82 protein-coding genes and 2 pseudogenes (2 of these 84 cut by a window edge) are annotated in these 115,343 nt (G+C 41.6%); 38 read left to right on the top strand and 46 right to left on the bottom strand.

Annotation, left to right across the window (positions count from 1 at the left end; translation table 11 throughout):
- The 3 genes from LNTAR_RS05345 to LNTAR_RS05335 all read right to left on the bottom strand — a co-directional run.
- A protein-coding gene (locus LNTAR_RS05345) for a LamG-like jellyroll fold domain-containing protein (RefSeq protein WP_007277623.1) crosses the window boundary here: on the bottom strand, positions 1 to 2,183 show its start. Its footprint begins 2,527 nt before the window's first position; only the first 2,183 of its 4,710 coding nucleotides appear in the window; the start codon lies at positions 2,181 to 2,183; the stop codon falls past the left edge of the window.
- A 104-nt stretch (positions 2,184 to 2,287) separates the two neighbouring features.
- Entirely contained in the window at positions 2,288 to 3,067 is a 780-nt protein-coding gene (locus LNTAR_RS25185; protein WP_007277622.1) for a type II secretion system protein, read from the bottom strand.
- A 264-nt stretch (positions 3,068 to 3,331) separates the two neighbouring features.
- Positions 3,332 to 4,300 carry an acetylxylan esterase gene (locus LNTAR_RS05335; RefSeq protein ID WP_007277619.1) on the bottom strand — a complete coding sequence of 323 codons (969 nt, stop codon included), beginning with the start codon at positions 4,298 to 4,300 and terminating at the stop codon, positions 3,332 to 3,334.
- 140 nt (positions 4,301 to 4,440) lie between these two features.
- On the opposite strand from LNTAR_RS05335, the gene LNTAR_RS05330 reads away from it, so the two are divergent.
- The gene (locus LNTAR_RS05330; protein ID WP_007277618.1) at positions 4,441 to 6,084 is read left to right on the top strand and encodes a hypothetical protein; all 1,644 of its coding nucleotides are present in this window, start codon (positions 4,441 to 4,443) and stop codon (positions 6,082 to 6,084) included.
- Between the two features lie 11 nt (positions 6,085 to 6,095).
- Here the strand turns inward: LNTAR_RS05330 and LNTAR_RS05325 are convergent, their stop codons facing one another.
- Positions 6,096 to 6,893: a hypothetical protein gene (locus LNTAR_RS05325; RefSeq protein WP_007277617.1), complete on the bottom strand. Its 798-nt coding sequence runs from the start codon at positions 6,891 to 6,893 to the stop codon at positions 6,096 to 6,098.
- 120 nt (positions 6,894 to 7,013) lie between these two features.
- Here LNTAR_RS05325 and LNTAR_RS05320 point away from each other — a divergent pair, with 120 nt between their 5' ends.
- Genes LNTAR_RS05320 through LNTAR_RS05310 form a run of 3 tightly spaced genes read left to right on the top strand, consistent with a single transcriptional unit; the run spans position 7,014 to position 13,779 of the window.
- On the top strand, positions 7,014 to 9,581 hold the full coding sequence (locus LNTAR_RS05320) for a hypothetical protein (RefSeq protein WP_007277616.1): 2,568 nt from the start codon (positions 7,014 to 7,016) through the stop codon (positions 9,579 to 9,581).
- Positions 9,582 to 9,583: 2 nt separating this feature from the next.
- Positions 9,584 to 12,097 (top strand): hypothetical protein, encoded by a 2,514-nt coding sequence (locus LNTAR_RS05315; RefSeq protein ID WP_007277615.1) that lies wholly within the window; start codon positions 9,584 to 9,586, stop codon positions 12,095 to 12,097.
- Positions 12,094 to 13,779, top strand: a complete 1,686-nt coding sequence (locus LNTAR_RS05310; RefSeq protein WP_007277614.1) for a hypothetical protein — start codon at positions 12,094 to 12,096, stop codon at positions 13,777 to 13,779. Before LNTAR_RS05315 ends, LNTAR_RS05310 begins: the two co-directional genes overlap by 4 nt.
- Positions 13,780 to 13,894: 115 nt before the next feature.
- On the opposite strand, the gene LNTAR_RS05305 is transcribed toward LNTAR_RS05310, so the two are convergent.
- The 10 genes from LNTAR_RS05305 to LNTAR_RS05260 all read right to left on the bottom strand — a co-directional run bounded on the left by LNTAR_RS05305 (position 13,895) and on the right by LNTAR_RS05260 (position 34,759).
- Complete coding sequence (locus LNTAR_RS05305) at positions 13,895 to 15,346, bottom strand: Kelch repeat-containing protein (RefSeq protein WP_007277613.1); 1,452 nt, start codon at positions 15,344 to 15,346, stop codon at positions 13,895 to 13,897.
- A gap of 43 nt (positions 15,347 to 15,389) precedes the next feature.
- Complete coding sequence (locus tag LNTAR_RS05300; protein ID WP_007277612.1) at positions 15,390 to 16,754, bottom strand: alpha/beta hydrolase; 1,365 nt, start codon at positions 16,752 to 16,754, stop codon at positions 15,390 to 15,392.
- A 441-nt stretch (positions 16,755 to 17,195) separates the two neighbouring features.
- A complete protein-coding gene (locus LNTAR_RS05295; RefSeq protein ID WP_040914288.1) occupies positions 17,196 to 21,251 on the bottom strand; it encodes a LamG domain-containing protein in 4,056 nt (1,351 codons plus the stop codon).
- 65 nt (positions 21,252 to 21,316) lie between these two features.
- Positions 21,317 to 26,008 (bottom strand): chitobiase/beta-hexosaminidase C-terminal domain-containing protein, encoded by a 4,692-nt coding sequence (locus LNTAR_RS05290; protein ID WP_040914287.1) that lies wholly within the window; start codon positions 26,006 to 26,008, stop codon positions 21,317 to 21,319.
- 324 nt (positions 26,009 to 26,332) lie between these two features.
- Positions 26,333 to 28,237, bottom strand: a complete 1,905-nt coding sequence (locus LNTAR_RS05285; protein WP_007277609.1) for a sulfatase-like hydrolase/transferase — start codon at positions 28,235 to 28,237, stop codon at positions 26,333 to 26,335.
- 224 nt (positions 28,238 to 28,461) lie between these two features.
- Entirely contained in the window at positions 28,462 to 29,826 is a 1,365-nt protein-coding gene (locus LNTAR_RS05280) for an alpha/beta hydrolase (RefSeq protein ID WP_007277608.1), read from the bottom strand.
- A gap of 3 nt (positions 29,827 to 29,829) precedes the next feature.
- The gene (locus LNTAR_RS05275; protein WP_007277607.1) at positions 29,830 to 30,858 is read right to left on the bottom strand and encodes a substrate-binding domain-containing protein; all 1,029 of its coding nucleotides are present in this window, start codon (positions 30,856 to 30,858) and stop codon (positions 29,830 to 29,832) included.
- 117 nt (positions 30,859 to 30,975) lie between these two features.
- A complete protein-coding gene (locus tag LNTAR_RS05270) occupies positions 30,976 to 32,664 on the bottom strand; it encodes a glycoside hydrolase family 31 protein (protein ID WP_007277606.1) in 1,689 nt (562 codons plus the stop codon).
- Positions 32,665 to 33,714, bottom strand: a complete 1,050-nt coding sequence (locus LNTAR_RS05265; protein WP_007277605.1) for a Gfo/Idh/MocA family protein — start codon at positions 33,712 to 33,714, stop codon at positions 32,665 to 32,667.
- 277 nt (positions 33,715 to 33,991) lie between these two features.
- Complete coding sequence (locus LNTAR_RS05260) at positions 33,992 to 34,759, bottom strand: helix-turn-helix domain-containing protein (protein WP_007277604.1); 768 nt, start codon at positions 34,757 to 34,759, stop codon at positions 33,992 to 33,994.
- An 89-nt stretch (positions 34,760 to 34,848) separates the two neighbouring features.
- Here LNTAR_RS05260 and LNTAR_RS05255 point away from each other — a divergent pair, with 89 nt between their 5' ends.
- Both LNTAR_RS05255 and LNTAR_RS05250 read left to right on the top strand, forming a co-directional pair.
- Positions 34,849 to 35,727 (top strand): phytanoyl-CoA dioxygenase family protein, encoded by an 879-nt coding sequence (locus LNTAR_RS05255; protein WP_007277603.1) that lies wholly within the window; start codon positions 34,849 to 34,851, stop codon positions 35,725 to 35,727.
- 22 nt (positions 35,728 to 35,749) lie between these two features.
- A complete protein-coding gene (locus LNTAR_RS05250) occupies positions 35,750 to 36,568 on the top strand; it encodes a sugar phosphate isomerase/epimerase family protein (protein WP_007277602.1) in 819 nt (272 codons plus the stop codon).
- A gap of 510 nt (positions 36,569 to 37,078) precedes the next feature.
- Here the strand turns inward: LNTAR_RS05250 and LNTAR_RS05245 are convergent.
- On the bottom strand, positions 37,079 to 40,054 hold the full coding sequence (locus tag LNTAR_RS05245; protein WP_007277601.1) for a glycoside hydrolase family 2 TIM barrel-domain containing protein: 2,976 nt from the start codon (positions 40,052 to 40,054) through the stop codon (positions 37,079 to 37,081).
- A gap of 82 nt (positions 40,055 to 40,136) precedes the next feature.
- Between LNTAR_RS05245 and LNTAR_RS05240 the strand changes: the two genes are divergently transcribed.
- A complete protein-coding gene (locus tag LNTAR_RS05240) occupies positions 40,137 to 40,940 on the top strand; it encodes a helix-turn-helix domain-containing protein (protein WP_007277600.1) in 804 nt (267 codons plus the stop codon).
- A gap of 455 nt (positions 40,941 to 41,395) precedes the next feature.
- Here the strand turns inward: LNTAR_RS05240 and LNTAR_RS05235 are convergent, their stop codons facing one another.
- Complete coding sequence (locus LNTAR_RS05235; protein WP_040914285.1) at positions 41,396 to 42,379, bottom strand: helix-turn-helix transcriptional regulator; 984 nt, start codon at positions 42,377 to 42,379, stop codon at positions 41,396 to 41,398.
- 225 nt (positions 42,380 to 42,604) lie between these two features.
- Here LNTAR_RS05235 and LNTAR_RS05230 point away from each other — a divergent pair, with 225 nt between their 5' ends.
- Positions 42,605 to 42,949, top strand: a complete 345-nt coding sequence (locus LNTAR_RS05230; protein WP_040914284.1) for a hypothetical protein — start codon at positions 42,605 to 42,607, stop codon at positions 42,947 to 42,949.
- A 398-nt stretch (positions 42,950 to 43,347) separates the two neighbouring features.
- Positions 43,348 to 43,872 carry a hypothetical protein gene (locus tag LNTAR_RS05225; RefSeq protein WP_007277596.1) on the top strand — a complete coding sequence of 175 codons (525 nt, stop codon included), beginning with the start codon at positions 43,348 to 43,350 and terminating at the stop codon, positions 43,870 to 43,872.
- A 203-nt stretch (positions 43,873 to 44,075) separates the two neighbouring features.
- Here LNTAR_RS05225 and purU read toward each other — a convergent pair whose 3' ends face one another.
- Both purU and LNTAR_RS05215 read right to left on the bottom strand, forming a co-directional pair.
- Complete coding sequence (gene purU / locus LNTAR_RS05220; protein ID WP_007277595.1) at positions 44,076 to 44,927, bottom strand: formyltetrahydrofolate deformylase; 852 nt, start codon at positions 44,925 to 44,927, stop codon at positions 44,076 to 44,078.
- 63 nt (positions 44,928 to 44,990) lie between these two features.
- A complete protein-coding gene (locus LNTAR_RS05215; protein WP_007277594.1) occupies positions 44,991 to 45,359 on the bottom strand; it encodes a DUF423 domain-containing protein in 369 nt (122 codons plus the stop codon).
- 95 nt (positions 45,360 to 45,454) lie between these two features.
- Between LNTAR_RS05215 and rimO the strand changes: the two genes are divergently transcribed.
- Entirely contained in the window at positions 45,455 to 46,864 is a 1,410-nt protein-coding gene (rimO, locus tag LNTAR_RS05210; RefSeq protein ID WP_007277593.1) for a 30S ribosomal protein S12 methylthiotransferase RimO, read from the top strand.
- A 177-nt stretch (positions 46,865 to 47,041) separates the two neighbouring features.
- On the top strand, positions 47,042 to 47,689 hold the full coding sequence (gene elbB, locus LNTAR_RS05205; protein WP_007277592.1) for an isoprenoid biosynthesis glyoxalase ElbB: 648 nt from the start codon (positions 47,042 to 47,044) through the stop codon (positions 47,687 to 47,689).
- A 426-nt stretch (positions 47,690 to 48,115) separates the two neighbouring features.
- On the opposite strand, the gene LNTAR_RS05200 is transcribed toward elbB, so the two are convergent.
- The 4 genes from LNTAR_RS05200 to LNTAR_RS05185 form a co-directional block, all read right to left on the bottom strand.
- Entirely contained in the window at positions 48,116 to 49,195 is a 1,080-nt protein-coding gene (locus LNTAR_RS05200) for a glycoside hydrolase family 5 protein (protein ID WP_007277591.1), read from the bottom strand.
- 12 nt (positions 49,196 to 49,207) lie between these two features.
- Positions 49,208 to 50,827, bottom strand: coding sequence for a sulfatase family protein (locus LNTAR_RS05195; protein WP_007277590.1), 1,620 nt, complete (start codon positions 50,825 to 50,827; stop codon positions 49,208 to 49,210).
- Between the two features lie 9 nt (positions 50,828 to 50,836).
- On the bottom strand, positions 50,837 to 52,627 hold the full coding sequence (locus LNTAR_RS05190; protein WP_007277589.1) for a glycoside hydrolase family 9 protein: 1,791 nt from the start codon (positions 52,625 to 52,627) through the stop codon (positions 50,837 to 50,839).
- Positions 52,628 to 52,784: 157 nt separating this feature from the next.
- Positions 52,785 to 54,365 carry a glucose-6-phosphate isomerase gene (locus LNTAR_RS05185; protein ID WP_007277588.1) on the bottom strand — a complete coding sequence of 527 codons (1,581 nt, stop codon included), beginning with the start codon at positions 54,363 to 54,365 and terminating at the stop codon, positions 52,785 to 52,787.
- 114 nt (positions 54,366 to 54,479) lie between these two features.
- Here LNTAR_RS05185 and folP point away from each other — a divergent pair, with 114 nt between their 5' ends.
- Together folP and LNTAR_RS05175 are read left to right on the top strand one after the other, a co-directional pair.
- Positions 54,480 to 55,325 (top strand): dihydropteroate synthase, encoded by an 846-nt coding sequence (gene folP / locus LNTAR_RS05180; protein ID WP_007277587.1) that lies wholly within the window; start codon positions 54,480 to 54,482, stop codon positions 55,323 to 55,325.
- Positions 55,326 to 55,386: 61 nt separating this feature from the next.
- Positions 55,387 to 55,935, top strand: coding sequence for a hypothetical protein (locus LNTAR_RS05175; RefSeq protein ID WP_007277586.1), 549 nt, complete (start codon positions 55,387 to 55,389; stop codon positions 55,933 to 55,935).
- 85 nt (positions 55,936 to 56,020) lie between these two features.
- Here the strand turns inward: LNTAR_RS05175 and LNTAR_RS05170 are convergent, their stop codons facing one another.
- Both LNTAR_RS05170 and gcvT read right to left on the bottom strand, forming a co-directional pair.
- Positions 56,021 to 56,656 carry a phosphoadenosine phosphosulfate reductase domain-containing protein gene (locus tag LNTAR_RS05170; RefSeq protein ID WP_007277585.1) on the bottom strand — a complete coding sequence of 212 codons (636 nt, stop codon included), beginning with the start codon at positions 56,654 to 56,656 and terminating at the stop codon, positions 56,021 to 56,023.
- 31 nt (positions 56,657 to 56,687) lie between these two features.
- Positions 56,688 to 57,764, bottom strand: a complete 1,077-nt coding sequence (gene gcvT, locus LNTAR_RS05165) for a glycine cleavage system aminomethyltransferase GcvT (protein ID WP_007277584.1) — start codon at positions 57,762 to 57,764, stop codon at positions 56,688 to 56,690.
- A 203-nt stretch (positions 57,765 to 57,967) separates the two neighbouring features.
- Here gcvT and LNTAR_RS05160 point away from each other — a divergent pair, with 203 nt between their 5' ends.
- A complete protein-coding gene (locus tag LNTAR_RS05160; protein ID WP_007277583.1) occupies positions 57,968 to 58,990 on the top strand; it encodes an arginase family protein in 1,023 nt (340 codons plus the stop codon).
- A gap of 167 nt (positions 58,991 to 59,157) precedes the next feature.
- Positions 59,158 to 60,429, top strand: a complete 1,272-nt coding sequence (locus LNTAR_RS05155) for an NRAMP family divalent metal transporter (RefSeq protein WP_007277582.1) — start codon at positions 59,158 to 59,160, stop codon at positions 60,427 to 60,429.
- Between the two features lie 5 nt (positions 60,430 to 60,434).
- Here LNTAR_RS05155 and LNTAR_RS05150 read toward each other — a convergent pair whose 3' ends face one another.
- From LNTAR_RS05150 to LNTAR_RS05130, 5 genes and pseudogenes are all read right to left on the bottom strand, one after another.
- Complete coding sequence (locus tag LNTAR_RS05150) at positions 60,435 to 60,818, bottom strand: hypothetical protein (RefSeq protein WP_007277581.1); 384 nt, start codon at positions 60,816 to 60,818, stop codon at positions 60,435 to 60,437.
- A 435-nt stretch (positions 60,819 to 61,253) separates the two neighbouring features.
- Positions 61,254 to 62,730, bottom strand: a pseudogene (locus LNTAR_RS26530) (ISNCY-like element ISLar7 family transposase).
- A 194-nt stretch (positions 62,731 to 62,924) separates the two neighbouring features.
- Positions 62,925 to 63,170: a hypothetical protein gene (locus tag LNTAR_RS05135; RefSeq protein ID WP_007277578.1), complete on the bottom strand. Its 246-nt coding sequence runs from the start codon at positions 63,168 to 63,170 to the stop codon at positions 62,925 to 62,927.
- A 322-nt stretch (positions 63,171 to 63,492) separates the two neighbouring features.
- Positions 63,493 to 63,657, bottom strand: a complete 165-nt coding sequence (locus LNTAR_RS27080) for a hypothetical protein (protein ID WP_007277577.1) — start codon at positions 63,655 to 63,657, stop codon at positions 63,493 to 63,495.
- A gap of 543 nt (positions 63,658 to 64,200) precedes the next feature.
- The gene (locus LNTAR_RS05130; RefSeq protein ID WP_007277576.1) at positions 64,201 to 65,745 is read right to left on the bottom strand and encodes an amidophosphoribosyltransferase; all 1,545 of its coding nucleotides are present in this window, start codon (positions 65,743 to 65,745) and stop codon (positions 64,201 to 64,203) included.
- 159 nt (positions 65,746 to 65,904) lie between these two features.
- Between LNTAR_RS05130 and LNTAR_RS05125 the strand changes: the two genes are divergently transcribed.
- From LNTAR_RS05125 to ltrA, 9 genes are all read left to right on the top strand, one after another.
- The gene (locus tag LNTAR_RS05125) at positions 65,905 to 66,948 is read left to right on the top strand and encodes a 3-deoxy-7-phosphoheptulonate synthase (RefSeq protein ID WP_007277575.1); all 1,044 of its coding nucleotides are present in this window, start codon (positions 65,905 to 65,907) and stop codon (positions 66,946 to 66,948) included.
- Positions 66,949 to 67,045: 97 nt separating this feature from the next.
- Positions 67,046 to 67,612 (top strand): elongation factor P, encoded by a 567-nt coding sequence (locus LNTAR_RS05120; RefSeq protein WP_007277574.1) that lies wholly within the window; start codon positions 67,046 to 67,048, stop codon positions 67,610 to 67,612.
- A 9-nt stretch (positions 67,613 to 67,621) separates the two neighbouring features.
- Positions 67,622 to 69,517, top strand: coding sequence for a biosynthetic arginine decarboxylase (gene speA / locus LNTAR_RS05115; protein WP_007277573.1), 1,896 nt, complete (start codon positions 67,622 to 67,624; stop codon positions 69,515 to 69,517).
- Positions 69,518 to 69,533: 16 nt separating this feature from the next.
- Entirely contained in the window at positions 69,534 to 70,712 is a 1,179-nt protein-coding gene (locus tag LNTAR_RS05110) for a saccharopine dehydrogenase family protein (protein ID WP_007277572.1), read from the top strand.
- A 284-nt stretch (positions 70,713 to 70,996) separates the two neighbouring features.
- Entirely contained in the window at positions 70,997 to 72,367 is a 1,371-nt protein-coding gene (locus LNTAR_RS05105) for a DUF1501 domain-containing protein (protein WP_007277571.1), read from the top strand.
- Complete coding sequence (locus LNTAR_RS25175; RefSeq protein WP_007277570.1) at positions 72,364 to 75,888, top strand: DUF1553 domain-containing protein; 3,525 nt, start codon at positions 72,364 to 72,366, stop codon at positions 75,886 to 75,888. The genes LNTAR_RS05105 and LNTAR_RS25175 overlap by 4 nt, the downstream gene beginning before the upstream one ends.
- Before the next feature lie 11 nt (positions 75,889 to 75,899).
- Entirely contained in the window at positions 75,900 to 78,035 is a 2,136-nt protein-coding gene (locus tag LNTAR_RS05095; protein WP_007277569.1) for a c-type cytochrome domain-containing protein, read from the top strand.
- A 13-nt stretch (positions 78,036 to 78,048) separates the two neighbouring features.
- On the top strand, positions 78,049 to 78,726 hold the full coding sequence (locus tag LNTAR_RS05090) for a M90 metallopeptidase family protein (RefSeq protein WP_007277568.1): 678 nt from the start codon (positions 78,049 to 78,051) through the stop codon (positions 78,724 to 78,726).
- Positions 78,727 to 79,273: 547 nt separating this feature from the next.
- A complete protein-coding gene (gene ltrA, locus LNTAR_RS05085; RefSeq protein ID WP_007277567.1) occupies positions 79,274 to 80,602 on the top strand; it encodes a group II intron reverse transcriptase/maturase in 1,329 nt (442 codons plus the stop codon).
- A gap of 87 nt (positions 80,603 to 80,689) precedes the next feature.
- Here the strand turns inward: ltrA and LNTAR_RS05080 are convergent, their stop codons facing one another.
- Positions 80,690 to 81,832 carry an FG-GAP repeat domain-containing protein gene (locus LNTAR_RS05080; protein WP_007277566.1) on the bottom strand — a complete coding sequence of 381 codons (1,143 nt, stop codon included), beginning with the start codon at positions 81,830 to 81,832 and terminating at the stop codon, positions 80,690 to 80,692.
- Positions 81,833 to 82,008: 176 nt separating this feature from the next.
- On the opposite strand from LNTAR_RS05080, the gene LNTAR_RS05075 reads away from it, so the two are divergent.
- The 9 genes from LNTAR_RS05075 to LNTAR_RS05030 all read left to right on the top strand — a co-directional run bounded on the left by LNTAR_RS05075 (position 82,009) and on the right by LNTAR_RS05030 (position 91,629).
- Entirely contained in the window at positions 82,009 to 82,611 is a 603-nt protein-coding gene (locus LNTAR_RS05075) for a glycosyl hydrolase family 28-related protein (protein WP_007277565.1), read from the top strand.
- Positions 82,612 to 83,566: 955 nt separating this feature from the next.
- Complete coding sequence (locus tag LNTAR_RS05065) at positions 83,567 to 85,126, top strand: sulfatase family protein (protein ID WP_007277563.1); 1,560 nt, start codon at positions 83,567 to 83,569, stop codon at positions 85,124 to 85,126.
- A 136-nt stretch (positions 85,127 to 85,262) separates the two neighbouring features.
- Positions 85,263 to 85,478: a type II secretion system protein gene (locus LNTAR_RS05060; protein WP_007277562.1), complete on the top strand. Its 216-nt coding sequence runs from the start codon at positions 85,263 to 85,265 to the stop codon at positions 85,476 to 85,478.
- A gap of 63 nt (positions 85,479 to 85,541) precedes the next feature.
- Positions 85,542 to 86,420, top strand: coding sequence for a DUF1670 domain-containing protein (locus tag LNTAR_RS05055; RefSeq protein WP_007277561.1), 879 nt, complete (start codon positions 85,542 to 85,544; stop codon positions 86,418 to 86,420).
- On the top strand, positions 86,417 to 87,274 hold the full coding sequence (locus LNTAR_RS05050; RefSeq protein WP_007277560.1) for a DUF1670 domain-containing protein: 858 nt from the start codon (positions 86,417 to 86,419) through the stop codon (positions 87,272 to 87,274). Before LNTAR_RS05055 ends, LNTAR_RS05050 begins: the two co-directional genes overlap by 4 nt.
- 149 nt (positions 87,275 to 87,423) lie before the next feature.
- Positions 87,424 to 87,864, top strand: coding sequence for a hypothetical protein (locus tag LNTAR_RS05045; protein ID WP_157473253.1), 441 nt, complete (start codon positions 87,424 to 87,426; stop codon positions 87,862 to 87,864).
- 344 nt (positions 87,865 to 88,208) lie between these two features.
- Positions 88,209 to 88,973 (top strand): co-chaperone DjlA, encoded by a 765-nt coding sequence (gene djlA / locus LNTAR_RS05040; protein WP_007277558.1) that lies wholly within the window; start codon positions 88,209 to 88,211, stop codon positions 88,971 to 88,973.
- Between the two features lie 1,316 nt (positions 88,974 to 90,289).
- A complete protein-coding gene (locus tag LNTAR_RS05035; RefSeq protein ID WP_007277557.1) occupies positions 90,290 to 90,487 on the top strand; it encodes a hypothetical protein in 198 nt (65 codons plus the stop codon).
- A gap of 71 nt (positions 90,488 to 90,558) precedes the next feature.
- Positions 90,559 to 91,629, top strand: a complete 1,071-nt coding sequence (locus LNTAR_RS05030) for an alkaline phosphatase D family protein (RefSeq protein ID WP_007277556.1) — start codon at positions 90,559 to 90,561, stop codon at positions 91,627 to 91,629.
- 355 nt (positions 91,630 to 91,984) lie between these two features.
- On the opposite strand, the gene LNTAR_RS28175 is transcribed toward LNTAR_RS05030, so the two are convergent.
- Genes LNTAR_RS28175 through LNTAR_RS05015 form a run of 3 tightly spaced genes read right to left on the bottom strand, consistent with a single transcriptional unit; the run spans position 91,985 to position 93,964 of the window.
- The gene (locus LNTAR_RS28175) at positions 91,985 to 92,452 is read right to left on the bottom strand and encodes a transposase (protein ID WP_083799954.1); all 468 of its coding nucleotides are present in this window, start codon (positions 92,450 to 92,452) and stop codon (positions 91,985 to 91,987) included.
- Complete coding sequence (locus tag LNTAR_RS28170) at positions 92,367 to 93,068, bottom strand: IS91 family transposase (protein WP_007277554.1); 702 nt, start codon at positions 93,066 to 93,068, stop codon at positions 92,367 to 92,369. The genes LNTAR_RS28175 and LNTAR_RS28170 overlap by 86 nt, the downstream gene beginning before the upstream one ends.
- A complete protein-coding gene (locus LNTAR_RS05015) occupies positions 93,065 to 93,964 on the bottom strand; it encodes a tyrosine-type recombinase/integrase (protein WP_040914282.1) in 900 nt (299 codons plus the stop codon). Before LNTAR_RS05015 ends, LNTAR_RS28170 begins: the two co-directional genes overlap by 4 nt.
- 306 nt (positions 93,965 to 94,270) lie before the next feature.
- Here LNTAR_RS05015 and LNTAR_RS05010 point away from each other — a divergent pair, with 306 nt between their 5' ends.
- Positions 94,271 to 95,008: a glutathione S-transferase family protein gene (locus tag LNTAR_RS05010; protein WP_040914281.1), complete on the top strand. Its 738-nt coding sequence runs from the start codon at positions 94,271 to 94,273 to the stop codon at positions 95,006 to 95,008.
- Positions 95,009 to 95,026: 18 nt separating this feature from the next.
- Here the strand turns inward: LNTAR_RS05010 and LNTAR_RS05005 are convergent, their stop codons facing one another.
- Together LNTAR_RS05005 and LNTAR_RS05000 are read right to left on the bottom strand one after the other, a co-directional pair.
- The gene (locus tag LNTAR_RS05005; protein ID WP_007277551.1) at positions 95,027 to 96,715 is read right to left on the bottom strand and encodes a sulfatase family protein; all 1,689 of its coding nucleotides are present in this window, start codon (positions 96,713 to 96,715) and stop codon (positions 95,027 to 95,029) included.
- On the bottom strand, positions 96,693 to 98,465 hold the full coding sequence (locus LNTAR_RS05000) for an arylsulfatase (RefSeq protein WP_007277550.1): 1,773 nt from the start codon (positions 98,463 to 98,465) through the stop codon (positions 96,693 to 96,695). Before LNTAR_RS05000 ends, LNTAR_RS05005 begins: the two co-directional genes overlap by 23 nt.
- A 459-nt stretch (positions 98,466 to 98,924) precedes the next feature.
- Here LNTAR_RS05000 and LNTAR_RS04995 point away from each other — a divergent pair, with 459 nt between their 5' ends.
- Positions 98,925 to 99,731, top strand: a complete 807-nt coding sequence (locus tag LNTAR_RS04995; protein ID WP_007277549.1) for a KilA-N domain-containing protein — start codon at positions 98,925 to 98,927, stop codon at positions 99,729 to 99,731.
- 208 nt (positions 99,732 to 99,939) lie between these two features.
- Here LNTAR_RS04995 and LNTAR_RS04990 read toward each other — a convergent pair whose 3' ends face one another.
- From LNTAR_RS04990 to LNTAR_RS04965, 6 genes are all read right to left on the bottom strand, one after another.
- Positions 99,940 to 101,433, bottom strand: a complete 1,494-nt coding sequence (locus LNTAR_RS04990; RefSeq protein ID WP_007277548.1) for a sulfatase family protein — start codon at positions 101,431 to 101,433, stop codon at positions 99,940 to 99,942.
- 95 nt (positions 101,434 to 101,528) lie between these two features.
- Complete coding sequence (locus LNTAR_RS04985) at positions 101,529 to 103,079, bottom strand: outer membrane protein assembly factor BamB family protein (RefSeq protein WP_157473250.1); 1,551 nt, start codon at positions 103,077 to 103,079, stop codon at positions 101,529 to 101,531.
- Positions 103,080 to 103,270: 191 nt separating this feature from the next.
- Positions 103,271 to 104,599 carry a DUF1552 domain-containing protein gene (locus tag LNTAR_RS04980; RefSeq protein WP_007277546.1) on the bottom strand — a complete coding sequence of 443 codons (1,329 nt, stop codon included), beginning with the start codon at positions 104,597 to 104,599 and terminating at the stop codon, positions 103,271 to 103,273.
- 9 nt (positions 104,600 to 104,608) lie between these two features.
- Positions 104,609 to 106,636, bottom strand: a complete 2,028-nt coding sequence (locus LNTAR_RS04975; protein WP_007277545.1) for a DUF1592 domain-containing protein — start codon at positions 106,634 to 106,636, stop codon at positions 104,609 to 104,611.
- Between the two features lie 468 nt (positions 106,637 to 107,104).
- Entirely contained in the window at positions 107,105 to 108,199 is a 1,095-nt protein-coding gene (locus tag LNTAR_RS04970) for an IS110 family transposase (RefSeq protein WP_007276754.1), read from the bottom strand.
- An 89-nt stretch (positions 108,200 to 108,288) separates the two neighbouring features.
- Complete coding sequence (locus LNTAR_RS04965) at positions 108,289 to 109,254, bottom strand: IS1595-like element ISLar1 family transposase (protein ID WP_007277544.1); 966 nt, start codon at positions 109,252 to 109,254, stop codon at positions 108,289 to 108,291.
- Positions 109,255 to 109,436: 182 nt separating this feature from the next.
- On the opposite strand from LNTAR_RS04965, the gene LNTAR_RS04960 reads away from it, so the two are divergent.
- Positions 109,437 to 110,531, top strand: coding sequence for an IS110 family transposase (locus tag LNTAR_RS04960; protein WP_007276754.1), 1,095 nt, complete (start codon positions 109,437 to 109,439; stop codon positions 110,529 to 110,531).
- Between the two features lie 392 nt (positions 110,532 to 110,923).
- On the opposite strand, the gene LNTAR_RS04955 is transcribed toward LNTAR_RS04960, so the two are convergent.
- A complete protein-coding gene (locus LNTAR_RS04955) occupies positions 110,924 to 112,033 on the bottom strand; it encodes a DUF1587 domain-containing protein (RefSeq protein WP_007277543.1) in 1,110 nt (369 codons plus the stop codon).
- A 290-nt stretch (positions 112,034 to 112,323) separates the two neighbouring features.
- Here LNTAR_RS04955 and LNTAR_RS27075 point away from each other — a divergent pair, with 290 nt between their 5' ends.
- Positions 112,324 to 112,461, top strand: coding sequence for a hypothetical protein (locus LNTAR_RS27075; RefSeq protein WP_157473247.1), 138 nt, complete (start codon positions 112,324 to 112,326; stop codon positions 112,459 to 112,461).
- Positions 112,462 to 112,541: 80 nt separating this feature from the next.
- Positions 112,542 to 113,540 (top strand): annotated as a pseudogene (locus LNTAR_RS27875) (ISL3 family transposase).
- Positions 113,541 to 113,593: 53 nt separating this feature from the next.
- On the opposite strand, the gene LNTAR_RS28165 reads toward LNTAR_RS27875, so the two are convergent.
- The 4 genes from LNTAR_RS28165 to eutC all read right to left on the bottom strand — a co-directional run.
- Positions 113,594 to 113,719 carry a hypothetical protein gene (locus LNTAR_RS28165; protein WP_007277540.1) on the bottom strand — a complete coding sequence of 42 codons (126 nt, stop codon included), beginning with the start codon at positions 113,717 to 113,719 and terminating at the stop codon, positions 113,594 to 113,596.
- Between the two features lie 9 nt (positions 113,720 to 113,728).
- Complete coding sequence (locus tag LNTAR_RS27070; protein WP_157473244.1) at positions 113,729 to 113,926, bottom strand: hypothetical protein; 198 nt, start codon at positions 113,924 to 113,926, stop codon at positions 113,729 to 113,731.
- Complete coding sequence (locus tag LNTAR_RS04940) at positions 113,872 to 114,543, bottom strand: hypothetical protein (protein ID WP_040914280.1); 672 nt, start codon at positions 114,541 to 114,543, stop codon at positions 113,872 to 113,874. Before LNTAR_RS04940 ends, LNTAR_RS27070 begins: the two co-directional genes overlap by 55 nt.
- Positions 114,544 to 114,635: 92 nt before the next feature.
- On the bottom strand, positions 114,636 to 115,343 hold the 3' portion of the coding sequence (gene eutC / locus LNTAR_RS04935) for an ethanolamine ammonia-lyase subunit EutC (RefSeq protein ID WP_007277538.1). Its footprint extends 78 nt past the window's final position; only the last 708 of its 786 coding nucleotides appear in the window; the start codon falls outside the window, past its right edge; the stop codon is at positions 114,636 to 114,638.

Genomic DNA, 115,343 nt, shown 5'->3' with positions numbered 1-115,343 from the left:
CCAGTAATCATCATGCGCCAATCAAATTGGTGATTTTGGTCATCTGCTTTTCGGAGGTCATCAAAAATAAGTAAGTAAGGTTTTTTGCCTCGAGCAAAGTGAGTTGTACGGAAGACGTGATCCATGGGGTCATTCCATTTATAGTAGTACTCGGGGCCACGAGTTTCACCATGCCAAGGGCCGTAATCTAGGTGGGCAAAGCCATCGTAGTGTTCACGGATTTTTGGCAGGTAGGCAAGCTCGGAAAAGCGATCCAGACTATAGGCTTCCTTGGCAAATGGCTGCATTTGAGAGGGCATGGATTCAAGGCCAGGGTGATCGAGGTAGCGCAGGCCATTAAGACTTTTACGCCACTGATAAGCGGAAGTCATTTCAGATACAGAATTAGAGGCAATTTCGGTATTTTTTGCGGTCATCCAATCACCGGAGATGGGTGCGTAAACACCTGCGAGGCCATCTACCGTTACCATATTTCTAAAACTTGTGTCGATGTAGCCACCGCCATTGCTTACCCAAGGAATACCATCTGCCCAAACTTGGAAGTCGCCATGCTGAGGTGACTCATGTCCCATGTAATACTGATCAATTCTATTCTCTAGGTGAAAGAGCATGGAGTCCGCTGACCAGTCGTTGCGAGCAGAAGTGATGCCACGTTCATCATCAAACCAAAACTTTTCTACATCTTTAAACTCTTCCAAGTTGTCTAATTTATTATAATCAGTCATTTGGGTAGCCGTGAGCAAGTTTATAGCTTTAAGTGAAAACCAATTATGATGGATTTTTCCTGACCAATTATCTTTTGGAGTGCCCTCGAAATAGCTTAAACTTCCTGGAAGTTTAGCATTCCAGACAAAATCCACTAACTTGTCTTCTGGGTAAAAATGCTTCATTACTGACCAGAACTCAAGGTGACCACCTGAGCCGGATGCGCCTGACGCCATCCAATAGCGTGCTTCATCTAAACCAGTGAGGATTTTATCAAGACTTTTGCCATCGGGGCGGCGACGTGATTCGGTAGAAAAACGATAGTAGATTTTTCTAGCGTGTTGGAGGTTGGAATTGGCTCTTGCTAGAAGATGACTATGCTTGAGTAAATTTTCCGGATGATTGGGCCCCTGTCTTTTAGCAATGGCAAGAACGGGAAGCATGGGGATAAATCCTTTGGTGTTCTCATAGGTGATACCATTAGACGATAAGTCATAGCTGAGTTTATTTTTTAAACTCCATTCGGCCATTTTTGCCACGCGAGGGTCATAGCCTTTTTCACCTTCGATCGCTAGGGCAAGGTAGATTTGGTTGGCGGATCCAGACATGTGGTTATTGATGTACATTTGACCTGGAATCTGCATGCCAGTGGTATATTTACCTAGAGTGCATTTGGAGATCACGCGACGGACAATCGTACGCTCTTGCTCGCTCATGAAAGGATAAGCATAGTCATATTCAAAGGCTAAAGATAAATGGGTTCCACTGAAGTCATATCCTTTTAAAGTAGCTCCATGTTTCTTATACAATTGTTCTACTCTTGTTTTTCCTCCTTGATAATAGGCATCATGATAGGCTATTTGCCCAAAAACGACTTCTCTACGAAGGAAATCATAAGCCACATCTTTTATGGGGGCGGCAATAGGATCTGTGTTGAGAATGTCGACTCGACCCTCAAGATAAAGAGCGTGCTCAACAGTGGCTTTTGCTGCTTTTTTACCCAATTCCTGATCTTCAGTAATTAATGCATACAAGCCCCAACCAGCGATTTTACTGTCTTCCCCCCATGGGCTTGTTCTGTAATTGAAATTTGCCGGAACTTTCCACTTTTCTGCATCGCGACGCATCTGCTCCATTTGAAGTTTAAAAATGCGCGGAGCTTTTTGACCCATTTTGTGGAGCTCTTTAAAGCGCTCGATATCCTCGGGACCAATAATAATCCTTGGATGAATACCCACTTTGGGTACTGGACTTAATTTTGAAGCATCAAAACTTGGAGCTTTGTAATCCACGGGGACTTCAAGGGGAGGAGGCAGATCTTTAATTAATTCGCCATTGAGGATGTAATCACCAGGAGCACCGTAACTTCCCTTATAAAATTTTTCTTCGCCTTTGTAAACCTTGGAGAGGTCTTCAGCTTGGCTTGCGGAGCTTGCAAAGAAAAGAGCAGCAAAAATAATTATTCGTACAGAGTTCATGTAGAGTCCTTGTTAAAAGAGTTTTGATTTTACTTAATAAATTTTTCTCAAGGCCTTATGCCAAGATTTTGATTGGGTTTTCCGTAAGCCGAAGCTTGAAAGAATTAATAGTTGGGGTTCCAGTAAAACCTCGTACCAGGTGGTTGAATGTGAGCGTTGAAAACGCCAAAGTTACCTACGTTTTCATACCACTGACTAGTCGTATTGGTGACTTTATATTCGTCATGAAACATCCAAGTATTGGTTTTGATAAAACTTGCTGAGCCATCAATATGTAGTGAATTTGCACCTTCATTTAGGTGATTGCCCATACTGACTCCGCGACCATCACTAGCACCGGCTATTCCTTCTGCGGTGGATTGAGTTGGACTCCAGTTTCTGACGTAATCATGCATGGCAATGGTGGAGGAGTCAACTGCCGTGATTTTATTATGATAATTGTATTTGAAAAGTCCCACGGCTATACGGCCGGCGTTGCCGCTACTAATGGGATTGTCTCCATAGCGGAAAGAATTTTCATAATAAGTCTTAAGGGCAGTCAACTCTCTACCGTCAGCAAGAGTTACGGTTTCAACTGAATCAATACCAAATTTACCTTCGTAGACGCTAGGGCATTCATAGCCTTTACGGCTTGTTCCCATGTAAACAGCTATTTGCTTTAAAAAAACATTATTGGGATCACTGAAATTTGAGGGGAGATATTGGTCGTTATCTTCTGTATAGAGTTGAATAGCAAGGTGATGTTGCTTTAGATTGCTAAGGCAGATAGCTCTTCTAGCTGATTCACGAGATTTCTTTAATGAGGGCATGAGTAAAGAAGCTAAGATGCCAATAATAGCTACGACAACAAGAACTTCGATCAGGGTAAATGTTTTATTTTTCACAAGGTCTCCATGTATTTTAATATGTATTATAATATTGGATTCAATAAATTTCAAGTAATGAGAGTGATTTTATCAAAGCTTTCCTGTAATTTCTTGCAAGCGCTGGTAGGTAGACTCCGGGAGTTCCCCGTTGGGCCTTGGACTGACATTGAGCAAGAGCTTGGCGCCGCGATCACGTAGATATTTGTAAGTGTCCAACATCCATTCAACCGATTTATATCTTTTAAATAGCCCCAGACATCCATGTTATTGCCATTTTATACTCTAATAATCAATATGACTTAAGATGAATTGGTGAACTTTATCGGCCCAGCCTGGAAGACGCTCGTGAGCAAAGTCTGGGTAATAAACGATGTCTTTTTCTGCACTTATTTTATTGTAAGCAGCATGCTGACTGGAAGGGGGGCAGATTTGATCCATGAGGCCACAGGCCATGAAGGTTTTTGCCTTGATGCGCTTGCTGATATTTTGGATATCAATGTAGCCCAGTGTATTAAATACTTGTTCTTTTCTTTGATGGAGTGGGTCGTGGTAGCGAAAGTAATTGCGCAGTTCCTCATAGGCATTTTGGTCGAGGTCCATGTTCCAGACGCGCTGATAATCGCAGAGGAAAGGATAATGGGGCGCACAGAGTTTTATTTTAGGTTCTAGGGCTGCACAGGCGAGAGCTAAAGCACCGCCTTGTGATCCTCCGATGGCGGCCAAACGAGTTTCATCGACTTCGTCTAATGACATGAGTATATTGGCGAGCTGGGCTGTGTCCAGGAAGATCTTTTTAAAGAGCAGGGCGTCGGGCCCTGAATCAATGCCACGAATAATGTGTCCCTTGAGTGTGTTGCCCAAGACCGAACTGGAATCCTGTGAGTTGCCTCCTTGACCACGACAGTCCATGGAAGCAATGGCAAAGCCAGAATTGACCCAGGAAAGCTTTTCCGACCATTCACCTGAGTGGTAGCCATAGCCGTGAAATTCGATAACACCGGGAATGGGCTTGGAGATGTTTTTAGGTCTTAGGTATTTAGCGTGAATACGAGCGCCATCAACACCAGTGAAGTAGAGTTCAAAGGCCTGGGCATTTGGGAACTGAAGTTTTGAGGGAATAAGTTCGACTTGGGGATCAAGCGCCTTCATTTCGGCGATATTGCGGTCCCAAAATTGATCTATGTCATCAGGGCAGGGGCTGGAGCCCATATAATTTTGGAGTTTTTCAATTGGAAAGTCAAAGGCAGGCATAATAAAGCTCACTAATGCTAAGGGTTTAAACGCAACTGAGGGTTCATTTGTAAAATATATAATACTTTATATAATACATTCAAGTACTTTTGTTCTTAAAATTTAGTGAATAATTAAACTTGAGTCTATAGGAGAGAACGGTGAAAAAAATATTATTACTTATGGTCCTAATGAATTTGGCGAGTTCGGTTTATTCAAAGGAACCCCACGACCTGGATCGCCATGATTCAATTGCCGTGTGGCAATGGTCCTTAGATACTCAAGATAAACACGGGCGATTAGGCAAAGCTTTTCTATGGATTCCCCCATCATGTGAATACGTTCGAGGCGTGCTCTATGGTCAGGATGTTTTTCTTGAGCAAATGGCTTTTGAAGATCCAAAAATTCGCGAAGTGTGTACTCGTAATGATTTGGCAATTATCCACGTGGGTCGCGGTGGACTCGGCTACGATGGCTTTGGCAAGGAAGGTGAGGGCTATAAGAAGTTTAATGATTTACTGAGTCAATTTGCCGAAAAATCAGCTTATTCTGAATTAGCTCAAGCACCATTTCTGAGTCTTGGACACAGTGGTGGGGCAATCTGGGCTTGGAGAATGGCCTATGATAAGCCTGAGCGTTGCTTTGGTGTTATAGGCTTGAGGGCAGCGCCCATATCGCCACCGGAACACAATAAAAAAGCGGAACTCAATGGAGTTCCAAGCCTGTGTATTACGGGTCAATTTGAAACAATGGATCCCGATTATGGCGCCGAGCATCATTGGCGTTGGTGCCGTGCAGACATTTTGTCTTTTCGCGCTAAGCGCAAAAACTTTCTTGGTAGTGTTTTAGTACACCCGGGTGCGGGTCATTGGAATTGGGATGATAAGCTTGCCGATTACGTGGCACTCTTTATCGATAAGGCCGTAAGGGCGAGGATTCCTCCTGTTAAGCCCCCTTTAAGGCAAATGCCAAAGTTAAAAACCATCAAAGTTCAAGATGGCTGGTTAACAGATACTAACTTAATCAGCAAAGCTCATTACCCGACGGCTGCGTATAATGACTACAAAGGTGACCCGAGCATGGCGTTTTGGCATCTAGATGAAGAATTAGCTCGAGCTAATGAGGCCTTTGGTCTAATTGATGGAAAAGAGTTACAGCTTGTTACTGGTGCCGACAAAAATGGCAACTTACTGACCAAGTCCTGGATGCAAAGCATCGAACTGGCGCCACTTGAGGATGGTATAAGTTTTGATTTGCAGGCGGGATTTTTAGAGCAAGCACCTAAGCTTTACTCCCATCCTCAAGAACCTTATGCGATTGGACATGCACCTGGCAAGGTTCGCTTTCGTGCCATGGGAAGTGCAGAACAATTGAGTGATAATCGCTTTCGTCTTAGGCACAACCGTTTTTCTTTGAATAAAGGAGCTGACTTAAAACTTATGGCTTATCACTCCGGTGATGAAAAATACATTTATGCTGAACAAGTGATCAGAGTCGCAGTTCCCAAAATAAATAAAGTAGGAAAAGAACAAAAGATACTTTTTGATGATATTCCCGATCAGCTTTACGGTGTCAAATCACTTGACCTAAAGGCCGTGAGTGACTCGGGGCTGCCCGTTCGCTTTTGTGTCATCGAAGGCCCAGTCATTATCAAGGGTGATAAACTCATTTTCACGAAAATCCCAGTCAAAGCCAAATGGCCAATGAAGATCACGGTGGCAGCCTATCAATGGGGTAGATTTAGTGAGTCGCAGTTTCAAACGGCAGCAAGTATAAAAAAATCATTTGTCATCAAGCAGCCTTAGAAATCATTGTTCTATTTCATAATTTCTTTTTTAGAAACTTTAAAATTGGATATTAAAGTACTGCGGCCTGACATGAGGCGAAGTCCAATTCGTCCTTGTTTTAGCTCAGCAAAATTATCGAGTTCCCAGGAAAATTCCTTTTCAAGTTCAGGCCCACTTACTTTCATACCTAGAGTCATTCCCTTTTTTTCAAAACAGAGCTTATATTTTACACCGGGTTTAAAGAGTCCAGTATTCCAGTAGGTGCCTGGTATTTCTGTGCTTTTGTTAAATTTTTTATCGGATATTGATGGGTAGCGACGAGCTCTCAGGTATTCTCCCTCAAGGTCATAGCGGTTAACTGCGTATGAAACGTGATAGAGCTTCATATTGAGAAAGTATATAGGCATACGAGGTTTGGTCCTGAGATGATTCCATTTGGAGATGTCTTCTTTATACTTCCCCATACCAATGCCACGAGCGTGAAAATAGAGTATGTTTATATTTCTGTCTAAATTGTCTAGGCGAGTAAAGTCGTATTCTATTTTTATGTCTCCTTCAAATTCTTGTTTTGTCCACAAGACCATTGATTGACCATTATCATCCGGATCTGGTCCTGCAGTTAAAATCATCCCATCAGTTGTGTTTTTTACCGAAGAATCAATTGAGTCCAGGAACCAGTTTTCTTGCCAATCTTCAGTACATGTATCGACCATTAAGGTATTAAAATTGGTTTTACTTTCTTTTGTTTCTGAAATAAAAGTAGCCTTGTCATTACAGGAGCAGGAGAGTAAAAGCCATGAAAAGAATGTAGATAAAAGTAATTTCATAAATAATCAAATTTTTAAATTGTAATACATAATATAATACTGTATATGTATTTTTGATTTGCAATGTGATTTTTGATTTGCAATGTGATTTTTGAAAATTTTTTAATAATTGGATGATTTATGAGACCTCAGAAAAAAATTCCTTTCATATTTTTAGTTAGTATAAATTTAATTAGCGTTTGGCAAGTAAATGCACAAAATTCACGGGGAGTCCTGCCTGATGAATTAACTGCAGAAGAAATACTCGATGGCAAGTACTTGTGGCCTGAATCACCTGAGGTGGATATTCAGAGAGTTGGCCAAGAAAAAGGTTTTATGCCCGATGCCTTTGGCAAAGCACCCGCAGTTGGAATTCATCCCCGCCTGTTATTTTCTGAGGAAGATATTCCAAAAATCCAAGAGCGTATAAAAAACACTCGAATGGGCACGAAGTCCTACGCCAATATGAAAAGGCGTATTGCGCTTCAGAGTGCCGAAGGAACGGCTTACTCAAATACTTTAAATGCCCTAGCAGCAGGAGATGTGGAAAAAGCGGCTGCATTGCTGGCTGATTACAAAAATGCAGGGAAGGGACCGATCACTTCTTATCATCACCGTCATTCATTTGTCTACCCCTTGTTATTTGATAGCTTCATTTGCTTAATTGAAAACGACAAAGAACGTGGTGAAAAACTGGCCAAGGCTACTGCGACCCTCGCAAAGATTTATCAGGCTCGTTTTGATGCCATGGATGCCGAGGCTGATGGCACAAAACAAAGTGCAAGCCCTATAATCAATGATGATGGCAATCAGATGCACCCCAATGGGGAGCTGAACTCTGATGTTTGGCGAAGCGGTAGAAGAAAGGCCTTTGATGGAGACCCCTTTTACGTTTATGCTTACGACTTTAATTTTAAATGGATGAATGTGACTGAACGCAGTACTTGTCGTCAGACCATCAACTCATTTATCAATGGCAAGACGACCATGGGCTCCCACATGCCGCATCATTTTCGTAATTGGAATTGGGTAGCCATTGGTTCCGGTGGTTTACTTAGTTCTGCAGCGGCCACACTTGGAGAAGAGGGCAATGATGCACGAGTTTATCAGCATGCGCGCGAACTCATCAATGACTACCTGACTTATGGTTGGTCGGAAAAAGGCGCATCTCGTGAGGCGATTGCCTACACACAATTTGGTTTACGCTGGTTGATGCCCGCCATGGTGACGCTTGCCCGCAATGGCGATAATCTTTGGAATACAGACAATTGGTACAAATCTCTAGAGTGGTACGCGCAATCAGTACAGAGTGAGAATGGTCGCTTCCTAAGTCATGGTGACGGTGGCAATGATGGCGTGCTCGATTTAACGGCCTTGATGTTTAAAAATGCTTATCCAGACAGCGAACTAGCGGATTATGTTTTAGCTGAAACACTAGCGGGTTCTGAAGATCCTGAAACTGATAAGGGTCTAATGCTCTTTCGGACAATTTTTGCGGTGGATCCCAAGAATGATCTTAAATATTATAAGAAAGGAGCCAATCTTGGCTTAGAACTCACTCATTTTGATCCTGAACGCAATCAATTAATTACTCGCTCTTCTTGGGGGCCAAAGATGTTGAAGCTCAACTTTGAATGCCGTGCAGATTCCTTTGCGCCCAATCACCAGCATGCTGACCGAGGCATATTTTCTATCACTGGAGCAGGAAAGACCTGGGGGACAGAACATTTTAGAGGAATAGAAAGTCGTCACCATAGTGTGGTGACGATCGATTATAAAGGCCAGGGTTACTTTGCGCCTCCGGGCAAGTGGATAAGTTTAGTTGATAATGAGCACGCGACCTTTGGTGTATGCGATAGTAAGTACGCCTATGATTGGTATTTTCATCCAACTTTATCAGGTTTTACGGACAAGAATAAGTCGCGTAGAAAATACGCGAGATGGTCAAGGTTTGTAGAGGATACAGATTTGTGGTTAAAAGATAATCCCGATTTTGATTGGAAAGCTAATATTGATCGCAGTCCACAAATTGAAAAGTATTGGAGTGGTTTCGAAAAGGGTGATCCGAGAATGTGGGATGAATATTCACGCCCGGTGCGCGTGCCCTTTAATCCAGTGCAGAAAGCGTTTAGAACGGCTGGCCTTATTCGGGGAGCCAATCCCTATGTGCTTATTATGGATGATATCAAAAAGGATGATCAAGCGCATACTTATGATTGGAATATGATGTTTGACCCTGATACAGAGCTCATTTCTATTGATACAGATGAAATTTTATTGGGCTCAAATACAGAGTTAATTAAAGGGGGATTTACTTATACTTTTAAGCGCAAGGGGCCAAAGAAAGCTTCACAGCTCTACATTAAAGTACTTGAAAGAAGTATCCCAAAAGATGTTTTTCACAACCCAGAAATACGACTCGAAGCAGCGGAGTTTAAAGAAGCGAGAAAGTGGCCCGAGGGACGAAGTTATGGTCTGACCAAACGATTAGTCATCCCCAGTTTTAGTAAAGAACCTAAGTTCAAAGTTTTGCTTTTTCCTCATTATGAAGGTGACGAACTACCAAAAATCGAGTGGAATAATGACAAGACTGAAGTCAAAATTCAATGGAAAAATCAAAAAGATAAGCTGTCATTTAGTCAAGCAGATGATGGCCGTACACGAATAGTAATTGAACGTAATGGAAAGATAATCAGCGAGGTAGATTAATTATGATAAGTAGAATATTCAGCATTGGTTTTATTGTTTTATTTTGTTGTGCATGCGAAAACTCAACAAAACAATCGCAAAAAGAGGAAGTGAAGAATTTTGAATTAAAACCAGACACCTCCCTGTTTGAGATCGATGTCCCAATGGTGCAGGGTGAGGTGTTGGAAGTAGAGGAAACCCTCGATGGTAACATGCTACAAGAGCAAAATAATTTCGCTTATACAGCTGAAGAAATTCAGCAGTATTTTTCTAAGCCATACACACTAAAATATGATTTTACCGGTTTTGATCCTAATAGCGTGCGCAAAGTACCTGAACCGGGGGTGCACCCACGGGTTTTCTTTGGACCAGATGAATTACCTGAATTGAGAGAACGATTGAAAAACACTGTCCCTGGCCAGAAGATTATGGTCGCAATCAAAAAAGAGTTGAACAATAATATTCGGATAGAAGGCAGTCCTACTACAGCAGGGTATCAGGCACTAATCAAAGGTGATGAGAGCGTGGAGATCCAAAAGAATATTTCCATTGCTTACGGTGCTTTATACGAGGCTTTTCGATGCCTTGTTGAACAGGATGAAGAAGGTGGCAAGCAAGTAGCTAAAGCTATTGTGACAATCGCACAAATTGATCAAAAAGTCATTCAGAAATCTATTGACTCCTATAAGCAAAAACATCCAGAAGCCAAGAGGATTGATTTCCGAGTTACTGCTAAGCACCCATCGCAAAATGGTACCTTAGGTCTGATGTATGACTGGGCGTACAATTTTATGAATCAGCAACAAAGAGATATTGTTCGTAAAGCGATTGTTACGGCGTCTAACAACATGACTTTGCAGGGTGCGCAAAACCTGCGTACAATTCGAACGAATTCCAGTAATTGGATTTCATGGACATCACGACTCGTGTGCTTGCTCGCAGCAATAGAAGGAGAAGAGGGATACGACCCAGTGGCTTATCAGCATTCAGTACAGGCCATGAAGTGGTTCTTTTCTTTGAGTATTTTTCCTGATGGAGAAAGTCATGAAGGCTGGGGAAAACAATTTCTCATGGCTGAATTAGCTTACATTATGGCGAGAAGAGGAGAGTATTTTTTTGCGAATCAAAATGTTCGCAATACTTTTAATAAATATTGGCTTCATGCTTTAAACCCATGGGGACGTAAAGATGAAGAGTTTGGTGGAGTTTCAGGGCCATTTACATTCTATGATTCCCAGGGAGGAACAAAGACTCGTATCCCTTCCTTGCCAGATATATTGGTTTATAAAAAACTTTACCCCAAAGATCCGGCCATAGATTTTATTTATCGTAGTGCGATGGGAGAAGGCTACGGCAGTTTTTCTGAACGCATTAATTTACGTCATCATTTCTCAACTTATGATGGCTTCTGCAAAGCCATTTTTGCGATGACTTTTGACCATACTAAGACTTGGGATGAAGCGCATGCTGATTTAACAAAAGATAAGGATTTAACGTACTTTAGCATAGATACGGGGAATATGATTACGCGATCAGACTGGAGTTCTGACGCCCTTTACTTTCACTATAATAATCGTTCCATGCCGGGTGGTCACAAGTACTCGGACCGCGGGCATTTCAATGTATATGCCGATGGTCGCTACTGGGGGATTTACGAGAAAATGCGTCAGGTGAGGGAAGCGTATTTGCCCAAGAATCGCAGCACAGTCATGATTGATGGGCGGGGCGTGTCTATTGCTCCAGGTAAATGTGTGGATCATGTGAGTAATGACTTAACGAGTTTCACAGTTAGTGACTTGAAGATAACTTATGATTATTCCCACAACTACCTCTTTCCTTTGAAGGGAGAAGATAGAAAGAAAAAAGTTATGTTGCCACATTCATATAATGAATTTCGCTTAGAGCCGTCGGAATACCCTTATTATAATTTAACTCAGGACATGAGACCGCATTGGTATGAAAGCCTCAAAAAGCCCTATGACCAACGTATGGGTGGAAGTAATTCTGCGGGATGGAGAAAGCATGATATCCCCATGAAAAAAGCTTTTCGTACGGCAGGTATGGTACGTGGTAAGCACCCGTATATTCTCATTGTAGATGACATTCAAAAAGATGATCAAAAAAGGCATTACGAGTGGGGTATGACTTTGGCGAGTGATATAAATTTAAATAAGGCGGCAAAAGATTTGGCGATTTTAAGTGACGATAAAAACCGTCAATTAGTGGTTCAAATGCTCAGTGCAGATGGTCTTGAAGATGCCCCAAAAATAAAAGAAGTACGCAGTAAGAATCCTCCTCAGCCGGATAAAGTTATCCCCAAGTTAGTGTTCAATTCTCATGCTAAAGCCCCAAGCTTCAAAGCGCTTATCTATCCTCCACGGGGTGAGCAAGCGCAAGTTAACTGGAATGAAGACAGAACTCAGCTCACACTTACTTGGTCAGATCAAGTGGATTTGATTACTTTCCGTGAGGCAGAAGATGGCAGGACTCGAATTAAAGTTCAGCGACAAGGTAATGATATAGTTGAAATAAAATGATAAACGACAAGATCTTAACTCTATTTTATCTGAGTATTTTAAATGTAATAATATTTAATCTAAGTGCTGCAGATTTATCGCCAGAAGCTATGCGCTCACCGGTGAGTCAGGTTTTTCAGTTTAAAGTAGAGGTGAAAGAGACGGGCTGGAAACAAGGACAGGATTCAAATACGGTCACTTATCTCTGGATTCCTGAAAAAACAAAAAAAGTCAAAGGCGTTTTAATTCTCTGCAGCAATGCCCCTGAACATACACTCGTAGGACATGAAAAATTACGCGATGTTTGCCGCAAACATGACTTAGCCATCTTTTGGGGTGTGCGCTCCTTTTATAATTTTGCCTCGAAAGAAAATGAAAAAATTGTTGCCTTAGCAGAAAAGATTCTTGTTCGCTTAGCGGAGGTTTCGGGTTATCAGGAACTTGCTACGGTCCCCTGGATTCCCCTTGGTGAATCGGGGCACCTTTTGATGGTTCAGGCTCTACTAAACCATCGGCCTGAACGCTCAATTGCAGGTATTGCACTCAAGGACCCCGTGATGGCCAACAGAGCCTGGGAAGTTCCACTACTCTCTATTCACGGGACTTCACACGAATGGAATCAGACCAAAAAGGATTATCCGAATATATGGAATGGGAAGGATCGTAAAGAGGGCTTGAGGTCTTATAAAGATTATTCAGAAACCGCCAAAGCTAGAAGAAATTGGCCGGCCAGCCTGGTGCTCGATCCCGAGAGTGGACACTTCGAAATTTCCGAGCGTTTGGTTGAGTATGTGGCGGAATTTATCGATGCCATTGTACCGCTACGTTTAAATCCTGGAGGTGAATTAAAGCCAATAGATTTTTCGTCTACTTATCGTGCGGATCTTGCTTACAGAAAAGAACAGGTCCCGACGCCTTTTGCGGCGGATCAGACTGGCACAGGTTTTTGGTATCCCACAAAAGAACTAGCAAAGAAAGCTCAAGCAATAAGTGATTATAATTGGGACGCCGAATCCCAATTAATTGGCGTAGCAAATACGGATGGAGAAGTTTTTAAATTCAGCTTTGGGGGGATTTCCTACATCGATGTAAATTATCCTACAGAAAAGCATCCTAATGCTCCAGTGGTAAAAATGCTGGATGACGGCATCACTTTTGAATTAAAATCTATCGTAATGGATCAACTTCCTGCGGAATTTAAGCAGGCGGGCCTTCCATTACCAAAAGCACCAGGTACACCAACTATAGAATGGGTTTGCGGTGCCTTTGAGCCTTTGGGCAATAATCGCTTTTGCATGGCTATTGATCGAACTTGGCCGTCACCATTGTACTTTGCTGTTCGTCACCCAGGTACAGATAACATACGCGGGGTTTGTCAGCCAATACAGATGAGTCGCTGGGGTGAACCAAAAACAAATGTGGCTCAGTCCATTAAATTTGATCATATCGAAGACGTGAAAGAGGGAAGCAAAGAGTTGCCGTTGAAGGCAGAAAGTAATCGTGGTTTACCCGTGCGTTTTTATGTGGATTCAGGTCCTGCGATTATTCAGGGGGATAAACTCATTTTTACCGAGATCCCTCCCAAAGCTAAATTTCCAATTGAGGTAGAAGTCGTGGCCTGGCAGTGGGGCACAAGCAAGGGAGAGGGCGTTCGCCGAGCTAAAAATGTGCACAAGACTTTTCGTATATTAAAATCCGAGTAAGGGAAGAATCGTCCTCGTTCTCAGTGCTGAATGTGGATAAAGTAGCGAGACATTTGACGAAGCGCTACTTTTGATTAGTGCTAGAGCAAATAAATGTATAGACGCTAAAGCCTCTCTAGTGTCGGTACTGGTAAGTAGCGTTGTTGAAAGTGAATGTGCTGGCGTCTACGCCTCCCGTGATATAGAGCTTTTTATTTAAGTTAAAGCCTGTACCCCAAATGATTCCGTGTGGTAGTTGAGGCCCCTTACGAAAAGTGTTTTTCCCTGGTGAAAATATATACACATCGCGATCAGATGTTTTGTTGCGGCCACTCATGATCCAGATTTCTCCTTTATAGTGAGCTACAGCGGCAGAGCGAGGCGAATTGGGGACAGCAATAGTTGTCCAGCTCATAGTTCCAAGATCTAAAATAGCTAGGTATTTATGGTCGACAATATGGTAAAACTTATCCTCGAGCTTAACTCCATAGGAAGACCCCTTGCCCAGAGCTCCCTTGTTTTCGACTTGCCATTGTGATTCACCGTCAGCAATGCTGAATAAGTGGATGTTATGTTCCTCTTTTTCTAGTCCATATCCCATGACGTAATAACGGTTTTGGTGGTTGAATGAGAGGGCACTAGGAAGCGCTAGAGGCAGGTCGGGCAGGTTACTCATTTTTTCACTTTCGATATCAAAGGATTGGGCAATCGGGGGATATTTTTTTTTGCCTTCTGCATCGCGGGATTCACCACCGGCTGTAATAATTTTGTTGCCGAGGTGGGATACGCCACAATATGCACGTGCCATGCCAAAATGAGCTTCGATTTTCCATTTTTCCCCATCAAAACTAAGGAGTTCTTCATGGCATTTCCCCTGGTTGGGGAAGTCATACATACCTGTTAAGGCCCACTCTAGGTAGAATTTTCCCTGCAACACATCACCACCGAGGTCGTGAGTCCCACTCGGCATTCTAGCGACGAGCTTCCAGTCGCGCTGCCAGGCATCTTTGGAAGACTCTTTTATGTAGTGATCGTTTCCGGATCTAAACCAAATACTGCCCAAGTCATCAACAAAAATTTTATCGACTTTAAACTTAGTTTGATATTCAGTGATGTGATCTTTCTTTTTTAGGGTGATGAGCTCGATGATTTTATTGTTATCACAAGCGATGAGCATACCGCCAGTAGGGGCAATGGTGAGGTCGGTAATTTTGGCTCCTTGGGTCAAGCTAGAATAATCTTTCCATCCCTGTTTGACTTTGGAAGGGTTCAATCGGAAAATTTGTGTATCATCTGCAATGACCAGCTTGCCAGTTTCATCGTTAATTAGGTGTTGCCATTGCCCTTTTGGCACATTGTCCAGCTTTTGCCATTGTTTTGAGCTGGCTTTGAGGAGCCATACTTCGCCATCTATTAAAGTCCAATAATTGCCATAAACATCAAAGCTTCTTTGACTTGATGATTGGGGCCATTGACTTGCGGGCTTAGGGATATTGATTGGAAATTCCGGAAAGTTGTTTTGCTTTGATAAAACAAAATCTTCTGCCATGAGGCAAAGACTAAAGCACAGTAAAAAGAGTATTTTCATGGTGATACCTAGGTTCTTCGTATTATTTTAAATCTCAGATTGATTAGAAGGGGTAATTATAGAATTTCAGATCTTTGATCTCGGCTTTTAAGTCTTTGCCAATAATCAGTGTGTTTGAAATGAATCCTAGGGGAAGCGTTTTTTCATATTCTGTTGTTTGGCCATTCAAAGTAATGACAACTTTATCTTTAAAAACGGCTAATTGGTAGTCATTCCATTGCTCTGCAATGAGCTTGAAATCCTTATTTCTTTGACGAAAGCGGCAGCTGGATAAGTCGTGCCCATTATTATGTACTTTGTGATTAAGCCCAAAACTACCTGCGAGTTGCAAGAGACTACCATGAAATTTCTTTTCGGGTTTAATTTTTAGGCTTAAGGTGAATTGTCCAGGAAAGTCTTTTGCGTATTTAAACTCTTGACCCGTTTTAAGTTCTGCAGCTTGTAAAATTATTTTTTGATCGGCGACTGAATAATCGGGCATGGCGAGTGTTGCTTGACCATTTAAAAAGTTATGTTTAACCGCAAATGCATCAATATCTAAAAGGCATTGAGTCATTTCTTCTAAAGTTGCACTGTAGTTGTACACGATAAAGGCGTGGCGAGCTCCTTTATAGAGTTTGAATTCTGACGAATATCCTTTGCTATACAAGGCATTATGGAATTCCCTTGCCATTTTTTCAACAACAATAAAGTCTTGGTCACCATGGAGGATGAGAGCTGGGATGGGCTGCGTGGGAATGTTGAAGACGGGAGAAACTTGTTTAGCCTTGGTAATCGGATCATTACAGGGTTTTATATTGTTGATCCAAGGGTCATAAGTGACGTCAGTAATGCCATTGCAATCAACAAGAGCATTGGCTCGAGCTTCTGCTTTGACAATTGTAGCCATACATGAAGCTAGGTGACCTCCGGCCGAGTCGCCAATGACAATGAGACGTTTGGGGTCAATTCCATAAGAACTGGCGTTTTTACGAATGTGAAGCATGGCCTTTTCACAATCGGAAATTAGCTCAGTTAATGAGGGGCCAGCAATAAACTCTTGGAGCTTTTTCTGCTCATTAATTTTATTCTCTTCATCACTTAGTTTTTTATTCCAACGGTAATTTTTTGGCTTGAGTAAACGGTAATTTACACTAAAGCATACGGCACCGCGAGATGCAAAGTAACGCATTTGGGGGATGAAATTCTCGGGTTCTCCTGCGACCCAACCACCGCCGTGAATGAAGACAAATGCGGGCCGTTTATCAGATTCTTGCCAATTGTCAGGTAAGCTGGAAATTAAGCGCAATTGATGTTTTGAGTCAATGATTTCACTTTTGATCTCGCGTTTATCATGTTCCGCAAAATAGCGTAAATCATTAGCTTGTAATACTGTTCCTAACATAATTAAAAGTGAAAAAAGTTTCATATTTTACCGTTTACTACTGTTTCTTATAATGAGTTCAGACTGAACTGTATGGTGTTCTTTCTCTTTGAGTTCTCCGTTAATGTCACGAAGTAATAATTCTATGGCCAAACGACCGAGAGTTCAACTTTATATTGGAAAAGCTGATTCACTGGAAAACGCATTTCCTCTGGAAAGCTGGCAAATAGGCTGAATGGAATAAGTTAAAGCAAAAAATAGTTCATTTTGACAAAGCTCCTCTGCATATGATAAATAGTATTCTATTATTCTAATAAGTCAAATGCAATCCACGTCTCTTCAAAGTCCACACTTGGCACTACGCCATAACTATGATACTTTTTTTGAATCAGTAAAAAGCTATAGCCATTTTACATTCCCTGTAGGAATTGCTTTCATCCCCCCCCCTCATATAGGCGGGGAGGGTGAACAACTTATGATGTTATTTTATTTTCGACTAAGCTCACTTCTATCTCCTGGTGAATTCCCCAGACGCAATTCATCAACCTGGTCTCCAATAGTAATGGTGTAACGACCATTGCCACCAGTTATCTTCGGTAGTTCATCCCCTTCCTTGTGGGCGTAGATGAGGGTTCTGAATTTCGCGGTTTTGGCGGCATTCTTAAACTTAAGATTATAGGGCATCTTCTTAATATTAAGATCCATTTTCGCACGATCAACATCTTGTGTCGGTAGCGAATGCTCTAGAACAAAGGAACCCTCTCCCTCATAACCAAACACCTTTATGAAGAGACGTTGCTTTGGATCTTTGGGGTCCACGAGAATGGCGGTATTAGCCGTGATCGTGTGATCTCCCAAATTCTGTTTGAAGTCATCAGGGAGCGCACCATTCCAGACATATTCCCGCTGCTTATCATCCTTTTTGACATCATCAAGAATAAGGATGTAGGGATGTTTCCCTCGCGCAAATTTGGCAGTGCGGTAAGCATAATCAAATTCTTTTTTCCCACTGTAGTTCTTTGGGTCAAAGGGAACTTCATTGGGTTCGAGAATTTGGTGCTGGGGGCGATCGCCAAAATACCAATTAACGAGATACTTAAAGGGCATATTAAACCAGGGACGTGCATCTGGTTTCAATCGCGTGTAGTTAAGGTTGGGCCAGGGGTTATTTGCCTGACGATACGCCGCGGTGAGGTCACTACCCATACTATCAAAGGTAGCATTCTTGTCTTTAGCTACCCCACTATAGTGAAGTGTACGTACAGCAGAGTTATCCTGTCCTTCACCATCTACGGTTACTAAAGAGTTGGCCCGACTGTGGTGATTTGCTCGGCTTCGAAAGGTAAGCCATTGCCGTCCCAGGCCGTTCACCTGAAAATAACCCCGAATGGGCGCCTGGTGTCCCGCGGTGACCACCCGTGCTACGTAGTAGAGCTGTAGCGCATTGGCTTCCCAACTCGAACGACTGACCATATGACCTCGGGCATCACTAAAATATCCTAGGGGCTCGCCGGTTTCTTTCACTACTTGTTTCAGATGATCCTGCAGATCTGCAGGTCCTTTCCAATCTTGGGTATAGATCGCAGATATCATCCATGATTCTTGAGAAAAAGTTCTCGGCCGCAATGAAATATATTTCTTAGGACCCGAATCAATGACGTGCTTCATAAAATTGAGAATAGGATCATCCGGATATGCATAATGTAGTACATTTATCGCTGCGATAGGCAAGGGATGATTACCGCCATTTTTCTGGTCATACATCACCGTACCTGGATCCCAGGGCAGGGTATTGTGGAAACGGAACTTGGCTATATTATTGTACATCGCCTTACTGGAGATTATTTTCTTTCCCTTGGGCTGCATCATAGATATGACCGACATTTGGGTAGAGGCTATGTTACTCTTACCCATACCTTCACGATGAACACCCGACTCGGGGTCATTCATCACCTCTGCGCAGAGTTCAACCGCCCGCACCGCCTCTTTATAGGTGGAGGGATCAAAACCATTCTCCCCGTAGATAGATTGAAGTGTAATCACCATGTCCCCGGTAATCCATGGTTGCCAATTTGAGCTATTACATTGCCCGGCAGGCATGGTAAACATGCCTATGGAATAGGAGCCAGCGGTAGCGGTTGCCAACACCTTGCGAATAATCGCCCGTTCTTCAGTTGTCATGAAATTGTAGAGGTAGTCATAGAGAATCGGGGTCATGCGCCGCCCGAGAATACCCTGTGTTTCTTGCCAACTACTAATCTTGCGCGAAATATACCAATCGAAATGCTGTTGTTGCAACGTAGCCGACTCCAACATTCCGTCAATTAGAATACGGGCCATGTCTGTATCGGCCGTTAATAGGGCCTCTAAGGCCAAGGCAATACGAGCCGTTGCAGCCCAATCAACATCGTGTTGTGGATAGCCTCCATTTTTTAACTGGAAGGGATTTTGACCCGCTGGCGGCTTATCACTTACCGTGGAATTTGGACCATAATTCTCAAGGTCAAAACCAAACATAGTGCGGGCATAGGTATACATAAATGAACGATTGTTGTTGCCATGCCGGGTTTTACTAAGGGCCTCTCGAATTCGAGGGAGGTCCTCGAGGGTCATATTAAGTCGCGGATGGGTATAGGCGGGTAGGTCTCCGCCGTTAAAGCGCTCTTCTGCAAAGCCATTTAATTGATATTGAGGGGTTGGCTCTGGGAACCATTTTTTTACAAATGAGTTGGGGTAGGCACGGGTACTGTAAGGATCCTCCGGCACGCGCATGCTTAAGGAAGGAACGCCGTTCTTATAAATCTGGAGCACCTCTTCATTATTGAGCATCTTGTCATAAAGAGCCACCTCATCGATAATGCCCTCGAAGGCGTAGTTATCTCCCGGGATATTAAAAATAAGTTGGGGCACCCCAGTCGCTTCATTCGATAGAGGCTCATAGGCTTTGGTGCCCGCCAGCCAACCATTAACCCAGAGCTTTCGCATCTTACCGGTTGGACCATAACTAATCACAATATGATTCCAGTTACCTTCCAGCTGTATGGGATAGCGAAGGCTCCCAAACATCAAGGTACTGCGATTGGCGATCTTAGAAGTATTATGGCTATTGTCCATGGCCCAATAAGGCTTGCCATTCTCACCCTTCGCTTGGAAGAAGGACGCCCTACGAGTATCTCTTTCGGAGGTCGCCCAAAAAGAGATGGTAAATTCATCAGCGAGGGCTTTGAAGGAACCAAAGTCAATAACCCCGCTTTTGCGTTTCTCTGGCCTGATGGCCAACCCATTGCCTAGCTTGCCTTCGGGAACAATGGATGCGGCTTGGGACATGGTGACAGAGCTTGCCTCAGGCATGGCATCAAAATTCCAGTAGGCTATGGGGGCAATGGACTTCCCCGCTATTTTTGCGATTCGTTCAGAGTGGGAGCCAATCACAAGCCCGTCAAAACGATCGGCGGGCATCTCGTAGAATGTTGTAGTTTTCGGACCCTTATCCGGAGTAAAAATAGCTGCATTAACCAGGGCGGTGTCGCTCCCTGAATTATTGGATGTCTTTAAGCGTAATTTGTAAGCCCCCGCCTTATTGGTGGAAAAGCTTGTTAGAGGATCACTCGCATCCTTAAAGCTAGGTTTTGCTCCCGCCGGTTTTTTTACTACTTCCCAGAGGTAAACTGTCTTTCCTGCAGTTGAGCCTTTTTCTTGATCTGTGTACATTTCCCCACCGGCCATGGTAAAACCGGCCTTGCCTTTTTTTAGCCATGCTGTATACCCCATTCCCCCATCGGCGATGGGACTTCGCTTCTCAGTAGCATAGTAGCTTAGTTGGCTTAATTCTTTGACCTTCTCAGCAGAAAGCGCGCTGCCGTATATTCGTAACTCATCAAATAAGCCGAAAGATCGATGTTGATGACTCCCCCCAGAAAATTCCATGGATAATTGTACCGCTGGATTCCAGCTTGATTTTAAGGGTAGAGTTTTGGGTTCACCCTGGTAATAACAGCTTATTTCCTTAGCCCCCCATACCACCACTACGTTATTCCATTGGTCTTTTTTCATTGTGGGAAAGACAAAGGGATATAGGTGGCTTGTATCCCCAACTAGGTGGGAGAGAGTAAACCCTCCTTTATTGTGGCCACTCACATTTAATACCCGCTTACCATCTGAGTTAAAACACACAAGGCTATCAATACGACCCTTGCTGACATTGGGTTTAATCCATAAGGAGAGAGACCATTGAGTTGGAAGTGATAGTTTTCCTTGGGTTCGTATGTAACCACGTACACCTTCTTTCATGTTGGCCGCACCGCCAAACACACCTCTACCGGGTGCCCATTGCATACCACCCGTACTACCAATTCTATCCCAAACGACTTCACCGTCATGATTATTGCCCGATGAATCGTATTCTTTTGAACCAAACTCAAAGGGTGAATCAAAAGCCCAATGAAGAATAGGTTTTGCCGGGGCTGTTTCTGCCTGGGCAAATGTTGAACAGTTAAAAGCCATAAAAGTAAGTATGGATAGGCTAGTGGTAATAAATTTCATGTTTCTCCTTTCTTGTTGGTAAAAATTTTTTTCATTTTTATTTTTCTTTATAGTTGATCTGTATTCTATTTACCAGCTAGAACCTTGATTGCTGCATCGGGCAGGGCAGCGTCGAAGTAACGCACATCGGCGGCAGCGCCGCTGTAGCAATTGCCCAACAGATCTTTAAGCCCATCATAGTCAAGCCCACCCGTTGTGAGGGTCTCGGTATTCTGGCGGTTGACCTGGCCAAAGAATTCCATGTAGGTGACAGGAATATCGATGCCCTTGCCGTATAGATCGCTGTAAATGCGCTGGCCATTAAGCCAGACCTCGACCTGAGTCTTATCACCGGGTTTGGCGTCAATAGTCATAGCCAGGTGTTGCCAAATCCCTGTCTTCACCGTGCCTACGGTGATCGGCTGACGATTCTGACCATGATAGTTTACACCGATCTGATCGTTTTTGAGATTCAAGGCTATACCACCGCGTTGGGTATAGACCCAACCGACGTTCTGGCGGTTCCATAACCACTGCATGCCTTTGAGCTCGTTGGGTTTGATCCACATACTTATGGTGCAACTCTTGCTCGTTGGTTTTGCATCGCGCACTAATATCATACTCTTATCGCCTGAGAACTGATGGGCTCCTGGACGTTCACCAACTAATGCTTTGGCTCCGAATATTTCACTGGTCAAACGGGTGTCGACTTGAGTCTGATCGTCAGATCCAAACCAAGCACCCATAACAAATGATGCTGGCTTGCCGGTGACATCGGGGGTAAACGACTTTTGTTCAAGTTGAGCATCATAGAAAAAATCATTTACCTGAAGCTGAGTGGGTTTTGTGGCCCGCGGGCCTTTAACGAACAATTGAGGCCTGGCGGCAACAAACATTACCGTGAGTTCATGCCAACCTTGCTCGAGCATGACCTTACCCTCGGTGCGGCCATTTTTGTTATTGTTACTGGCCACATGCAGGCCGCCGATTTCGAGTTTACTACAACCCTCATAGTTCATGGAGAATTCATAGACACCGTTTTCAGGCGCACGCCACATACCGGTGTAGGTACGTATGATGCCGCCAACCTTGTCGTTGATCATCTCGCTAACCGCCAGCACCTCTTGAGGCTTGGTTTGTTTGAGCATTGCGAAATTATCGACAGTCGAATCGGTGGGGTAGCTAATGATCTGTTTGCCTTGGTTGGACGAACTGAAACCAAGTGCCATCGGAACATTGTGAAGATAGCTACGCCGAATCATGCCGGCCTTGAGTACTGGAAGGGATTCTAGGGCCTTGAGTTTGGCAATCACATGCAGGGGCTTGTCGATAACGGGGCCATTGGCACCACGACGTATTTTTAGGTCGACATTGATGGTGTCATCGAAGACTAGGGGCTTTAAGTAGGGCTGATAGCTTTTGCCGCCATCGAGGCTAATCTGGATATCTCCATGCCCTTGGTTTTCGATAACAAGTGGCTGACCCAATTCGACATAATTACTGCTTATGTTGAAGGCCAGGTCCTTGTCCCGGAAAAGGTGAGTCTCATCTAGGCTGACAAAATCAACTGTGCCCGGCGCCTTCATCTTGAGATCGAAATTTACCACTGGCACGGTAGCGCTGGTGAAGAAGATCGGATCTGCAGCAATAGCCTCTAAGCGGTGCAAACCAGCTTTAAGAATAACCCTGCCTTGACGCTCGGTGAGGCGGGTGTGGTATGGGCCAGGGATATCGACTAGAACCTTGCCTGCAACGGTGAGTTTAGTCGGACCGCAGGATAGCATGCTAAAATCATAGGTACCTGCCACCGGTGCATTCACATAAGCACTGATCACGTAGAGGCCCTGATACATCTTAGATTGTTCTACGGTTTGGGGGATACGCGGCAATTTCAAGTTTTGTTGGTAGCTACGGTAAATGGGTACCAACTTATCAAGATCCTCCGGCATCAGGGGTGATTTGAGATCTATTTTTGAACCGCGCCACATGGTGATTGGCAATTCATAGAGGGCCAGTTCAATACCAGAAGAAACGGTATCTGCTGTAGTGACGGGAGCTGCGGCTGGCACCTTGGTATAGCGGATGCTCACTGGAGTAGAAGCCTTAGGGTCGATGATACTCACCTTCTGTTTATAGGTGGGCGCGATGTTTTTAATAAAACCGGTATTGACCAGTTTACGGTAATTAGCGCTCTTAGCATCGCCGAAGGCCCACTCGGGGGCAACGGTAATTGCGCGAAACTCGGTGCTACGATCGATGGTGATGGGGCCGCTGTAAACAGGTGATTTTGACGTTGGCTCACTACCATCAGTGGTGTAATGAATAAGCTGGCCAGGGTTAGGAGATTCGAAGGCGACCTCCATGCTGTCGATAAAATCTTTCGCCGGGCTTATGGGGCGGGGCAGAGACGGGGGACCGCCAACGGTTATTATGGTAGAGTCATCGCGAGTAATCGTATAATAGGTTTCTTCACCATGGCCACCCATAGGTCGGCGGTCAACATACGCAGATGCAAAATCAATACGATCAGACTGACCAGCTATATCGACACTTAGACTGGTCTTAGTAGCGTTCCATTTGGTGATAGGCAAGGGATCACCATGGCGATGCGGATAGAGCAGGACCTTAAAATCTGGAGCTACACTCATACTTGGGACAATGATGCGTTGATTGTTACCACTCTCACCTTGATCGATATCGAGGCGAATAGTGGGGAAGCCGTCAAAATTACGCTGCAGGACCCGTACTAACATAAGAGGCTCACCCTTCTGTAATTTGGCTCCATCCTTGGATGCGCGACGCAGAATGATCTGCGGGAAGTCCTTATGCAAGTCTTTGGTCTTAGAGACAACCTCGTTTTGTCCGGTCAAAGTCATCAACCAGGTGTAGAGTTGCTTCTGATCATCAACTTGAATGTCATCGACGGTGAGAACATAGGGATGATCACCTCGCACCATGGTCACGCTGCGAAAAGCTCGCTCAACGGGTAGGTTTTCAATACGACGGGTGGGGTGGCGATCTTCACCGTTCCACAGGCCGTAGTTTGTACTGGCCATGCTCCAGAACTCACGCGAAAAGGGCGTAGCATCGGGCTCAGAGCCGCGTAATCTGCGCGCGTTGTTGCGGGCCCAGGTGTTGAGATAGTTATAGGGATCTTCTTCGAACATCGGTGAATAGAGAACGTTGTAACGGCCATTCTGTATCCTCCAAGAAAAGGCGTAACTCTGATCGCTGCGGGCGCTGGTGGCCATTTTTTTATCAACCGTGGGTAGCCATAGGCCGGGGGCGGTTCCGTACTTCATGCCGCCGCCATTAATCGCAATATAATTTCGCCAGGCTGATTCTTTGTGATATTTATCACCTATGCGGGTCCAGTTTTCACCTTGTCCTGCAAGAGAGAAGGTTCCAGCGTCGGGACCGTCATGACCCGTATCACGCATTTTGGTATAAGATGCATAGGTGAGGTGAATATCGTTTTTGGCATCCCAACCCGAGCGGGTGGCCATGTAACCACGAGTGGGGGATTCGAATGTAAGGGGGCCATTGTTTTTATTCCAGAGTGCATCGGGATCAATATTTTGATCAACAGCAAAAAGCAACATTGGTAAACCAAGGCTGTTGCGTAGAAGATGGTAGGATTTCTTATTAATTTTGCCTTCTGATAATAATTTCACACCAAATGAATTGACCCATTGAATCTGCCAGCGCTGATCATTGGGATAAGCCGCGCGCATCAAATGTGTGAACTCCTGTTGTGGTGGGCCACCTGCGGCATCACCGCGACCATACCAAGTGCCGGTGGGTGTGGCTTGCTGGGCGACAAGTGCCGCGATTTTGGCCTGAAGATGCGGGTGGGTAAGAATACTTGGCGAGGTTCGGCGTGCGATGGCGTGTAATGATTGTACACCGCCGCCGCCATAGGCCAGGCCGTTGTAGCCAGTGGACTCAAAGTCCCAGCCATTGGGGCCAATCTTATAAGTCTGGAAATCGGTCACCGCTTCGCGGCAGACCTCTAAAATACGAGGGTCGTAACCTTCTTCACCTTCGATAGCCAAAACATCGTTGACCATGTTTTGCGAAAACTGTGGCCAGTTCCAGGTGCGCCACGAACGAGGTAGTTCCATACCATGATTATAACGACCAGCGGTGGCCTGGGCGATCACGGCGCGCACGGCATTCCGTTGTTTATCAGTCATAAAATTGTAAACAAAGTCATAAGCTTGGGCCACCTTGCTCACCTTGTCTCGTGTTCCGCTTATCCACCAGTTATCCCAGTAGGGTTTGGTGGCATCGTTTTCTTTAAAAAGTTCGCTGACCTTCTGGGCTTGTTTAACCAACTCGGTAGCCACTTTTTTGCCGTATTCGGCATCATCTTTAACCAAGGCGTAGAGAGCGGCGGCATCAATGCGTGCCTTGGAGATAGGTTTCATCTCACCCTTCTTGGTGTCCATAACCATTGGCAGAATGTATTGCTCCCAAAATATTTTACTGAAAGCATTCTTTTCGATATTTTGACGAATGCGAGGTACATCTGCAGGGCTCATTAGTACGCGTGGGTGTATGCCTACCTTTGGTACCTTACTCAAGACATCTATTTGATAACCCTTATTCTTATAAACCAACTGTGGTTCGGGCTGTTGGTGTGGGACAGACGTTTTATTCAATACTGATTCCCCATCGGGGAAGCCTTGTACGAGTGGAATGTCCTGCGCCGCCGAACAGGAAGTAAGTGAGGACAGCATCAGGCTTAGTATAGATAGGGTGGTGATGAGTTTCATGAGTCTCCAGTCTAATTATTATTTTTTATCTACAGCAAAAAGACTCCAGTAGTAGCCCGAAATATTTATGTATTCTATATAGTATTCTATAAATAACAAAAGTCAAATGACTTATTTGTCTCCGTCATTAGCTATTACTTTGGCAATGAATGAGATTTACTTGAATAACGGAGTTCTGAAGAAACGGATCAAAGCCCTAATCCATGCTTACAGCATTCATAATATATTCATGCTTACAGCATTATTAGCTAATACTTTTTCACTCTATATTGTCGCCGGATTAATAGTGACTCCTCGCCGGATTAATAGGCGCGCCATGGTAGCTTAGGGTCTTGAATCTCTTTTAGATATTGCTTCTTCTTCGAGACGTTGGTATTTATTTTGTGCCCAGTTGGAATCATAGGGAAGTCCGTTGTTTTTGAAAATGAGTGAGCGCATGTCTTGTTCATAATTACAGTCTGTATTCATTGCTTTGAGTTCATCAATAAATTGCTTGCCAATTTTGAGCCAGTCTATGGCGTTGAGTAGAGTAAGACGAGCATAACTTTTCTGATCAAAGAGGGTTCGCAAGCATTGATAGGCTTCTTCGCTATGGCCATTTTTTATGAGCGCGTAAGCCGCATAAATGCGCACCTCGTGAGACTCGTCGGAAAGGCAGTGTTTAAGTTTGCTTATGGATGGCTTACTTAAGTTGTTTAAACGGCAGAAAGCCGTAGTCGCCCAATAGCGAATCCCTAGATCTTGGGAGTTTAACATATTACAGAGCTGTACTTGATCTGATTTTTTTGCGCTGATCGCAAAATCGGCAGCATCTAGCAGTGCGGGCAAATTATAAAGCTCCGGTTTACGGATGAGTTCATAAATTGTCATTTTATGTTTTTGCGCTAAACGCAAACGTTCACTTTCGGGAAGTAAGCCTGAATCAAAGATTTCTAGCTGATACTCACGCATGGCTTGCTTGAGCTCTTTAAGTTTTTGACTATAAGGTTCGTCCTTGGCAAGGTTATTAATATTGTCGTAATCCTTGTTGGAGTCATAGAGCTCGTCACTATCTTTGGCGCCAAAGATACGGCCTGTAATGCTATCTGTAAGTCCTTGTTGATGTTGTTCACGCCATTCCTGAGTCGCTTTCATAATATTGGGATACATCAGGTTCTGCCCGGTGGGAACAAAAGGCAGGTAGTTTTTGATGTAGATAAAATCTTTATCTCTAATCATCCTAGCATTATCTATGCGTTCATCAGCACGTTCGCGAAAGGAGAAGTGAAATGAGGCTTCTGGTTCAATTTCTGAGCCTAAAAATATACGCCCTTGAAAATTTGCGGGAATCGCAGATTGACTAATGCTGAGCCAGGTTTTTGGCATATCCACAAAACTTACCAGGCGGTGAATAACGCTCCCGGGCTTTTGAGTCGGCCAAAGTTCTTTATACTTTGGCGGAATGCGCAAAATGAGCGGGCAGTGAGTTCCCGAATTATAGATAAAACGTTTGCTGCGGAACATCACACCGCCGTGATCAGAACTATAGATTACAATGGTATTATTCTCCAGGCCATCCTTTTTAAGCTCTTTAAGGATGTTTCCAACCTGGCGATCCATGTCCTCAATTTTATCCAAATAACGAGCATAGTTCTGGCGCATGACTTTAGTATTTGGGTGATATTTGAAGGGGGTGATTTGTTTTGGGTCATGACGGGTTTGATCAATTAAGCCAAAGGCTTGGCTCTCGTGGGAATCGTGAATATTTATTTGGCAAAAGAAAGCTTGATCTTTTGGCGCCTTCCTCCACCCATAGATCTTTTGGGAATCATTTTTGTCATTATCCCAGCAATCAAAATCGTCGCGTCCGCCAATATTGTAATCTGTTTTGAAGTGATTGGAGACGTAATAGCCATTTTTTTTCAAGTGATCGGGGAAATAGCTGATTTGATCGTGGGGGATAGGGTAGTGGCTACGCATGGGCTGAGTTCCCATAGAAACCGCATGAATGCCTGTAATCCAGGTAGAGCGGGAAGGCGCACATACGGCCGCATTTGAATAGCACTGAGTATAGGTGAAGCCCTCGCCGGCGAGTTTATCTAAATGGGGTGTTGTGGCATTTTTGTTGCCGTAAACTCCTAACCAGTTGGCACTATTATCTTCGCTGACAATCCACAGGATATTAGGATTTTGAAGAGCCATAGAATTGAATGATAAGCTAAGAAGGATGATGAGCTTGTGCAATTTCATTTTAATTCCCACACTTTAAATTTTTTGAAGATGGCATGACTTGGGGACATCTGATGCCTGTTTTAAGCCATTGACTTATAGGCTTCGGGATGATGATTGAAGATACTGGACAGTTCTTTTGCTTTGATAAAACAAAATCGTCTGCCAGAAAGCTAAAGCACAGTGTGATCATGGCCATTTCTTACTTATAATTTCAAAGTTGCTGACAATTTAATCTACCCTAATTAGAAGGGGTAATTATAGAGCTTTAGATCTTTGACTTCGGCTTTTAAGCCTTTGCCAATAATCAGTGTGTTTGAAATAAATCCTAGGGGAAGATTTTTTTCATATTCTGTTGTTTGGCCATTCAAAGTAATGACAACTTTATCATTAGAAACGGCTAATTGGTAGTCGTTCCATTGCTCTGCAATGAGCTTAAAACCCTTGTTTCTTTGACGAAAGCGGCGGCTGGATAAGTCGTGCCCATTATTATGTACTTTGTGATTAAGCCCAAAGTTCCCTGATAGTTGCAAGAGGCTGCCATTAAATTTCTTTTCGGGTTTAATTTTTAGACTCAAGGTAAATTGCCCTGGAAAGTCTTTTGCGTATTTAAACTCTTGACCCGTTTTAAGTTCTGCAGCTTGTAAAATTATTTTTTGATCGGCGACTGAATAATCGGGCATGGCGAGTGTTGCTTGACCACTTAAAAAGTTATGTTTAACCGCAAATGCATCAATATCTAAAAGGCATTGAGTCATTTCTTCTAAAGTTGCACTGTAGTTGTACACGATAAAGGCGTGGCGAGCTCCTTTATAGAGTTTGAATTCTGACGAATATCCTTTGCTATACAAGGCATTATGGAATTCCCTTGCCATTTTTTCAACAACAATAAAGTCTTGGTCACCATGGAGGATGAGAGCTGGGATGGGCTGCGTGGGAATGTTGAAGACGGGAGAAACTTGTTTAGCCTTGGCAAGCTGATCATTACAGGGTTTTATATTGTTGATCCAAGGGTCATAAGTGACGTCAGTAATGCCATTGCAATCAACAAGAGTATTGGCTCGAGCTTCTGCTTTGACAATTGTAGCCATACATGAAGCTAGGTGACCTCCGGCCGAGTCGCCAATGACAATGAGACGTTTGGGGTCAATTCCATAAGAACTGGCGTTTTTACGAATGTGAAGCATGGCCTTTTCACAATCGGAAATTAGCTCAGTTAATGAGGGGCCAGCAATAAACTCTTGGAGCTTTTTCTGCTCATTAATTTTATTCTCTTCATCACTTAGTTTTTTATTCCAACGGTAATTTTTTGGCTTGAGTAAACGGTAATTTACACTAAAGCATACGGCACCACGAGATGCAAAGTAACGCATTTGGGGGATGAAATTTTCGGGTTCTCCAGCGACCCAACCACCGCCGTGAATGAAGACAAATGCGGGCCGTTTATCAGATTCTTGCCAATTCTCAGGTAAGCTGGAAATTAAGCGCAATTGATGTTCTGAATCAATGATTTCACTTTTGATCTCGCGTTTATCATGTTCCGCAAAATAGCGTAAATCATTAGCTTGTACGATGGTTCCAAACATAATTAGAAGCGAAAAAAGTTTCATATTTTATCGTTTACTACTGTTTCTTATAATGAGTTCAGACTGAACTGTATGATGTTCTTTCTCTATGAGTTCTCCGTTAATATCACGTATTAAGACATCGATGGCTAAACGACCGAGATTCCCAAAGTGTTGCTCGATGCTAGTGATGTCTAGCTTATGAGCAATTTTTGTATTGTCGTAGCCCACTAAGGCAATATCACCAGGGATACTCACGCCCTTTTGCAAGCATATTTTTACAAGTTCAATTGCGCACTCATCGGTATCGCAAAAGATGGCGTCAATACCATCGAAAACTTTTCTTTTTTTGGCTAATGCCTTGCAGGTCATCATTGGGTAGCTTTTTAGATTGGCTAAGCCCAAAGATTTTTTGTACTGTTCATAACGCTTTTCTGTAAAACTAGGAGCAATACCATTGCTTTTTGTGACAAAGAGGATGTTTTTATATGAAGATCCTAAGAGGTGAGTCATGACTTCAGAACTACCCGTATCATTGCGGTTTGTCACTAAATTACAGTTTCTATATTGGTGTTGAAAGTCATCTGGAACAACAACAAAGGGGATCTCTTCATCAATCAGATATTTAACGCCCGGAGATACTTTGCCATCGTTCCAACTTGGCCAAATCACGAATCCGTCGACTTTTTGCTTCTCCAAGAGTTGTTTGATTTGCGTGACTTCTTTTTTTACATTTCCAAGAGTACCTGCTGAGACGGCGACAACTTCGTTGAATTTTTCCGCTTCGTGATACATGCCTTCAATTAATTGTTCGTGAAGTGGTGAGCCATATTTTGTATGCAAGACAGCGCCTAAAACATGTGAGCGTGGGCGTTTGAGGCGAGTTACACTAATGCCACGCTTTGGTGAAGTATTGACGACTTCACGTTTTTTGAGGACGCCAATGGCACGCTGCATGGTAACTCGAGAGACTTTGTAAATATCACACAAGCCATCAATCGTGGGGAGGCGTTCCTCGTACTTCCCGTCTTTGATTTCTTGTTCCATTGTTTGTGCAATTTCTTTATAGCCTGGCATAAGATTTTCCTGTTTAATTAAAATACATTTTGTATGATAATTTATATTCTATAGTCAGTTTATCTACTTGAAATAAGCTTTTTACTAAATGAAATGAGATTAATTCTATTCATAGCTTTATCCTGTGACATTTAGGTCGCGATTTAAGCCACACTTGTGCTGGCTTGTACATGTACCTGATTTCACGGAAGCTCGCGCTATATTTTTCAATACAGGCTTTAAGGTGTTATAGAGTGCCTTGTTTTGTTTATTTATAAATAGACCAATACCTGGGCAGGGTGTGTCAATAATGATTTCACCTGCATCCATCGCATTGCCCGTCCATGCATCGACAAAGTCCGAATTTGGAAAAATGGCTTTGCGTTGCTTGTGCCCTGGGTCTAAAACTGGACAAATCATCAAGTCTGGACCAAGGAGGTATTGATCGCCAATTTTTTCATAACCCGAATTTGGGAAAGCTAATTCTAGGGGACGAATGAGGGGGGCGGAATGATCTTTTGCGGACTCCGCAAGATAGGCTTCTAATGCTTTATGGACTTTCGCCAAACCATGAATCACGCGTTCAGTACTTTCGCAATAGTTCCATGGAAAATAACTAAATTGCACAAAAGGCATAAAACAGGATATTTCTGTCCAACGAACCATGAGTTCATCTGTGACGAGTGGATCATCTGAGTTCATGGTTTGAACTCGGCCTGGAATCATGTCGGGTATGAGTGCGTCGTAGCCACAGAGGGAAAGGTGGAGACTTAAGTTAAGCAAGGCTTTGAGTCCATTGTCTTCTCCCCAGTGGGAATCTTTGCCACCAAGACGCCAAATGATATTGCGATTTTGGCTCATCCAAGCAGCTCTTGATTCACAGTTTCCAGGTGCAATTTCTTCGAAAATTTCTAGTAATAAATCAGAGTAAGCAGAGGGATCTAAGTCCCAGTTAGCGATTTCTTGAGCGGGCATATACTTGGCATCCCCACCATCGATTTTGAAACCATCGACACCCATTTCTTTGAGCGTAAGAAGTTTGTTTTTATACCAGTCTTTACCAGAGGTGCGGCTGAGGTCAACTAAGCCCGCAGTGCCGCCCCACCAGCGAAACGTAGCTGCTTGCTCACCCTCTATGTGGGGCACAAGGACTTGCTGATTTTCGAGTTCTTTAAAATACTTAGATTCACAGTTGACGAAGGGAGTGACCCAGAGTAAAACTTGAAAGCCCATGTCATGCAATTGCTGGAGCATTTTTTGAGGTTCGGGAAAATCCTTGCCAAACTCGAGCTCTCCAAAACAAGATTCCCAACGGTCATCAATGACAATTGTGGAGCAGGGGTAATCGTACTGACGAATTTCCTGAGCCATTTCTAAGATTCGCTCTTGATTAATGGCGCGTGGGTATTGTGTCCAGGTACAAAAGAAGGCGTCACCCATGAGAGAATCTTTAATTTGAGGTCTTTGCCAGCCCAGTTCATTTTTTAGTTTTTGCCAAAGTTGAGCTAAGTTATCTGCTTCAAAGTAGCGTAAATTAAAATCTTTTTCACAAAGGATCTCAAGCTGTTCCTGATCCTTAAAATTTACTTGGAGTGCTGCCTCAGTATCCGCCAAAAAAGCTTGGCCATTACAATTCATCCATAGGGGAGACTGAATATTATTTACCGCAAACTTATCATTAGTAATTTCTTCTAAAGGCCAGGCTTGGTCATGATTAAATCCGTGACCATACCAAGAAGCCTGCGAGTTATCAATACTTAGACATTGGCCTGCTTTAACTGCTATTAAGTCCTTAAGCGGGATGTTTTTGTCATCAATTGTAATCATTTAAGCAAGCACCGCTTTGACTTTGGCATGACCATTATTTTGATCGGCGAGTGACATCGCTTCAATAATCCTAAGGCTAGCGACAATATCTTCCGCTTTAAGTTCAGAAGATATATTTTCTCCACGAATAGCTTTGGCAAAATTATCCCATTGGTACTGTCCGCTGCAAACGGGAATGAATTCTTCTTCAACTATGGTTCTCCCTTTTTCGAAGTTGCCCATAATTAAGCCTAGTTCTGCGTTCTCCATACCCGGACTTTGTTTGACTCCCACATTGCGGTATACGGTGCCATTCTCAAAGTTAAGAGTCATGCTATTTTTGTAGGCGTCACCATCATTGATGCAGAAAGAAGCAAAAATATTGGCAATAGCACCATTCTTAAATAAAATAGTTAAATTGGCATTGTCGGCAGTGGGACGCTCGGTGAAGATACGACTGGAAGTCACACTCACTTGCTCCGCCTCACCAAATATTTGTACCAAGTCATTGATTAAATAGATTCCCAATCGGAAAATAGGGGGAACCGGGCACTTAATGGGGTCGTCGTACCAACTACCATCAGCTTTTTCACGGTATTTACACCACACAGTTAAGTTACAGCCCACGGCTCGACCTAAGTTATGCTTTTGCTGCCATTGCTTGGCCAGTTGCATGTCAGGTGGCAGGCAAGGTGCTGGTGAATTTAAATGAATCACTCTCCCTAAACTCTCTGCTTTATCTAAGACTTGTAGTGCAGCTTCACAGTCAAGTTCAAAGGGTTTCGTAGTCATCACATCCTTACCTGCAGTGATAATCTTGTCAAGAAAACTTGCCCGACCACTAGGGCCTGTAAATAAGCCTACTGCCTCAATTTCGGGGTCCTCTAGGATTTCATTAAAGTCATTTGTACCATCAATGTTATATTGTTCTTTTACTTGCTTTAGATTTTCTTTATCTAAATCACAAACTTTAACGAGGTCAAAAATAGCCGTATTCTCACCTGTCATTAGTTGATCGACTATATTTTTGCCAAAATTGAGTCCAATTAGGGCAATTTTAATCTTTTTCATACTTAAGCCTTAAGGTTTATTTCAATGTATTATATATAGTATACTAATATAATATGTTAAATGCAAATTCAAAATAAATATTTAGTGCATATGCACTGTGACGGAGCTTTAGAAATGATTTTTTAAGGGTACAGCATACCTTTTATGTAATAAGAGCCTAATATCTTAAAGTTATATGTTATTAATCAATCGGGTCTATGAACTTCGACTGCATATTATGTTCTATTGATTATTTTAACTCCCATTGACTACAGGAATTAGATTACTTCGTTTAAGATTATTGCCCCCAATGACTTTTTCGGTATTTTCCTGGGCTCTGGCCTTTTTGTTGTGAGAAAATTCTAGAAAAGTGATTGGGAGTTGCAAATCCGCATTGGAAGGCAATTTCTGCTGATGAAATCCCTGTATTAAGGAGTAGTTTTTCAGCTTCGTCACAACGCAGTTGCAAAATGTATTTGGCACAACTTAAACCTAATTCATTGTTAAATAACTTGCTTAGGTAAATGGGGCTCAAACCTGCATGTTGAGCAAGGATTTTACTGTCTAATTTTGCACTTAAATTTTCTTTGCAGTAATCAATGGCTTTCTGGACATGTAGAGTATAAGCAGGATTTTTTTTTCTTTCCAATAAAAGATCAATGGCTTCACAAATGAAGGCTCGATGAACAAAAGCCTGAGTGGATTGTTCTTTACAGGAAATACTTTGCTTATGTCCCAGTAAACTTTCACATTTATGCATGAAAGAACTCGCCTTCATTACCTTAAATTCTATCTCTGTATGATCGAGTTTATTAGGTGATGAAATGTCGATCCAACTGTGCTCTGTACCTTCATCAAAAACAAAGAACTCCTGTCGATTGGGAAAGAGAAAAATGAACTCACCTTTATCTATAATGATCTGTTTTTTATTAATGGATAAATGAATTTTACCTTTCTTAACCCAGACGAACTGCAAGTTGTTCTGCACTCTAGGTCCAAGTGAACTTTTTTGATTATAGGTAATTTTTGATGAATAAAAAGTGCTTTTTTCTGATAAAATATTCATTATAGATAATTTTTTTATTTTTAAGATAATTGCTAATCGTGATAAATCTTCTTAAGCTTAGACAATTCTAAAATTAATAGGAGAAAAAAATGCTTCAGGAAACTCAAAAAATTGATTGGCCTAAGAGTTTAAGTGAAAATGATGTACAACACTTTGTGGATCAAGGTTTTTATATTGCCAATGAATTACTCAGCCATGATGAAGTCGATGAGCTCAAGAATGATGCCCCAAAAATTATCAGAGAAGAATACTCACCAGCTAAGAACCCCATTGAAATATTGCCGACAGATTCAGACGAAGATGTGATTAAGAAAGTCCTGTGTATCCATCAGCCTCATTTTCATTCACCTATTGTAGACAAGTATGTCAAGCATCCAAAAGTTTGTTCAATTTTGAGTCAGCTTACTGGTGCCCATTTACCCTTCTGGGATGGTTCTGTAAAGTGTATGCAGTCGATGTTTTTTGTTAAGCCACCAGGGTATCAGGGGCAGGCATGGCACCAGGATGAGTTTTATATTCCCACGCGTGATCGCTCTTTAATTGGTGCATGGATTGCTCTTGATGATGCTTTTGTCGATAATGGCTGTTTGTGGATTCTTCCGGGTTCTCATCGCGATGGACAGATCTTTCCGCAGAAAGCGCATCACAATAATGAAGAATATGATGCTTCGAATATGGCTTATGGTTTTGATGATAGTCAACAGATTCCCGTTGAGGTAAAAAAAGGCTCAGTTGTTTTTTTTAATGGTTACCTTTTGCATAGGTCGCAAAAAAATCGTTCAGATCAGTATAGAAGAGTTTTGGTGAGTCACTATATGAATTCATATTCCCTGTTGCCTTGGGGGGAGTCTGCATTGCCCGCTTCTTTACAGGACAATAGAGCCGTAGAATTGGTGTCAGGTGTGGACCCGTATGAGTGGAAAGGTGTAACAAAAGAAGAAAAAATTCATTTTAGAAGACATAGCTAATGACGAATACAAGAAGTGAATAATGAAATTTAAATTTGTACGTGGTTTATGGGGAATGGCCGAACATTCCCTTGAAGCCAACTTAAAGAAGATAAAAGAGGGCGGTTTTGACGCCATAGAAGTTCGCGCTTCTTTTGAGGCGGATGAACGTGCCGAAATGAAAGAACTTCTCAATAAATATGAACTTGAGTTTATAGGGCAGCAGCATTCGGATTTATTTAGAGCTAGAGCGACAGTTCAAGATCATATTGATTACTCCAAAGAACAACTAGATAATCACAAAGAACTCAATGCAATTTTTGTGAATTCGCATACAGGGAAAGATTACTTCACTCTTGCGGAAAACGCAAAAATCATTCGTGAGATTAATGCTTATGCAGACGCAATTGACTTAAAAGTCGTTCATGAAGTTCATCGCGGTCGCTTTAGCTTCTCTATTAACACAACTCTCGAAATGATGGAAGAGATTCCAGAATTACGTCTCAATGCCGACTTTTCTCATTGGTGCTGTGTTCATGAATCACTCTTGCAAAATCAGCAGGAGCGTGTGGAGAAGGCCATGGAGCGCTGTGATTATATTCACGCGAGAGTAGGGCATGAACAGGGGCCACAAATTAATGACCCTCGCTGCCCTCACAACAAAAATGCAATGGAAGCTCATTTTTCTTGGTGGGATCATATTGTCGATCTTAATAAAAAGCGTCGCGTCGATAGTTTTTACATTTGTCCAGAATTTGGACCTGCGGGTTATATGCCCACACTTCCCCTAAGCAACGAACCAATAACAAACCTCTGGGACGTAAACCATCACATGCTTGGACTTTTGAAAGAGAGGTATTAGTGAAGTGTCGGACTTTATCCTCAAGCTATGACGACCTTAACCGCAAGTTAGGATAAGATTTATATTCAATAAGTTATAGAATCAACCTAATAGCTACCTAAAGATAAAATCTTTACCTTTGTTCTAATGTATAATTCAAGGAATTAGACTGTAGCTACTTTTGTAGCACTTTGCTTTTTCATGCAGCGAATTGAACCATTATGAACCGAGTACCAGTTTCTCCTCAAACCTGAAGAAAAACAGCAAAAAAAGTACTGAAAATAGGCCAAAAAACTGCCTCATAATCGGACGGTCGTGGCTTCAAGTCCCTCAGGGCCCACTCGAAAACAAAAAAGCACTTACAGCGATGTAAGTGCTTTTTCTTTACTCTGATTAAATCAGTTTTAATTAGAATGTTTATGAAAGACGTGACCGGATATGAATGAAGCTGCACTTAAGTAAACTGGACTCGGTCCTCTGAATCTAGACTGTATCCTATGATTTATTGAATATTCTGACTATAGCTTTGAGCTAAGATTCAATAGAGTACTTAAAAGTATAGTTCTTTGCAGGGATACAGTACTCTGGGCGAGTTGTTGGGCCACAACTGCCGGAGCCGACGCCACGGTGTTTGAGATCTAGATTGAGCCAATAGAAGTCTTCTTGACCTTTGCTTTTTAATTCATGGGTATGAAATGAATTAATGAGTTCATCCTCTGACCAAGGGCTTAAACTAAACTCGAATTCACCCTGGAAATCAAAGCTGGCTTGTCCATTACTTAAGTTCAATTTATTGACACCAGAGCGATTGCCGTGAGCCTGAGGCAGGATGTAGGGCACGTAATGATCGGCAACTGTATTGGAGTAGAGCGAATAACGGGCGCCATAATCACGGTCGCAATAGTTTTCATGGGGGCCGAGGCCAAGCCATTGAACATATTCATAGCTTTTGGGTATTTTGTATTTTACGCCGATTCGAGCCAGACTAGGAAGGTCTTCGGGAATATTAAACTCATGATAGAATTCTAAACTTGGACTGAGAGTCATTTTGTGATTGATTTGCTTATCTTTAGCTAAGTAGCTTCGATCTATAATGATCGTTCCGTCTTCATCAGCAAAGGTTTCTGACTGAAGCTTGAGCTTATTCAGTCCAGCTGCTAACCATTGCGTGCCAATTTTATGTTCCTGGCCAGTCCAAGCGCGAATAGTATCGTTATCAGTACAGGCTCTAAAAAGATTGATTTCCGGGACTAAAATTTCTTGTTCGCCACAGAAAATTTTATTGTCCTGGAGCCTTAAAAGGACCTTAGGCGTATCTTTTACAGAGCCTTCATGGACATCTGCTTTAATAAAAAATTGGCTGAAAGTGATTTCCTGTCCTGCATCGTGCCAGCTACTCGCTTCGCGATAAGTGAAAAAGAAATTCACCGAGATTTTTGCATTTTCGGGAGCAGAAAGCGCATTTAAATTGAGGCTGTAATCCAAGCTATCTTGAGCGTTAATTGTCAAATTCGCTTCACTTCCTTCTTGGACGACTAGACCATTGACTTCAACTGTCCAACGCATCGCAATATTGCTGAAGTCGCTAAAGTATTGATCATTAATAATCTTGTAAGTCAGACGATCAATTTGCTCAACTAGAATGGGCTCGGCACATTTTTTGAATTCATACATGCCGGGTTTTGGCGTGCGATCAGGCAAGACCATACCATTGATGCAGAAATCAAAATCGTGAATTTCTTCATCGTAATCTCCACCATAAGCCCAGTACTTCTCACCATCTTGATCATATTCGGCTAGTCCTTGATCGACCCAATCCCAAATGAAACCACCTTGTAAGCCATGGACCTCTCGAAAAGCTTTCCAATAATCTTTGAGGGAACCATTGGAATTGCCCATGGCGTGATTGTATTCACAGGGCATGTAGGGGCGGGGGTCGTTTTGACGATCTTTAGCCCAATCAAGCATGCCTTCAATTTCTGGATACATGGGGCAGAAGGTGTCGGTAGCCATGCCGTGATAGGCTGTGTTTACGGGGCCAGTTTGATTCCATTCCTGATGTATGGCACCCTCACATTGAATGATCCGACTCGAGTCCACTGACCTTAAATAGCCTATGGCCATATCGTGATTCGGGCCATAGCCACTTTCGTTACCCGTTGACCACTGGAAAATACAGGCGTGGTTTTTATGACTATGGAACATGCGCATGACGCGATTGAGAAAAGCGGGGGCGTATTGCGGATCGCGACAGATGGTGTCGTAATCATTATGGCTTTCCAAATTGGCTTCATCAATGACGTAAAGACCATATTCATTACAGAGTTCATACCAAAGCTCAGGCTGAGGATAATGCGCATTGCGAACGGCGTTAAAATTGAATTGCTTTAAAAGCTTGATGTCTTTGATCATGGTTTCGCGACTGACAACTTTGCCTGTGTATTCGTCGTGTTCGTGACGATTAACTCCTTTGATTAAAACAGCTTGGCCATTGATTAAGAGCTCTTGGTTTTTTATCTCGATTCTTTTAAAACCAATACGAGTTTTGACACAATCAAAGATTTGGTCATTTTTATCGTATAGAGTCGCAATCAATGTGTATTGATAGGGTTTTTCAGCATTCCATGGAATCACGGAATCCAGTGCTGTTTCTAGTTTTAGGATATGATGATAAACCGTATTTTCGTCTTGATTATCAAAAAACTTTGCCTGCTGTGGACTCACGAAACATTTCTTCCCACCAGTCCAAAGTCTATTTTTAAGATTGTCGTAGAGAGAAAACTCAACTCTGTGTGGTTCTAAATCTCTTTGGCGACTAGCGAGTCGAACTTCGCAAGTCAGCTTGCCTCCCTTGAGGTCTTCGTTGAGTTCAGCTTTAGCAAAGAGGTCTTCGAAGTATTTATCCTTACTTGAGTAAAGGTAAACATCGCGAAAAATACCAGCCATGCGCCAGTGATCCTGATCTTCAATATAGGAACCATCTGACCAACGAATAACTTTTACCTGGAGGTCGTTTTCGCCGACTTGCAGGTATGCACTCAGATCAAATTCGACAGGTGTTCGCGAAGCCTTGCTCATGCCAATTTCTTGACCATTGAGGTAGAGGTAAAACATCGATTCTACACCAGCAAAATGAATGATCGTACGTCGATCAGGCCAAATATTATCTATTTTACGATGATAGATCCCCGTGGGATTATGCTTTGGAACCTTTGGGTAAGATTCATCGAAGGGCATCTGCACGTTGCTGTATTTTGGGAGATCTTCAAAACCTTCCCGCGTCCAACAGGAGGGGACTTTGATTTGATCCCAGTCTGAAAGATCAAGATGAGCTTCCTTAGGCGTATTAAATAGTTTGAAATTCCAGCTGCCGTTTAGACTATGGATATAAGCTGATTGATCTTGTTCTAAAGCTTTTTCAAGTGAGTCAAAACTGTAGAGTGGGGGGCGTGGGGCAAGGGTGTTTAAGGAAACAAATTGTGGATTTTCCCAAGTGTTAATCTTCATGATCGATCTCTATAAATTGTTATTTGGTATTAAAGATATATAATAATTAATATTTATGAATGAGTTGTTTGGTAAATAAAATATGTTTTTTGGTAAAAATAATATGCTGACGCATCGCTACTTTAGTGATCAGTCTGAAAGAGTTGGCCTGGGGCAGTTGTCTAAATCTGTTAGACTTGACTTTCAGAATTTAAGGTGGCCTTGGTATGCGGTCGTTTTTATAGTCAAAGGCAAGGGTACTTATGTGGATCATAATGGTCATGAACACCCATTACGACAGGGGATGTATTTTCAAAGACTGCCACAATTGAAGCATAGTACTTTTATTGATACGAGCGAAGAATGGCAGGAAGTCTTTTTCGACTTTGGCGTCAAAACTTACGAGATGATGTTGGCGTGTCAGATGATTAAGGAGAATAAGCTTGTGGGCTTTTGCGAGATCAGCAAAAGTCTTTTGGAAACGCATCGGCAAATGATAGACAAGCTAAAAGAATGTGAAAGCCATCAAGTTCCTAGGCTACTACCTGAAATCATTGCTCTTCTGCAGGATTTTTTTGCCCAAAGTATTCAAGAGAGCCCTTCGGTGGTTCAAGAAGCTTGTGATTACCTGAGAAACAATTTTCATGTGAGTGATAAAATACAGGATTTTTGTCAGCTGCGAGCGGTGGGGTATGAGAGCTTGCGAAAGAAATTTAAAGAGGAAATGAATTGCACCCCTCGTCAGTATCAGAACTTATTTAGAATGGAAAAAGCCGTCGCCTTACTCACCCAAACAAGTCATAGTATTGAAGAGATTTCTGATCAGCTTAAATACTGCAATGCCTTTGAATTCTCCAAACAATTTAAAAAGTTTCAGGGGATCACTCCCAGTCAGTATAGGAAGTAGATCCCTATCCCCAATGATACCTACCTCCTAATATCAATCACGTTTTATTAGTCTAAAACATGATTGATCTTGTCCACGTGAGTGAGTGAAGGGATTTGAGTTTAAAATTATTGACATATCATGGTTTAGTTTTTTCATTGATATTTCTTTAAATAATCTTTAATGTGTTTCGAAGAGTGATCTCGGGATTATCAGATGGCTTTGGTAATTTCGTTTTATGAGCTTTCACACCACATTCTATTTTTTGCCCAATAAGCACGAGGTGGGGTCGGGATTTTATGTCTTTTACAGAGCTTGGCTAAGCCTCGATCCGACATGCGATATTTTTTGGATAATTGCAATAGGGATTTGGACTAGACTTCTTGATAGAGTTCTAGCCTTGTGGTTTTCTTAGTACTCATCAGGTAATCCTTTTTTCTGATAAAAGAATATTTTACTTAGAAAGAATCAAAGAATTAATGGATTTTCTGTAGTTTTTTTAACTTCTCTTTTAGTTTGTCGACGGCCGAGGGTGGGGTAATGAGTTGCAGTTCGCCACCGTAGCCGAGGACCCAGCTGATGAGAATGTCTTCGGCGACTTTGGTGTAGCGCACACAGAGGCTGCCATCCTCACGCCATTCATTAACTTGTCCCGGGAACCAATCACGTTCAGCAATTAACTGAGCCACTTGTGGTGAGGCAATAACTTCGGCATTGTCGATTGTCTTGTAGCTAAAGGGGGAGCCCATTTTGATTTTGTTAATGACTTTCAGATCCTTCTTGAAGAAGCCATCGCTGATTTCAGCCTTGCTTATGCGATGCAGGGCAAAGCTGCGGAAACCCTCTGCCTTGTGGCAATAGGCGTGGATGTACCAACTATCATTACCTAAGTAGAGTGCATGAGCATCAACTTGTCTTTCACTTTTATGTCCTCCGGCTCCACGGTAGTGAATCGTCATGGGCCGACTCTCTTGCCAGGCTGTGAGAACAGCTTTGTAGATTTCGGGAGCAATCTCGGGTATACGTGGGTCTTTGCTAATCAATGACTCCATGGCCTGAAGATCATCGGGGCTTCCTGCTAATGCAGCTTGCTGGACTTCTTCTAAACATTCTAAGGTCTCACGCAAAGGTGCTGGGATGGTCTTATTAGCAATGCGCAAAGCAAATAGATCAGTGAAGAACTCTTCTTGATCGGGAGTCTGAAAGGGAAGTTGCCAAGTTGGATCAGTGAGGTAGTAGCCTAATTCGCTATCATCGTAGTATATGGGGGCCTTGTACTCATCCCGCATGAAATCTATTTCACGACCTATGGTCTTTGTAGATACTGCATAGCTCTCTTCCTTAGCCTGGTCAGATTCCATCAGCATACGACGAAAGCTTTCTTTATTGGGATAGGTCTCTTGGCGCAACAAATTGAGAAAACGTTGCATCCGTACAATTTTGTTCTTATAAACTTTCATGAACTCTTATTAAATTCCTTACTTTCTGTTTTTAACTTCCCCATTGAACTAACTTATCCTGTGGCCAATAGTTCGCCCAGTCAATAGCATGCTGATCGCCCTTTAAATAAGCATCTATGACGAATGCTCAGTTAAACAAAAAGAATGTGCGTGTGTTTCGAGTTTTAGTAGTCAATAGGAATTAAGAGATTAGATTATGAGGAGCAAATAAATTAAGGAGGATTTATGATGGACGCATGGTTTCAGAAGTCAGATTTTGAAGGAGATGATTTTCAAGTAAGTGGTGAGGCTGATGCCTTGGCCAAATGGCAAGCCATTGATATAGCAGAGGCAGATGCCTTAATGACTAATCTCGAAGAGCAGGGCGATGATTTCTGTCCTTGGGGAATCTCGTTCTATAACGAAGATGGCATTCAGATACATATCTGGCGTGAGTCGCAAGAGAATGATACTTATGGTGTCAGAATCTCAAAAAATGCTAAAGAAAATACCATCGATGATGTTCCTGTGGCCATGGTTCCAGTGATGATCAAAACCTTCTATAGTAAGTGGTCAACATTGCTTCCATAAGTTAGACACTTGCGCTGCGCTTAAATTTTTAATTCTCAATTTTGAATTTTTAATTGAAGTTCAAGGGAAATTTAACCACAGATTTCACGGATTAACACAGATGGTTTAGAGCAATTGTAGGCACTTTAATTTTAAATTTTTAATGGAAGGGCAAGGGCTAGACTCGCCTGAGACGCGTTAAAAATTCGGAGGTGTCTACGGAGATTTTAAAAACATATTGATTCCTTTTTATCCAGTTTAATGGGGGAAAATAAAAAATCGTCAAAGAGTGCCACCAAAGGCAATCCAAAGTTTGTGGAACCAACACCTAAAAAAATCAAAGAACAAGGAAATATAAGCTCTTGATTTATTTTTATGCATGAGTCCATTTGTTTAATATAATTAAGGGATATGATGACATGACGAAAGATGATAAAATTGAAGCACTTCAAATAATTAGTAAAAGACTTGTTTACACTACCGCGATCATGATGCTTGTCGCAGGCGGAGTTTCACTGGGTGGAATATTTCAAGACCGAATTATGATTTCTTGGTTAGTAATTTCATGTGGTATAATTGGCGGCTTTGTCAGTATCCAGCAAAGATTAAAGAGAATGGAGGACAATGAACTAAAGCTACTCAGTCAATCATGGCCTCAAATTTTAGTCATACCTCTCTTTGGGGGGGTTTTTGCTATGGTTCTCTATATCATGGTTCTTTCAGGAATTGTTGACGGTGATTTATTCCCCAATTTTTACATTCAAAAACCTGAAGGTATTCCTGATAATGAATTTTTAGAGAGTCTTTTATGGAAAACATATCCAATGACTGGAGAAGATTTTGGGAAATTACTTTTTTGGTCTTTTGCAGCGGGTTTTTCCGAAAGATTAGTCCCCTCCTTAATCAACTCAAAAGTGAACACGACTGAAGAAAACCCGCCATAGTTTTACACATTAGATAAGCTCGTCTTAGACGCGTTAATAATTCTGTGGATGAAGTATTGTCCGCAATTGCCAAGCTGGAGCTTGGCGGTCCCAGGGGGGGGCGAAGCGGAGCTTCTTAGGAAGCGATCCAAATAATTATACATAACATATATTATGCGACATTGTTGATATGGGTAATTATGAGTTCGTGTGAATTGAGAGATTTAGTCGAAAATGATGGTACGGCCTTTGTAAACGATGATACGATCGGATGCGTGGGCTTTTACCGCATTTGAAAGAACGCTGTTTTCCATGTCTCGCCCTGCACGAACCATGTCTTCGGCTGAGTGTGCGTGAGTGACTGGTACAGTGACTTGGTCAATGATGGGTCCCATATCGAGTTCTTCGTTGGCGTAATGACTCGTCGATCCAATAAGCTTAACACCTTTAGTATACGCTTGGTGGTAAGGCTTAGCACCTTTAAAGGCTGGCAAGAAGCCGTGGTGAACATTGATAATTTTATTGGGATATGCGTTGATGAGTGTTGGCGTAAGAATCTGCATATAACGTGCCATGGCCACGAAGTCGACCTTTTCCTTTTGAAAGAGATCTACGGCTGCTTGATCAGCTTCTTCGCGATTGTCTTTGTTACGTGGAATATGGTGATAAGGAACATTGAAATGCTCTGCAGTTGCTTTTAAATCGGGATGATTACTAAGGATTAGAGCTATGTCCACGTCCAATTCGCCATACTTGTGTTTAAGCAGTAAATCGTAGAGGCAATGATCGTATTTGGAAACCATGATGGCTAAGCGTTTCTTTTCGTCTTTAAAGCTCACTGACCAATTAAAACCAATGAGTTCTGACTTGGCTTTTAAGCGCGTTTCGAGTATGGAGCGATCACAATTGAGTTCTGAACAATCAAACTTAACGTACATGAAAAATTGCTCATCGAGTTCTTCACGGTGTTGTTGAGCATCAATAATATTAGCGGAACAATCGGCTAATATCTGACAAACTTCGGCAACGATTCCCTTGCGGTCGGGACAGCTGATTTTTAATACTGCAGTAGACATGGTATTTCCTGAAATTTTATTTGTTCAACTTTAATCTCTTAAGTGTATGTGACCAGTATTCTTTTACTGATTTTCAGAATTATCCTGAAAGCTGGAGATAAGTAGAATAATCCACGAGAGTATCATAGCTAGCCCCCCTATTGGTACGATAGCGCCTAGAAATTTGGGTGCTCCCATGGCCATGGCGTAGAGGCAGCCCGAGAAAACCAAACAGCCAAAGAGGTTCGTATACATGACTTTGCGTTGACGATTGATGGCGAGATATAGCATCAGACCCGTACAAAACATGTGGTAGCGACTGGCCTTGTCGAACCAATCGACTTGGGGTTCTTCGAGTTTTAAAGCGTGAGCGCCGAAGGCACCGAGTGCAATACAGAGCACCCCCATAATTGACGCAATTCTAAGCGCCAGTGGATCTTGTAGATTTTTCATATAATCATCTCATTGATTTCTATTCGTGTTGGAGAGCTTGTATTTTTGGATAAAATCAATACTCTGTCAGCAAAATAATTTAAAGGAAATAACTTATGCCTAAAACAGCAAAAATCTGCGTCAGTAGTCTAGGTTGTGCAAAAAACCTTGTGGACACTGAAGTTATGCTTGGTAGCATGGCCAAAAGTGGTGTTGTGATCACTGGTGATTTAAACGATGCGGATATCTTCGTCGTCAATACTTGTAGCTTCATTGAAGGTGCACGTCAGGAATCAAACGCAGCCATTATGGATGCCATTACTTGGAAGAAAAAACGTAAGAGTCGCAAAGTCGTGGTTGCTGGTTGCTTGCCCCAACGTAGTCCAGAAGAAACTAAAAAGAATCACCCTGATGTGGACTTATTCCTCGGTCTCGACGATGTAGCAAGTATTGGTACCATGGTAAATAACTTGTTGCGCAAAATGCCGACGATGAATACGATTCAAAAAGATGATCTACCTGTTTATCTTTACGATGAAAATACGCCGCGTCTTTTAGTGACTCCTTCGCATTATGCCTACATCAAAATCTCAGAAGGCTGTAATCACAAATGTAGTTTCTGTGCAATTCCTACTTTCCGTGGCAAACTCCGTAGCCGTACAATCGAATCTATTGTCAAAGAGGCTCAAGCCCTACTCAATCGCGGTGTTCGCGAAATCATTCTCGTTTCTCAAGATTCCACGGGTTATGGCTCGGATTTAAAAGATGGTTCTAGTACTGCAGAACTTCTCAAAGCTCTCGACAAACTCGATTGCGATGAGTACTGGGTCCGCTTGCTTTATCTTTATCCAACAACGGTCACTGATGAGTTGATCGAAACTTTTGCCCAGTCTAAGCACATTGCTAAATACATTGATATGCCACTTCAGCATGGTGCAGATAAGGTCTTAAAAACTATGCGTCGTGGTATCACTCGCAAACGTACTGAGATTCTTCTTGATAAATTCCGCAAAGCAATGCCAGGCGTTGTCATGCGTACCACCCTACTCGTTGGTCACCCAGGTGAAGGCGAAGAAGAATTCCAAGAGTGCCTGGACTTTGTAAAAGAACAGCAATTCGACCGCTTGGGTGTTTTCACTTATTCACATGAGGAAAATACTCACGCTAGATCTTTGGAAGATTTCACCGATCCCGAAACATCAGCAGCGCGTCGCGATCAGATCATGGCGGTTCAGCAAGAGATTTCCTACGAGAAAAATCAGCGTTTTGCCGGTCAAGATTTACGCGTCATTGTTGACGAAGCTTTCCTCAAAACAGATATCGATCCCAATGACGAGCGATTTGACGAAGCAATCATGGAAGAAGCTGGTGATTACTACGTGCTCTCACGTACTGAAGGCGATGCTCCTGACGTTGATAACCTCGTGCATTTCTCTGCAGATGAAGCGATCCTCGATCAGCAGTTCCTCACGGTACACATTGAAGAGGCAACGGATTACGACCTCTATGGTCAGCTAGTTAAGTAATTCACTTTTTCATCACTTCAAAAAGGCTTCTCAAAAATGGGAAGCCTTTTTTGTTTTAAATTTTATTAAGTAAGTTGGATCTTAAAAAAGATTTAAAGAAGAATTCACATGCGGCACTGGCAGATTTAATTGAGTGGTTTTAGTTTAAGCCAAACAATTAAATCAGTGAGGTTTTAAATGAAAATTGCCGTTATTTTAGCCGGTTCAGGAGTCTTTGATGGCTCGGAAATTCATGAAGCAACTCTCAGCCTACTCGCTTTAGATCAAGCGGGAGTTGAGTATCAGTGCATTGCACCCAATATTGAACAGAGTGCCAATGTTAATCACCTCAATAATGAGGCGCTTTCCAGTGCAAGAAATGTTTTAGAGGAATCCGCACGTATTGCGCGAGGCAATGTCTTGGATCTTGCCGAAGCTAAATCCTCTGACTACGACGCCCTACTCATTCCTGGTGGTTTTGGTGCCGCTCTCAATCTCTGTGATTTTGCCCTTAAAGGCCCTGAATGCAGTGTAAATAAGAACTTAGAAGACTTTATTCTCGAATTCTATCAAGATCGTAAAGCAATCGGTGCTATGTGCATTGCCCCTGCGCTCATCGCAAAAGTCCTCGGCAAGGAAGACGTCTTAGTGACGATTGGTAATGATGAGGGAACTGCGGATGCAATAGAAGCCTGTGGTGCAATTCATGAAAATTGTGCTGTGGATTCCATTGTTGTGGACGAAGCCAATCGCGTCGTGACAACACCTGCCTATATGTTGGCGAGTGGTCCTGCCGAAGCTTGGTCAGGAATTGAAAAGCTAGTCAAAAAAGTGATTAAATTTTAGATTCATTGTCATGAAGGAAAAAAGGGTATATCGGGCCCAGCCCCGAACCCCGTGAGGGTTGCCACCCTCAACTGGCAACTGAGGAGCATCTTGGGGGTATGACTCGGGGCTACAATTTAGGCTACTCATGTCGTGTACCTAAAGGCACACAAATTTTCCGTTATCATCCTAAACCCCACATTCACATGTGGGACTAATTAAATTATCATCGCGTTGCGATTTTATAGATGCTAATACTCGGGGCCAGCCCCGAACCCCGTGAGGGTTGCCACCCTCAACTGGCGGCTGAGGGCTTCGCCCTGATGGTAAAATATTGAGGGATGCGCCCTGATTAAGGGATAGACTCGGGGCCAGCCCGAACCCCGTGAGGGTTGCCACCCTCAACTGGCGACTGAGGGCTTCGCCCTGTTTATGAAAACTAAAAGATTATTTACTTTTTGCTTGAACCTGAGGTTTCGCATCTTCGAAAAAAGTAATGTTCTTAGTCATCACGTCTTTAAAGAACATGCCCTGGCCTTCTCGAGGCGAATAATCGCGTTCAATGAGTGAGGGTGTCCAGGACCAATGAAAGCACCATACAGTCCAGCTCACATTGTGTTTATCAAAGTAATTTACGAGGCGCTTGCCCCAGGCTTCATCACCAATACAAGGAATGTGGGCGCCTTTATCATCTTCGGACATGAAGCCAAACTCAGTGGCAATGAGTGGGTATTTCTGCGACATGAAGCCCCACATCTTATCCCATTTTTCTTCCATGCTACTATTCTTATCATCTTTTGATTTTTGTGGATAAGGATGAACTGCGTAAGCGAGGTTATCGAGTAAAAAAGGTTTGTCTTTTGCATCTCTTAAGTCATAGGCCCAATTGAGTCCACCAGCAATAATCACTGTATCATCATCATTGTAGCGGATTGTGGCGCCGATCATTTGAACGAGTGCACGCCATTCGTCCCAAGTCATTTCTCCGAGTTTACCGAAGAAAGTTGTGGGTTCATTGAAAATTTCATAAAACGCCACTGTGGGTTCATTTTTATAACGCTTAGACATGAGATCCCAAAAGTCGAGAGTTTCTTCGAGAGTCGTGATGTATCCGTCACGCTGGAATTTCCTTTCCTTGAGATTGCCAATTGAATGCCAATCAATGATGATGGAAATGTTGCGAGCTTTTGACCATTTAACGGCATTATCAAAAGCTTCAAAGTAAAATTCCTTCCCATGCTTTTGCCAGTTCTTAGGAGCAACGGGAATGCGAACGACATTGGCGCCCCATTTTTGAATGTGGTCAAAGTGAGCTTCGTTCCATTCATTTTCATCGGTCAAAACCGCAGGGTCATTGAGGGCTAAGCCTTTATAGATCATCTTTGATCCATCGGGCTTAACTAATAAATTGCCTTCAACGCGAACTTTTTGTACTTTCTGGGCTTGCTCTTCACTTGAAGTGCTTTGACATGAGCTCGTTAACAATAATATGCTGAGTAAGCTGCTAAGTAATAATAATTTTTTCATTCTGATTCTCATTTATAGATTATAATCGCCGGGCAATTCAGTGGTAATCTCTTTCAAGACTTTTTGCATCTCTTTGAGCTTAGCCTGATATTCGGGGCTTTTAGCCAAGTTTTTCTGTTCTTTAGGATCGAGTTCTAGATTATAGAGCTGGTCTTGGTCGTAGTAGCTAGGATACGAACCTGTAGATCTTGATTCAGCGTGACCACCACCAGGTAGCGCAGTGAGGTGACTGAAGGGTGCTTTGGGGTCTTCAGTGACAATTTCGATGTGCTTGCGACGGCGCTCTGCATTCCATTCTTCAAGAGCTTTAGTTCTTTCTTCAAGAGTCATCTCATCGTATTTAGCTGGGTAACGCACTGCTAAGTACTTCCAGTTTCCGACGCGAACCGCACGTGCGTAACCGAGTTCATGGTAAAGCACACGTTGCTGTGGAGCTTCTTTTTCTTTGTTGAGGTAAGGAAGAAAGCTGAGTCCATCAAAGTTTTTGTTTTCAGCGTCGCCGCCAGCCATATCAACGATGGTGGGGGCAAAGTCAACGTTAGAAACGAGGGCGTCGAGTTTTTGGCCGACTTTGAAGCCACCTTTTTTCCAAACGATACTCGGGTTGTGAACTCCACCTTGATAAAGTGTTCCTTTAGAATTTTGGCCGTGATCATTAAAAAAGAAAATGATTGTGTTATCTAATTTGCCTTGTTCCTCAAGAGTTTTGAATAATGCTCCCAATGAATCATCTAACCACAACATATTGCAGGTGTCTTTATTGACGGGGTAGCCATTAGCTTTTAAACGTTTAGGAATGGTGTTTCGAGCTGGTTGTACAGTTAATTCTTTGTCTAAGTAACCAAGGGGAGTAATCAGTGGGTTGGCATTCCACGAACGTTTAGCTTCTTCTGGAGCGTGGGGAATCGTTGTGGCAAGGTAGAGGAAAAAGGGATTGTCGCGCTTTTGCTTGAGAAAATCAACTGAACTCTGAGTAATCCAGTCCATGTTTTGTACTGCAACTTCATGGAGACCTAAGAAGTCAGGATTGTTGTGATATACATTGCCCACATGATCGAAACCCGCTTCGCGCATGGCTTGTTGCACGTGATCGTGATTAGCTTTGAGAATAGCTACATTTTTTAGATCCTTGGCACTCCCATCAAAATCTTTAGGACGTTTGAGTCCATGGGCGTGAACAACGTGGTTTTTACCACTCATTGAAGTCGTGTAACCTAATTTCTGGAGGTACTTAGGCAAACTTGGATCTTTTTTGGTGATATGCGTATTAAACTCAACCACTGTTTGATTATCGTTTGAGGCTGTCACTTGTTTGAAGAAGGGATTGCTTGCCCTACTGGCGTACTTGCCCGTTAAGCAGTTATAACGGCTTGGAGTACAAACTGGTGAGACCACGTGTTGTTCCATGAGTACCACACCTTCATTTGCCATGCGGTCGAGGTTAGGCGTGTAGTTTTTACCCTTGCCTTCTGGCAAGCAGTTAAAGTGCATAGGCAGCATATCATCGGCAATAAAAAAGATGATATTAGGACGGTCTTGATCGCCTGGGACTTGTTGGTCTTTATTGCCTACAGCAAACAATGCGGAAGGAAGTGCCAGAGCTGTTAGAGCTAGTTTTGTAAATAATTTCATGTTTATTCCTTACTTAGAGTCTTGACTTAAAACGAAATCCAAATACCCACTGACAAAAACGAGTGGTGCATTCCAGTTGATGGCGGATTCATTAGTTGAAAAAGATTGTTTATCATCGATATGAGAAAGTGCGGGTAAAACTGATGAGTAAGCCTCGGGTCCGAGATCCCAAATAATTTCCCAAGGATTAGGTCCTCCAACGAGAATACCTGGGATTGGCTCCTTAACTCCATCAGACATACAAAGGCGGTTATGAACATTCATACTTGATTTTGAACCATAGGAAGTTACAAAGCAATGGTTGAGAGGATTTTTTCCTAACAAATAATCCATGTGAGAGATCGCCAAGTTCAGGTATTTCTTTTTACCCGTGAGTTTGTGACACATTAGCGAGAGCATCGCTTGGTTGGCGACGAAGCCATTACTGCCCCATTCATAGCGTTTATTGCCCATACGATAAGCGATGCCCGTTGCCTGCATGGCGTCAAAGATGAGGTAGTCAACAAATTCAGTCATGCGTTGTTCCACGACTTTCATATCAATATGTGCTTTAACTTTGCTACTATTATTTATGAGGGAAACATAAGGCAATGCGTGAACGTGAGTCCAAACGGGTGAATGGAGATCGAGTTGGGGCACTCCCGCTTTTTTTAGATAGCTTTTATCTCCCGTGGTGATAAAAATCTCTGTAGCTGCCCAAGTAAACTCATCGGTCATGGAATAGTTTTCGTCTTCGTACTTACCCGTTTGACAGTCTTTAGCTTGTTCGAAGCGTGCCCAAGGGTTTTTCTGTGCCCAAGCATAAGCTTTTTTAGATTTTTCGATTGCGCGTTCCGCAAAACCGGGGAATTGCTTAGGGTATTTGGCAAAGATGCGTGATGCGACAGCCATAGTGGCTGAATAATTTAGTGTGGCCGAAGTCGTTTTACCCATCATCCAACGCTTGTCATTATGCTGGTGAGGAAGTTTGTCAATCGGTGCAAATTGCATGGTGCTGAGTTTGTGGTAAACACCACCGTCAATGGGGTCTTGCATTTGTTCAAACCATTTCACATTCCACCAAGCCTCATCGAGGATGTCTGGAACGCCATTGCCACTCTCTGGCAGATTCATTGAGCCATCAGGAAAAACTTTAGGAAGAGCTTCGTAGAGTGAGAGTAAACCAAAAGTGGTGATGCCCGAGTTTACGGAATACTTATTGTAATCACCTGCATCAAACCAGCCACCAGGTGCTGACATTTTTGTCCCTGCCTTTTGACCACTCCAAGCCGCGCCTTCATGAACGAAAACCTCTGTGTCGGGCTTGCCAGCTGGGCGGTGCCATTTGCCACCATTTTCTTTGGAAATCTCACCAGAACAACGGAAGTAATAAAGCATTTTTAATGCGGACTTGCTCAAATTTTTATAAGGTGCCTGAGAAATTTCAAAGGGGTAGGATTTTTCATTGCCAATTTTGAGGAAATAAGTGCCCTGCTCTTTTACTTCACTAAAGTCAGCGAGGCGAACCGCTTCTTTTGAAAAGGGGTAATAATTAGCCTGCATCAGTTTTCCACTGAAAACTGACTTTTCTTTACCTTGTTCGAGTTTGATGAGTTCAAAACTGGCACCTGGCCCCCAACGTTCGGAAGTTTTAAATACGCTAAGTGGAGCTTGTACTGCAGCTGTTTTTTCTTCGCCACTGAAGTAGCCCACTTGATTGACGCGAATTTTCTCACTGAGTTTTGCGTTTTCCGCAAATGCATAAGAAGTCGTGCAGGTTAAACCGAGTAAAAATGAATTGAGTTTTTTTGATAAGCTCATGAAGTAATATCCTAAATAAAAGTGTGGTTTCTTAGTTCAATTAATAACTAAGACCCGATCAAAATTGACAGACAATGGAAAAAATACTTCGATTTAGTTTAAACAAAAAAGCATCACCCCATGAGGTGATGCTTTGTAAAGAGCTGAACTTAAAGAATTAGAGACCTAAAGTCTTTAAGTACTCCTTAGCGTTTTCAGCTTCGACGTCTTGGCCAGTGAAGATGTCGATAATTTCATTCGCAAGAACTTTACCGAGTTGAACACCTTCTTGGTCAAAAGAGTTGATATTCCAAACGAAACCTTGGAAGGCAATCTTGTTTTCATAGAGAGCAAGTAAAGCCCCCATGATTTCTGGCGTTAATTGCTCAGCGAAAAGCATCGAGTTCGGACGATTACCAGGGAAAACTTTGTTGGGGTTATCAGAAGTCTTGCCCGTAGCTAAACCAATTGACTGAGCAATAAGGTTTGCTAGAAGTTTTTGCTGTGAGGAAGTCCCTTTCACATCGAGATCTTTTTGGTACTGAGACTTAGCAAAACCAATGAAGTCGCAAGGAACCACTGTTTCGCTCTGGTGAATGAGCTGATAGAAAGCGTGCTGACCATTAGTACCTGGCTCACCCCAAACGATTGGGCCTGTTGCAAAATCAACTGTTTCGCCCTGACGATTGACGCGCTTACCATTACTTTCCATGTCACACTGCTGAAGGTGAGCCGCAAAACGACTGAGTGCTTGTGAGTAAGGAAGGACCGCAAGTGTTTCGTGGTCAAGGAAGTTTCTGTTCCAAATCCCAATTAGTGCCATGAGCAGTGGAAGATTTTTGCGAACGTCGCGATTTTGTGAGTTGAGATCGATTTTGCGAGCTCCGCGGAGGAAGTTTATGAAGTTATCATAACCGAGACCGAATGAGAGCATAACTGCACCCACCATTGAAGTAACGCTGTAGCGACCACCAACATAATCGAACATATAGAATGAACGAAGGTATTTGTCGGGATTATCCATGGGGCTACCTTTGCCAGTTACGCAAACAAAGTGATCTTTTGGATTGAGGCCAGCCGCTTCGAAGTTCGACGCTACGAGTGTCTCGTTGGTTAAAGTCTCGAGAGTAGATCCAGATTTAGAAATAACGCAAACAAGGCTACGCTCGAGATCGGCATCAATGAGCACTGCCGCAGCATCATCGGGGTCAACGTTAGAAATGAAGTGAACTTTGCGACCCTCAACTGCGTAGGCTTTTAAAGCGAGATAAACTGCGCGAGGACCTAAATCAGATCCGCCAATACCCACGAGAATCATCTCGTTAAATTTTTCGCCTTTGGCATTGAGGATTGTTCCGTTTTCAATTTCATCGCAAAAAGTTTTGAGCTTAGCTATCTCAGCTTTAGCACCATTCACAGCTTCTTGGTCAGAGAGGAAACCTTCTGGGAGATCATCGAAAACATCGCGCATTGCTGTGTGAAGTACTTGGCGATCTTCACATTCAAAACCATCAATCTTATTCATATTCTCGCCACCCATCATGCGTGAGAATTGTGTTACAGCATCAGTTTCATCTGCTAAACCTTGAAGCGCATCGACGACTTCTTCATTCAGTCTTTGACATGCGTAAACATAATCAATACCAAGGGCACTTGATTTCATCGATTCGAAACGACCTTTGAGTGCTTTGTCCTGTGTCAAATCATAGGAGTTTGCTGATAATTCTTGCAACAATGCGTAAGATTTGCTGTTTTTCATTGTTTATCCTTGTTTTTTGTATTTATAAACTAGATTGAAATTAATAAATCAGTTTTTTTTTACAACCCTAGTGACACAGCTTATGCTCATTAGATTGAGCAAATATGAAATTTTATGAATAGAAAAACTTATACTTGGCAATGCCGCGACAAAACGCTCCTACTTGGCGAGCGTACTTTAATCATGGGAATCCTCAACGCCACACCTGATTCTTTCTCTGATGGTGGACAATATTATTCCTTAGATAAAGCCCTTGAACACTCATTAGAGATGATCGATGATGGCGCTGACATTATCGATATTGGAGGCGAATCAACCCGTCCAGGCGCTATAAAAGTGAGCTTAGAAGATGAACTCAATCGAACGATTCCCCTTATTAAGGAACTGCGCAAAAGAAGTGATGTGGCAATAAGTATTGATACTACGAAGGCAAGTGTTGCACGTGAAGCTCTTTTAGCTGGTGCAAATATCATTAATGATGTGAGTGGTTTTCAATTGGACCCCAACATGGCGCAAATGGCTCAAGAACTTGAAGCTGGCTGTGCCATCATGCACATGCGTGGAACTCCCGATAACATGCAAAAAAAATGCGATTACAGCGATTTAGTTGAAGAAGTTAAGGCTGAGTTACAGGCAAGCGTCGATTCATTGTTATCAATGGGGCTTAAGCAAAATCAATTAGTGATTGATCCCGGTATCGGATTTAGCAAAACGGCTGAGCAGAACATTAGCCTCATGAAAAACCTCTATCAATTCTCTTCTATGGACTACCCTATCCTCCTTGGGACATCAAGAAAATCCTTTATTGGTCACATATTGGATGAAAGTGATGCTAAAGAAAGGGTTTGGGGTACAGCGGCGAGTCTTTGTGTGGGTATTCAGCAAGGAGCCCACATCATGCGCGTTCACGATGTAAAAGAGATGGCTCAAGTATGTAAGGTCTATGATATCTGCAGTTGACGTAAGCTAGGCGTCCACTATTGTAGGCGAAATTAAATTTTTATCTAAGGTTAAAACTAGAATGTTTCTCAAATCAGTACTGCCAATTTTAGTATGTGCATTCCTCTTTTCTTGTCAGTCTTTAAGCCCTGAGCAAAAAGACGCAAAGGTTCAATTGAAAGAACAACAAGCTTTTTTGAGCTCATTAGAAAAGCAATCAGACTCCATTGAAGATCAATACTACGATGTAAAAGATGACTTAAGCGATATCATGCAGCGCGAAGGCTTCCTCATTCGTCGTTTGGTTCGTGAGAAAAAACGTTATATTCGTTTCTCTAATCAGAAAGAAAAACTTGATATTAATATTGCCGACCAAGAAAAACGTGGTGTTGACGCAGGTACAATTAAAGTCAATAAACAAATTGGCGAATACATTCAAGGTGTTGTGGACGACACGAAAGTTTATATTGCAGAACTCGAAGAAGAATTGCTCGAACGTACGGGCAAGGGCTTAGAAGTTCGCCAGAGTTTTGAAGGCGTTGCGGCTCAGCGTCAGGAAATTGAAATTAAAATCAGTCAGACTTTAAGTCGAATCCAGAGTTTAGAATTGATTATCAATCCTGAAGATTAAATCACGACATAAAAAAAGCTCCCCTATTTATAAGGAGAGCTGATCTAAAAGCTCCGTCATTCGCGGAGCTTTTTTATTGTCTCGATTACTTCAAAAAGCCACTCTTATGTAATCCACATTCATGACTGAGTGAGGGCTTAGTGGGATCAAAGTAACGCTTTTCATCGGGAAGTTGATTCTCTTGAACATAAGCTTCCATATCTGCTTCAGTCCAATAAAAAACGGGATTGCATTTAAGCATACCATTTGCATCCATATCAAATATATCCATGGTTGAACGATTCTGGTTTTGCTCTTGACGCAAACTTGTGAACCACACACTTGGATTAACTTCGGCTAAGGCACGACGGAAAGGCTCGAGTTTAAAGATTTCTGCGAAAGTCGCAAGTTCTTCTTCTTGCTCGGGCTGAGGAATCGCCGCATCACCACCAAAGCGTGCTGCCGTCATTTTTGGAACATAAACATCGATATTGAGTTTTAATTGCTCAATTGTTTTTTCTGCAAAAGCATAGGTGTGTGGCATCATGTAACCACTATCAACCCAAACGACTGTCACATCATTTTTGACTTTTGTAGCCATATCTAAAACAACCGCTTCTAAGGGGCGAAAGTTCGTTGAAACCATGGGACGATCACCGCCGATTTCAATAGCTTTTTTTATGATTTCTGAAGGGTGTGCATGACGCATTTCTTCATTAAGTTTTTTTATATCAATACTCATAATTTCCTTAATACTTTTTTCTTAAAACTTTTTAAACGAAAGTACGTCCGCAGATTTCTACTTCCATTAATTTACGACGAGTTTGAACTTGCACAGTATCGCCTGAGTAAGCTTTCGAAATATAGGCCAAACCGATACCGCAATCCAATGCTTTACTCATGGTGCCTGATGTGACAAAACCGATCTCATTACCTTCTGAATCAAGCAGTGTATCACCATCTCTCGGAATAGGGCGCACATTAGCTTTGAAACCAATCAACTTGCGACTTGTTCCCTCGGCTTTAATTTTCTCTAAAGCTTCCTTGCCAATGAAGTTTACTTTATTGAGGTCGCAGACCCAGCCTAAGCCGGCTTCGAGAGCGTTGGTTTGATCATTAATTTCATGACCATAAAGTGAAAAGCCCTTTTCCAAACGGAGTGAATCACGTGAACCTAAGCCACAGGCTTTGACACCGATCTCAATTAAAGAATCAAATAATTCACCTGCAACAGCATTTTTCACAATCAGCTCAACGCCAACTTCACCAGTGTAACCCGTACGGCACATCAAGCCGCTTTCGCCCGCAAATCCTATGTCACAATGACCAAAAGTCTTGAGTTGGTCGTATAGACCTGGGAATAATTGATTGAGTTTTTCGGGGGCTTGTGGTCCTTGGACAGCGAGTAGCGAGTACTCATCAGAGCGATTGACGATTTGTGCATCAAAATTGCTTTCTTTGAGTTTTTCACTGAGCCACGCAAAGTCTTTGTCGACATTTGCAGCATTCACCACCATAAAGATATTGTCTTCAGCTTTTTTATAGACGATGATATCATCTACAAAGGTGCCATTTTCGTAGAGCAGACCCGTATAAAGTCCACGCCCTCCTTCAATTTTATCGAGGTTATTAGAAATCATATAATTGACAAATCGACTCGCATCAGGACCAGAGACAAAAAACTGCCCCATGTGAGAGCAATCAAAAACGCCAGAATTCTCTCTAACGGCTTGGTGTTCTTTAATAATTGAATCGTATTGCACAGGAAGTGCCCAGCCCGCAAAGTCAACAATGCGACCACCATGTTTTTTGTGATTGTCGTAAAGAGCGGTTTTTATTGCTTCTGACATTTTATGTCCTCGTTTAATCTTAAAAAATAATCACAAAGATAAACCAATACTGACAAACTAAAAAAGATATGATTACTTTTTTTGATACTTTTCCTAAGTTCATGATACTGATCTTGCATTTCTTTCGAGCTCAAGAACTTTAAGACCTAGAAGCAGCATAAACTTAACCTATATTGAATTTTTAAATTTTGAGTTGTGTCATCATGGAAAAAGCCTTACAAATCTTTAAGCATTTAGTTCGTGCCCCTGGGGATCAAGATCCCCTCATGCTAAAGTCATGGATGCCTAAATTAAAGGTGACTTGGGATGAACACCTTGAGCAATTATCTGCGCACGATATCTGCATGTTTGGTTATCCTTCTGATGCGGGATCTTCAACGGCACGAGGTGCTTCAGAGGGACCCGATGCGATTAGAAAATCTCTTTTCTCGGCACCTGCTTTTGATCTAGGTAACCTCAATATTATTCCACAGTTTCTTTCTGATAAATTACTTAAAGATGAACAGATAAAACTTTCACAAAGCGCTCTTTATTCGGAACTTGATGAAGAACTACGTGCTCAAATGCCCGTATCTCCCATTGAGATGTGCTCGGAACTCATCAAGCAAGTTTTGATTATCAAACCAGAAATGAAGTTTGTGATGATTGGTGGAGATCAGAGTGCTTCTTGGGCTTTGGCAAAAACTTTGGTCCAAATAAAAAATGATGAGAAAATTGGCCTCATTCACTTCGATGCTCATAGTGATTTAGACCCCCACTTTTGTGGCATAGAAATAACCAATAGCTCATGGTTATATAATTTAATGAGAGACTTTATTGCTCCTGAACATGTCATCCAATTAGGTATTCGTGATGATAAGGAACTTACTTATGGCCAAAAAGTCTTGAGTGGTCGAGAGACCTTACAAACTTCACCTAAGGCGTATGCACAAGATTGCTGTGAATATTTACTTTCACTAGGGATTACAAAAGTTTATTTCTCAAATGATATTTCTGCGAGTGACAGCTCTTTGGCTCCTGCTTGTGGTCACACGATACCCAACGGGCTTTATCCCCACCATATCAACACGCTCATTGAAGAACTTCCCAAGCGAGGCATTAGTTTGATTGCTTCCGACCTCATGGAAGTTGCCCCACGAATTGGAACGGGCCCTGGAAGCATGTCGACTTGTCGTAATGCCGCTCAATACATCCGCAAACAAGTGGAAGCCATGAAAGCTTTGTAAAAGACATGTGTCAAATTTTATATAGATGACAATTCAACAATATATCTAGATCTTACTTAGCCACATTACTAATAATTAATGATTTCTTTGTGTAACGAGTAAGATTTACCTCTTTCACAACAATCCTGTAGGGTAAACAAATTTTTAAATCATAAAGATAAATACTAATGCTCACTAAATTCAATCAAATTATCAAAAATCTCGGCCCTGGTCTCATGTACGCTGGCGCAGCCGTTGGTGTGTCTCACCTCGTATCCTCAACTAAAGCTGGAGCTGTTTATGGCTTCCTTCTATTATTATTCATCCCTCTTATTCACGTGATTAAATATCCCTTTTATAAGTTTGGTCCTCAGTACACTGCCATCACTGGAAAGAATATCCTTCATGGTTATCACGCATTAGGGAAATGGGCCCTCTTTACTTATATGGGTATGACCCTCGTCACCATGTGTCTGATTCAATCAGCCGTAACGATTGTTACAGCCTCTATTGCCTTGAAAATATTTGGTTCAAGTCTTCCCGCTAATTATGCGGCTATCATTGTACTTTTACTTGCCGCAGGAGTCTTGTTCTTTGGTAAATACAGTCTTTTGGATAAAGTGATGAAAGTGGTGATTTTGACTTTGACTGTGACCACAATTTTTGCTCTACTTTCAGTTTTATTTAAAGCTCCAGGTGGTTTCCATGAAGCCGAAGCCCCCATTTTTAGTTTTGGCAATGTTAAAGACGCCCTCTTTTTAGCCGCCTTTCTCGGGTGGATGCCCGCCCCAATGGATATCACCGTATGGCACTCTGTGTGGTCTGAAGAAGCCAATCGCAGCTCTGGTAAGCAAGCCAATGTCAAGCAAGCGATGTTTGATTTTAAAATTGGTTATATTGGTACCGCTTGTTTAGCCATGTGCTTTTTAGCACTGGGTGCCTTAGTTATGTATGGTAGCGGTGAAGCTCCTTCGCCTAAGGGAACAGTCTTTGCTGGTCAACTGATTGAACTTTATACAGATTCACTTGGTAAATGGGCTTACCCCGTCATTGGTGTTGCGGCTCTAGCGACAATGATTAGTACCACGCTCACTTGTTTAGATGCCTACCCCAGAACGCTTGACGAATCAGTTTTAATCCTTAAAGATGAAAAAGAAGGGAATGAACGGAAATCAGATTCAAAAAATATCTACCGAGGATTTTTGATGCTTACTATCATTGGTACCATCATGATTTTCCTCTTCTTTATGAAGAGTATGGGACAGCTCATTACTATTGCTACAGTTGTGGCTTTTGTATCGGCACCTGTTTTAGCCCTGATAAATTACTTAGTGATGAATGGTAAGACAATTGACCAAGAACATAAACCCACTCCTCTCATGAAGACTTGGAGCCTTTTAAGTATTAGTTGCCTATTTATTTTTAGTGCCTGGTATGTGTGGATCAGCTTTATTAAATAAAGTGATCAACGGCCGTCAGGGCTCACATTTACTTGAGTAGGCACTCGCCTCAAATCATCTCCCGTAAGTGTTTTAGGATTAGGGCGAGTTAAGGAGGTCTGAACGTAAGTATCAAATAATGATTCCGAAACTTCTTCATTTTCTTCTACAATTAAGTTAAATATTTTAACTGTCTTGGTAAATAGCTTGGAACCATCTAAGAACTTTTTTATTGTAACATTAGTTACTGTTTTTATAGGGTTGCCATCTTTATTAAGACTATAAATTGTTATGCTTTTTGAACCATTAGGTAATATTTGAACAGAATTTCTTTTCATTAAAAAAGAATAATCTTTAGAAAATAGTGGTAAGGTAAAGAAAATCATTAATAAAAACAATGTTTTTTTCATATGAAATACGCTTAAATAAATGTTTAAAATTCCACTAAATTAACTGATTATTAATTAAAATATACGTGAAATCCTAGAAATTCAAATATAATGCATGATAATTATGATAAAGAAAAAAAAAATGACTTAATTGCTAAGATTTATTACCAACTTATAAAGTTTAAAACTAAATTGATTTTGTATGTACTTTTTAAAACTAAATCTAATGGCTTTCTCATTAATTAGTGCGTGACCGAAAACCCAGTGTTTATGAGTTTGTTGATGATTTTAAGTTAATATAAAAATTCAAAATATGGTTATACGTGTCGTGCAGTCATAGTATTATCATTTTTTTAAGGCCTAGGCGTCAGAACAAAGGCTTTTTTTCTATTTATTCACTAAGTCAAGGCAGGAGAAAGTACGTCGTGAATGGCGTTTTTATTATTATGAAGAGCTTTAAGCGCTTTTTCTTTTTCTACGTAGGACTTTGATTTCTCTGGCCATGATGATAGCACCAAGATGATGGATATTACTGGCACTTATCGCCATAGCGGCATAACGTTCGAAATTAGGAGTACCCTTATCAGGGCATCGGTCAAAACCATGACTTTCAAGAGCGTTAATAGCTGATTCAACTGCGGGGTGTTGTTTGCGAGCGACGACAAAGGCCTCCTTACTTTCACGCTCTTGAGCAGCTTTATTTCGGCGACCTTTTACAGGGAGGTGAGCTCTTACCTCTAATGCTTCAATGCGGGAGTGATTATTTTGACCATCCTTATCTACCTTTGAATAAAAACCCTTATCAAAACTCATCGATGTCAGCCCAGGGTACAGCTCCTTACTTTTACGAACCATTTCAACCGCCACGTCTTTATCCTGCTCGCCCTTCATGATCCTATGGTCGAGAATAAAGCCAAACTGATCTTCAACTACACATACCTTCACGCCAAGTTCCTGACGAATCCCAGCTTTTCCTTTGCATATCCATTCTGTGTGAGGTTCAAAAATCGAATACACCTTTTCATCGGGTGAAATAGTCTCTCCATTAAGAACTCTACGACTTATTTGCTTAATGAATAAGTCCGTGTAATCCATGTTTAACTGAAGCTTGGGACACTCTTCATCTAAAGAATTCTGGAGAGTTCTTGCTTTGAGTAAATGAGCTCGAGCCACACTAAGGTAATCCTTAATTATCTCCTCTATTTCTAAGCGACGTTTTTCCTTTCGCTCTTCTTTCTTCGAGTAGAGTGACGCATCTGCTCAGTTTATATAAAGGCTATGGAATTTCTTTGCTGGCTTTTACTTCACGCCAGCCAGTGATTTTCAAAGATGAAGCCAATTTGCCTCCGATGCTCAATACTTTGCGTACAGAATCTTTTAATAGATTCAAATCAGTGGGGAAATGAACATTCGTTTCAAAAACAAAAGAATCGCAACGACTATGTAATTCTCGTTCTTCTGGGAAAAGTAATTCATGGCTGAAAGCAACTACGAGTTTACTAATTTTATTGGCAATTTCTTTTGTAAAAAGGCTAACGTTATCGTGTATTGTTTGGCGTCCTGTAACTATGTCGACATCACAAAAAAGATCAACTCCACAGATCTCCCGAATTTTGTGATGATAATCATAGCAACTTTTGAGCTTGTCATAATCCCAATTACAGCTCAAACGCAAAGTGCCTAAAACAAAAATAACCCAGAGATCCATTCCTTTACGTCCATCATTCCAGGATGTTCCTTTAGGAACTAATTCAGACAAAACATCTTGGATTTCTTTGAGTAAAACTTTGTTTCGATAAATTTCTTGTAAACCACGAAGAGTTTTGGTTATTTCATCACGGCAGTATGTGTCGAGTCTCACTTGTTCAATTGGCGTGACTCCGAGAAGTGGGTTTTCTCCTAATTCTGCTTGTGTACTTGTAAAATTACGCATGCTATATGACACCTTGGATTCTTTTATTTTATCTGTATCCTATTGGATAAATAGTAGTTTATGATGAAGTACTATACATTTAAACAAAAGTTTTATAGGGTACTTTAATACTGTTTTCTAGAAAAACTCACAACTTATTTTCCTTATAAATTATTATACTTAAAAGACTTAGGTTCATTTCGGTCAGGCACTAATTATAAGGTGAGCTTATTGTGCTCAATATTTTTAGAATGTAAAGAATTATTAGAATTTACAGGTCTAAAAATAATCCAAGATACTTGATCTTTATTAATTATATATTCTTCACTAAGAAGATTATTAAATAACTGTTTTTGAGATACCCAAAACATTTTTTGTCTATCATTACTTATTTCTGAAAGTAGTATTTTATGAGTATCTTTATCTTGGGCAATTAAAATACAAAATGTATTAATATCCATTTCACCACCACGTAGTGAAGATCTGTCTACATTTAAAATTAAAAAGTTACGCTCTTTCAGAGATATTGAAATATGGTGATTAAAGTGAAATAATAATTTTTCTTTATTACTGATATTCTCATAGGGAATACATTCTAGTAGTAATTCAGTGGATTCTTTAATATCAGTTAATGTTAAATTTTTATAACTATTAACATCAACTTCAGTATTCTTAATATAATAGTTTTGATCTTGGGCTTTGGAGATACTCTCAACAGAATAAGTAGTTGAGGTGGTTCTTAGTCCATGATCTATAAAAGATTTGATTTGAGTTAATCTTGATTTATTTACTATTATCTAATAGCTCTTTACCTTTCGGTGAAGTAATATCCAAAAGTCTATCAAGACTTGTTAAACCATTACTATGTATATCTTGAGTAAGAAATAATAAAGCTAAACAAATTGAAGTATTGACTAATCGCCAAAGTTTTTGAGCTGATATATTCATATTTTCACTCCATATAACCGTTCATTTATTTTCTGAAACTAACTTTACCAGGATAATTTATTCAAGTGTCTTAATAATTATTTCATTTACATCCTTAAATTTTAAAACCATAATTTTAATTTAAATGAGTAGATTTAACTGAAATTATTTATGTTTAAGGATAAGTATTAATTTTCAAAGAATGAATCACGAAAATCAATAGCATACTTAATTATATAAGTACGCCGTCTTTAAGCTTTTAGCAGGGTTAATATTTTACTCCAGTTAAAGTCTCATAAGTTAAAATTGCTGTTGATAAGCTTAATAATAGACCTCGGAAATTCTTGAATTTCAAACACCTTATGAAGTATTTCAGGAATTAACTGGAATTGATTTAACAAAAAAGTAAGTGTTGCACTTATGAGTTGAATTCAAGGAATAACAATATTTTGAAATATAAATATTTAACAGAAATGGATTCAAATATAACATAATAATAAGTTTAACCATAAAAAAGAGCCTGCTTTCGAAGGCTCTTAATGAATGTGCTAATCAGTAAATCTGTTAGTAAGATCTTCCTTCGACGCCTTTTAAGGCATTTTCGCGAGCTTTAACAATAAGTTTTTTACCTTGAGCCGTTGGGTAATCACTGTTAACACAAGCGATACATAAATCTTCATAAGGAAGGTCAATGACTTCTGCCATATCTGTATGAGACAGGTAAGTTAATGAATCAGCACCTAAGTCATTGGCCATTTTTGTACGAACTTCTTCAGGGAGGTCTGATTCAGTTGCATCAACATCGGTGTATTGACGTGCAAAGAGTTCTTTAAGAGTCGACATATCGATACCATAGAAGCAAGGAGAGAGAATTGGCGGACATGCAATGCGCAAATGAACTTCAGCGACTTGTCCACGCTCCTTCATATCTTTAATAATGTGTTTGAGTGTTGTACCACGAACAAGTGAGTCTTCAACTAAGATTACTTTTTTTCCTTTGAGTACTGAAGGTAAAGGAGTAAATTTTTGCTGGACTACTTTGTTACGGCTATTGCCCGATTTGATAAATGAACGGCCTACATAACGGTTACGGAAAAGGCCCTCGACAACTTTAGCGCCAAGTTCAAAACCCATGGCGTCTCCAGAGGCTTTCGCGGTATCAGGTACAGAAACAACAATTGTATCATCATCAATTGTGAGAGTTTCTTTTTTTGCAAGCATTTCACCAGCACGAACACGCGATTCATAAACATTAACACCATCGATATCAGAAGCAACATTGGAGAAATAGATCCACTCAAAGAAACAATGCGCTTTACGTGTTGATTCTGCAAATTTTTCGACTTTTACACCATCTTTAGTAACGCGTAGCAAGTGTCCCGGTTCGAGAGTTTGAATATTACCAACACCACGGTTCCAGATAGCCACTGATTCAGACGCAACGAGAACTTTATCATCCGTAATAGCATAACTTAAAGGTTTAAAACCAAGTGGGTCACGAGCTACAACTAAATCGCCTTGGGCATCAATCATTGACAAACACCAAGCACCATCAAAGCTGTGAGCTAGACGTTTAAAGATTTGAACATAATCCACATCGCCATCTTCGAACTGGGCAATTTCACGAGCGAGGTAATGCATCAAGATTTCTGTGTCAGATTCAAGGTTGATATGATAAAGCTTGTTTTCTACAAGATAGTTCTTGAGTTCAACGTGGTTGGCAATATTACCATTGAAGCAAAAAGAAAACCATTTGTGTAAACGGCCGTGTTCACGTTCAAATGGTTGTGCGTAGTTCACATCATCTTTACCACAAGTAGCATACCTAACGTGGCCAATAGCAGCACAACCGGAGGTTGCTTCTTCAATTGTTTTTTCATTACTCGGGTTGATTTTAAAAGCTTCTTTAACTTGGCCCAAAGCTTTATGAGTCTTAAGTAAATAGTTACGGTGCGGATCGTAACTTGTTATGCCAGCGGAGAGCTCACCACGGTTCTGCATATCTTGCAGCATGAGAGGGATGTAAGAACCTAGATCTGTTTCAGTATCGGGCAATCCCCCTTTGAGGGCATATACTGCGGCAATACCGCATTCGTCTTTGGGCTTCATAAAATAGTTTTGGACCTAATTAAGATGATGTTAATAAAAAGTTAGTGAATATAGAAATAACAAGGCTTTTGTCAAGACTGTCTTTAAAGAGCTTGACGAATCTCATTAAAGGTTTTTTATAAGGGCATTAATTTTTTTTTAACATTATATAGAGATAAAATGAGCGACTTAAATAACATACACATAGCTAAAATCACTCCTCTTTCTGCTCCGGCAGTCATTCGTGAGAGTGTGCCCGTTACTGAAGAAGCTGCAAAAGCAGTTCAAAATGGCAGAGACACCATCGTTAAAATCCTTAGCGGTGAAGATAAGCGCCTCATGGTCATTACGGGTCCTTGTTCAATCCACAGTAAAGAAATTGCTTTGGATTATGCTAAGCGTCTCAAAGATCTTCAAACGGAACTCAATGACAAAATTTTTATTGTCATGCGTGTTTATTTTGAAAAGCCAAGAACAATCGGCGGATGGAAAGGTTTAATCAACGATCCACATATCAATAATTCTTACGCTATTGAAGAAGGTTTAGTGCTCGGTCGTGAAATCCTCAACGAAGTGGCTTCACTCGGTTTAGCTACAGCAACTGAATTCCTTGACCCCATCGTTCCCCAATACCTTTCTGATCTCGTATCTTGGGCAGCTATTGGTGCACGTACAACTGAGTCACAAACTCACCGTGAAATGGCCAGTGGTCTATCCATGCCAGTAGGATTCAAAAATAGTACTGATGGTAGCTTCGAAGTTGCGCTTAACGCAATTCAATCAAGTCGTTTACCCCAACACTTCCTCGGTATCGATGCCAACGGTCGCTCATCAGTAGTTTCTACTACAGGTAATCCCCATGGTCACCTCGTATTACGTGGTGGTCACGACGGTCCAAACTACGACACTGAATCGATTGCCAAGTGTATCGAAGTAATTGAAGGTCGTGGCATTGAAGCTTCAATTGTCGTTGACTGCTCACATGCCAACTCATCAAAAGATCACAATAAGCAAATCCCTGTACTTGATGATATCGTTGCTCAAATTAATGAAACACCAGGCAAAATTAAAGGTGTGATGCTCGAGAGTAATATTAATGAAGGTAACCAACCGATTACTGAAGATCTTGCTGATCTTAAGTACGGTGTTTCCCTCACTGATAAATGTCTCGACTGGGAACGAACGGCAGAATCACTCAGAAAAGCTGCCGCGGAACTCGCATAAAACTTCATAGATATATCTGAAGCCAGGGTTCCTACCCTGGCTTTTTTTTTAGATCATATATAATCATCAATAAAAACTTAAACGAAATGAGATAGTCATGGTTCAAGCTTCAAAGATTAAGAAAAACTCTGTACTCGACATAGCGGGTAAACTTCACATCGTCGATACAATTACTTGCCAAAGCCCATCGGCTCGTGGTGGCAGCACGCTCTATAAAATCAGAACTCGTGATCTCATAACAGGTCAGAAAACCGACCACAGTTTCAAGAGTGATGAAATGCTCAAAGAAGGTGAGTACGAAAAGCGTCCTGTAGAGTTTTCTTATATCGAAGGTGATAACTATACTTTTATGGATCTTGAAACATACGATCAATTTCAGCTCAACTTAGATTTTATTGGTGATGACAAAAACTTCCTGCTTGAAGGCATGGAGCTCACTGCCCTACTCATTGAAGGCATCGTCAAAACAGTGACACTTCCCGACACAGTTCAACTCACAGTAACGGAATGTGACCCTAGCATTAAGTCCGCTTCTGCCACGGCACGTACAAAGAATGCGGTTTTAGAAACGGGTTATAACCTTCAAGTCCCCGAATATTTAGAGTCAGGCGAAGTCATCAAAGTTGATACGCGTTCTGGCGAGTTCATTTCACGCGCAAAATAAGCTTTCATCATGACCTGGGATCCACAGCAACAGTACAATATAGAACGCTGGTCTGATTCATTTTTCCATATTAATGAATCAGGCGAAGTCTGCGTGCTCCCTTATCAAGAAAAAGACGATCTTCACATCCCCATTAACCGCGTTGTTGATGAAATTAAACTCCAGGGCTTAAAACTTCCCGTAGTCATTCGTTTTCACGACGTCTTGCGTGCGCAAGTTCGCAACCTCAATTTAGCTTTTGATAACGCCATTAAAGAAATGGAGTATCAGGGGTGCTATCGCGGGGTTTACCCCATAAAAGTCAATCAAATGCGAGAAGTGGTTGAAGAGATTGTCGATGCGGGTTCAGAATTTGACTTTGGCTTGGAGGCTGGATCAAAACCAGAAATATTAGCCGCACTTGCCTACAACACCAATAAAGAAAGTCTCACTATCCTCAATGGTTATAAAGATGAGGAATACATGCGCCTTGCTTTGCTCGGCGTTAAAATGGGGCGTCAATGCATAGTCGTTATAGAAAACTTTAGTGAGCTCAATCTACTTCTGAAGGTTTCCAAGCAAGAAAACATTCGTCCACTTATTGGTTTAAGACTTAAGCTTTCTTCAGAGAGTCGTGGTAAATGGGCTTCTTCTTCAGGTGAAAATGCCAAATTTGGCCTTTCTATACTCGAGATTATTAAGTCCCTCAAAGTACTAGAAGAAGAAAATATGCTTGATTGCCTCAAGCTCTTGCATTTTCACATGGGAAGTCAGATTGCCGACATCAAAACAATTAAAGAAGCGATCATCGAGGGTTCACGTGTTTATGCGAAGATCGCAAAAATGGGGTTCAATATTGAATACCTCGACGCTGGTGGCGGCCTAGCTATTGATTACGATGGAAGTCGCTCGAGCAAAGACTCTTCTCGTAACTACCGTTTAGATGAATACGCCATGGACTTAGTACTTAGTATCAAGCAAATTTGTGACGATGAGGAAGTCGCTCATCCGACAATCGTGACTGAAAGTGGACGTGCAATTACTGCTCACCATTCCTGTGTTGTAACGAATGTAATTGACATTAAAAAGAAACATCACGAAGATTTTGAAATCCAAGTTCAAAGCAGTGATCATTACCTCTTACAAAACATGCGCTCCACACTCGAAGAACTTAGCATAAATAACTGTCAAGAAATGCTCAATACTGCGAAGCAAATAAAAGCTGAGTCAATGCAAGCATTCAAATTGGGTATCCTTGAACTAGAAGAACAAGCCGCTATTGAAAACATTTACTGGCGAGTCATGGAACAGATAACTGCACTTCTCAAGCAGAAAGAGTTTATTCCAGAAGATTTACTAGCCTTAGAGAAAGCTCATGCCAAACAGTACCTCTGTAATTTCTCTGTCTTTCAATCTGCCGCCGACGTATGGGCCATTGACCAAGTCTTGCCCATTCTTCCGCTACAGCGACTCAATGAAGTCCCTGATGAAGATTGTAAGCTTTGTGACATCAGCTGTGATTCAGATGGACAAATCAAACAGTTCTTAGATACAGAAGGTCTTTCCGAGACGATTAAACTCCACAAGATCAATAATGATGAAGCCTACCACATTGGCATTTTTCTCACAGGAGCTTATCAGGACGTTATGGGGATCACGCACAACCTCTTTGGTAGACTACATGAAGTTCACGTTTATGCCGACAAAAATGATGAGAGCGGCTTTTACATTGACGAAGCTATCAGTGGTGGAACCGCTGGGGATGTGCTCAGCACCATGCAGTACAACCCGGACTTTATGGCTCAGGTCATTAAAAAAGAAATTGACACAAACATCAAAGCAGGACAGATCCAAGCTCGTATGGGCGTCAAATATGTCGACTTTTATGAAAACTGTCTAAAACAATACACTTATCTCGACTCATAACATTAAGGAAATTATCATGTCTAGATTACTTATAATTGGCGCTGGTGGAGTTAGCCAAGTCGCCACACTCAAATGTCTCGAAATTGGAGTTTTCTCCGAAATCCTCCTCGCTTCAAGAACAAAATCTAAGTGCGACGCGATTGCTGAACTCGCAAAAGGTAAAATCAATACGGCACAAGTCGATGCCGATAATGTCCCTGAGCTCGTAGGACTGATGCAGCAATTTAAACCCAACATTGTGCTGAATGTCGCCCTGCCTTATCAGGATCTCACAATTATGGATGCTTGTCTTGAGTGCGGTGTGCATTATGTAGATACAGCCAACTACGAACCCCTAGATACGGCTAAGTTTGAATATAAATGGCAGTGGGATTATCAAGAGCGTTTTCAGAAAGCGGGCCTCTTTGCCCTTCTCGGCTCAGGCTTCGATCCAGGTGTAACTAATATCTTTACTGCTTGGGCACTCAAACATCACTTTGATGAGATTACCGAACTCGACATTATCGATGTCAATGGTGGCGACCATGGCCAAGCCTTTGCTACGAATTTTAATCCCGAGATTAATATTCGCGAAGTCACTGCGGAATGTCGTCATTGGGAAGATGGGCAATTCGTCGAAACTCCCGCCATGTCTTTGAAGCAAGAGTACACTTGTCCAGAAGGTGTCGGCACTTTTAATATCTATCGCATGTACCATGAGGAACTCGAATCACTCACCAAACACATTCCCACCATTAAAAAAGCTCAGTTTTGGATGAGTTTCTCGGACAACTACCTCAAACACTTAGAAGTACTTCAAAATGTTGGGATGACGCGTATTGATGAAATTGACTATGAAGGACAAAAAATAGTTCCTCTGCAATTTCTTAAGGCCGTTTTACCTAATCCAGGTGATCTTGGGAAATCATCCAAGGGGAAAACTTGTATCGGAAATATCATTAAGGGACACAAAGACGGCAAAGAAAAATCCATCTATATCTATAATATCTGTGATCACGAAGCCTGTTTTGAAGAACTTGGTTCCCAAGCCATCTCCTATACTACAGGCGTTCCAGCAGCCATCGGCACAGCACTTGTGGCGCAAGAAATATGGCAAGGTGACGGCGTATTCAACATGGAACAACTCGATCCAGACCCCTTCATGGAAATGTTAAATACCTATGGTCTTAAGTGGACTGTGCTTGATCAATGCTAACTTAGTAAACTTGTTTTCCATATATTTAAGTATTTATTATTAGGGTATTTATCAATTTTTGATAAATACCCTTTTTTAATCTCAAATTGCTAAATCACTTAGAAACTTACAATATTCAATGACCGTTTTATGTAAGTATATCGTTTAATAAAACTTACTGTACAGAAAGTGTTTAGAGTCTTCGCTAAAAGATTAATTAATTGACACAAAGCTAGTGGCACAGTGTTAATACTTATGTTACTTATTATATATAAATACAATGAATGAAATTATTAAGGACTGAGATGGATTTTAATAGACGAAACTTTATAAAAAGCTTGAGTGCGGGTGCCTTAGCTCCTTCACTTATGGCGAGTTCAGGCCGTCGTATCAAGGCACAAGCCAAACAGGTTTTGGTTATCTTTGAGCAAGGTGGCGTTTCACAGATCGATACCTTTGACCCCAAACCTATGGCGAATATCATTCATCGTAGCCCCTTTAAAACAATTAAAACAAAAGTACCAGGTATTCATTTTACGGAACTTATGAATCGAACGGCTAAAGTTGCGGATCGTCTCACAGTGGTTCGTTCCATGTATCAAAAGAAAGCTTCGATTGGTAACTCTCACCCCTTAGGTTCTCAATACATTATGTCAGCTGGTGATCCCACGGGCCCTGTGGAACTCCCCGATATCGGTTCAGTGATTGCTCATCATAAAGGTCGACTAGCGCCCTACTTGCCGGCTTATGTTCACGAATCAACTGGGGAACAATCCGTATTTGCTTCCCGTTTAGGTTTCCTCGAGGCAAAAGACAAAGCCTTTGCGATTAAATATGGCGAAGTCAATGGCCTTGGACTCAGCAAAGAAGCGATAGAACAATTACTCGAGCGTCGCAAACTTCTTTCCAAGCTCAATTCTGGCTTAGGAAAAAGTACTTCCGATCAAATCCTTGCCATGCAAACTTTTTCTCAGCAAGCAGAAGAAATGCTCATCAACCCCAATACCGTCGCTGCTTTTGACTTATCTAGTGAACCCGATCACATCAAAAAAATGTACGGACCTGAACAAAAAGAACTCCGTCAACGTGCCGATCTTTATATGTTGGGCCGCAAGCTCATTGAATCAGGTGTGCGTTACGTCTGCATTGATACAAAATTTAGAAATATCGATAATAGATACCCTGGTGGCGGCAACATGAACTGGGATCATCACGACGCGATTTATTCTAAAACACATACCAATATTCCTGGCGGTGGTGCCGGCGGTGGTCGTTATGGAATCGGAACTTGGCCGATGATGGGCAGTACTGACTGGGCTTTTTCTGGGCTCATAGAAGATATGGATCAACGCGGTTTATTGGAAGACACCCTAGTTTGCTTTGTTACTGAACTCGGTCGTACCCCAAAAATCAATGAACGCCAAGGACGTGATCACTGGACTCACGCCTTCTCTTATGCCTTTGCGGGTGCAGGAGTCCCCCGCGGACATGTTGTCGGAGAAACGGATAAAGATGGTTATTACATAACGAGTTCACGTGGTTATACCATCGAGGACTTCGGAGCCACTGTACTAGAAAAAATGGGTATAGATAACGAAGCTCCTATTCACACTCCTGGTGGACGTCCCATGTTTATCGCAAAAGGTGGCCACGCTATTCCGGAGCTTTTCGCATGAAAAATTTAATCATCAAATTCTTTTTATTTTTCACTACTTTTGCGGGCTTCGCAGAAGATATTGTAAAAATCTCTGTGCTTCCCAAAGCAATCAAACTCACAAGCGCACGTTCTTGTGCGCAAATCCTCGTCACGGGCTACACACAAGATGGTCAAACTATTGACCTTAGCCGCAAAGCTAAATTCTCCCATAATCATATGGTGAAAATTGAAGACGCTTATGTAAGCCCACTAGCAAATGGCCAAAGTTCTATCAAGGTCACCTATGGCAAGCTATCGAAAAGCATCCCGCTTCAAGTCAGTTCTACAGATAAAAATGACCCCGTTTCATTTAACTGGGAAACACTTGCGATCCTAACGAAGCAAGGCTGTAATGGCGGTGGCTGTCACGGTAAGCCAAATGGTCGTGGAGCTCTTGAACTCTCGCTCAATGCTTTTGATCCAGACTTTGACGAAACCAACCTCATTCGCGGTGCCATGGGCCGCTTTCTGCAACCCATTTCTCCCGAGCAAAGTTTACTGCTTAAAAAACCTACCATGCAAGTGGGACACGTGGGCGGTAAGCGCTTAGACAAAGATTCCCTACAATACAATTTGCTTCTTCAATGGATTAAAGAAGGCGCACGTTCTGACAAAGGCGAGAAAAAACTTAAGAGCCTCAAAGTCTTCCCAAATGACCGCGCTTTAGAATTTCCCAATCAAGATCAACAACTTTCCGTTTGGGCCTTTTTCGAAGATGGTAGCTTTAAAGATGTTACCCGCATTGCCATGTACACAACTTCACACAAACGCGTTGCCACCGTTAATGAAAATGGTCTCGTGAGTGGCCATGATCGTGGTCAATCGGCGATTTCGGTACGCTACATAGACGATGTAGTTACAGTTAACTTCACCATGGTTAAAAATATTGATAAGTTTAAATGGCAGGCGCCCAAAGAAAATAATTACATCGATACACTTGTGAATAATAAATTGCGTCAATTGCAATACCTTCCCTCCCATAGCATTGATGATTCGACTTTCATTCGTCGAGTCTCTCTCGACACTCGAGGACAACTCCCCTCTGCGAATGAAGTTCAAGCTTTTGTAGCTAACAAGAAGGCCAATAAACGTGCTCAACTAATTGATCAATATCTCGATACAGATGCTTTCGCACGTTTTTACTCGATGAAGATTGCTGACTTACTCAAAATTAATACGCAAGAACTCACTCCAGAAAATGCCGCCAAATACAGTCGTTGGATATATCAAAGCACCAAAGCTAACATGCCCTTTGATAAATTCACTGAAGAATTGTTGATGTCTTCGGGGCATACAGATTTTGAACCACGTGCTAACTTCTTTCGTACCACAAAAGATAGTAAAATGGTAACAGAGTCGGTTTCTCAACTCTTTATGGGCTCACGCCTAACTTGTGCGCAATGTCACAATCACCCTTACGAGAGTTGGACCCAAGATAATTACTATCAGATCACTTCTGCCTTTAACAATATTGATCGTATCACTCTCGATCAAAAGAAGGGCAATACACCGAATCGCAAAACTATTCTTATCAACGCAAACAAAGTTCGAAATACGGCTAATCCTCGAACAAAAATCCAACAACTACCATGGCCAATCAATGTTAAACGAGAGTCAAAAGACGATCCTCGCAAAGCTTTTGTGCAGTGGTTGACGGCTAAGGATAACCCCTACTTTGCCAAAACTGAAGTGAATCGAATTTGGTCCTACCTCATCGGTCGTGGCATTGTTATGCCAGTGGATGATTTTCGCCCTTCCAACCCACCCACAAATAAGGAACTGCTCGACGCACTTGCCAAAGATTTTGCGGATTCAGGCTATGATCGTAAACATATTTTTAGGCAAATCCTCAACTCTCAAACTTATCAGCGCAGTACAGAAACGAATGAGTTCAACCAAGAGGATTCAGAACTCTTCTCTCATGCTCGCCCCCGACTGCTCAGTGCTGAACAAGTCAAAGATGCAATTCTCGTGCTCTGCGATGCTCCTGATCCACAAAAAATGAATAAAGATCAAGCCATGGCAACACAAAAGCTCAATGCAGCCAAGGCTTTGCAGAAAAAACTTGATCAGAGTTTCCCCGCATGGCTTAAGCTAAATCAGAAGGAACTTAAATGGGTAGACCTAACAGCGAGCCAAGCAACACAATTCATTCAAAAAGAGGGCTTCAAAAAATTAAAGCCCTCGGAATATATCGAAAGCTCTGTTTCCAACGTAAAGAATGAAAACCTGGGAACATCGCGTTCTTTCCACCCACTGAATGCGGGTACTTTAAGTGCCATACGTTTTGTTTTTGCGAAAAATGCAAAGGGCAAATACGGCAATGGACAGAAAAATGCCTTAGGCCTCTCTAAACAAAGTGCATGGATTACTACTAAGGGCGTAGGTACAAAAGTGAAGTATATCGAGATTGATGCCAATCGCGATAACGCTATTGGCGAAATTGATTTAATCATGGATGGCAAAAACTTGAGTCCTAGTGCTAAGTTCAGTCACAGCGAAACAGGAGCGGCTTTCAAGCAACTCAGTGACGGAAAGTTTAATGCCGCAAAAACGAGTAAAAAATTCAAGATCGAATTCCCTTCAGAAACGACTCTGCAATTCCTAAGTCTGCATTTACACCACAATGCCACAGTCAAATTTTACAATCAAAAATCAGAGCTGGTTCACCAAGCTTCAATCACTTCTAGACGACGTTTAGACACGACAACAATCGCTCTGCCAAGTGTTCAGGCAATTCAAATTACCGCTGCCCAGTACTGGGAACAACATGGTAATAGCATTAAAACAAGAATCGTTGGCAAAGGCGGTCAATGGCAAGCTCATAGCACCGATAAACAAGCTCATTATGCCCTAGCCTTTAAGCCAATCAAAGTCGGCGCGAATCAAGTACTGGTTCTCGAACAAAATCATTTAGACAAAAAAGAAGGCCTATTTGCTAAGTTCAAGATTCAGTCCTCTAGTGATTCCGCAGCCATGAATCAAATTGCTTTAGAGAAAAGCGTTTTAAATATGGCTAAGAAATATTCCACTGCGGTTGATTGGGAAAAAAGTCTTATTCGCTATAAGTATTACCAAGCTTCACCACAGTACACGAAACTCCAAGATGAGTGGCAAGCAGCTCAAACAAAACTCGATAAAATTTTTGCAACACAAAAGCTTTACCCAGAGAAGTCTAAATTACTGACAGCTTTCGGCCAACCTGAACGCACCACAGTATGTGCTTGTGAAAGACCTGATTCCGTTGCTCTTGACCAAAGCCTGCAGTTAATGAACGGGGAATACATCAAAGAGAAACTCAATCATGTTCGTTTCGATAAAAAATTGAGTGCCGTTCAGAATATCAATCAACTTTATATCAATGCCTATTCGCGACAAGCTAAGTCAGACGAACTCAAAGTAGCTTCCGATCATATTGCGAAATCCGCAGACAAAGACTTGGCTTTACGCGACCTTTACTGGGTCATTGTTAACTCAAACGAATTTATTTTCCAGCACTAGGAGAGACCCGAATGAAAAAGATTATTCTTAGCACTCTACTCGCTCTCAGTCTCAACGCTGAAGTGAGTTTCAAAAAACATATTGCGCCCATACTCAAACAAAAATGTGAATCCTGTCACGGTGATCAAAAGAAGAAAGGTGGCTATGGCGTCGACACCTTTACTAAGTTCATGAAAGCAGGTAAAAGCGGTATTGAAGCAGTCGTGCCCAAAGATCCAGAAGATAGTTACCTCTACGAACTCTTGATTAGCGATGATGAGGATGATCGCATGCCACAGGATGATGACCCTCTTAGCAAAGAACAGATCAAACTCTTTAAGCAATGGATTGCGGAAGGCGCAAAATTTGATGGCGAGTCCACAGAAGATAAGCTCATTACCCTACTGCCTCCTCCAGTCCATCCTAAGCCTCCAAAAAACTACCCCACGGCCCTGCCCGTATTTACTTCAGTCTTTTCCCCTGATGGCAAAAAGATTTATTCGGCAGCCTATAACGAAGTGCTTGTTTGGGACCTCAAGGGTAAGCTTATTGATCGTATTGATGGACTTCCGCAAACAATCAATGCCATTGTTTTCTCCAATGATGGCCAGTCGATTTACGTGGCTGGTGGGGCTCCAGGAGAATATGGCGAGATCTCACGTGTGAATCTCAAAAACAAATCTAGGCAAAATATTGCCATGTGCGAAGATGTGGTTCTCGACCTTAAAGTCTCACCAGATGGAAGTAAACTCATTACAGGTGGTGCTGATAGCAATATTCGCGTCTTTGATTTAAAAAGTCAAAAATTGCTTTGGCGCAATAAACAACATGCCCACTGGGTCACAGGCCTCGCCGTGACTGATTACAGCTTTTTCGAAGAACAAGCCAAAAATCAAGGCCTACCCGATTTCTTGGTCTATACGGAATTCGAGAAAAAAGGAGGTGAACATAATCGTCAAATATGGAAGTTTGCCGATCGTACGATCATTCGTGAAGCTAACTGGCAACTCGAATTTAGTGCCGATAAAAACATCAAGTTAACTGACATCCGTGAAACGGGCATAGGCAAGACACGTGAAGTTAAAGAAACTCATTTTACTGGTAAGGAGCTAAAGCAGCATCAAAAAGTAATTGCTTACCTCAAACAACTGGATAAAACTTGGGGAGTTCAAGTTGATGCGCAACCCTTCTTACTGACTTCCTCTTTCGATAAAATGGTCAAAGTCTTTAATCTCAAAACTGGACTGCTTTTTACCACTTATAAAGGGCATTCAAAAGTCTACGGCAAAGTTAATGGTCACTTCAAAGTCTACTCTGTTGTAGCTCAAGAAAATAGCCTACTTGCTTGGTCCGCTGGCGGTGGTCGACATATTCATGGATGGAATCCGGTTCTCATTCGCGATGAAGATGGGACGGCAGGTGATATGGAAGAACGTTTTGCGAAAGAAGGCTCGGCTATTTTCCTAAAACATGATTTTAAGAAAAAAAATATCTTCAAAATCAATCAAGAAGGTGAACTACTTTGGGCCGTTGCAGACGATGGTTCCATCAAATCCTTTGTCATTCCACAAGATGGAAAATTTAATCCAGATCAAGCCGCAGAAAACTTCACCGCACAACTTCAAGATGATTATTTGATGTCCGTCGACATTAAAAATGGGAACATCATAACTGCAGGATTCAACGGAACTATTAGCCAGCTCAGCACCAAAAAGAAAAACGCAGAATTTACTGTGAGTGGAACTATTGGACAAAAAGGTCAAATGATTGAGCAATGCGTCGATGGCAACACAGCTAGTAAATGGTGTTTTTTTCACGAAGATAAAGAAGTCGTATGGCAAGCGAAATATAATCAGCCGGTGAGCATAAGTTCCTACCTATTAGCCTCAGCAGGAGACGTTCCCGACCGCGATCCGCGCGACTGGATTCTCGAGGCTTCAAATGATGGTAAAAACTGGACCGAAATTGACCGTCGATCTAATCAAGCAAAATTTGAAAAAAGACGCATGAGTCAATCATATCAACTCAATCAAAGTTCTGATGAATTCATGCAGTTCCGTTTTCGATTCACCAAAGTCAATGGGGCCAATATGTTTCAGCTCTCGCTAATCGAACTCAAAGAATCTAGCTCTGGCCAATCCTTCGCGGCTTATCCAAAAAAGCTTTAACTTGATTACTTTTATGAAAACAATGAAAATCATAGTGATAGGCATCATTATGATTTCTAGTGCTGGGGCTGGAGCTGCGGACTACCTTAAAAAAGATCTTAAAGACTGGCCAATTTATTACCAAGACATAAATGACACTTCAAAAAACAAAGTCATCAAGCAAGCCCTCATTCAGCTCGAGAAGGACTTAACTAAACTTGAGACTTTACTTAGTAAAAAGCACCTCAGAAAGCTCAAAAAAGTAGCCATTTGGATTACTTACAATTCAGAGCCTGGAGCCGCTTATCACCCCTCCGAACAATGGCTAAAAAATAACAATCGCAATCCGAAAATGGCTAAGGCTATAGAAATACAAAATGCCCAGAACTACGTCGATTGGGTAAAGACTCAGCCCATGCTTATCTTGCACGAGCTCGCCCATGCTTATCATCATCAAGTCCTAGGCTTTAATCATAAAGAAATCCTCCAAGCCTATAACAATGCAAAAAAACAAGGAAGCTACGATTCCGTTGAATACATCCTTGGTGGCAAGAAAAAGGCCTATGCCATGAATAATGAAAAAGAATACTTTTCAGAACTAACAGAAGCCTACTTTGGCAAAAACGATTTCTACCCCTTCACGCGTGCGCAACTCAAGCAACACGACCCCCAAGTATACCAATTGATACATAGAATTTGGACCCAGAAATAAGCTTACGAACGGTCTTGCAGTGAGTTAATTTTCTTTTCCGCAAATGCCAAGCTGGAGCTTGGCGATCGGTCGCCTGAGAGCGCACACAATCAGTGAGGTGAAAGTCCTCATCAACAAAGGCTGATTATGTTGTAGTCGAACCTAACTGCGTTGTCGTGAGGCGGGGTGGAGAGCAAGGCAAGGCGAAGCAGCAGTCCGTAGGATGACGAACTCGATTCGGCTTTATAGTACTGGCGAGCCTGCGATCGCGTGGCGAAGCTTGGAACGGAATGAAAATAATAATAATAAGGAGTAATTCTGAAGATCCTCTATGCTGAATGTCAGCGAGTAGCAAAGCAGTAGAGGAAGTCTATAGAGTGGTTGGAGACGGAATGCGGTGAAGGTTGTGTGACGTTAATTAGGGAGATCTGCATGTGCAGTGCAATAAGGCATGCAGAAGTCAGAGCTCTCATAGTAGCGAAGAAGGCGGTGAAAGCTGTTAGAGCGAAGGAGAGTAGGAAGATGAAACTGAGAAGAAAAGAATGAAGGAGTGAAACAATTGTCAGAGATGACTAAACATACATGGGAGCACTTAGGGCGCACCGAAGAAATTCGTGCGTGGGCCTCGACTTCAGTCTGGACAGATCAGATGCTGGGAACTCTTGAAACAAGAGTTGAAGGTAAGAAATGGTATAGCTTAATAGATAAAGTAGCGCGAGAAGTAAACCTTATAGAAGCTTGGGAATCTGTTCGTGCAAACGGCGGGAGTCACGGGGTGGATATGGTGAGCTTGGATCGTTACGAATCAGAGCTAGAGCACAATACAAAGCAATTGATGAAGCAACTGCAGGCAGGGACTTACCTACCACAATGCGTTCGCAGGGTAGAGATCCCAAAAGCAGATGGTAAAACGCGTGCTTTGGGAATACCGACCGTGCGCGATAGAGTTGTTCAGACTGCGCTCAAGAATGTTATTGAACCGATATATGATGTGGATTTTTCTACACAAAGTTTTGGTTTTCGTCCGCAACGTGGATGTAAAGATGCGCTTCGGCGTGTTCATCATCTACTTACGCAGGGACAGCTCTACGTCATTGATGCGGATATTCAAAGTTACTTTGATATGATACCGCACGACAAACTCATGGAACGAGTCAAAGAAAAAATAAGCGATGGCAAGACCCTAGATCTTATAGAAGCTTTCCTCAAAGCAGGAATATTTGATGGGATCAAGGAGTGGGATCCCGAGAAAGGGACTCCGCAAGGAGGCGTAATTAGCCCACTACTTGCCAATATTTACCTCAATGAATTCGACCACAGGATGACAGCGGCTGGCTTTGAAATCGTAAGGTATGCGGATGACTTTCTGGTGATGTGTAATAATGCGAAATCGGCTAAGAGGGGCTTGCGCAAAATCAAGCGTTGGATGAAGGCTCATGGTCTGAACCTCCATCCCGATAAAACCCGAATTGCCGACATGAATCAGCAGGATGAGTACTTTGAATTTCTAGGTTATCACTTTGAGCGCTCGAAAAGAACGGGCAGGATAAATAGGTGGCCAAGAAAACAGAGTATGGCTAAAATGAAAGACACTGTGCGAAAGCATACGAGGCGTTGTAACTGGCAATCGGTAGAAGAAATCATTAAAGGTCTCAGGCCTAGTCTCAAAGGTTGGTATGAGTACTTCAAACACTCAAATCGTTGGGCTATGCTCGAAGTTGATGCTTTCTTTCGTCGAAGGTTACGAAGTATTATCGCTAAGTACAATCGTAAGAAAGGTTCACATCGCTTTATAGATAACAGGAAATATACCAAGAAATACTTTGCAGAGCTAGGGTTCTTTTCACTGGAAGAGGCTTGGCTATTGGAATCTCAGTCTCTTCGGAGTAAGCATTGACCGGAGAGCCGTATGCGGGAGATCCGCACGTACGGTTCGGAAGGAGGGGAGGCTCCGCAAGGAGCTTTCCCTACCCTTATCCAAACACTATTTCTGAAAATAAATCCTCACGTTTTTCTCTTTCCAACCTCCCAGAAGAAAGTCGAGCTTGCCATCGCCATTAATATCGCGAATCCTCACATCGTAAGCTGTTTGATCTTTGCTGATGATATGGCGAGTATAATTTCCTTTACCATCATTTTCGTACCACTCGAGCCTTCGTGAGTCATTGCCACAGGCGACGAGGTCAATATCACCATCAGCATCTACATCGGCAATATCCATTGTATGAGGTCTATCTAATTCCTGATCAATTTCTATGGCTTTAAATTCGGGTGCCTTAAACCACACTAAGCCTTTGCCATGACCACGAGAGGCAATTAAGTCATTTTTTCCATCTCCATTGATGTCTGCCCCATACATGTGGGTGGCGCCTATTTGCTCATTAAATACTTTGACCTTTTCCCAAGGTTTAAGGCGATTATTCCCTGCTTTCCAAATAGCAAAGTAATTGCCGTTTTCAAAGGGTTCTCCTTTGGCACCGACAAACATTTCTTTTTTGCCATCCCCATCAATATCCGCCATCGACATATAATGGCTTCCCCCAGGAGCATCTTTATCCGCAAGCGGATAAGCTTTCCAAGCTTTGGGGTCTCTTGGCTTAGCCGGAATCGGATAGCAAACTATAGATGAATGAAAAAGATTCTTTGTTGGTCCTTTAGGAGCTTTTGTCTGTTCTGGACGAAAATTATTGACAATAATATCTAGCTTGCCATCCTCATCGGCATCCGCAATCAAAACGCAATGACATGCGGAAAAATCCAAAGTTATTTGATGAAAAGTCCATTGATCAGTAGGTGTATCGGGGCATTCTACCCAGTAAATACCCAAGCCCGTACCCACAAAATCCATGTCTCCATCACCATCCACATCCATCAGACGCGAGTGAATAGCCTGTTTTTTAAAATCACTTGGCATATCTAAAACAGCTTTAACTTTATATTCCGGACCCATGGCAAGATTTAATTGTCTATTCGCAGTGAAAATTATATCTCCATGACCATTGCCATCATAATCCCACACTTGTGCTGAATGAACAACTTCACCAGAAAAAATTTCGCTCCTTTCAAACTTGAGTTCGGCGTAAACAAACTGGCTTAAAACACATGCCATAAACAATAATTTATTCATATTAAAAATCCTATTAATTTATGAATCTATACAGTTCAAAGAGATCATCTTATACTCACATTTCATTATAAGAGACAAAATATCTCGCTAATTTTAGACACAACACCTTTAAAAGGTCTAAATAAGAGAATTTAAACTGTATCTTTTGGGAAAATAATTTTTAGGATATGAGCTCTATGCCTTATAAAATAATACTCTTTCTTCTTTTGTTTCATTTTCACAAAGGTCATTCCGAGGTGCAGTACTCCAAGCTCTGGGGTAAAGAAGGCGAACTCTGGTCAGCAAGTAGTCAGCTTCCCGACTTCTCCTTTGCTGGTTATCGTTCGGGAGAAACACCTATCCCCGACATTCCCACAACCTCAAAAATCACAGATTTTGGCGTCGTACCAAATTCAGGTCAAGATGTCACAGCAGCCTTCAAAAAAGCTATTGCCGCTTCTCAAGGTGGTGCCATCTTTATTCCTGAGGGGCATTATCTACTTAGTGATATTCTTTGGATTAAAAAATCTAATATTGTCTTACGTGGAGCAGGACCAGAAAAAACAATCCTAGAGTTCACAAAGGACTTGGAAGATGTTCGCCCCAATATGGGTCAAACTACTTCAGGAAAGACAACTTCAAACTATTCTTGGTCAGGGGGTTTTATATATGGTTCAAGGGCTCTTTTAGGGAAAAATTCATCTCAAAAATCACCGGTGAACAAAGTCGCGGCAGCCAGCAGATTAAAGTTGCGAAGTCCGCAAATTTACAACTGGGTCAATACATCACCATTGAATTAACAGAAGATGAGGATCGATCCTTAATTCAAGAACTCTATTCAAATGATACCGGCGACATCTCTAATCTTAAAAGAACGGTCAAAACTAAACTCACCACAAAAATCACTGCCATTGAGGGAAATCAAATTAGTATTGAACGCCCTCTTCCTTTTGATATTAAATTGAAATGGAAGCCCTTTATCAAAACTTTTAATCCTTCGGTCACAGAGAGTGGCATCGAAAACCTCAGTATCTCCTTTGCCAATACGGCTTATCAAGGCCACTTTTCTGAACGTGGCAAAAATGGCATTGCTTTTAATGCCGTCGCCCATTGCTGGCTTCGCAATGTTCACTTCCAAAATTGTGATAGCGGGCTTTTTATGAACGGTCAATTTTGTACGGCGACTCACTTAGTGTTTAAATCGGATCGCCTTCAAATAAAAAATAATAACAGGGGCTACACAGGTCATCACGGCCTCTCGGCGGGTAGCGATTGCCTCTTCACTGACTTTGACTTTCAAACTCATTTTATTCACGACTTAGGACTCAATTACGGGAACTCTAGTAATGTTTTTAAAAATGGCAAGGGAGTCAACCTTAGTCTCGATCATCATCGCCAAGCTCCCTACGACAACCTCTTCTCTAATCTCGACGCAGGAATTGGTAGTGATTTATGGCGTTGCGGAGGTGGCAAAGGTTTGGGCAAGCATTGTGGGGCCCGGGGGACTTTTTGGAATATCAAAACGCAAAAGAAAATTGATTACCCCAAAGATGATTTTGGCCCCAATTCCCTCAATTTTATTGGTCTCAACTTCAAAAAAGATGCCCAGTCACAGGTCTTTAAACACGAAGACATCAAGAATAATACAGTTTCTCCTGAGGACCTTCATTCTGCTCAATTAAAAAAACGCTTAAAGCAAAGATCCAAACTCCAGAAATGATTCTGTATATGTAGTAAAATTATATAAGGTACAAAATGCGCACATTACTTCTTATCACATTTTCTCTCTTGGGATTCATCTCTATTGCTGACAAAAAAAAGCTCCCCAATTTTATTTATTGTATCACTGATGACCAAGGCTGGGGCGATGTTGGCTATAATGGTCACCCGATCCTCAAAACTCCCGAACTCGATGCTATGGCAGCTGATGGCCTACGCTGCGATCGCTTTTACGCTGCGGCATCTGTTTGTAGTCCGACTCGAGCTACGGTAGTTACTGGCCGCAATAACTGGCGTGTGAATATCAGTTCCCCTACTGCTTACGGCGAGGCTTCTTTACCAAAAGAAGAAATTACTTTGGGTCAATACCTCAAACCACTTGGTTATACTTCGGCTCATTTCGGTAAATGGCATATTGGTGAGTTCGATAAAGAGATTGCCAAACATCATTATATGCCCCCCTGGGAAGCTGGTTTTGATGTTACTTTTTCTACGCGCAATGTCATTGCAACTTATGATCCCTACCAAAAAGCGAGCAAAGGCAAAAGTGGTGATGAATTACTGAAGGCCAATAAGATGCTCTACTATGATAATGGTGTGATGATCCCTATGGAAAAAGCGCTGAATGACCCCAGTTTAAAGGGAGATGATAGCCGTATTGTCATGGATCGTGCTGAAACTTTCATCCGCGACATGGCCAAAGATGACAAGCCCTTTTACATCTACCTCTGTTTCCATGCCGTTCATACTCCCTTGGTCACCATTCCTGAATATCACAAAAAATTCTATTCCGATTTAGATGCAAAGTCCGCAAATTACTTTAGTAATATCTCTGCCATTGATGGTCAAATGGGACGTTTGCGCAAACTTTTACGCGAACTCAATATTGCCGACAATACCATGCTGTGGTACTCCAGTGATAATGGCCCTAACCTCAAAAAGAAAGACAATATAAAATATGGCGAAGCCCAAGATGGAAAATTTAATTACACCCCCATTGGTTCTACTGGTGCCTACAAAGGCTGGAAGCGTTACCTCTGGGAAGGTGGCGTTCGCGTCTGTGGTTTAGTCGAATGGCCCGCAATGATTAAACAAGGCATCGATCATGACTACCCGATAGTGACCACTGACTTTGTTCCCACTGCACTGGCTGCAGTAGGAATCTCTCCTAATCCCAATAAACCTATAGATGGAGAAAACCTACTTCCGTACTTTAAAGGCGAAGTTAGTAAACGTCAGACCCCCATAGGTTTTCACTCCAATGGCTGGGATGCATGGATGACTCATCGCTACAAAATTGTCAAAGGCGGAAAACCTGGTCAGGGAACCGAAGGTGAATGGGAACTTTACGATATGATTAATGACCCACTCGAAGAAAATAATATTGCCAAAGAAAATCCTGAAGTCTTTCAACAACTCTACAAAGACTGGGAAGTTTGGGCTGCGGATGCCGCAAAAGATTGTGCGACTACAATGGATAAATATCCGCCCATCCCAGGTTTAAAGCACCTCACAAAACAAGGTAAAAGTAGCGATGGTAACAAGGATAAAAAAGCTAAAGGTAAAAACAAGAAGAAAAACGACAGTAAGGACTGAAGCCTGAAATACACAATTAATCATATATAATAATATTAAAAATATTTATAAATAATACAATTTTTTGTGGTTTTTTGTTAAAAGTATTAAATGAACTATGTATTGATTTTAAAGACAATCAAAACTAGGGTTCACTATGTCTATAAAACGGAAACAGAAGTTCACATTAATCGAGGTGCTCGTCGTTGTGGCGATTATTGGCATTTTGGCGAGCTTCCTCATGCCTGTATTAAGTAAAGCCAGAAAGAAAAGCCTTATTAGTGTTTGTTTAAACAATCAAAAGCAACTCGCGACTGCAGTCGTCATGTATTACGATTCAGTCATTTGTCCGGTAAGTATCGCTAGATACTAAAAAAGTGTAGTGTCCCCTTATAAATTGTTCTACCAAAAAGCAAAAAATAAGGAGCACTACACCATGAGTATACAAATAGCGAACTCTCAAGAAAATCAAAGTCGTCGCTTATCTTTAAAAACAATGAACCAGCAAATGAGTCACTTGGCGGTTCATGGAGCGGGCCTAAGTCCCTGGGAAGCCAAAGAACTGGTTCGCATGATAGATGAGGTCTATTTTTCCTATAGCCAAAAGGAACTTAAAGAAGGTCAACTCAAGTACAACTGCGTCTCGACCAAGGAAGGTGCAGGTAAGGCACTCAAAGACTGTGAAATGATAAGCGTCACTCTAAGTGTATTCAGTGATTTTGACGAAGAAGAGTTGCCCAATAGAAAAAATAAACAACGGCAAGTTGTTCGCCGTCAGCGTAGGTTAATACGTTTGAGCGAAGAGGCTCGCGATCAAGGAGGTCTATTAAGCCAGGAGGATTTGGCCAAGCTGTTGATGTGCGATACAAAAACGATCCGACGTGATATCAAACACTTACAAGAGGAAGGTATTGTCATTCCGACGCGTGGCCAACAAAAAGATATTGGTCCTGGAGTTACACACCGTGAATTGGTCATTCGTCATTGGGTGGAAGGCAAAGAAGAAGTTGAAGTTGCGAGTGCTACAAAACATTCGATGGGCGCCGTTGAGAGTTACCTTCAAAAGTTTAAAGTTGCGGTTTACTTACGGGTAGGGAAGAGCTTCACTGACCATGAAATCGCGGTAGTTGCAGGAATCTCACAACGCGGCGTGAAGACATTCCTTAAGATTTACGACGAGTTTAAGAATAAAGATATGTTCAAACATCGTCTGGATGAAATCCTGCTTACAGGAGATGAATACTATAAGGAAGTTGGCGAAAAAAAAGACTCACTACTGTCGAATCTATCAAATCCCGTATGGAGCAGAGCATGAAGACGCATATTTCAGCGAATGAAGCAACTTACGGACCACAACAATATAAAACTTTTGCTGGAGCTTTAACAGCTTTTTTCTCAGAGGAGTGTCCGCAACTGGGAGGAATGAGGACTCGGCAAGTTTTGAGCTCAACTATTATCTCTATGGTCAATAAATTCTATCCCGAAACTTCTCATTTAAAACAGGGTCAGACGCCATGGGTGACCACTGACAAAAATGCGACTAAATCATACGGAAAAAAGATCAATCAAACACCTTTAGTGAGTGTTATCCTAGATTTAGTACGAGCAGAAGATATTCAAGAGCGCAAAGACGGTAAGAAGCTCAGAGACATAAAAAAGGAAGCTGTTGCAAGGATGCTCAAACAAAGTTATAAGCAAGGTGGCTGTATGACCTCGGTTGAATTAGCCATTCTTTTAAAGATCTCTCCACCAACTGTGGGTAAGTATATTAAAGAATGGGAACTGGAACACAATGAGGTCTTACCTCGAAGAGGTTCAATACATGATATGGGGCCAACTCTCACGCACAAAAAAATTATAATTGAAAAACTTTTCATAAAGAAACTCAGCGTTCAACAAGTAAGTCGTGAGACTTATCATTCATTCCAGGCTATCCAGCGTTATATCAGCAAATTTAAACAGGTTCTTATCTGTTATAAGAAGGGCATGAATATCAATGAGATCGCCAAAGTTATTGGAAATACACCCCGGTTAATCAAAGAATATGAAGCTATCATCTTGGAGTACAAAGACCGAGGGTTTGTTTTAGAGCAAATCATCAATACGGACGCAAAGGTGGACTCACAATACGAAACCATCGTCAATGACTTGAACTCTCAGAAAAACTAAATATCTGTACGTAAGGGGACAAATACACCTCACGGACAAATGACCTTATTTCAAGTGATAATGATTTTACTGCCCCCTCCTCCACTGGAGTGACATGGGATGATCGACTTGGAGGTGGTTATGATGGTAGGGCATTAACTTTACAAAAAATGACAAATAATAATATCAAGAGCCATCCTCTTTATGAATGTCCTTTAGATGCAAGAGTCAGAAGTAATGGGCGTCATACACGTTCTTACTCCATGAATCAAAAAGGTGGTGCCAATAGTGGATCTGCAAGGGGCATCGTAGGTACTAATTCACGACGTATTTCGGAGATAAATCAAACGAGCGATACACTACTGCTAATGGATTACTCTTCTGGAAGCAATCAACTTGGTTATACTAATCGCGCTATTCGCAAACCTAGTCACCTCAAAAATCCTGATGGTAATGATGAGGAATTTTGGACGCACGGCTGGGGTATGGCGAATTACATGATGGTAGATGGCTCTGCACGAGGATTGGGTTTCATGCAAACATTCTTAGGTTTAAAAAATCCTTGGGAAAATACTAACCCCGCCAACACCATGTGGGATAGCTACCGCTAAGCTTTGTTCTCTAAGTGATTTTTCATAGGTGCTTTGCACCGATAGAAAGTAGTGTCCACAGTGAGGTGCATGAATGATTTTATAAGTCCAGAGGACTCACGGCTGTGAGTCCGGCACTATTTCGAGCACGCCTTTAACTTATATTGTTAAAGTCAGAAGCCGTCAGCTTAATATCACAAAAACTTCAACTAGAGCAAAAGATTGAATTTACTGCTTTAAAACCCCTAAGTCACAGCTTTTTACCCAATTTTTGAAGGTGATTAATCTAGGAAAAGAAACTTGAAGAATTCGACTTGCTTATGAAGGCATGTAGTATGCTTCAAAAATAATTTTCGGAGAAATACATGTCTTGGTTTGGCAAAATCACGGGTGGAACACTCGGTTTCATGATGGGTGGGCCCTTAGGTGCTATTGCGGGTGCCGCCCTCGGCCACAGTTTATTTGATGCTGATTCACAGGATCAGCCACGCAGAATCACTTCTAGAGAAGAACAAGAAATGATCTTTTTTGTGAGTGTTTTTACTTTAGTAGGTAAGATGGCGAAAGCTGATGGAAAAATCACTCAAGATGAAATCAACTTCATCGAACACTTCATGGCGAATCAGCTTAAGTTAGGCCTCAAACAAAGAGAATACGCCATCTCTATTGTGCGTGCTTCAAAGGATGATAATACTCCCATCGAAGACTACCTAAAACAGTTTGCTCAGGTCTTTCCTCATTCCGATATGCATTTCATGCTTTACGAAGTTCTCTTCACTGTGGCGATGGCGGATGGTCATATCCACCCAGAGGAAGAAGCACTGCTAAGGAAAATCTCTCCCTACCTCAAAGTTCAGCGCAATATCTTTGAAGCAATGCAAGCAAGATTTAAAGGCGGTTCATCCAAAAGAAGTTCGGCAAGTGAATTAGCGAATCACTACAAAGTCCTGGACTGTACCCCAGAAATGAGTGATGCTGAAATCAAAAAGATCTATCGCAAGAAATGTCGAGAGTTTCACCCCGACACCCTCGCGAGTCGTGGTTTGTCTGAAGAATTTATGGAATTGGCCAACAATGAAATTGTCAAAATTAACGAAGCCTACGAAGCCATCAAAAAGTCGCGTAATTAATTCTTTTAGAAAAGTTAGCAGTTTGCAGATCGTTCGCAGGCGCACTGCAGTAAAGAGCTTGTTTTTTTGCTGGGAGCGCAGGCATATTGCCTGCATTAATGACTTTCTTCATATTCCGCCCGTCGATGGCTGGCAAGCCTCACAAGGATGGGGCGCAGAGTTAAAACATGCTTTTAGCTTTTTCCTTCGCTAATAGTTTACAATTGTCCTTCTTGGCGACTTAGCGTCTTGGCGTGAAATTATGTTTTATTTGGACTAGCACATGGGAGTTATTCTTAGATTTCTCTCGCGAAGACGCCAAGACACGAAGTTTTTGATTAGTACTTATGTTTTAAGAAACATTTCACCACGGAGTGCACCGAGAATACCGAGATGTTTTAAAACCATTCAAAATTTATAATTCAAAATTCAAAATTAAATATGCCTGTCGATGGCTGGCAAGCCTCGCTGGGATGGGGACAGCGTCCCTAAACTTCCGAATTAATGGCTTTTGCTGGGAGCGCAGGCGGCTCACCTGCATTAATGACTTTCTTCATATTCCGCCCGTCGATGGCTGGCAAGCCTCACAAGGATGGGGCGCAGAGTTAAAACATGCTTTTAGCTTTTTCCTTCGCTAATAGTTTACAATTGTCCTTCTTGGCGACTTAGCGTCTTGGCGTGAAATTATGTTTTATTTGGACTAGCACATGGGAGTTATTCTTAGATTTCTCTCGCGAAGACGCCAAGACACGAAGTTTTTGATTAGTACTTATGTTTTAAGAAACATTTCACCACGGAGTGCACCGAGAATACCGAGATGTTTTAAAACCATTCAAAATTTATAATTCAAAATTCAAAATTAAATATGCCTGTCGATGGCTGGCAAGCCACGCAGAGTCGCTAAGGCGCAGAGGATAAAGGGTTTTAAGATCGTTCTTTATGCACGAGCATGGGGATTTTCAAGATAATTGCCTCCAAAACAAATGTTCACAACAAATGAAAAAATAGGTTTTACCTTTATATGCACCATAGCCCCTCTACATTTAAAACAATGAAACTTCAGAAAAACACGAGCCTTCAGAAAAAAACAACCGCCTCATAAAACCATGTTAGCTAACTAAATAAAACGACGTAAAAATAGAGAAAACGATAAGTATTAATCAATTAAACATACCTTATTTTGCAATCATGGAAGGAGGACAATTCAATCACATGTAATATTTTAGATCTATAGATTAGTACTAATTATCTAATACTTGTCATACTAGGTCAGAGGGTGAAGTAATGAGTCTGTAAACAAATCCTTTCAAATATTCCCATCAAACATGAGACTCACCATGAAGCTATTCACAACATTACTCACCTTAGTTTTCAAATTTGGTATAACATCAATTCAAGCCTCTGAGAAAAAACCAAATATTCTCTTCATTCTTGCCGATGACCTAGGCTATAATGACCTTAGTATCCATGGCTGTAAACAATTTCAAGTACCTCATATTGATAGCGTTTTTATGTACCTGACTGATCACAACTAAGCCCGCTCCTTGGAAAAAGAAGAAAAGCTATATTTTAACGAAATATATTACAATAATAAAGGAAAAAAATAATGAAGCATTTAATAACTTTTATACTTATACTTGGAATCCCCTGTGTAAGCACCTTCGCTAGTACTCAGAGTATCTCTACTAATGTAGATCATTACTACGAAGTCGAGAAACTACCGCAAAGCATTGGTTTCGGTTCCTGTGCCAAGGAGTTTAAACCTCAGCCAATCCTCAAAACGATTGCAGATATGAACCCGGATTTATTTATTTATTTGGGAGATAATATTTATGCTGATTACCTAAATAAAAAGCAATATAGAGGAACCCCAGAGAGGCCTTATGTAGATGGTAAGGATCTGCAACACATGAAAGCCAAATATGCACAACTGGCAAAAAAAAAGGAGTTTATACACCTTAAAAAAACGACTAAGTTGATTGCTACTTGGGATGACCATGATTATGGTGCCAATGATTCCGGCAAAGAGTACCCCTATAAAGAACAATCGAAAAAAATATTTTTAGACTTCTGGGAAGAACCTAGCGACTCAAAACGTCGCCAGCGTGAAGGTATACATACTTCTTATTACTATAAAAATGGAAATAATAGCCTACAGATTCTCTTACTGGATACACGCACCTTTCGTGATCTTCTGAATACCAAAAATGGAAAGGTTTCCCCCCATACCGATCCAAAAAAAAGCATTCTTGGCAAGACTCAGTGGTCTTGGCTAGAAAATCAGTTAAACCTACCGGCCACACGACGTATTATTTGTACTAGTATTCAATTTGGGCATCAATTTAACGGCTATGAATCATGGACGAACTTTCCACATGAAAAACAGAAAATGCTTGACCTTATTGAGAAAACAAAAGTAAAAAACATCACCTTCATTTCCGGTGATGTTCACTGGGGAGAAATATCCAAAATCAAAGAAGGATTGTACGATATAACCGCCAGCGGACTCACAGAGACTTGGTATAAAACCTCCCCAAATAAATTCCGCGTTGGTAAAGCTATGAAAGAACATCATTTTGGCTGGTGTGAGTTCAACTGGGAGACAAAATCTGTCACCTTTCAACTTCGCAATAAAAAGAGCAAAGTTGTTAACGAATTAATAATACCTTCTCTCTAAAGATTATGTAGGCCTATTTCCCTAACGAATAAGATTAGATTTCGCTGATATTAAAGGGAACCCAAAGTAGCCGGAATCTTAATCAATGGTTGGACGAGCCCCATGCTCGGACCCCGCCCTATGTATTTAGCTTTTTAGCCTGAGGGAGATGAAGGGGTCAATTTTGCCCCAAAAAAGGCAATGGATACGCCTGTTTGACTAGATGGACTCACTACTTTTGTGAAGGTCGAGTCTTTTCCTAGGATTAATCGCAATCGAAAGATTTTTTGAAGGGCATTTATACTGAAATTCCTCAAATTTGGGCATAGGGGATCTATGACCCAAAGTTTTGTACTGAAAAAATTAATGAATAAACTTAGGAGATTGAAACTATAGGCGGCGAGCGTGCCCCTACTGACACTAAAGATTCTTGCTTGAGACGTCCTTCACTAATGACTCGGCCAATGGGCAGCATAATGCCCTGACAAAGACTGCAGCGTAGCGCAGGTAATTTTGGCGGAGGATCATTGGGAATTTTGACTTCCAGTAAGTTCTGCATAAGAAAGAGTTTTTTCTTGGCTGCAGGAGCGAGAAAACCGTATTCCCGCACGCGATGGAAGCCCCTTGGCAAGACGTGCTGAGCGAGGCGCTGTAAAAACTCCACGGGTCCAAAATCTTTGGAGTCCATCCGCTTGGTCTGCGAATCCTTATACCGCAGTCGAACTTTATCCTCTTTTCGGACAAGGATTGCTCTGAAACTACACCTCGCATGAGGAGCGACTAAGTATTCGAGGGCATGAAGCCCTTGGCCTACACTTCGGCATCCACATTCCACTTTTTGCATAAAGCGAGGATTGGAAGCCAATTTTGTGCTCAGTTAAGGCTGCGAGAAATTTACCACGATACAATGCGCCTAAAGCTTTATTGTTGACGAGATAATTTTTCTTGATCACTCGTAAGAGCTTTTCCTGACTATTGAGTACGAGCCCGGGAACGATGTAGTGAATATGAGGATGATAGCACAAGTCTCGCCCATGGGTATGCAGAACGCCAATCATGCCACATTCACCACCAAGACGATCTTTACACATTTCTTTGAGAGCTTGACTTGAGGCCATGAACAAGGCATCAAACATCTCTTTTCGTCGCCATCTTGGAATGGCACGCAAAGAGCTCGGCAGAGTAAAGGTCACCATGAAGTAAGGACATGGCAAGAGACGCTGTTTTTGTCGATGAAGCCACTGGCTCGCCCGATGGTTTTGGCAACGGCTGCAGAAGCGGTTTCCGCAAGATCGGCAGTGATAATGAACATGTCCACAACTCGTGCAGGCATAGTAAGATCCACCTGCACTCTGCTGACGGCAATTCATCATAGCCTTAAAAGCGCGTCTCTGATCCTGATCAAGTGTCGAACTCAGCTCGTCCCAATATCTTTCGCTGAGCTCGACTAAATCCATCATCGCAGAGCTCCTAGGCGCTGCATCAATTTGTTGATCATGCCATCGGAGTCCTGTATCACGGGTTTTGATAAATGAGAGTAAATCGCCGTGGTTGCCGGAGAACTATGACCGAGGATTTCTTGAATTACTCGCAAGTTCACTCCCGCTTCCACTCCCGCTTCCACCAAATGTGTTGCATAGGAATGACGCAGGGAATGCACCGACACCTGTTTGGCGAGGCCACTATCAGCCAAAGCCGCTTTAAAGGCCGACTGCACCCCGCCCTTATCCATGTGCAAAGTCGTTTTGGAATTGCTACGACTTTTCCCGGCATAACGCGGAAATAGCAGTAGCGGATTGCGGTGCATCACCCAGTAATCCCTTAGCATCTGGTAAGTCACTTGGGGCAAGGGAACGAGACGGTCTTTGTAGCCCTTGGAATTGCGCACATGTAAACGCATGCGATCCTTGCAAATGTCGCCCGTTTGAATTCTCACACCCTCGCTGATGCGTAGACCCATGGAATAAATTGCTGTGAGACAAGTTCGATAGCGAGCTTTTTCCAAATGAGACAAAATCAGTAAAGTTTCATCTTGGCTGAGGATATCGGGTAAGGATTTTACTCGGGGGATACGAACAATTTCGAGCCATTTCCACTCGCGCTTGAGCACGTATTGATAAAAAAAACTTAGGGCACAGCGATCCATCTTCACCGTGCTCCAGGAATAAGTATCCACCAATTCAGAAAAGTAGAGCTTGAGCTCCTCTTCTTTAAGTTGATCAAGAGGCGAAGCAATCAAATCATTGACGCGACGCAAAGCTCGCAAGTAGTTGTCCACTGTACTCTTTGCCTTAGCTTGGAGCTTAAGCTCCAATTGCATCGCTCTATAATATTTTTGGAATGAATCATTCATCATTTTTCTCCGTTTAATTAAGCCAGAACACAAAACTGTGTCCTTGATAAGCTACAGAGAAAAACTACCGTAAAAGAAGACCAAACTACAAATTAAAAGGCACCGAGGAAAGTTTTGACAAGAGGAGAAAATGACTTACACAAGCACAGCCTGCCGCAGGGCGGCTTCGTTCAACCATGTGTCGTACCTGATGTTTTCGCTTCGCTCAGAAATGCCTAAACCCGGCCGTTATACTAAAGAAATGAAAAAAGAATAGAAAACACAAAAGATAACTCGACCTTATACGAAAGAGATAAAAAATGAGAGACCATGATGAAACTACTTGAGTTCCCACATTCACACTATTGCGAGAAAGCTCGTTGGGCTCTCGACTTTAAGAAAATTCCTTTTCAAGCCGTTGCTATCATGCCAGGATTTCATCTCATAAGCGTTCGTCAATACGCGGCAGATACATGTGTACCTTTATTGATTAATGACAAACAGGCAATTCAGGGTTCAAGTGAAATTATTGATTATCTCGAACAACAATATCCGACTCGTTTATTGACCCCACTGGATGAAAAAAAACGTCAGGAATGTTTGGCTCTTGAATCTGACATGGATGTAAGAATCGGTGAAAGTATTCGTCAAATTCTCTACAGTAGCTTATTGAACTATCCTGCGTTTATTCGCGCTTGCTTCACTCATGGAATGCCTAGATATAAAAAATTATTATTTTCTTTAACTTACCCTTTTCTGCGCATTAAAATGAAACAGAAATACGTGGTCTCTACTGAAAAAGTCGAACAAGCCAAGATTACATTTCATGAAGCAATTAATGACATAGAAAATAGACTTCGTAAGAGCGAGTATTTAATGGATGATGAGTTTACTAGAGCCGACCTAACAGTAGCATCAATGTTATCCTTTCTTGTACTTCCACCAGAACACCCTTTTCCTTTCATAGAATATCCGGCCAAAGAGGCCCGTATGTTTTGTCAGGAATATGAAAAACATCCAGTTTCTGAATGGGTAAAGAAAATGTATTTCAAGCACCGCTCTGTATAGAAATGAAAAAAGTAGAACTCATTTTATGCGTTTAACTTTTTTATCGCTAGCTGACTTTTTATCCTTTTTTGCCAACTGCTGAATTTTCTTGGGTGGCTTATTGCCAACTTGCGCTAGAGTCGCCTCGTTTAAGTAGTCTTTAAGCGGCCAGAGCTGAGCCCAAGTTTTTTTAGTTTCCATAGAATCATTTGAGACCGGCGTTCCCACATTACTACGACCTTTATTGATATAGTCAGCTAATTGCTTTTTGAGACCTTCGACAATTTCGGGGTTCTTTTGAGAGAGGTTCGTACTCTCCTGCGGATCATTTACCATATCAAATAGTTGAATCTCGGCATCGTCTATGACTGGCTTATCCTTGGGGTTACTGCGTCTTGACCCGCCGATATTATCTAAAAGCAGTTTCCATTTTCCTTGTCGAATGGCAAATACACCCGCATCTGAATGATGCACAATTGCGCGATTCGCTAATTCGGGTATGGCTTGTTCTCTAAGCGCAGGTAAAAAACTAATGCTATCTTCCCCAACATTATTGGCTAAAGCGATGCCATTAATTTCAGCTACCGTCGCCATGAGATCGGTAGTACAAATGAGCTGATCTGAAGTTTTAGCTGGCGCAAGGCCTTTGGGCCACTTCACAATAAAAGGCACGCGATGCCCACCCTCGTATGTTTCACCTTTGAGACCACGATAAATATAACTTGGGAAATGTCCCTGCTCCTGCATGGGCTCAAACTTTGCCATGGGAGAAGTTCCGTTATCTGCGGTGAAGATAATCATTGTATTATCTTCAATGCCCAAGGCTTTCAAAATTTTTACGACTTCACCTAGGGCCCAATCCGTCTCCATGCAAAAGTCACCGTGAGAGCTCAAGCCACTTTTTCCTAAGAACTTAGCACTCGGAACAATCGGAGAATGAGGAGAGTTAAGTGGCATGTAGACAAAGAAAGGCTGATCAGGTTTTTGATTCACTTGCGACCTTACCCATTCACAGGTTTTTTCAGTAAAACGTGGCAGGATTTCCGATTGCTTAAAGCCCTTGGCCACTAAGCCTGGTTTACCATCAATCCCAACTGCCTTTCTCTGTTTATCATCGAGTACTTGCAATTTCCCAACGGTATAACCATCTTCAATAAAACAATGAGGTGAATGATTGGCCGATGCCGCCATACCGAAGTAATAATCAAAACCATTTTTGTTGGGGCCATTTTGAATTTCTTTGCTTAAGTCAATCTGCGATTGATCAGACTTAGAATCTGCTATAGAACCATCCTTGAGAGACCAATCCATTCCCAAGTGCCACTTACCAATACAGGCAGTTGCATAACCTTCTTTCTTTAGAAGTGATGCTACAGTTTCGCGATTAGAATCGATTAAATGGGGTGAAAGTCCTTGAGTTACACCACTTTTTTTAGTAGTTCTCCAACTATAGCGCCCCGTTAAAATTCCGTAACGCGTGGGCGTACAGACAGATGAATTTGTATGAGCATCCGTAAACATCATTCCATTAGCAGCCAAGTTATCCAAGGCGGGCGTAGGAATCTTACTATCTGCATTATAAGCTTTTACATCGCCCACGCCCATGTCGTCGGCTAGGAGATAAATGATATTGGGTTTCTCTGCAGCACTGACAAGGCTACAGACAAAACTCGCTAGGAAAGATATTTTTTTGAGGCTCGTCATTTTACTTACTGGCCAATTTTTCATTGTATTCAACTGTGACGAAATAGGCAATACCATTGAGACCATCTCCCAAGAGGGCTGTATCAAGTGCTGCCGCGCCCTTTTTGAGTTCAAGAGTGAAACTTGCATGAGTATCTTTGGCACTTACTTGTTTCTCTAGTGTCTGCCCTGCAATGGTCATTCTTACTTTTTCAATCACTTTAGCTGTTTCCCCCTTTTTAATTTTGCCATCACTGAAGGTCATTCCTGTGTAGAGCGGGTAACGGGAAAGCTTGATGGTGTAGTTTCCATCGCGAACAATATCAAGCATATAAGGACCATAAGACTGTTCCAGTTTCTCGGGAGCTCTTTGAGTAAATGATTGCCCCTTCCATTTTGGTGGATTTCCCACTGGAGTTGCGTAAGCATCTTGACTTGTCATGACGACTACTGGAGCTGCTGGCGCTCCAACTAGAATTCGAACGGGTGCCTGAACTAAGGCTTTGCCCTTGGCGTGATAAGCATCAAATGCCGCTACAAGCTTTTCAACTACTTCAGGGTGCTGTGAGGCCACATCATTTTCCTGCATCAAATCTTTTGAAATATCATAGAGATTTTTGGATGAAAGTAAGCGCCAGTTTTTCCAAATAACGCAATTTGTCTTTTCGCGATCATCTAATTTTTTAGGATTGAAGTAATAGAAAAATAAAACGCGTTCATCATCTTCTGGAGCCAAAGGCTGAGTTAAATAGGTCTTGAATGAACGACCATTAAAATCTATTCCCTTCGGAAGCTCCAAGCCACAGAGGTCCAACATACTCGGGTAAAGATCTAGGACTGAGGTCAATGTATTATTTAAGCTTCCAGCTTTACCAATATTTCCTGCAGGCCAGCTCATGAAACATGATACGCGATGGCCGCCCTCTTCTTTTGATCCCTTTTTCCCTCTCATCCCCTTAAACCAAGTAGTAGGTGTGGAGTTACCTGCAGCACCCTGCATGCCATCATCTGTTGTATAAAGTAAAATTGTATTTTCCAATTCACCCTCTTCTTTCAAACAGTCCATTAGTCGACCGAAATTTTCATCTAAGTTGTCTACCATACCGTAAAAGGTCGCTAGTTTGGGGTTAATGCCATTATCGATATGACGCTGAGAATACTTATCTGCCACAATCAAAGGTAGATGAGTAACATTGGGAGCTAAGTAAATAAAGAAAGGCTTGTCTTTTGTCTCTTTGATAAAACGCATCGTCTCATTAAAAAACACATCTGTGCAGTAACCTTCATACTTTTTGTATTCACCATTGTGAATATAGGTATCGTCAAAATAATCATTAGCCCAATAATCACCAATTTGACCAACTGCCCCACAACCAAGTGCGACAACTTCGTCAAAACCTTGGTCCATAGGGCGCATGGGGTAGTTATCACCCAAATGCCATTTACCAAAATGTCCCGTAGCGTAGCCTTGATCTCTAAAAGCTTCCGCAATCGTGTAATTATCCCCTCTCATCAGCGTACGTCCGAGACTCGTTCTCCAGGCACCTGTGTACTCCGCATATTTACCGGTCATCAAAGCTGCACGCGATGCGGTACACATGGGCATTTGATGAAAGTTCCCCAAACGAACTGAATTCATTGCCACGCGATCAATATGCGGAGTCCGCACATGGGGGTTGCCCTCATAGCCGAGGTTATTGCCCTGGTCGTCAGTCATGATAATAATCACATTAGGCTTATCGGCAAGTGCGCTTGAACTCAGTAGCGCAAAAATTAGTATAGAAAAAAGTTTCACAATTCATTCCTTATTTTTACATTTATAAATTACTCGTTTATTCTATAACAAGGCAGGTCTTTTGATCTTTGATCTAGGGGTGAAATTAAGTTCCGTTTAGGCTTATTAAGTGGCAATACCTTGCCTTGGGAGGGCGCTGACGCTTAGATGCCGAGCTGGAGCTCCAATTTTTAATTATAAATTTTGAATTTTCAATTACCTGAGTCAATCAGTGGATGTTTGAGCCGATCTGCAGCGAATGAAATGAGCGATCTTTCAGTAAGCTTGCGAATGGTCTTTCAGCGCAGCGGTCTTTCAGCGCAGCGGTCTGTTTATCCGCAATTGCCAAGCTGGTGCTTGGCGTACCCAGGGGGATAATTAGATTCAAGGTAAATATACATTGTCCAAAAACCATATTTTAACTATTAAAAAATAGCTTTTTAAAGATATTTATATTAAATTGACTTAAAAGGAGTCACAATGAATAAAATCGATGTTCAAGGAAATGAGATAAGAATCCTAAAACTTGATGATGAAGAATACATTTCATTAACTGATATGCTAAAATCAAAGGATGGGGATTTTTTCATATCGGATTGGTTACGCAATCGAAATACAGTTGAGTTCTTAGGAATATGGGAAAAAGTTCACAACTCAAATTTTAATTATGGCGAATATGCCACAATTAAAAGTCTGGCCGGATTAAACAGTTATAAGATAAGTGTAAAAGAATGGCAAGCCCAAACGAATGCTATAGGCCTAATTGCTAAAGCTGGTCGTTATGGTGGAACGTATGCCCACAAAGATATTGCTTTTGAGTTTGGCATGTGGGTGAGTGCAGAGTTTAAAGTTTACCTCATCAAAGAATTTCAAAGGCTAAAAGACCAGGAACAAAAACTCTTAGGCTGGGATATTCGTCGTAATTTAGCCAAAATCAACTACCGTATCCATACTGATGCTGTAAAAATAAATTTAATCCCCGATGCAGTTAGCTCTCGACAGGCGTCTTTAATTTACGCCAATGAAGCCGATATTTTGAATGTCGCACTATTTGGCTGTACCGCAAAGGAGTGGAGAGATGAAAATAGAGGAGAAAAAGGTAACCTTCGTGATTATGCTACAATTGAGCAATTAGTCTGCCTCTCCAATATGGAGAATTTAAACGCCGTTTTTATCGAAGATGGCTTAAAGCAAGGACTGCGTTTAAAAAAGTTAAACTCCATTGCTATCTCACAAATGAAGATTCTATCAGAGGATAAAGGAGTGAATAAAATTGACTCAAAGTGAATTTCATATTCCTCGGTCGTGAGGTGTTGCCACACGGATGGATGGAAAAGAAATTTAGGCTTAGCGTTGAGTTAAACTTGTTAATATCACGCGGTGTTCTCAATGGTGAGACAGATTGTTTTTTAATAACCTGCGTTAATCAATGAAACCTGTGGATGAAGTTTTGTCCGCAATTGCCAAGCTAGTGCTTGGCGGTCCCAGTACTTATTTACTTTTTACCCTTAGTTTTTTTATTTTTCTTAGACTTTGAGTCTTTTAATCCCGAAGCATTATTTTTCGGCTGAATCACGCCCTTGTTACCTGCTTTTATGGCGGGGTACTTTCCCACTGGAACAAAATCTGGATTCTTATAATCCTTGCCCGCATGACTGGCGGCAAAACTCTTATCAAGGGCCAGAATCTCGGCACGCAATTGCGCTCCCAATTCGGGCATTTTTTTCAGAACATTTTCTTTTTCAGCAATATCACTCGATAAATCGTACATCACATCATTGACATTTGTGTCAGAAGAATTCGTCATGTACTTATACTTCCCCTTAACTAAGGCCATCAGGCTACCGCGACTCATGGGGATGCCCTTATCACGTTCACTTACTTGCCCTAAAAGCTGAGGCATAATATCAATGCCATCAATGGGCCATTCGGGAAGCGGGGCTCCCACAATACCCGCAATTGTGGGCAAATAATCCAAAGTAGATGCAGGGATATCTGAAAGTGAAGCGGAGGGAAGTTTTGCGGGCCAAACGGCTGCAGTGGGAACTCGAACCCCACCATCGTATAAATCGCGTTTTCTTCCAGAAAAGCTCCCGGCTGAACCCGCCACTAGATCTCCCACTTGAGGGGTTTTTCCTTTTGGACCATTATCACTGGTGAAGAACTGCAAAGTATTCTCATATAAATCTAAATTTTTAAGCTCTCTTTGCAGTCGTCCAAGCTGTTCGTCCATTTCAGTGATGCAAGCATAATAAGCAGCAGAGTCACCATGACCTTTATACATTTCCAAGTACTTCTCTCCGGCAATAATATCCTTATGTGGCGCATTAAACCATACGACTGCCAAAAAGGGTTTTAACTCTTCTTTTGCTCGTTTGATAAAGGGAATCACCCTATCCATCACCACCCGAGCCGCCCCACCCTTGAGGTGTTCCATTGTCGTTTCTCCATTGTTATAAAATGGATTATTTTTCGCTCTTTTACCATAACCCGGATCCCAGGTCCCTACTGCAGACTCCATAACAAAGCTTTCATCATAAGCATGTTCCCAGGGAGGAGAAAAGTTCACTTCTGGTTTTCGTCCAGGTCCCTTTGCTGAAACTGTTTTACTCAAGGTCCCAAGGTGCCACTTACCGAAATGCCCAGTTAAGTATCCTTGTTGTTTAAGTATTTCAGAAATGGTAACTTCCTCCCTCGGCAAGTGCCCTACATTGGCTGAAAAAATTCCGTAGCGGTGATAATGGCGCCCCGTAAGACAAGTTCCTCGCGTTGGGGAACATACCGGCCCGCCTGCATAGGAATGAGTCATTATCACCCCTGCTTTTACAAAGCTATCTAATTCCGGGGTCTTGATAATTTCATTACCAGTAAAACCCACATCGCCGTAACCCAAGTCGTCGGCCATCATTAAAATGATATTGGGTTTTTCTACCGCATTTAAAGTAGTGAGGCACAAGCCTCCCAAAAGAAAAAGCTTTTTAAAAGTCATTGTTTTATTCCTTATCAATTAACTAAAGTTAATGACTGAAACAAATCAAAAACATTATTCCTTTGTGCTTAGCTCAGGGATTTAGGCTTATCTCGTCATTTTCCGTTTGAAATACAGCTGATTCCTTTTAAATCCCTCAAGAAGATTTCTCCCTTGGCATAAGTCAATGAATTAAGCGTGAACACTTGTTCCCTAGGACCAAGATCGTTTACAGAAACGAGGGATTGAGTGATATCACTTGCAGAACTATCCACTACGTAAGTCAGTCCTAGAGGGAGAGTGAAAAATAGGTATTGATTTATCTTTGTTGGTGAACCCGGGAAACATTTTTGAAAGTTATCACCACGGCCGCGATTATCGCAAGACACGGCGTAGCCCTGTGAGTTCAGTCCATCATTCTTTTCATTCGTCCGCCATAGCCATTGCTCTGCTTTGCCTTTTTTACAGTGGACTTCAGTTGGCAGCTCAATAAATTCATTTTTACCTGTTGGAATATGATGACGAACTAAAAAGGGCTCGTAACGCATCATGTAAAAGAGGTACTCGCCTGAGACAATACTTGTGTAGGGCTGACGCTCCTGCTTATCAAAGCTAAAGCCTAGGGTTTTTATATATTGTTGCTTTTTCTCATCATAATCGTAGCGATCTCCCTGCATTAATGATGAGCGACTCAGTTCCTTTCCCGAATTAATATCGACACTTGTGTAGAAAAGTTTATCTTTACCCACAAACCAATAAGCTTTGGATACATCCCAATGCATATTAGCTAAACCTCCCCAGCGATTTTCTTTATGATCTCCTGCAGGTTCCCAATTCCATATTGCTTTGCCTAAACCTTTCTTAGTAAGACTTATCAAACTCATGCCAACAGCTTTCTCTGGCACACCATGAGCGCCGCCTCGTCCTATCAATACTGCGGGACTACCATTACTTAGGGAGTTTAAAATCGGCGTATTATAATGGCCAACAGCTTCTTTGCTGATCCAAAGAGTCTTACCCGATTTCTTATCAATAGCCCGTAGGTAGTTCCATAAAGCATTCCTTGTTTTATCCTCTTCATCTGGTGGCTCCACATTGAGCAACAGGTCCCCATAGAGAATCGAATCAAATTGTTTATTAAAGGGACGTCCACCCGTTGGCATCCAAGTCCGTGACCAAAGTTCCTTACCCTCAAAATCAAAGCAAGCCATGCCCCCACTGGCGTTAATGGTCCAAACATATTTTCCGTCAGTTACGGGACAAATACTTGTGGAGTCACTAAAACTATAATTGTAGCCAACTGGCATAAGCCCTTTTATTTCTCTTTGCCATAGAGTTTTGCCATCCTTACGATCGAGACATAGAAAAACGACATCTGCACTCATGCCTCCCTTTTTCTTTTTGGGATCCATTTTTGCGGCCTCCGCATCTGGAATTGGCGGATTGATACAAAGAAAAATATTGTCTCCCCAAATAGCTATACCGCCCTGTCCTCCTTCGGGGAGCTCGACGCGCCATTTAATATTTTGCGACTTGCGCACCGACCACTGCAAAGGAATTGAATCCTCCGTATCTACCGACCAATTGCCACCTGGTCCACCTGACATGGGCCAGTTTTCAGCAAATATAAACGTCGAGAAAAATATGCAAAGTATAAAAAATCTCATAAGACCTCATGGTACGCCAAGCACCAGCTTGGCTTTATTTGAAAACTACATTCTTTATTCAGAGCATTTGCCAAACTGGTGCTTGGCATTAAATGAATAACAAAATTCTTTTTTATCCGCGATTGCCAAGCTGGAGCTTAGCGTTCCCAGGTTTCCCACAGTTGCCAAGCTGGTGCTTGGCGTCCCCAGCACTAAGTAAAAACCTCTCCCGGAAGCTTACCCGTTGAATCGGAGAAACGACTGCGTTGAAGTCCCGTTGCATTGAGCATACTGACAAAGAGGTTGCTCATGGGAGTTTTATCCGTATACTTTGTAAAAGTACCGTGATTGAGTCCCATGTTTTTACCCCCAGCAAGAATCAGTGGTAAATTAATCGCATTATGAGTTGTTGAACAGGCACTACCATAGAGAACTTGAGTATTGTCTAAAATTGAACCGTGCTCATCTTTGACTGATTTCATTTGATCCAAGAAATATGAGAATTGCTGTGTTAGCCAATGATCATAGCGACTCCATAGTTCTGGGTCACCCGCATGACTGATACTATGGTGACCCTTCTCTGCCCCCAGAACCAATTTTGGATAATTTTCACCAAAACCCATGCCATCTTCTCTTGCCACCATAAAAGCCATCACTCGAGTCAAGTCCATTTGATAGCCTAAAACCATGAGATCATACATGCTACGTACATAAGTTTCGGCATTTTTTGATGGATCTAAATCAAAGTTCAAATGAGAGGTATCGACTTTTTTTAATGGCGTTCCAAGCCAAGCTTCATTGCGTTCCAATTGACCTTCCACTGAATCCAGTGAATGGAGGTATTCGTCTATTTTCACCTGATCATTTTTGCCCAGATTTCTCTTCAGATCTTTACTGCTCCCCATAATCAAATCCACCATGCGCTTGCCCTGATGAATCTTCTTTTGGCGTTCACTTGTACTTCCCATGCCATTAGGCGAGAAATATCGCTCAAAAATTTGCCGATGCTTATGTTCAGAGGGTAAAGGCAGACCTTGAGCATTATAGGACAAAGTGGATGCCCGGCTCTTGTAGCCCACACCACCATCGGCACTAAAATTAAAACTTTTGTAACGTGTGTTTTTCCCTAAATGGCCTGCAGCCACTTGATCCACTGAGATATTATTATTGTAGGTCGTTCTCAAATCACCTGCTGTGAGCCAAGTATCACCCGCAATATGCCCCATGAGTTCACGAGAACGTTGATGGGAAAGCCCACCCAAAATCGTCATGTCTTCTCGCAGATGATTTAAAGGACTCAGAGCAAAATTATTTTTGTACTCTTTGCCTTCACCCTGAGGAAACCAACGCCACTTAGTATTTTCCTCATTAGTTTCAGATGGGTTACTGACTCCATTAGGAAAGTAGATGTAACAAAGACGTTTTGGCGCTTCTGTATTAGCTTGAGAAGCTGACATGGCTTCTAGGTAAGGTAGTGCACAGGCAACACCCGTGCCTTTAAGAAAAGTTCTACGATTTAAATGCCAGGGTTTTTGACTCATGATTCGCTCCTAGTTCGCTTTAAAAATTTGATGTTTGATAATTGTTTTTACGAGGTCCTGAAAACCAAATCCCTTGGCTTCAACTTCGTCGACAATTTGATCGATATCTTCATTATCCATGTAAGATAAATCTCGCCCAAGACTATAGGCTAGTAAGTGCCGCGTAACTGACTCGAGAACGTCGCGTTTTTTATTCTCCATGACGTAAACTTTGAGTTCATCTAAGCCATCCAATTCAGTTCCATCGAGAAGTTCAGTTTTGGAATCGGCTGAGGAGTTAAAACGCCCCACTGCATCGTACTTTTCAAAAACGACTCCCCAGGGATCAATTTTTTCGTGGCAGCTTACGCAAGAAGATTTCTCACGATGTAACTCGAGCTGCTGTTTAATTGTCAGTCCTTTAAAGCTCGGATTATCCGCATCGAGTTCCGGCACGTTCGGTGGTGGGGGCGGTGGTTCATCATTGAGCAGTTTCTCCATGAGCCAAACAGCACGCTTAATCGGGTGCGCTTGACTACCATCTGAATGCCCAGTTAGAATACTTCCTTGAGTCAGGAGTCCGCCGCGATGACTTTCTGTACTGACTTTCACGGCTCTAAACTCATTGCCTCGAACGCCTTCAATACCATAGAATTCTGCGAGATTTTGATTGAGCATCGCGAAATCAGAATCAATAAAATCAGTAACTGGCAGGTTATTTTCCAGGCAGTATTCTAGGAAACTCAGCGTTTCCAATCTCATGTCTTTTTTCACAAATCGAGTGAAGTCTGGGTACTTATCAACATTGACACTCATGGATTCTAAACGATCTAAGCGTAGCCATTCTTTTGCGAACTGCGCAATAAAATCCTTCATGCGCGGATCATGGATCATTCTCTCCAATTCTGAGTCAAGTTGCTCATTCAATTTCCCTGATTTTAGGAGTTGCATGAGCTGGTCATCGGGAGTCGTATTCCAAAGAAAATAGGACATCCGATTCGCAAGAGCCTGATCATTGACCTGCTGCTTTGATTTGGCTTCAGTAAGGTAAAGAAATTCAGGTGAGCAAAGCACTGCCACAAACACTTCTTTGACGCCATCTTCGTAACGCTTATAATCGTCCTTAATCTGTTTCCAATAATTGAAGTACCTATCCACTTTCTCCTGCTCAACAGTTTTGCGGAAAGCGCGATTCATGAAGTTCTGAATAACTTCTTTGGTATAAGCCTCTGAACCCTTCTCGCCCGCGGGAAAAATCTCTGTATAGCTCGCCATCGGCCACTGAGGATAATAAGGGGCTTCAAATTCGACTGAGTGAACTTTTAGCGGGGCACCAAAAACTTCTTTTGATTTAACCAAATTATCATTATAAAGCCCGACAATCATGATGTTGGCCAGCTTATTTTCTGAGCTCAGGTCCTTAACTGGTACGGGGAGATCTTCTAAACGTCCCTGGAACTCATAAATATCTGGGACACCAATTTCGCCTTTAACAACTTTAGATGAGTCAAAAACTTTATGGTCCATGCCATCGTCACCACGAGCACCCACAAAAGCTTGGATTGAGGGCTTCTCATTTTTGTACATCGCCTGAGAAGCTTCTGCTCTTTTTTTGGCCTTTAAGAATTTGGCCTCTAATGGATTATTTCCCCCAAGAGGACTAATAATAACTTTAGCTAAACCTAGAAAATTGGGTGAGGAAAATTCAATCTCATGTTCCCCAGATTTGAATTCACTGACAACCATGGGACTCAAAATGAGTCCAGGAGTTTTTTCAGCCTTCGCTTTATTTCGAGTTTTCAAACGATGTTCCTGGCCGTCAGCCCTTAAACCTAGAATTCCATTTTTATGTTTTGTCCCTAAAGTTGGTCTTAGAACGTCAATTTGATACACTCCATCAGAGGAGATGGATACTTTGAAGGTCGCTTCAGAAACATTACCGCGATCTACACCTTCAAGTACGCCATCATTAATCGTCATGTTTTTACCCATTAATGCATCTGAAGCACTTAAAACCTGAGCTCCATCGGGGACTGAAAGCTTTTTATTTTCATACACGATTAACCATCCATTTAGCCATATTTGTCAAGTAGACAATAATCTATTGTATCCGTTTTTTGTTATTTTTGCTTAAAACGAAGCTTAGAATTAGCTCTTTACTTTGTGCCCATCTTGATTTCAACTTTGTGGGTACGAGTCTTCACAAAAGTGAAGCCCTCCAGCCATCCATATAAGGTCAACGGTTTTAAAGGAACCGTGTTGATCAGTCCAACTTTTTCTTTTAGCTGCGCTCAACGCCTTAGAAACTCCTAACGGTCATATCCTCGCCGTCCCATTCAGTTGGGTGTTAGGGCTCAGTCCTTCTCTATTGGACTGTCCAGGGTTTTAGGGGCTCGGGGAGGAGTGGGTCATCATCAGTAAATTGCTGTGAGTGTAAAGTGTACACTCAGCCATATCCTAATCAGTTAAGTTGTTTCGACGGAACAAGGGTAATCAATAGGTTCATGACTGAGGTACTAAATTTATTTAATGAACTTTTTTTGTGAGTCGCTCATATTTTTCTCTGCCGAAAAAATCGATAGGATCAAAAGGTTTCTTTCGTAAAAGCATAAAATAAATAGCTCGGCATATTTTATGTATAAAGATGGATCGTCCTTTGCGTTTACCGTGACGTTGATCGAGTTCATCGGCAAAGAATTTCATTACTGGATCTGATTTTGCTAACATTGCGATTTCACCAAAGGCCCACTTTAAGTTAGGGTTGCCCATTTTTGTCCCACTATAACCATAACTTTTTCCCGCACTTTCTTTTTTGCATTTAACAACGCGACAGTAACTTGCATAATCACCTGGAGTTTTAAATCTTTGAATATCATGAGTTTCATAAACCAGAGTCATACCTAAAATATCTCCGATACCTTTCATTGATTTCACTATTTCAAAATCTTCTTTGAACTGAGAGTCAAGGGTGAATTTCACAAGGTCCTTATCTATTTGTTTTAACTGATCAGTAAACATCTTTAGTAAATCGGCGTTGAGTTGATAGTTTCGAGCCATAGCATGATCTTCTGGTAGGAATGTCTGAAGATCCATGAACTGAAGTGATGACTTTGCATTTCGTCGAAGCTCAGCAGAACTATGTTTTAAATTATTTTGGTCTTCGAAGAGATTAAGATAAATTGATATACCTGAGCGAATACTCACGAGCTTGATTCGACGGCGTAGTAGATCTCGGTGAGAACGAAACCGACGTGGACAAGCATACGCTTTGGGCAGGAGATTAGTTCGTAACAAATCTGTTATTTTTTTACTGTCTATTTTATCGTTCTTTGCTTTACCTCCATGAATTGCTCCCATATAAAGGGCATGGCCTAGGGCAAATTGAACGGGCTCTGTTTCACAAAAATCAGATAATTTGTACCAGTTGTAAGTAGTTTCGCAGGCAATAGTAAGGTCATCCCAATAAGGAGAGAGGATTTTCTTCATGTACTGAAAGTCATTATTTTTGATCTCTGTGTGCACGTATATTTTTCCTTCTTTGTCCATCACGCAGATATAAGACATCGATTTGTGAAGATCAATTCCGCAGTGAAATTTTGTTTTTGTAGTATACATTTTCATGGCAATATCCTTTTTTGTTTTGTGGAATTACAATTTAGGTTATTGCCATTTCTTTGCCAAATTTTGTAGATCACGTTTGACCGTGAGTACTATTGGCTAAGCGTACTATCAGTTAACGATGCATTAAGGTAATCTACAGGTTTTTGCGAAGTAGTCATAGCTTTGGAAATCAGTCCAAAAAACATTTTTCTGAGTTCAAATCTTCTGTTGAGCCTAAACTGTAAATCAGCAAGATACCTGAAACCGTATTTCTCGAATTTTAGTGAATGAAATGTTCCAGAAATAGAAGTTTTTACATTACTCAGAATGGTATTCACCCATTTAAAAGTACTTTCGATTTCTTCTTTCTTTGCTTTACTAGTAACTAAAACGTTATGATTACTTACTTCTTTTAAGGCGCTGAAGCCTCTAAGTCCGTCTGAAATTGTATCACAGTTCTCCTCAAGATTATCTATAGCCCATTGTTTAATCACTTCATAAGAAAAACTTGATACAGGATTCAGTTTAACAAAAACTGGATTTCGATTTTCGTTAGTTTCCACAGCCGCTATAAATGGAGATTTGTTTTCTGAACCTCTACCTCGTTTACCTCCTTCCAGTCGACCACCTAGGTAAGCATCGTCTATTTCAACCAAACCTTTAAGTTTATACTTACTGTCTTGCTCATACATCATCTGCATGATTTTCTGCTTTATTAACCAGGCAGTTTTATAATTCACATCAATATGGCGGTGTAATTCTAATGCTGAAACACTGTTCTTTGATTGGCTTATTTGATGCAGAGCTAAGAACCACTTCTGTAGAGGAACTTTCGTACGATGAAATAAAGTGCCCGCTGTTAAACGATGGTTTTTACGGCAGGATTTACATTGAAAGATGGTGCGGCTTCCAGATTCATAGCGGTAATACTTATCACTATCGCATGTCTCACATTTAAAACCATTAGGCCACTTACAGCTTTCCAAGTAAGCACTACATTGATCCTCGGTTCCAAAAGTTTTGATGAATTCTGGAAAACTAACTCCAACTTGAAACTGAATTTTATTCTTAGGCATAATACATCTCCTTATTAGATGTAATTAATATGCTACTAAAAGATAGCTATATCAAGTTTTACACTCTTAACTGATAGTACGCTTAGCCAATAGTACTCACGGTCAAACGTGATCTACAAAATTTGGCAAAGAAATGGCAATAACCTAAATTGTAATTCCACAAAACAAAAAAGGATATTGCCATGAAAATGTATACTACAAAAACAAAATTTCACTGCGGAATTGATCTTCACAAATCGATGTCTTATATCTGCGTGATGGACAAAGAAGGAAAAATATACGTGCACACAGAGATCAAAAATAATGACTTTCAGTACATGAAGAAAATCCTCTCTCCTTATTGGGATGACCTTACTATTGCCTGCGAAACTACTTACAACTGGTACAAATTATCTGATTTTTGTGAAACAGAGCCCGTTCAATTTGCCCTAGGCCATGCCCTTTATATGGGAGCAATTCATGGAGGTAAAGCAAAGAACGATAAAATAGACAGTAAAAAAATAACAGATTTGTTACGAACTAATCTCCTGCCCAAAGCGTATGCTTGTCCACGTCGGTTTCGTTCTCACCGAGATCTACTACGCCGTCGAATCAAGCTCGTGAGTATTCGCTCAGGTATATCAATTTATCTTAATCTCTTCGAAGACCAAAATAATTTAAAACATAGTTCTGCTGAGCTTCGACGAAATGCAAAGTCATCACTTCAGTTCATGGATCTTCAGACATTCCTACCAGAAGATCATGCTATGGCTCGAAACTATCAACTCAACGCCGATTTACTAAAGATGTTTACTGATCAGTTAAAACAAATAGATAAGGACCTTGTGAAATTCACCCTTGACTCTCAGTTCAAAGAAGATTTTGAAATAGTGAAATCAATGAAAGGTATCGGAGATATTTTAGGTATGACTCTGGTTTATGAAACTCATGATATTCAAAGATTTAAAACTCCAGGTGATTATGCAAGTTACTGTCGCGTTGTTAAATGCAAAAAAGAAAGTGCGGGAAAAAGTTATGGTTATAGTGGGACAAAAATGGGCAACCCTAACTTAAAGTGGGCCTTTGGTGAAATCGCAATGTTAGCAAAATCAGATCCAGTAATGAAATTCTTTGCCGATGAACTCGATCAACGTCACGGTAAACGCAAAGGACGATCCATCTTTATACATAAAATATGCCGAGCTATTTATTTTATGCTTTTACGAAAGAAACCTTTTGATCCTATCGATTTTTTCGGCAGAGAAAAATATGAGCGACTCACAAAAAAAGTTCATTAAATAAATTTAGTACCTCAGTCATGAACCTATTGATTACCCTTGTTCCGTCGAAACAACTTAACTGATTAGGATATGGCTGAGTGTACACTTTACACTCACAGCAATTTACTGATGATGACCCACTCCTCCCCGAGCCCCTAAAACCCTGGACAGTCCAATAGAGAAGGACTGAGCCCTAACACCCAACTGAATGGGACGGCGAGGATATGACCGTTAGGAGTTTCTAAGGCGTTGAGCGCAGCTAAAAGAAAAAGTTGGACTGATCAACACGGTTCCTTTAAAACCGTTGACCTTATATGGATGGCTGGAGGGCTTCACTTTTGTGAAGACTCGTACCCACAAAGTTGAAATCAAGATGGGCACAAAGTAAAGAGCTAATTCTAAGCTTCGTTTTAAGCAAAAATAACAAAAAACGGATACAATAGATTATTGTCTACTTGACAAATATGGCTAAATGGATGGTTAATCGTGTTTTCATAAGTTACTTGGCTACTTGTCACAGGTAAAAAACCCGTTTTCGTCTCTAGGTATTCTCCGTGAGAAGCTTTAACTCTAAAAGCAAAAGGACCCTCTTCTGGAAAATGATTTCTAATGAGCATTTTCAAATTCGGACTCGCACCATGCCATGAGGTCGGCGCTTTTTCCACATGGGGAACGGCTCCATAAAGAACCACGCCGTCTTTGGCCATGCCAAAACGTTCACGATCCGAGCCGCGAAAATCCACCATGATGCTTTTCTTCACATCTTCGACGAGTTCTCCTTGAGGGGTTCTTGCCTGATCTTCTAAAAGGTTTCCGTGGTCATCAAAGACATGCGTATGGAAATTTTTTGCACTCAAATCGATGGTTTTGTAACCGCTAATTTTGTTATAAACCTTATTAGAAATTTTATCTCCAAACTCAAGTTGATAACGACGGCTGACAGGTTTTTTCTCTGGTCCAATTGCGGCTTCTAAAGCTTCGCGAGCTATTTGTTCATAGTACTCGAACTGAAGTTGAGACATAGAGAGAGTTTCTCCACTATTACTAAAACCCATGTGAGAGAGAGGATCAGGCGGTAGCTTTTTACCAAAGTTTGCGTTCACACCTAGAAGGTCCTGAAGGGTATTGCTATACTGCTGTTTAGTGAGACGACGCATGACATTATTTTGCTTACCTCGCTTCATTTCTTTAGCCACTTTTAGTTCATGACTCATCCAATCTACAATCACCAGACGTTCTTCAGAACTGGGTTGTTTCACATCCTCGGGAGGCATATCTTCGGTATTAATCACATCAAGGGCTGCGTGCCACTTCTCCGCATCCATACCTTTTATCATATCAGGATCCAGAATATCGATACGCACTTCACCTTTCTGCTTTCGTTCGCCGTGACAGCGTATACAAAAAGTTTCTAATAGGGGTTTAACTTTCGTTTCAAAATCGTGGGGGTTCTTTTCAATAGCTTGGACGCACACCGTCGTAGCCATCAAGCCTAAAAAGCTCAAAAATCGTTTAGTCATCTTTTACTCGCATAAATTTTTCTTCATATACAAGTACAAAGAAAGACATTAGATCTTTGAGCTATTGAAAGTTTTTTTGGTTCTTCGTATAAATCTGTAAAAACTAACGCATTCGTTCAAATAGTTCTTCGGCATAAAGCCGTTAGCAAGCTTCACTCTTTATACGAAGATTTATTTGATCTTCATTTGTTTTACTAGCGTAATGCTTCGCCAGCAGGCAGAAACCAAAGGTTACAAATTAAAAAGACTGCTAGACTAAACCTCTTTAATCACTACAAAAAGGAGATTTTATGTCCAGCAGTCTGCATCAACATACACACGGAATTATCGGTTACGAACACAAGCGCTTTGAATACAAAGGTAAAAAACTGATTATTCACATATCTCGAAAAAAAAGACCTTTACGTGCTCTAGTTGTGGCAGTTTAAATGTACGGCCGACTCCAGTTAATCAGCGTTTAATAAAGTCTCTGCCATGCGGAACGAAAAAGACGTCGTTTAGTGTACAAATGCACCGCATTTATTGTCGTGATTGTGGTTCATATCTAATGGAAAGGCTACCGTTTATCTCAAACCCAAAAAGCCGAATCACAAAAGTTCTAGAACGACAAATCATTGAATTACGATCTCATATGTGCATTCAAAGTCTGGCAAACTATTTTAACATCAACTGGCACACAGTAAAAGCTGTAGAGAAATCACACTTACGTAAGAAATATAAAAAGATCTCCTTAGCAAATACCACAGCCATAGGTATTGATGAGATTTATATGGGGGAAAAACTAGGCGACAAAGGTTATTTGACGATTGTACGAGATTTAAGCACTGGAGCTACTTTATTTGTCGGCAAAGGAAAAAGTTCGAAGTCATTAAAACCATTACTTCAAAAGCTCAAATCAAGTAAGAGTGTTATTGAATTTGTAGCTGTGGACCTCGCCCCCTCATTCACTTCATGGATCAAGGAGAATTTACCTGATGCAACAATTGTTGATGATCACTTTCATGTCATCAAGCTTATGAATGACCGTCTGAATAAAGTTCGTAGGCGTATCACCAGGGAGCTTGACCATGAAGATAAGGGAGAAATTAAAGGTTTAAGATAGAAGTTTAATCGGAATAATGAAGACCTTGAACCAACTGCACAAAGTGAAATAAATGAATGCTGCTCAATATTTACAGAATTGGGAGCAACTTACGCCTTAAAAGAAGCGCTCAGAAGAATAAATAAAATCAAGGATCTTGCGTTTGTTGAAAACGCTTTGACTTACTGGTGCGAAAAAGCGCATTGTAGCAAAGTACCAGAACTCATTTCTATGGCAAAAACAATCCGAAAACACTACTCAGGTATTTTAGCATTTTGGAAAACTAAAATTACTTCTGCAGTCATGGAAGGTTTTAATAATAAAATCGGATGGTTAACTAGACAAGCATATGGATATAGAGATGAAGAGTACCTCATACTCAAAATAATTGATCTACCTAACCTAAAGACCGAGCGGCAACTATAATAATTTACAGATAATTACGAAGAGGCGTTTTTTTTTAACTTTATAACAAAGTTTTAAGACTTGTTTTTATCCTTCTTTTGTTTCTGCCTTTTCTCTTTGCCATTATTGAGCCCCTCAGCAGCTAATTTCTTAGAAATAACTGCAGCTGCTTCTTCGTTTCCTTCCCAAAATTTTTTCAATGACTTTCGCTATATGTGGATATTCGGCATCAATATCTTTGAGTTCTGCCCACAGCCCTTGCGCTTCACAGTTTTCCAAGCGAAAGATTCATCTAGCTCACCTGTAGAAATTTCATAAGCAAAGGGGTCACAATAGAGTGTTTCGTCAATGATTACTGGGCGACGATCTCCCTCACCATGGCCTTTACCGCCCTTGAGTTTGGGCAAGTGTTCTTTTTGCCAAAGCCATTTTTTGAATTAATATCAAAGCACTTTAGTTCATAAACTAAAATACCATTACTAGCTCGATGAATACCAGGAGAACGTTCATTAATATTGAACGTTCCCACTAAGACGAGACGTCCCTTGGAGCCCGCCATAAAGATATTATGCCTAGATTTTGATTGCACTGGCTGACGAAACGTTTCTTTACCTGTAGATAAATCAATACCCACAAGGAAAGATGATTTGACGTACTCCTTTACTTGATACAACTCAGCTCGCGATGGCAATTGCGTACCTTCAATAAAGTATACAGCACCATCCAGAAGTGTAATGGTGGGGTGCATAATTCCTCCCGCACTCTGATAAATCCACTTTTTATCGCCTTTTGATGATGAATAGCAGTTGAATTCAAATTCTGATTGTACAGGTACGTAATCTTTGTGTGTAATGGTAAAAGTAGCTTCCTGACTTTCCTCACGTCGCGTGGAACCTTTGGGCACTTCTGTGCCGACAAGGTAGTCACCACTTAAACCAAGGTAGCCCCATTCTTCGTCAACTGACAAGCCTCTATCTGCTTGGCCGTTCTGTAAATTTAAGACATGGCACTTATCCCCAGCCAAAGAACTTGTGTATTTAGCTTAATTTGATCACACAGAAGTAGTTGTCTTTAATAGTTATACAGTTCTCAAAGGTACTTTTTAACCTATGGCTCTCAATCATTTAGTTTAGTTTTATGATCTATCAGTGTGTCTGCGCCTTCTTTGACATCGACACCCGAGACTCCCATGCAAAAGATATTTTGAATCAGCTTCTCTAATTTTTCTGCGGCTAACAAGGAGCTTAAACCACCCTGACGAATATTTGACAAGCAATTTCGTTCGGAATCATTGCGTCCCACACGTGGTTCATAAGTTATATAGATCCCCATACTATCGGCGGCACTCAAGCCTGGTCTTTCTCCGATTAAGATGATACTTAGGCGTGTTTTTAGAATTTCACCAATCTCATCCGCAATAGCCACACGTCCTTGATTGACTATAGTTAGTGGCGCACAAGTCCAATTATTATTTTCTGCCAAAGGCAGAAAATCCCTAAGAAAGGGAAGCGCATTCGTATGAATGGCACGCGATGATAAGCCATCCGCAATAAAGATTCCCAGATCATAAGTCTGAGATTTTGTACTCTGAAAATTCTTTAAATCCTCCACTGATCGCTCAGCTAATTTCCTCCCTAAATCTGGGCGCTGTAAGTAGGTACTGCGGTCGCTTGCCGCACTTTGAAGCTCAAGAAGTTCCAAACCCAAATCTTTTAATTGAGTTTTCATTTTAGCTATATCAAAGGCTAAGTGAACCGCATCTCTTGCCCGGGCATGATCTAAATCAAATTTAAGGATATCACGAGTAGAAATACTTGAGCCTGC

The sequence above is a fragment of the Lentisphaera araneosa HTCC2155 genome, from assembly GCF_000170755.1.
In the GTDB taxonomy this organism is placed as follows: domain Bacteria; phylum Verrucomicrobiota; class Lentisphaeria; order Lentisphaerales; family Lentisphaeraceae; genus Lentisphaera; species Lentisphaera araneosa.
This window is presented reverse-complemented; position numbering and strand designations above follow the sequence as displayed.

Bases quoted from the DNA above. Each gene is read 5' to 3' on its own strand.
- LNTAR_RS05325 (WP_007277617.1), bottom strand. From the start codon at position 6,893: ATGAAATTACTTTTATCTACATTCTTTTCATGGCTTTTACTCTCCTGC.
- LNTAR_RS04990 (WP_007277548.1), bottom strand. From the start codon at position 101,433: ATGACTTTTAAAAAGCTTTTTCTTTTGGGAGGCTTGTGCCTCACTACT.
- rimO (WP_007277593.1), top strand. From the start codon at position 45,455: ATGCCTAAAACAGCAAAAATCTGCGTCAGTAGTCTAGGTTGTGCAAAA.
- LNTAR_RS05285 (WP_007277609.1), bottom strand. From the start codon at position 28,237: ATGAAATTGCACAAGCTCATCATCCTTCTTAGCTTATCATTCAATTCT.
- LNTAR_RS27080 (WP_007277577.1), bottom strand. From the start codon at position 63,657: ATGAATATATCAGCTCAAAAACTTTGGCGATTAGTCAATACTTCAATT.
- LNTAR_RS05235 (WP_040914285.1), bottom strand. From the start codon at position 42,379: ATGAAAGTTTATAAGAACAAAATTGTACGGATGCAACGTTTTCTCAAT.
- LNTAR_RS04965 (WP_007277544.1), bottom strand. From the start codon at position 109,254: ATGCCTAAGAATAAAATTCAGTTTCAAGTTGGAGTTAGTTTTCCAGAA.
- LNTAR_RS05095 (WP_007277569.1), top strand. From the start codon at position 75,900: ATGAAAAAGATTATTCTTAGCACTCTACTCGCTCTCAGTCTCAACGCT.
- LNTAR_RS05230 (WP_040914284.1), top strand. From the start codon at position 42,605: ATGATGGACGCATGGTTTCAGAAGTCAGATTTTGAAGGAGATGATTTT.
- LNTAR_RS05175 (WP_007277586.1), top strand. From the start codon at position 55,387: ATGTTTCTCAAATCAGTACTGCCAATTTTAGTATGTGCATTCCTCTTT.
- purU (WP_007277595.1), bottom strand. From the start codon at position 44,927: ATGTCTACTGCAGTATTAAAAATCAGCTGTCCCGACCGCAAGGGAATC.
- LNTAR_RS05155 (WP_007277582.1), top strand. From the start codon at position 59,158: ATGCTCACTAAATTCAATCAAATTATCAAAAATCTCGGCCCTGGTCTC.
- LNTAR_RS04960 (WP_007276754.1), top strand. From the start codon at position 109,437: ATGAAAATGTATACTACAAAAACAAAATTTCACTGCGGAATTGATCTT.
- elbB (WP_007277592.1), top strand. From the start codon at position 47,042: ATGAAAATTGCCGTTATTTTAGCCGGTTCAGGAGTCTTTGATGGCTCG.
- LNTAR_RS05250 (WP_007277602.1), top strand. From the start codon at position 35,750: ATGAAATTTAAATTTGTACGTGGTTTATGGGGAATGGCCGAACATTCC.
- LNTAR_RS05035 (WP_007277557.1), top strand. From the start codon at position 90,290: ATGAAGCTATTCACAACATTACTCACCTTAGTTTTCAAATTTGGTATA.
- LNTAR_RS04985 (WP_157473250.1), bottom strand. From the start codon at position 103,079: ATGAGATTTTTTATACTTTGCATATTTTTCTCGACGTTTATATTTGCT.
- LNTAR_RS05295 (WP_040914288.1), bottom strand. From the start codon at position 21,251: ATGAAATTTATTACCACTAGCCTATCCATACTTACTTTTATGGCTTTT.
- LNTAR_RS05170 (WP_007277585.1), bottom strand. From the start codon at position 56,656: ATGAGTATTGATATAAAAAAACTTAATGAAGAAATGCGTCATGCACAC.
- LNTAR_RS27075 (WP_157473247.1), top strand. From the start codon at position 112,324: ATGTCCAGCAGTCTGCATCAACATACACACGGAATTATCGGTTACGAA.
- LNTAR_RS05200 (WP_007277591.1), bottom strand. From the start codon at position 49,195: ATGAAAAAATTATTATTACTTAGCAGCTTACTCAGCATATTATTGTTA.
- LNTAR_RS04970 (WP_007276754.1), bottom strand. From the start codon at position 108,199: ATGAAAATGTATACTACAAAAACAAAATTTCACTGCGGAATTGATCTT.
- LNTAR_RS05335 (WP_007277619.1), bottom strand. From the start codon at position 4,300: ATGCCTGCCTTTGACTTTCCAATTGAAAAACTCCAAAATTATATGGGC.
- LNTAR_RS05135 (WP_007277578.1), bottom strand. From the start codon at position 63,170: ATGGATATTAATACATTTTGTATTTTAATTGCCCAAGATAAAGATACT.
- LNTAR_RS05090 (WP_007277568.1), top strand. From the start codon at position 78,049: ATGAAAACAATGAAAATCATAGTGATAGGCATCATTATGATTTCTAGT.
- LNTAR_RS05110 (WP_007277572.1), top strand. From the start codon at position 69,534: ATGTCTAGATTACTTATAATTGGCGCTGGTGGAGTTAGCCAAGTCGCC.
- LNTAR_RS05320 (WP_007277616.1), top strand. From the start codon at position 7,014: ATGAGACCTCAGAAAAAAATTCCTTTCATATTTTTAGTTAGTATAAAT.
- LNTAR_RS05310 (WP_007277614.1), top strand. From the start codon at position 12,094: ATGATAAACGACAAGATCTTAACTCTATTTTATCTGAGTATTTTAAAT.
- LNTAR_RS05190 (WP_007277589.1), bottom strand. From the start codon at position 52,627: ATGAGCTTATCAAAAAAACTCAATTCATTTTTACTCGGTTTAACCTGC.
- LNTAR_RS05005 (WP_007277551.1), bottom strand. From the start codon at position 96,715: ATGAAAAATTGGCCAGTAAGTAAAATGACGAGCCTCAAAAAAATATCT.
- LNTAR_RS05130 (WP_007277576.1), bottom strand. From the start codon at position 65,745: ATGAAGCCCAAAGACGAATGCGGTATTGCCGCAGTATATGCCCTCAAA.
- LNTAR_RS25175 (WP_007277570.1), top strand. From the start codon at position 72,364: ATGAAAAATTTAATCATCAAATTCTTTTTATTTTTCACTACTTTTGCG.
- LNTAR_RS05260 (WP_007277604.1), bottom strand. From the start codon at position 34,759: ATGAATATTTTATCAGAAAAAAGCACTTTTTATTCATCAAAAATTACC.
- LNTAR_RS05290 (WP_040914287.1), bottom strand. From the start codon at position 26,008: ATGAAACTCATCACCACCCTATCTATACTAAGCCTGATGCTGTCCTCA.
- LNTAR_RS05305 (WP_007277613.1), bottom strand. From the start codon at position 15,346: ATGAAAATACTCTTTTTACTGTGCTTTAGTCTTTGCCTCATGGCAGAA.
- LNTAR_RS05270 (WP_007277606.1), bottom strand. From the start codon at position 32,664: ATGATTACAATTGATGACAAAAACATCCCGCTTAAGGACTTAATAGCA.
- LNTAR_RS05315 (WP_007277615.1), top strand. From the start codon at position 9,584: ATGATAAGTAGAATATTCAGCATTGGTTTTATTGTTTTATTTTGTTGT.
- LNTAR_RS04980 (WP_007277546.1), bottom strand. From the start codon at position 104,599: ATGAGTCAAAAACCCTGGCATTTAAATCGTAGAACTTTTCTTAAAGGC.
- LNTAR_RS05280 (WP_007277608.1), bottom strand. From the start codon at position 29,826: ATGAAACTTTTTTCGCTTCTAATTATGTTTGGAACCATCGTACAAGCT.
- LNTAR_RS05265 (WP_007277605.1), bottom strand. From the start codon at position 33,714: ATGAAAAAGATTAAAATTGCCCTAATTGGACTCAATTTTGGCAAAAAT.
- LNTAR_RS05030 (WP_007277556.1), top strand. From the start codon at position 90,559: ATGAAGCATTTAATAACTTTTATACTTATACTTGGAATCCCCTGTGTA.
- LNTAR_RS05195 (WP_007277590.1), bottom strand. From the start codon at position 50,827: ATGAAATTATTTACAAAACTAGCTCTAACAGCTCTGGCACTTCCTTCC.
- LNTAR_RS04995 (WP_007277549.1), top strand. From the start codon at position 98,925: ATGAATAAAATCGATGTTCAAGGAAATGAGATAAGAATCCTAAAACTT.
- LNTAR_RS05015 (WP_040914282.1), bottom strand. From the start codon at position 93,964: ATGATGAATGATTCATTCCAAAAATATTATAGAGCGATGCAATTGGAG.
- gcvT (WP_007277584.1), bottom strand. From the start codon at position 57,764: ATGTCAGAAGCAATAAAAACCGCTCTTTACGACAATCACAAAAAACAT.
- LNTAR_RS05075 (WP_007277565.1), top strand. From the start codon at position 82,009: ATGCCTTATAAAATAATACTCTTTCTTCTTTTGTTTCATTTTCACAAA.
- LNTAR_RS05240 (WP_007277600.1), top strand. From the start codon at position 40,137: ATGTTTTTTGGTAAAAATAATATGCTGACGCATCGCTACTTTAGTGAT.
- LNTAR_RS05060 (WP_007277562.1), top strand. From the start codon at position 85,263: ATGTCTATAAAACGGAAACAGAAGTTCACATTAATCGAGGTGCTCGTC.
- LNTAR_RS05050 (WP_007277560.1), top strand. From the start codon at position 86,417: ATGAAGACGCATATTTCAGCGAATGAAGCAACTTACGGACCACAACAA.
- ltrA (WP_007277567.1), top strand. From the start codon at position 79,274: ATGACTAAACATACATGGGAGCACTTAGGGCGCACCGAAGAAATTCGT.
- LNTAR_RS05105 (WP_007277571.1), top strand. From the start codon at position 70,997: ATGGATTTTAATAGACGAAACTTTATAAAAAGCTTGAGTGCGGGTGCC.
- folP (WP_007277587.1), top strand. From the start codon at position 54,480: ATGAATAGAAAAACTTATACTTGGCAATGCCGCGACAAAACGCTCCTA.
- speA (WP_007277573.1), top strand. From the start codon at position 67,622: ATGACCTGGGATCCACAGCAACAGTACAATATAGAACGCTGGTCTGAT.
- LNTAR_RS05150 (WP_007277581.1), bottom strand. From the start codon at position 60,818: ATGAAAAAAACATTGTTTTTATTAATGATTTTCTTTACCTTACCACTA.
- LNTAR_RS05255 (WP_007277603.1), top strand. From the start codon at position 34,849: ATGCTTCAGGAAACTCAAAAAATTGATTGGCCTAAGAGTTTAAGTGAA.
- LNTAR_RS05185 (WP_007277588.1), bottom strand. From the start codon at position 54,365: ATGAAAAACAGCAAATCTTACGCATTGTTGCAAGAATTATCAGCAAAC.
- LNTAR_RS28170 (WP_007277554.1), bottom strand. From the start codon at position 93,068: ATGATGGATTTAGTCGAGCTCAGCGAAAGATATTGGGACGAGCTGAGT.
- LNTAR_RS05160 (WP_007277583.1), top strand. From the start codon at position 57,968: ATGGAAAAAGCCTTACAAATCTTTAAGCATTTAGTTCGTGCCCCTGGG.
- LNTAR_RS05275 (WP_007277607.1), bottom strand. From the start codon at position 30,858: ATGCCAGGCTATAAAGAAATTGCACAAACAATGGAACAAGAAATCAAA.
- LNTAR_RS05245 (WP_007277601.1), bottom strand. From the start codon at position 40,054: ATGAAGATTAACACTTGGGAAAATCCACAATTTGTTTCCTTAAACACC.
- djlA (WP_007277558.1), top strand. From the start codon at position 88,209: ATGTCTTGGTTTGGCAAAATCACGGGTGGAACACTCGGTTTCATGATG.
- LNTAR_RS05080 (WP_007277566.1), bottom strand. From the start codon at position 81,832: ATGAATAAATTATTGTTTATGGCATGTGTTTTAAGCCAGTTTGTTTAC.
- LNTAR_RS05010 (WP_040914281.1), top strand. From the start codon at position 94,271: ATGATGAAACTACTTGAGTTCCCACATTCACACTATTGCGAGAAAGCT.
- LNTAR_RS05225 (WP_007277596.1), top strand. From the start codon at position 43,348: ATGACGAAAGATGATAAAATTGAAGCACTTCAAATAATTAGTAAAAGA.
- LNTAR_RS05125 (WP_007277575.1), top strand. From the start codon at position 65,905: ATGAGCGACTTAAATAACATACACATAGCTAAAATCACTCCTCTTTCT.
- LNTAR_RS05045 (WP_157473253.1), top strand. From the start codon at position 87,424: ATGACAAATAATAATATCAAGAGCCATCCTCTTTATGAATGTCCTTTA.
- LNTAR_RS05215 (WP_007277594.1), bottom strand. From the start codon at position 45,359: ATGAAAAATCTACAAGATCCACTGGCGCTTAGAATTGCGTCAATTATG.
- LNTAR_RS28175 (WP_083799954.1), bottom strand. From the start codon at position 92,452: ATGCAAAAAGTGGAATGTGGATGCCGAAGTGTAGGCCAAGGGCTTCAT.
- LNTAR_RS05120 (WP_007277574.1), top strand. From the start codon at position 67,046: ATGGTTCAAGCTTCAAAGATTAAGAAAAACTCTGTACTCGACATAGCG.
- LNTAR_RS04955 (WP_007277543.1), bottom strand. From the start codon at position 112,033: ATGACTAAACGATTTTTGAGCTTTTTAGGCTTGATGGCTACGACGGTG.
- LNTAR_RS05065 (WP_007277563.1), top strand. From the start codon at position 83,567: ATGCGCACATTACTTCTTATCACATTTTCTCTCTTGGGATTCATCTCT.
- LNTAR_RS05055 (WP_007277561.1), top strand. From the start codon at position 85,542: ATGAGTATACAAATAGCGAACTCTCAAGAAAATCAAAGTCGTCGCTTA.
- LNTAR_RS05300 (WP_007277612.1), bottom strand. From the start codon at position 16,754: ATGAAACTTTTTTCACTTTTAATTATGTTAGGAACAGTATTACAAGCT.